General features: G+C 69.5%; 104 protein-coding genes and 2 tRNA genes (2 of these 106 only partly in view). 57 read left to right on the top strand and 49 right to left on the bottom strand.

Translation table 11 applies throughout. From position 1 onward, the window contains the following. The 3 genes from WG923_RS05945 to hemP all read left to right on the top strand — a co-directional run. Window positions 1–155, top strand: partial view of a MotA/TolQ/ExbB proton channel family protein gene (locus tag WG923_RS05945; protein WP_340350014.1) — the end only. 559 nt of this gene lie to the left of the window's left edge; 155 of the gene's 714 nt are visible here — the last part of the coding sequence; its start codon lies beyond the left edge, outside the window; the stop codon is at window positions 153–155. A gap of 96 nt (window positions 156–251) precedes the next feature. Next, window positions 252–665, top strand: a complete 414-nt coding sequence (locus WG923_RS05940; RefSeq protein ID WP_340350013.1) for an ExbD/TolR family protein — start codon at window positions 252–254, stop codon at window positions 663–665. After that, complete coding sequence (hemP, locus tag WG923_RS05935) at window positions 662–853, top strand: hemin uptake protein HemP (protein ID WP_340350012.1); 192 nt, start codon at window positions 662–664, stop codon at window positions 851–853. Before WG923_RS05940 ends, hemP begins: the two co-directional genes overlap by 4 nt. Window positions 854–893: 40 nt before the next feature. Here hemP and WG923_RS05930 read toward each other — a convergent pair whose 3' ends face one another. Further along, window positions 894–1,301, bottom strand: a complete 408-nt coding sequence (locus tag WG923_RS05930; RefSeq protein ID WP_340350011.1) for a GlcG/HbpS family heme-binding protein — start codon at window positions 1,299–1,301, stop codon at window positions 894–896. 111 nt (window positions 1,302–1,412) lie between these two features. Here WG923_RS05930 and WG923_RS05925 point away from each other — a divergent pair, with 111 nt between their 5' ends. Then, a complete protein-coding gene (locus tag WG923_RS05925; RefSeq protein WP_340350010.1) occupies window positions 1,413–2,108 on the top strand; it encodes a Bax inhibitor-1 family protein in 696 nt (231 codons plus the stop codon). Between the two features lie 43 nt (window positions 2,109–2,151). On the opposite strand, the gene rlmD is transcribed toward WG923_RS05925, so the two are convergent. The 6 genes from rlmD to surE all read right to left on the bottom strand — a co-directional run bounded on the left by rlmD (window position 2,152) and on the right by surE (window position 8,077). Next, entirely contained in the window at window positions 2,152–3,558 is a 1,407-nt protein-coding gene (gene rlmD, locus WG923_RS05920) for a 23S rRNA (uracil(1939)-C(5))-methyltransferase RlmD (RefSeq protein ID WP_340350009.1), read from the bottom strand. Between the two features lie 146 nt (window positions 3,559–3,704). Then, the gene (locus WG923_RS05915; RefSeq protein WP_340350008.1) at window positions 3,705–4,502 is read right to left on the bottom strand and encodes a 3'-5' exonuclease; all 798 of its coding nucleotides are present in this window, start codon (window positions 4,500–4,502) and stop codon (window positions 3,705–3,707) included. A gap of 143 nt (window positions 4,503–4,645) precedes the next feature. Then, window positions 4,646–5,650, bottom strand: coding sequence for an RNA polymerase sigma factor RpoS (gene rpoS / locus WG923_RS05910; RefSeq protein ID WP_340350007.1), 1,005 nt, complete (start codon window positions 5,648–5,650; stop codon window positions 4,646–4,648). A gap of 2 nt (window positions 5,651–5,652) precedes the next feature. Beyond that, the gene (locus WG923_RS05905; protein ID WP_445322901.1) at window positions 5,653–6,531 is read right to left on the bottom strand and encodes a peptidoglycan DD-metalloendopeptidase family protein; all 879 of its coding nucleotides are present in this window, start codon (window positions 6,529–6,531) and stop codon (window positions 5,653–5,655) included. Between the two features lie 11 nt (window positions 6,532–6,542). Further along, complete coding sequence (locus tag WG923_RS05900) at window positions 6,543–7,307, bottom strand: protein-L-isoaspartate(D-aspartate) O-methyltransferase (protein ID WP_340350006.1); 765 nt, start codon at window positions 7,305–7,307, stop codon at window positions 6,543–6,545. Further along, the gene (gene surE / locus WG923_RS05895; RefSeq protein WP_340350005.1) at window positions 7,304–8,077 is read right to left on the bottom strand and encodes a 5'/3'-nucleotidase SurE; all 774 of its coding nucleotides are present in this window, start codon (window positions 8,075–8,077) and stop codon (window positions 7,304–7,306) included. Before surE ends, WG923_RS05900 begins: the two co-directional genes overlap by 4 nt. Window positions 8,078–8,139: 62 nt before the next feature. Between surE and WG923_RS05890 the strand changes: the two genes are divergently transcribed. Further along, window positions 8,140–9,129: an NADPH:quinone oxidoreductase family protein gene (locus WG923_RS05890; RefSeq protein ID WP_340350004.1), complete on the top strand. Its 990-nt coding sequence runs from the start codon at window positions 8,140–8,142 to the stop codon at window positions 9,127–9,129. Window positions 9,130–9,167: 38 nt separating this feature from the next. Then, a tRNA-His gene (locus WG923_RS05885) sits at window positions 9,168–9,243 on the top strand. Between the two features lie 123 nt (window positions 9,244–9,366). Here the strand turns inward: WG923_RS05885 and WG923_RS05880 are convergent. After that, window positions 9,367–9,777 (bottom strand): DUF3597 domain-containing protein, encoded by a 411-nt coding sequence (locus tag WG923_RS05880; RefSeq protein WP_340350003.1) that lies wholly within the window; start codon window positions 9,775–9,777, stop codon window positions 9,367–9,369. A 334-nt stretch (window positions 9,778–10,111) separates the two neighbouring features. Here WG923_RS05880 and WG923_RS05875 point away from each other — a divergent pair, with 334 nt between their 5' ends. Continuing rightward, on the top strand, window positions 10,112–11,308 hold the full coding sequence (locus WG923_RS05875) for a sensor histidine kinase (RefSeq protein ID WP_340350002.1): 1,197 nt from the start codon (window positions 10,112–10,114) through the stop codon (window positions 11,306–11,308). Here the strand turns inward: WG923_RS05875 and WG923_RS05870 are convergent. The 7 genes from WG923_RS05870 to WG923_RS05840 all read right to left on the bottom strand — a co-directional run bounded on the left by WG923_RS05870 (window position 11,305) and on the right by WG923_RS05840 (window position 18,049). After that, window positions 11,305–12,576 carry a cation:proton antiporter gene (locus tag WG923_RS05870; RefSeq protein ID WP_340350001.1) on the bottom strand — a complete coding sequence of 424 codons (1,272 nt, stop codon included), beginning with the start codon at window positions 12,574–12,576 and terminating at the stop codon, window positions 11,305–11,307. The two genes, WG923_RS05875 and WG923_RS05870, sit on opposite strands and share 4 nt — an antisense overlap. Window positions 12,577–12,628: 52 nt before the next feature. Beyond that, window positions 12,629–13,309 (bottom strand): hypothetical protein, encoded by a 681-nt coding sequence (locus WG923_RS05865; RefSeq protein WP_340350000.1) that lies wholly within the window; start codon window positions 13,307–13,309, stop codon window positions 12,629–12,631. Window positions 13,310–13,462: 153 nt separating this feature from the next. After that, entirely contained in the window at window positions 13,463–15,385 is a 1,923-nt protein-coding gene (locus tag WG923_RS05860) for a SurA N-terminal domain-containing protein (RefSeq protein WP_340349999.1), read from the bottom strand. A gap of 58 nt (window positions 15,386–15,443) precedes the next feature. Beyond that, window positions 15,444–15,519 (bottom strand) — tRNA-Val (locus WG923_RS05855). A 17-nt stretch (window positions 15,520–15,536) separates the two neighbouring features. Beyond that, window positions 15,537–15,809, bottom strand: a complete 273-nt coding sequence (locus WG923_RS05850) for an HU family DNA-binding protein (protein ID WP_013901776.1) — start codon at window positions 15,807–15,809, stop codon at window positions 15,537–15,539. 273 nt (window positions 15,810–16,082) lie between these two features. Further along, the gene (locus WG923_RS05845) at window positions 16,083–17,168 is read right to left on the bottom strand and encodes a tartrate dehydrogenase (RefSeq protein ID WP_340349998.1); all 1,086 of its coding nucleotides are present in this window, start codon (window positions 17,166–17,168) and stop codon (window positions 16,083–16,085) included. After that, entirely contained in the window at window positions 17,165–18,049 is an 885-nt protein-coding gene (locus tag WG923_RS05840) for an alpha/beta fold hydrolase (protein WP_340349997.1), read from the bottom strand. The genes WG923_RS05845 and WG923_RS05840 overlap by 4 nt, the downstream gene beginning before the upstream one ends. Before the next feature lie 75 nt (window positions 18,050–18,124). Here WG923_RS05840 and WG923_RS05835 point away from each other — a divergent pair, with 75 nt between their 5' ends. Further along, on the top strand, window positions 18,125–19,090 hold the full coding sequence (locus WG923_RS05835; RefSeq protein ID WP_340349996.1) for a LysR family transcriptional regulator: 966 nt from the start codon (window positions 18,125–18,127) through the stop codon (window positions 19,088–19,090). Here WG923_RS05835 and WG923_RS05830 read toward each other — a convergent pair. Genes WG923_RS05830 through uvrC form a run of 3 tightly spaced genes read right to left on the bottom strand, consistent with a single transcriptional unit; the run spans window position 19,044 to window position 22,672 of the window. After that, the gene (locus WG923_RS05830) at window positions 19,044–19,952 is read right to left on the bottom strand and encodes a DMT family transporter (RefSeq protein ID WP_340349995.1); all 909 of its coding nucleotides are present in this window, start codon (window positions 19,950–19,952) and stop codon (window positions 19,044–19,046) included. The genes WG923_RS05835 and WG923_RS05830 overlap by 47 nt on opposite strands. Then, a complete protein-coding gene (gene pgsA, locus WG923_RS05825; RefSeq protein WP_340349994.1) occupies window positions 19,953–20,522 on the bottom strand; it encodes a CDP-diacylglycerol--glycerol-3-phosphate 3-phosphatidyltransferase in 570 nt (189 codons plus the stop codon). Window positions 20,523–20,572: 50 nt separating this feature from the next. Next, the gene (gene uvrC, locus WG923_RS05820; protein WP_340349993.1) at window positions 20,573–22,672 is read right to left on the bottom strand and encodes an excinuclease ABC subunit UvrC; all 2,100 of its coding nucleotides are present in this window, start codon (window positions 22,670–22,672) and stop codon (window positions 20,573–20,575) included. On the opposite strand from uvrC, the gene earP reads away from it, so the two are divergent. The 4 genes from earP (at window position 22,671) to WG923_RS05800 (ending at window position 26,128) form a co-directional block, all read left to right on the top strand. Further along, a complete protein-coding gene (earP, locus tag WG923_RS05815) occupies window positions 22,671–23,735 on the top strand; it encodes an elongation factor P maturation arginine rhamnosyltransferase EarP (protein ID WP_340349992.1) in 1,065 nt (354 codons plus the stop codon). The genes uvrC and earP overlap by 2 nt on opposite strands. Window positions 23,736–23,845: 110 nt before the next feature. Further along, a complete protein-coding gene (gene efp, locus WG923_RS05810; RefSeq protein WP_340349991.1) occupies window positions 23,846–24,400 on the top strand; it encodes an elongation factor P in 555 nt (184 codons plus the stop codon). A gap of 46 nt (window positions 24,401–24,446) precedes the next feature. Then, a complete protein-coding gene (locus WG923_RS05805; RefSeq protein WP_340349990.1) occupies window positions 24,447–25,250 on the top strand; it encodes a heme-dependent oxidative N-demethylase subunit alpha family protein in 804 nt (267 codons plus the stop codon). After that, on the top strand, window positions 25,250–26,128 hold the full coding sequence (locus WG923_RS05800) for an AEC family transporter (protein ID WP_340349989.1): 879 nt from the start codon (window positions 25,250–25,252) through the stop codon (window positions 26,126–26,128). Before WG923_RS05805 ends, WG923_RS05800 begins: the two co-directional genes overlap by 1 nt. On the opposite strand, the gene WG923_RS05795 is transcribed toward WG923_RS05800, so the two are convergent. Beyond that, window positions 26,035–26,835 carry a hypothetical protein gene (locus WG923_RS05795; protein WP_340349988.1) on the bottom strand — a complete coding sequence of 267 codons (801 nt, stop codon included), beginning with the start codon at window positions 26,833–26,835 and terminating at the stop codon, window positions 26,035–26,037. The two genes, WG923_RS05800 and WG923_RS05795, sit on opposite strands and share 94 nt — an antisense overlap. Window positions 26,836–26,928: 93 nt before the next feature. On the opposite strand from WG923_RS05795, the gene WG923_RS05790 reads away from it, so the two are divergent. Then, a complete protein-coding gene (locus WG923_RS05790) occupies window positions 26,929–27,792 on the top strand; it encodes an LOG family protein (protein WP_340349987.1) in 864 nt (287 codons plus the stop codon). Here the strand turns inward: WG923_RS05790 and WG923_RS05785 are convergent. The 3 genes from WG923_RS05785 to WG923_RS05775 all read right to left on the bottom strand — a co-directional run bounded on the left by WG923_RS05785 (window position 27,770) and on the right by WG923_RS05775 (window position 31,237). Continuing rightward, complete coding sequence (locus WG923_RS05785) at window positions 27,770–28,864, bottom strand: MFS transporter (protein WP_340350086.1); 1,095 nt, start codon at window positions 28,862–28,864, stop codon at window positions 27,770–27,772. The two genes, WG923_RS05790 and WG923_RS05785, sit on opposite strands and share 23 nt — an antisense overlap. Window positions 28,865–28,979: 115 nt before the next feature. Next, window positions 28,980–29,966 carry a 2-hydroxyacid dehydrogenase gene (locus WG923_RS05780; protein WP_340349986.1) on the bottom strand — a complete coding sequence of 329 codons (987 nt, stop codon included), beginning with the start codon at window positions 29,964–29,966 and terminating at the stop codon, window positions 28,980–28,982. Further along, entirely contained in the window at window positions 29,963–31,237 is a 1,275-nt protein-coding gene (locus WG923_RS05775) for a citrate transporter (protein WP_340349985.1), read from the bottom strand. Before WG923_RS05775 ends, WG923_RS05780 begins: the two co-directional genes overlap by 4 nt. Before the next feature lie 187 nt (window positions 31,238–31,424). Here WG923_RS05775 and WG923_RS05770 point away from each other — a divergent pair, with 187 nt between their 5' ends. Beyond that, on the top strand, window positions 31,425–32,012 hold the full coding sequence (locus WG923_RS05770; protein ID WP_340349984.1) for a hypothetical protein: 588 nt from the start codon (window positions 31,425–31,427) through the stop codon (window positions 32,010–32,012). A gap of 36 nt (window positions 32,013–32,048) precedes the next feature. On the opposite strand, the gene WG923_RS05765 is transcribed toward WG923_RS05770, so the two are convergent. Together WG923_RS05765 and WG923_RS05760 are read right to left on the bottom strand one after the other, a co-directional pair. Further along, complete coding sequence (locus WG923_RS05765; protein WP_340349983.1) at window positions 32,049–32,492, bottom strand: acyl-CoA thioesterase; 444 nt, start codon at window positions 32,490–32,492, stop codon at window positions 32,049–32,051. After that, window positions 32,489–33,403, bottom strand: a complete 915-nt coding sequence (locus WG923_RS05760) for a histone deacetylase family protein (RefSeq protein ID WP_340350085.1) — start codon at window positions 33,401–33,403, stop codon at window positions 32,489–32,491. The genes WG923_RS05765 and WG923_RS05760 overlap by 4 nt, the downstream gene beginning before the upstream one ends. Before the next feature lie 186 nt (window positions 33,404–33,589). On the opposite strand from WG923_RS05760, the gene WG923_RS05755 reads away from it, so the two are divergent. After that, on the top strand, window positions 33,590–34,138 hold the full coding sequence (locus WG923_RS05755; RefSeq protein ID WP_340349982.1) for a phasin family protein: 549 nt from the start codon (window positions 33,590–33,592) through the stop codon (window positions 34,136–34,138). 245 nt (window positions 34,139–34,383) lie between these two features. Here the strand turns inward: WG923_RS05755 and WG923_RS05750 are convergent, their stop codons facing one another. Beyond that, on the bottom strand, window positions 34,384–35,283 hold the full coding sequence (locus WG923_RS05750) for a patatin-like phospholipase family protein (RefSeq protein ID WP_445322900.1): 900 nt from the start codon (window positions 35,281–35,283) through the stop codon (window positions 34,384–34,386). Between the two features lie 93 nt (window positions 35,284–35,376). Between WG923_RS05750 and WG923_RS05745 the strand changes: the two genes are divergently transcribed. From WG923_RS05745 to ggt, 3 genes are all read left to right on the top strand, one after another. Continuing rightward, a complete protein-coding gene (locus WG923_RS05745) occupies window positions 35,377–36,420 on the top strand; it encodes an extracellular solute-binding protein (RefSeq protein WP_340349981.1) in 1,044 nt (347 codons plus the stop codon). A 232-nt stretch (window positions 36,421–36,652) separates the two neighbouring features. Then, on the top strand, window positions 36,653–37,411 hold the full coding sequence (locus tag WG923_RS05740) for a 3-hydroxyacyl-CoA dehydrogenase (protein ID WP_340349980.1): 759 nt from the start codon (window positions 36,653–36,655) through the stop codon (window positions 37,409–37,411). Window positions 37,412–37,448: 37 nt separating this feature from the next. After that, entirely contained in the window at window positions 37,449–39,236 is a 1,788-nt protein-coding gene (gene ggt, locus WG923_RS05735) for a gamma-glutamyltransferase (RefSeq protein WP_340349979.1), read from the top strand. Between the two features lie 12 nt (window positions 39,237–39,248). On the opposite strand, the gene WG923_RS05730 is transcribed toward ggt, so the two are convergent. Beyond that, the gene (locus tag WG923_RS05730) at window positions 39,249–40,148 is read right to left on the bottom strand and encodes a YihY/virulence factor BrkB family protein (protein WP_340349978.1); all 900 of its coding nucleotides are present in this window, start codon (window positions 40,146–40,148) and stop codon (window positions 39,249–39,251) included. A gap of 111 nt (window positions 40,149–40,259) precedes the next feature. On the opposite strand from WG923_RS05730, the gene WG923_RS05725 reads away from it, so the two are divergent. Further along, window positions 40,260–41,237, top strand: a complete 978-nt coding sequence (locus WG923_RS05725) for a tripartite tricarboxylate transporter substrate binding protein (RefSeq protein ID WP_340349977.1) — start codon at window positions 40,260–40,262, stop codon at window positions 41,235–41,237. Between the two features lie 198 nt (window positions 41,238–41,435). Here WG923_RS05725 and WG923_RS05720 read toward each other — a convergent pair whose 3' ends face one another. Next, window positions 41,436–43,082 (bottom strand): acyl-CoA synthetase, encoded by a 1,647-nt coding sequence (locus tag WG923_RS05720; RefSeq protein WP_340349976.1) that lies wholly within the window; start codon window positions 43,080–43,082, stop codon window positions 41,436–41,438. A gap of 110 nt (window positions 43,083–43,192) precedes the next feature. Here WG923_RS05720 and dnaG point away from each other — a divergent pair, with 110 nt between their 5' ends. The 3 genes from dnaG to WG923_RS05705 all read left to right on the top strand — a co-directional run bounded on the left by dnaG (window position 43,193) and on the right by WG923_RS05705 (window position 49,344). Then, complete coding sequence (gene dnaG / locus WG923_RS05715; protein ID WP_340349975.1) at window positions 43,193–45,037, top strand: DNA primase; 1,845 nt, start codon at window positions 43,193–43,195, stop codon at window positions 45,035–45,037. Window positions 45,038–45,310: 273 nt separating this feature from the next. Next, complete coding sequence (rpoD, locus tag WG923_RS05710; protein WP_340349974.1) at window positions 45,311–47,698, top strand: RNA polymerase sigma factor RpoD; 2,388 nt, start codon at window positions 45,311–45,313, stop codon at window positions 47,696–47,698. 230 nt (window positions 47,699–47,928) lie between these two features. Continuing rightward, complete coding sequence (locus WG923_RS05705) at window positions 47,929–49,344, top strand: IS1182 family transposase (RefSeq protein ID WP_340349973.1); 1,416 nt, start codon at window positions 47,929–47,931, stop codon at window positions 49,342–49,344. Window positions 49,345–49,535: 191 nt separating this feature from the next. On the opposite strand, the gene WG923_RS05700 is transcribed toward WG923_RS05705, so the two are convergent. Both WG923_RS05700 and WG923_RS05695 read right to left on the bottom strand, forming a co-directional pair. After that, window positions 49,536–50,138: a hypothetical protein gene (locus WG923_RS05700; protein ID WP_340349972.1), complete on the bottom strand. Its 603-nt coding sequence runs from the start codon at window positions 50,136–50,138 to the stop codon at window positions 49,536–49,538. A gap of 54 nt (window positions 50,139–50,192) precedes the next feature. Continuing rightward, complete coding sequence (locus tag WG923_RS05695) at window positions 50,193–50,399, bottom strand: hypothetical protein (RefSeq protein WP_340349971.1); 207 nt, start codon at window positions 50,397–50,399, stop codon at window positions 50,193–50,195. Between the two features lie 215 nt (window positions 50,400–50,614). Here WG923_RS05695 and WG923_RS05690 point away from each other — a divergent pair, with 215 nt between their 5' ends. Both WG923_RS05690 and WG923_RS05685 read left to right on the top strand, forming a co-directional pair. After that, window positions 50,615–50,794 carry a DUF3606 domain-containing protein gene (locus WG923_RS05690; RefSeq protein ID WP_340349970.1) on the top strand — a complete coding sequence of 60 codons (180 nt, stop codon included), beginning with the start codon at window positions 50,615–50,617 and terminating at the stop codon, window positions 50,792–50,794. 150 nt (window positions 50,795–50,944) lie between these two features. Next, on the top strand, window positions 50,945–53,278 hold the full coding sequence (locus WG923_RS05685; protein ID WP_340349969.1) for a DUF3482 domain-containing protein: 2,334 nt from the start codon (window positions 50,945–50,947) through the stop codon (window positions 53,276–53,278). Window positions 53,279–53,439: 161 nt separating this feature from the next. Here WG923_RS05685 and WG923_RS05680 read toward each other — a convergent pair whose 3' ends face one another. From WG923_RS05680 to WG923_RS05650, 7 genes are all read right to left on the bottom strand, one after another. Next, complete coding sequence (locus WG923_RS05680) at window positions 53,440–55,407, bottom strand: hybrid sensor histidine kinase/response regulator (protein ID WP_340349968.1); 1,968 nt, start codon at window positions 55,405–55,407, stop codon at window positions 53,440–53,442. A gap of 190 nt (window positions 55,408–55,597) precedes the next feature. Next, a complete protein-coding gene (locus WG923_RS05675; protein WP_340349967.1) occupies window positions 55,598–55,912 on the bottom strand; it encodes a hypothetical protein in 315 nt (104 codons plus the stop codon). Window positions 55,913–56,033: 121 nt separating this feature from the next. After that, on the bottom strand, window positions 56,034–57,974 hold the full coding sequence (locus WG923_RS05670; RefSeq protein WP_340349966.1) for a hybrid sensor histidine kinase/response regulator: 1,941 nt from the start codon (window positions 57,972–57,974) through the stop codon (window positions 56,034–56,036). After that, window positions 57,967–58,425: a response regulator gene (locus tag WG923_RS05665; RefSeq protein ID WP_340349965.1), complete on the bottom strand. Its 459-nt coding sequence runs from the start codon at window positions 58,423–58,425 to the stop codon at window positions 57,967–57,969. The genes WG923_RS05670 and WG923_RS05665 overlap by 8 nt, the downstream gene beginning before the upstream one ends. Next, window positions 58,425–60,641 (bottom strand): ATP-binding protein, encoded by a 2,217-nt coding sequence (locus tag WG923_RS05660; RefSeq protein WP_340349964.1) that lies wholly within the window; start codon window positions 60,639–60,641, stop codon window positions 58,425–58,427. The genes WG923_RS05665 and WG923_RS05660 overlap by 1 nt, the downstream gene beginning before the upstream one ends. Next, window positions 60,619–61,221, bottom strand: coding sequence for a biliverdin-producing heme oxygenase (locus WG923_RS05655; protein ID WP_340349963.1), 603 nt, complete (start codon window positions 61,219–61,221; stop codon window positions 60,619–60,621). Before WG923_RS05655 ends, WG923_RS05660 begins: the two co-directional genes overlap by 23 nt. 191 nt (window positions 61,222–61,412) lie before the next feature. After that, window positions 61,413–61,727: a DUF2917 domain-containing protein gene (locus tag WG923_RS05650; RefSeq protein ID WP_340349962.1), complete on the bottom strand. Its 315-nt coding sequence runs from the start codon at window positions 61,725–61,727 to the stop codon at window positions 61,413–61,415. A gap of 75 nt (window positions 61,728–61,802) precedes the next feature. Here WG923_RS05650 and WG923_RS05645 point away from each other — a divergent pair, with 75 nt between their 5' ends. Further along, entirely contained in the window at window positions 61,803–62,801 is a 999-nt protein-coding gene (locus WG923_RS05645) for a LysR substrate-binding domain-containing protein (RefSeq protein WP_340349961.1), read from the top strand. On the opposite strand, the gene WG923_RS05640 is transcribed toward WG923_RS05645, so the two are convergent. Continuing rightward, window positions 62,749–63,423: a hypothetical protein gene (locus WG923_RS05640; protein WP_340349960.1), complete on the bottom strand. Its 675-nt coding sequence runs from the start codon at window positions 63,421–63,423 to the stop codon at window positions 62,749–62,751. The two genes, WG923_RS05645 and WG923_RS05640, sit on opposite strands and share 53 nt — an antisense overlap. A gap of 26 nt (window positions 63,424–63,449) precedes the next feature. Continuing rightward, window positions 63,450–64,424: a non-homologous end joining protein Ku gene (gene ku / locus WG923_RS05635; protein WP_340349959.1), complete on the bottom strand. Its 975-nt coding sequence runs from the start codon at window positions 64,422–64,424 to the stop codon at window positions 63,450–63,452. 328 nt (window positions 64,425–64,752) lie between these two features. Between ku and WG923_RS05630 the strand changes: the two genes are divergently transcribed. The 13 genes from WG923_RS05630 (at window position 64,753) to WG923_RS05570 (ending at window position 80,346) form a co-directional block, all read left to right on the top strand. Beyond that, window positions 64,753–65,385 carry a response regulator transcription factor gene (locus WG923_RS05630; protein ID WP_340349958.1) on the top strand — a complete coding sequence of 211 codons (633 nt, stop codon included), beginning with the start codon at window positions 64,753–64,755 and terminating at the stop codon, window positions 65,383–65,385. A gap of 4 nt (window positions 65,386–65,389) precedes the next feature. Continuing rightward, on the top strand, window positions 65,390–66,028 hold the full coding sequence (locus WG923_RS05625; protein WP_340349957.1) for a response regulator transcription factor: 639 nt from the start codon (window positions 65,390–65,392) through the stop codon (window positions 66,026–66,028). A gap of 32 nt (window positions 66,029–66,060) precedes the next feature. After that, window positions 66,061–68,130, top strand: coding sequence for a multiheme c-type cytochrome (locus WG923_RS05620; RefSeq protein WP_340349956.1), 2,070 nt, complete (start codon window positions 66,061–66,063; stop codon window positions 68,128–68,130). Between the two features lie 139 nt (window positions 68,131–68,269). After that, window positions 68,270–68,599, top strand: a complete 330-nt coding sequence (locus WG923_RS05615) for a c-type cytochrome (protein ID WP_340349955.1) — start codon at window positions 68,270–68,272, stop codon at window positions 68,597–68,599. A 14-nt stretch (window positions 68,600–68,613) separates the two neighbouring features. Beyond that, window positions 68,614–69,237: a NapC/NirT family cytochrome c gene (locus WG923_RS05610; protein WP_340349954.1), complete on the top strand. Its 624-nt coding sequence runs from the start codon at window positions 68,614–68,616 to the stop codon at window positions 69,235–69,237. Window positions 69,238–69,248: 11 nt separating this feature from the next. Continuing rightward, on the top strand, window positions 69,249–69,890 hold the full coding sequence (locus tag WG923_RS05605) for a NapC/NirT family cytochrome c (protein WP_340349953.1): 642 nt from the start codon (window positions 69,249–69,251) through the stop codon (window positions 69,888–69,890). Between the two features lie 21 nt (window positions 69,891–69,911). After that, window positions 69,912–70,160 carry a hypothetical protein gene (locus tag WG923_RS05600; protein WP_340349952.1) on the top strand — a complete coding sequence of 83 codons (249 nt, stop codon included), beginning with the start codon at window positions 69,912–69,914 and terminating at the stop codon, window positions 70,158–70,160. A gap of 253 nt (window positions 70,161–70,413) precedes the next feature. After that, complete coding sequence (locus WG923_RS05595) at window positions 70,414–70,794, top strand: ComEA family DNA-binding protein (protein ID WP_340349951.1); 381 nt, start codon at window positions 70,414–70,416, stop codon at window positions 70,792–70,794. A gap of 302 nt (window positions 70,795–71,096) precedes the next feature. Further along, window positions 71,097–73,802 (top strand): OmcA/MtrC family decaheme c-type cytochrome, encoded by a 2,706-nt coding sequence (locus WG923_RS05590; RefSeq protein WP_340349950.1) that lies wholly within the window; start codon window positions 71,097–71,099, stop codon window positions 73,800–73,802. 268 nt (window positions 73,803–74,070) lie between these two features. Next, window positions 74,071–74,397, top strand: coding sequence for a c-type cytochrome (locus WG923_RS05585; RefSeq protein ID WP_340349949.1), 327 nt, complete (start codon window positions 74,071–74,073; stop codon window positions 74,395–74,397). 230 nt (window positions 74,398–74,627) lie between these two features. Beyond that, window positions 74,628–77,180: an OmcA/MtrC family decaheme c-type cytochrome gene (locus WG923_RS05580; RefSeq protein WP_340349948.1), complete on the top strand. Its 2,553-nt coding sequence runs from the start codon at window positions 74,628–74,630 to the stop codon at window positions 77,178–77,180. Window positions 77,181–77,212: 32 nt separating this feature from the next. Beyond that, window positions 77,213–78,178, top strand: coding sequence for a DmsE family decaheme c-type cytochrome (locus WG923_RS05575; RefSeq protein WP_340349947.1), 966 nt, complete (start codon window positions 77,213–77,215; stop codon window positions 78,176–78,178). Window positions 78,179–78,195: 17 nt separating this feature from the next. Then, window positions 78,196–80,346 (top strand): MtrB/PioB family decaheme-associated outer membrane protein, encoded by a 2,151-nt coding sequence (locus WG923_RS05570; RefSeq protein ID WP_340349946.1) that lies wholly within the window; start codon window positions 78,196–78,198, stop codon window positions 80,344–80,346. A gap of 40 nt (window positions 80,347–80,386) precedes the next feature. Here WG923_RS05570 and WG923_RS05565 read toward each other — a convergent pair whose 3' ends face one another. Continuing rightward, window positions 80,387–80,845 (bottom strand): hypothetical protein, encoded by a 459-nt coding sequence (locus WG923_RS05565; protein ID WP_340349945.1) that lies wholly within the window; start codon window positions 80,843–80,845, stop codon window positions 80,387–80,389. A gap of 60 nt (window positions 80,846–80,905) precedes the next feature. On the opposite strand from WG923_RS05565, the gene WG923_RS05560 reads away from it, so the two are divergent. From WG923_RS05560 to WG923_RS05550, 3 genes are all read left to right on the top strand, one after another. After that, window positions 80,906–81,121, top strand: a complete 216-nt coding sequence (locus WG923_RS05560) for a hypothetical protein (RefSeq protein ID WP_340349943.1) — start codon at window positions 80,906–80,908, stop codon at window positions 81,119–81,121. A 99-nt stretch (window positions 81,122–81,220) separates the two neighbouring features. After that, on the top strand, window positions 81,221–82,030 hold the full coding sequence (gene xth, locus WG923_RS05555; protein ID WP_340349942.1) for an exodeoxyribonuclease III: 810 nt from the start codon (window positions 81,221–81,223) through the stop codon (window positions 82,028–82,030). Window positions 82,031–82,122: 92 nt separating this feature from the next. Continuing rightward, on the top strand, window positions 82,123–82,758 hold the full coding sequence (locus WG923_RS05550) for a hypothetical protein (RefSeq protein WP_340349941.1): 636 nt from the start codon (window positions 82,123–82,125) through the stop codon (window positions 82,756–82,758). Between the two features lie 12 nt (window positions 82,759–82,770). Here the strand turns inward: WG923_RS05550 and WG923_RS05545 are convergent, their stop codons facing one another. Together WG923_RS05545 and WG923_RS05540 are read right to left on the bottom strand one after the other, a co-directional pair. Beyond that, on the bottom strand, window positions 82,771–83,325 hold the full coding sequence (locus tag WG923_RS05545) for a DUF924 family protein (protein WP_340349940.1): 555 nt from the start codon (window positions 83,323–83,325) through the stop codon (window positions 82,771–82,773). A 61-nt stretch (window positions 83,326–83,386) separates the two neighbouring features. Then, entirely contained in the window at window positions 83,387–83,818 is a 432-nt protein-coding gene (locus WG923_RS05540) for a hypothetical protein (RefSeq protein WP_340349939.1), read from the bottom strand. A gap of 240 nt (window positions 83,819–84,058) precedes the next feature. Here WG923_RS05540 and WG923_RS05535 point away from each other — a divergent pair, with 240 nt between their 5' ends. The 5 genes from WG923_RS05535 (at window position 84,059) to WG923_RS05515 (ending at window position 88,973) form a co-directional block, all read left to right on the top strand. Next, window positions 84,059–84,247: a hypothetical protein gene (locus WG923_RS05535; RefSeq protein WP_340349938.1), complete on the top strand. Its 189-nt coding sequence runs from the start codon at window positions 84,059–84,061 to the stop codon at window positions 84,245–84,247. Between the two features lie 187 nt (window positions 84,248–84,434). Next, on the top strand, window positions 84,435–84,803 hold the full coding sequence (locus WG923_RS05530) for a CHRD domain-containing protein (protein WP_340349937.1): 369 nt from the start codon (window positions 84,435–84,437) through the stop codon (window positions 84,801–84,803). A 12-nt stretch (window positions 84,804–84,815) separates the two neighbouring features. Beyond that, window positions 84,816–86,408, top strand: coding sequence for an FAD-dependent monooxygenase (locus tag WG923_RS05525; RefSeq protein WP_340349936.1), 1,593 nt, complete (start codon window positions 84,816–84,818; stop codon window positions 86,406–86,408). Then, a complete protein-coding gene (locus tag WG923_RS05520) occupies window positions 86,405–86,599 on the top strand; it encodes a hypothetical protein (protein ID WP_340349935.1) in 195 nt (64 codons plus the stop codon). Before WG923_RS05525 ends, WG923_RS05520 begins: the two co-directional genes overlap by 4 nt. A gap of 73 nt (window positions 86,600–86,672) precedes the next feature. After that, window positions 86,673–88,973 carry a YgiQ family radical SAM protein gene (locus tag WG923_RS05515; protein ID WP_340349934.1) on the top strand — a complete coding sequence of 767 codons (2,301 nt, stop codon included), beginning with the start codon at window positions 86,673–86,675 and terminating at the stop codon, window positions 88,971–88,973. Window positions 88,974–89,122: 149 nt separating this feature from the next. Here the strand turns inward: WG923_RS05515 and WG923_RS05510 are convergent, their stop codons facing one another. Further along, window positions 89,123–90,016, bottom strand: coding sequence for a CoA transferase (locus tag WG923_RS05510; RefSeq protein WP_340349933.1), 894 nt, complete (start codon window positions 90,014–90,016; stop codon window positions 89,123–89,125). Between the two features lie 128 nt (window positions 90,017–90,144). On the opposite strand from WG923_RS05510, the gene WG923_RS05505 reads away from it, so the two are divergent. Continuing rightward, window positions 90,145–91,119, top strand: coding sequence for a tripartite tricarboxylate transporter substrate-binding protein (locus WG923_RS05505; protein ID WP_340349932.1), 975 nt, complete (start codon window positions 90,145–90,147; stop codon window positions 91,117–91,119). 143 nt (window positions 91,120–91,262) lie between these two features. On the opposite strand, the gene pobA is transcribed toward WG923_RS05505, so the two are convergent. Continuing rightward, window positions 91,263–92,438, bottom strand: coding sequence for a 4-hydroxybenzoate 3-monooxygenase (gene pobA / locus WG923_RS05500; protein ID WP_340349931.1), 1,176 nt, complete (start codon window positions 92,436–92,438; stop codon window positions 91,263–91,265). A gap of 113 nt (window positions 92,439–92,551) precedes the next feature. On the opposite strand from pobA, the gene WG923_RS05495 reads away from it, so the two are divergent. The 6 genes from WG923_RS05495 to WG923_RS05470 all read left to right on the top strand — a co-directional run bounded on the left by WG923_RS05495 (window position 92,552) and on the right by WG923_RS05470 (window position 98,093). Then, window positions 92,552–93,307: an IclR family transcriptional regulator domain-containing protein gene (locus tag WG923_RS05495; RefSeq protein WP_340349930.1), complete on the top strand. Its 756-nt coding sequence runs from the start codon at window positions 92,552–92,554 to the stop codon at window positions 93,305–93,307. A 265-nt stretch (window positions 93,308–93,572) separates the two neighbouring features. Next, the gene (locus WG923_RS05490; RefSeq protein WP_340349929.1) at window positions 93,573–94,574 is read left to right on the top strand and encodes a sulfate ABC transporter substrate-binding protein; all 1,002 of its coding nucleotides are present in this window, start codon (window positions 93,573–93,575) and stop codon (window positions 94,572–94,574) included. Between the two features lie 13 nt (window positions 94,575–94,587). Beyond that, a complete protein-coding gene (gene cysT, locus WG923_RS05485) occupies window positions 94,588–95,472 on the top strand; it encodes a sulfate ABC transporter permease subunit CysT (RefSeq protein WP_340349928.1) in 885 nt (294 codons plus the stop codon). A gap of 1 nt (window position 95,473) precedes the next feature. Beyond that, a complete protein-coding gene (cysW, locus tag WG923_RS05480) occupies window positions 95,474–96,418 on the top strand; it encodes a sulfate ABC transporter permease subunit CysW (protein WP_340349927.1) in 945 nt (314 codons plus the stop codon). Next, entirely contained in the window at window positions 96,415–97,515 is a 1,101-nt protein-coding gene (locus WG923_RS05475) for a sulfate/molybdate ABC transporter ATP-binding protein (protein WP_340349926.1), read from the top strand. Before cysW ends, WG923_RS05475 begins: the two co-directional genes overlap by 4 nt. 29 nt (window positions 97,516–97,544) lie before the next feature. Further along, complete coding sequence (locus WG923_RS05470; protein WP_340349925.1) at window positions 97,545–98,093, top strand: disulfide bond formation protein B; 549 nt, start codon at window positions 97,545–97,547, stop codon at window positions 98,091–98,093. Here the strand turns inward: WG923_RS05470 and WG923_RS05465 are convergent, their stop codons facing one another. Together WG923_RS05465 and argA are read right to left on the bottom strand one after the other, a co-directional pair. Further along, on the bottom strand, window positions 98,094–99,440 hold the full coding sequence (locus WG923_RS05465; protein WP_340349924.1) for an erythromycin esterase family protein: 1,347 nt from the start codon (window positions 99,438–99,440) through the stop codon (window positions 98,094–98,096). 88 nt (window positions 99,441–99,528) lie between these two features. Then, window positions 99,529–100,878: an amino-acid N-acetyltransferase gene (argA, locus tag WG923_RS05460; RefSeq protein WP_340349923.1), complete on the bottom strand. Its 1,350-nt coding sequence runs from the start codon at window positions 100,876–100,878 to the stop codon at window positions 99,529–99,531. Window positions 100,879–100,929: 51 nt separating this feature from the next. Between argA and WG923_RS05455 the strand changes: the two genes are divergently transcribed. From WG923_RS05455 to WG923_RS05440, 4 genes are all read left to right on the top strand, one after another. Then, window positions 100,930–102,156 (top strand): GGDEF domain-containing protein, encoded by a 1,227-nt coding sequence (locus tag WG923_RS05455; RefSeq protein ID WP_340349922.1) that lies wholly within the window; start codon window positions 100,930–100,932, stop codon window positions 102,154–102,156. A gap of 34 nt (window positions 102,157–102,190) precedes the next feature. Beyond that, on the top strand, window positions 102,191–103,435 hold the full coding sequence (locus WG923_RS05450; protein ID WP_340349921.1) for a sensor domain-containing diguanylate cyclase: 1,245 nt from the start codon (window positions 102,191–102,193) through the stop codon (window positions 103,433–103,435). 130 nt (window positions 103,436–103,565) lie between these two features. Beyond that, a complete protein-coding gene (gene hrpA / locus WG923_RS05445; protein WP_340350083.1) occupies window positions 103,566–107,381 on the top strand; it encodes an ATP-dependent RNA helicase HrpA in 3,816 nt (1,271 codons plus the stop codon). A 169-nt stretch (window positions 107,382–107,550) separates the two neighbouring features. Next, window positions 107,551–108,252 (top strand): (2Fe-2S)-binding protein, encoded by a 702-nt coding sequence (locus WG923_RS05440; protein ID WP_340349920.1) that lies wholly within the window; start codon window positions 107,551–107,553, stop codon window positions 108,250–108,252. Between the two features lie 27 nt (window positions 108,253–108,279). Here the strand turns inward: WG923_RS05440 and WG923_RS05435 are convergent, their stop codons facing one another. The 4 genes in view from WG923_RS05435 to lptG are tightly spaced (at most 43 nt apart) and all read right to left on the bottom strand, a layout consistent with a single transcriptional unit that may run on beyond the window. After that, complete coding sequence (locus WG923_RS05435) at window positions 108,280–109,443, bottom strand: pyridoxal phosphate-dependent aminotransferase (RefSeq protein WP_340349919.1); 1,164 nt, start codon at window positions 109,441–109,443, stop codon at window positions 108,280–108,282. Between the two features lie 5 nt (window positions 109,444–109,448). Continuing rightward, complete coding sequence (locus WG923_RS05430; protein WP_340349918.1) at window positions 109,449–110,396, bottom strand: CysB family HTH-type transcriptional regulator; 948 nt, start codon at window positions 110,394–110,396, stop codon at window positions 109,449–109,451. 43 nt (window positions 110,397–110,439) lie between these two features. After that, window positions 110,440–110,799: a sirohydrochlorin chelatase gene (locus tag WG923_RS05425; protein ID WP_340349917.1), complete on the bottom strand. Its 360-nt coding sequence runs from the start codon at window positions 110,797–110,799 to the stop codon at window positions 110,440–110,442. A 2-nt stretch (window positions 110,800–110,801) separates the two neighbouring features. Beyond that, window positions 110,802–111,428, bottom strand: the 3' portion of a protein-coding gene (gene lptG / locus WG923_RS05420; protein WP_340349916.1) for an LPS export ABC transporter permease LptG. 474 nt of this gene lie beyond the right edge of the window; 627 of the gene's 1,101 nt are visible here — the last part of the coding sequence; its start codon lies off the right edge, out of view — the gene reads right to left on this strand; its stop codon occupies window positions 110,802–110,804.

The following is a 111,428-nucleotide window of genomic DNA, read 5'->3' as shown; positions in this document are numbered from 1 at the left end:
CGGTGCTGGGCTACAACGCGCTGGTGCGCGGCAACAAGGGCGTGCTGAACAAGCTCAATCGCTTCGCGCACGACCTGCACGCCTACTTCGTGACCGGCTCGCGCATCTCCGCCGGTGCCGACAACAAGGTGGTGCCCATGAAGAAAGGGGTGTAGGCCTGCGGCCTCACCCCTGCGGGGGCTTCAGGATCCACCCCATCCCCACCCTTCCCCTCGAGGGGAAGGGCTTGATCAGCTAACGAGAACCAGGACATGGCCTTCGGCACCCAGGACGACACCGACGAGGTGATGAACGAGATCAACATGACGCCGCTGGTCGACGTCATGCTGGTGCTGCTGATTGTCTTCATCATCACCGTGCCGGTCATGAAGCACTCGGTCAACATCGACCTGCCGCGCGCCACCAGCAGTCCTCAGGACGCCAGGCCGGAGACGATCCGCCTGAGCGTCGACGCGAAGGGCCGCTACTACTGGAACGAGCAGCCGATCGCGGAAGGCGATCTGCTGCCCCGCCTGCAGGCCGAGGCGAAGCGCGAGCCGCAGCCCGAACTGCACCTGCGCGGCGACAAGGACGCGCGCTACGAGCGCGTGGCGCAGGCCCTCGCCGCGGCGCAGCGCTCCGGGCTGCGCCGCATCGGCTTCATCACGGAGCCGAAGGCGCCATGAACGACGGCTCCAGCGCCCCCTCTCCGGCCGCGCCGCCCGCGGCCCCGCCGGTGCGCGCGCCGGAGCGCCCGGCGCAGCTTTCCAGCGTCGAACTGCTGCGGGGGCAGCGGCTGGTGGAGATCGCGCACAACGGCGAGATCTACCGCCTGCAGGCCACGCGCCAGGGCAAGCTGATCCTCACCAAGTGACGCGCAGCGTCATCCCGACGCAGACGCGGATCCTGCTTTCCTAGAGCCCCAGCGCCGCGATGCCCGCCCGGGCGACCTGCGCATCCTCGGTGGACTTCACGCCGCTGACGCCCACGGCGCCGATGCACTGGCCGTCCTTCAGGATCGGCACGCCGCCTTCCAGCAGGCCCTGCAGGCCCGGCGCGCTCAGGAACGAGAAGCGGCCGCCGTTGATCACTTCCTCGTAGATGCGGCTCTCGCGCCGCCCCAGGGCCGCGGTCTGCGCCTTCGCCGGCGCGATCTGGGCGGAGATCGGCGCGGCCCCATCGAGCCGCTGCAGCCATAGCAGGTGGCCGCCGTCGTCGACGATCGCGATGCTCACCGCCCACTGGTTGGCGCGGGCTTCCGCTTCGGCGGCGGCGGCGATGGACTTGGCTTCGGCCAGTTCGAGGACTGCTTTCGTTTTCATGGTGCGATTCGGAGCGTGGTTTTCGGAAGCGCAGAGCATAGCGGGGTCGCCCGGCGGGGAACCCGCCTAGAATGCGCTCATCTAACGGCCGTTGAGGCAAGGAGTGCTGCTATGAACGACCCCATCCGGACGGTCCCGTCCTTCGGCTACGGCACCGCGACTACGCTGGAAGCGCGCAACCGCGTGCTGCGCAATACCTACTGGCTGCTGGCACTGAGCCTGATCCCCACGGTGCTGGGCGCGTGGCTGGGCGTGGCCACGGGCATCACCCGCGCGCTCACCGGCGGGCTCGGCCTGATCGTGTTCCTGGGCGGCGCGTTCGGTTTCATGTACGCGATCCAGAAGACCAAGGATTCGGCGGCCGGCGTCCCGGTGCTGCTCGCCTTCACCTTCTTCATGGGGCTGATGCTCTCGCGGCTGATCGCGATGGTGCTGGGCTTCAAGAACGGCCCCGGCCTGGTGATGACGGCCTTCGGCGGCACGGCGGGCGTGTTCTTCGTGATGGCCTCGCTGTCCACCATCATCAAGCGCGATCTCTCCGGCATGGGCCGGTGGCTGTTCGTGGGCGCGCTGGTGATCATGGTCGGCGCGATCATCAACGTGTTCGTCGGCTCCGGCATCGGCATGATGGTGATCAGCACCCTCGCCATCGGCATCTTCAGCCTGTACATGCTGTACGACCTGAAGCAGATCGTCGACGGCGGCGAGACGAACTACATCACGGCCACGCTGGCGCTGTACCTGGACCTGTTCAACGTGTTCCAGAGCCTGTTGGCGCTGCTGGGCATGACGGCCGGCGACGACTGAAGGCGCTTCGCGCCAACGAGAACGGGGCCCGCGGGCCCCGTTTTCATTGCAGGTCGAACACCGCGATGGATTCGACGTGCGCCGTGTGCGGGAACATGTTCACCACGCCTGCGGCGGTGCAGGCGTAGCCGCCCTGGTGCACCAGCAGGCCGGCATCGCGGGCGAGCGTCGCAGGGTTGCAGCTCACGTAGACGATGCGCCTGGGCGGCGTCCAGCCGTTGCGCAGCGTCGGGTCCTGGTGCAGGTCGGCCACCGCCTTGGCCAGCGCGAACGCGCCTTCGCGCGGCGGGTCGACCAGCCAGCGGTCGGCGCTGACGTCGGCGACGAGCTGTTGCGGCGTCATCTCGAACAGGTTGCGCGCCTCGAAGCGCGTGGGCGCCAGCGCATCGCCGGCCGCGCGCCCCGCCTGGTTGGCCGCGTAGTTCTCGCGCGAGCGCGCCACCAGCGTCTCGCTGCCCTCGATGCCCAGCACCTCGCCGGCGCGGGTGGCGAGCGGCAGCGTGAAGTTGCCCAGGCCGCAGAACCAGTCGATCACGCGCTCGCTGCGCGCCGGCTGCAGCAGGCGCAGCGCGCGCTCCACCAGCACGCGGTTGATGTGCGGGTTGACCTGCGTGAAGTCGGTCGGCCGGAACGGCATCGTGATGCCGAACTCCGGCAGGGCGTAGGCCAGTTCCTCGCCGCCTTCATCGAGCAGGCGCACGGTGTCCGGGCCCTTGGGCTGCAGCCACCACTGCACGCCGGCGGCCGCATGTTCGACGGCGAAGGCGCGCAGCTTCGCCAGGTCCCCGGCGGAAAGCGGCTCCAGGTGCCGCAGTACCAGCGCCGTCACGCGGTCGCCGCAGGCCAGCTCGATCTGCGGGCAGGTCTCGATCGCGTCCATGGAGCCGATCAGCGCGCGCAGGGGCAGCAGCAGGTCGCTCACGTGCTTCGGCACGACGTGGCATTCGCGGATGTCGGCGACGTAGCGGCTCTTGCGCTCGTGGAAGCCCACCAGCACCGTCCCCTTCTTGCGCACGTTGCGCACGCTGAAGCGCGCGCGCCAGCGGTAGCCCCAGGCCGGGCCCTCGATCGCGGGCAGCATGGTGCCGGCGCGCACCTTGCCCAGGTGCCACAGGTTGTCTTCCAGCACGCGCTGCTTGATCGCCACCTGCGCGCCGACGTGCAGGTGCTGCATCTTGCAGCCGCCGCAGGCGCCCTCGTGCAGGCCGAAGTGCGGGCAGCGGGGGCGCACGCGCTGCGCCGACTCGCGGTGCACCTGCACCAGCGAGGCCTGCTCCCAGTTGTTCTTCCTGCGGTGGACGTTCGCCGTCACCCATTCGCCGGGGAGCGCGCCGTCGATGAACACCACCTTGCCGTCGGCGCGGCGCGCCACGCCCTGCGCCTCGATGTCGAGCGATTCGATTTCCAGCCAGCCCTCGGGATGCGGGGCGGGCGACTGCTTTTCGGTCATGCGGGGATTTTCTCAGGACGGGGGCGCAGGGGCGCGGCCGCGGATCGCTGGGGTTCGCGCGCTGCGCGGGCTCACCGCCAGCCTACCGGCCGCGGAAGCCTCACCGTAGGCTGGCGGTGAGCCCGCGCAGCGCGCGAACCCCAGCATCACAGCCACGCGTCGAGGTACTCCCGCCAATGGGGCTCGGCCGGTACCAGCGCCTCCAGCGACTGCCTGACGAAGCCCATCTCCTGGTCGTATTCGGCTTCCGTGAAGCCACAGCGCATCTTCTGGAAGCGGCAGTACACGAGGTAGGTGTTCATCACGTCCGTCTCGCAGTAGCGGCGGATGTCCTCCAGCTTGCCCTCGAGCCAGGCCTCGTACACCTTGGAGCCGTCCATGCCCAGCTTGCCGGGAAAGCCGCACAGCTTGGCCATCGCGTCCAGCGGCGCGCTGGCGCGCGGCTGGTACATCGCCAGCAGGTCCATCAGGTCCAGGTGCCGCATGTGGTAGCGGCTGATGTAGTTGTTCCACTTGAACTCGCGGTCGTCCGGGCCGCCGCCCTCGCCCATGCACCAGTAGCGGTCCGCCGTCACGCCATGGCGCAGGCCCCGGTAGTGCAGCACCGGCAGGTCGAAGCCGCCGCCGTTCCAGCTCACCAGCTGCGGGGTGTGCTTGTCCACGGCGTTGAAGAAGTTCTGGATGACGCGGCCCTCGCTCGCGTTGTCGCGGTCGACGAAGGAATGCACGCGCAGGCCCTCGGCGTTGCGGAACACGCAGCTGATCACCAGCACCCGCTGCAGGTGCAGCGGCATGAAGTCGCTCTGGCCGGCGTCCTTGCGCTGCTGCAGCCACTGGGCGTAGACCTCGGCATCCGGCGCGTCCTCGGGGGCGTCGCGCAGCATGCGCAGCCCCTGCACGTCGGGGATGGATTCGATGTCGAAGACGAGGACAGGCCAACTCATGTTTTCGACTGTACCAGTCGAAAACATGAGTTGGCCGGCGGCCGCTTCAGGAGCCCCCCATCCCAGCCTTCCCCCCGGAGGGGGGAAGGGGCGGAGTGTGCCGGGAAAGGAGCAGCGGCGCGCGGGGGAGAAGAGGGGCGCGCCTAGAACAGCGCTTCGCGGTCGATGCCCTTGCGGGCCATCTGGCGCTTCAGCTTGGACAGGGCCTCGTTCTGGATCTGCCGCACGCGCTCGCGGGTGAGGCCCAGGCGGTCGCTCAGGACTTCCAGCGTTTCGGGCTCGCGCTGGTGCAGGCCGAAGCGGCCCTCCAGCACCTCGCGTTCGCGGTGCGTGAGCGTCTCGATCCAGCCGCTGACGAGTTGCTCGACCTCGCGGTTCTGCATGACGCCCGTGGGATCGACGGCCAGTTCGTCGGCCATGAAGTCGCCCAGCGTGTGCTCCTCGTCGTTGCGGTCGACCGCGGCGTCGAGCGACTTGGGCGTTTCGGCCAGCGCGAGCAGTTGCGCCACGTCCTGCACGTCGCGACCGAGCAGCGCCGCCACGTCCTCCACGCGCACGCCCTCGCCTTCGCCGCCGTTGCGGCTCGCGAAGGCAGGATCGTTCTCCAGCGTGCGGCGCGCCCGCAGCACCTGCTGCAGTTCGCGCACGACGTGCACGGGCAGGCGGATCACGCGGCCCTGGTTCATCACGGCCCGCTCCACCGCCTGCCGGATCCACCAGGTGGCATAGGTGGAGAAGCGGAAGCCGCGCTCGGGCTCGAACTTGTCGATCGCGTGCATCAGGCCGAGGTTGCCCTCCTCGATCAGGTCCGACAGGGGCACGCCGCGCCCGAGGTAGCTCTTGGCGATGCTGACGACGAGCCGCAGGTTGTGCTCGATCATCGACTGGCGGGCGGGGAAATCGCCGGCGCGCGCGCGGGTCGCGGTCTCGAATTCCTCTTCGGCGGTGAAGAGCGAGGTGCGGCGCACGTCGCGCAGGTACAGGGTGAGCGTGTCGCTGCTCTCGCCCGAGAAATCGGCGGGAACCTCGCGCAGGTGGTGTTCGGTGGGCGGCTCGGCGGCCGCCCCGGTTTCGTCGGGGGCCGCACCGTCCACGGGTTCGCGCCCGCTCGCGGGCGCCGATGCATCGTGGCCGTTGCGCCGCTTCATCGCTACCTCGCTGGCAGGAAACGCATGGGATCGACCGGCTTGCCCTGGCGCCGGATCTCGAAGTGCAGCTTCACGCGGTCGCTGTCGGTGGCGCCCATCTCGGCGATCTTCTGGCCCTTGCGCACCGTCTGGTCCTCCTTCACGAGCAGCGACTGGTTGTGCGCATACGCCGTGAGGTAGGTGTTGTTGTGCTTCAGGATGATCAGGTTGCCGTAGCCGCGCAGGCCGGCGCCGGCATAGACGACCCGCCCGTCCGCGGCGGCCAGCACCGGGTCGCCCGGGCGGCCACCGATGTCGATGCCCTTGTTCTTCTGCTCGTCGAAGCCCGCCAGGATCGCGGCCGCGCCCGGCGTAGGCCAGGCCCAGCCGATGTCGTCGTCGCCGGGCGACGGCGGCGGGGAGCCCGCGGGCGCGGAGCCAGGCGCCACGCGCGACGCGCTGCCCGCGCTCAACGGAGGCAGCACCGACGACGACGCGCCGGCCGGCGGCGCGGCTCGCGGGGGCTCGGCCTGCGCGATCGCCGTCGGGGCCGGCGGCGTCACGCGCAGCACCTGGCCCACTTCGATCACGTTCGGGTTGTCGATGTTGTTCCAGCGCGCGATGTCGCGCCAGTTCTGTCCGCTCTCGAGCGCGATGCGGATCAGCGTTTCGCCCGGCCGCACCGTGTGGTAGCCCGGCTTTCCTTCGTTCTCCGCGCCGGGCAGCGTCGCGGAGCGGGCCGCCTGCGCCGGCTGCGTTGCCGGCGGGGCCACGGTGACATGGCGTGCAGTGCCGCGGTCTTCCACCGGCGCGGGTGCGCGGCGCGGCGACGTGCACGCCGCCAGCGCGGCGCACAACAGCACCATGCAACCACCCACCCACGCGCGCTCGCGCAACACCATCGAATTCTTCCTCATGCGATGCCCGATTTTAGGGGCACAAAATGAACGCCCTCAAGGACGCTCTGGTTCAGCCGACCCGCGGTCTTCTCCACGATCACGAGAGCCTGCGCGCCGTGAGGCATCACCATGGGCGCCACGATGCGCCCTCCCTCGGCAAGCTGGTCGGTCCATTGCACCGGCACGGCATCGCCGCCCGCTGCGGCAATGATGCCTGCATAGGGCGCGCCCTTGGCGTAGCCCTGCATGCCATCGCCGAAGAGCAGGTGCAGGTTGGCCAGGCGCAGCGGCCGAAGGTTCTCGCGCGCGCGTTCGTGCAACGCGCGCAGCCGCTCGATGCTGTAGACCTCGGTGGCGACCTGGCTCAGCACCGCGGCCTGGTAACCGCAACCGGTGCCGACCTCCAGCACGCGGCCGAGCCGCCCGTTCGCATCGGTGCGGCCCGCCAGCAGCAGCTCGATCATGCGCGCCACCACGCTCGGCTTGGAGATGGTCTGGCCCAGGCCGATGGGCAGGCTCGTGTCCTCGTAGGCCTGGTTGACCAGCGCGCTGTCCACGAAGCGGTGCCGATCCACCGCATTCATCGCGGCCAGCACGCGCGCGTCGCGCACGCCCTGGCCCGCGAGCTTGCGCACCATGCGCGCGCGCACGGCATGCGAGTCGAGCCCGAGGCCGGACGGCACCGTCCGCTGCGGCGCCGCCGCGGCCGCGGGGGGGCGCGCGGGCGCCGGGGCCCCAGGGGCGGGCAGCCGTGCCGGGAAACCCGGCCGGCGTGTCATCGGCCGCCCTCGCCCTGCGGGATCTGCGTGGCCGCCTGCGCCCAGTAGCGCAGCGCGTCGTGGTCGGTCAGGTCCACCTTCAGCGGCGTGATGGTCGGATGCCCCTGCAGGTTGGCGTGGAAGTCGGTGCCCTCGGCGTCGTCCTTGGCCGGGCCGGCCGCGCCGATCCAGTACATCATCTGCCCGTGCGGGCTGGTCTGCGCGATCACCTTCTCCGCCGCGTGGCGGCGGCCGAGGCGGCACACCTTGTAGGGCTTCAGGTCCTCGTAGGGCCGGTTGGGGATGTTCACGTTCAGCAGCCAGTGCGCGTCGTCGGTGCGATGGTGCTCCGAGAGGAACTGCACCAGTTCGCGCGCCTTGCGCGCCGCCGCGTCGAGGTGGGCCCAGCCCTTCTCCGTCTGCGAGAAGGCGATGGCGGGAACGCCGAACAGGTAGCCCTCCATCGCCGCGCCGACCGTGCCGGAGTAGATCGTGTCGTCGCCCATGTTGGCGCCGTTGTTGATGCCGCTCACGACCAGGTCCGGCTTGTAGCCCAGAAGGCCCGTGAGCGCGATGTGCACGCAGTCGGCCGGCGTGCCGTTCACGTAGCGGAAGCCGTTGCCCGCCACGTTGACGTACAGCGGCGCGTGCAGCGTCAGCGCGTTGGACTTGGCGCTGTTGTTGTGTTCCGGCGCCACGACTTCGACGTCGCCGAGGTCCCGGATGGCCTCGTACAGCGCCACGATGCCCGGCGCCTGGTAGCCGTCGTCGTTGGAGAGCAGGATCTTCATCTTGCGGTCATTGTAGGGTCGCGCTCGCCCCTATCATCGCGGCCATCGAAGGAGACATGTGCATGCAAGCCTGGCTTTGCGAAAACCCCGTCGGCGTTGACGCGCTGCAATGGAAGGAACTGCCCACCCCGCAGCCGCAGGCGGGCGAGGTGCTCGTCGAGGTGAAGGCCGCGAGCCTGAACTTCCCCGACCTGCTGATCGTGCAGAACAAGTACCAGCACAAGCCGCCCCTGCCCTTCGTGCCCGGCTCCGAGTTCGCCGGCGTCGTGGCGGCGGTGGGTGCGGGCGTGACGAACCTGCAGGTGGGCCAGTCGGTCGCCTGCCTCGCCGGCACCGGCGGCTTCGGCACCCACACCATCGCGCCGGCGGAGCGCTGCGTGCCGCTGCCGGCCGGCTTTCCTTTCGTGGACGCCGCGGCCTTCATCATGACGTACGCGACCTCGTACCACGCGCTGGTCGATCGCGCGCAACTGAAGGCGGGCGAGACGGTGCTGGTCCTCGGCGCCGCCGGCGGCGTGGGCACCGCCGCGATCCAGATCGCCAAGGCGATGGGCGCGCGGGTGATCGCCGCGGCCTCCACGGACGACAAGTGCGCCCTGTGCCGCTCCATCGGCGCCGACGCGACGATCAACTACACGCAGCACGGCGTGCCGAACGCCTTTCGCGAGCAGGTCAGGACGCTCACCGACGGCAAGGGCCCGGACGTGGTCTACGACCCGGTGGGCGGCGAGTTCGCCGAGCCGGCCTTCCGCTCGATCGCGTGGCGGGGCCGCTACTGCGTGATCGGCTTCGCGGCGGGCCCGATCCCGAGCCTGCCGCTGAACCTGCCGCTGCTGAAGGGCGCGTCGCTGGTCGGTGTGTTCTGGGGCGAGCTCACGCGGCGCGAGCCGAAGACGGCCGCGGCCACGCTGCAGGAACTCGCGAAGTGGTACGGCCAGGGCCGGATCAAGCCCGTGATCGACCGCACGATGCCGATGGCCGAGCTCAGGGCGGCCTATGCGCGCATGGGTTCGCGTGAGGTCCAGGGCAAGCTGGTGCTGGTCAACGACTGAAAAATCCCCCGCGGCCCGGCTATAATCGCCGGCTCACGGTGGCTGTAGCTCAGTTGGTAGAGTCCAGGATTGTGATTCCTGTTGTCGTGGGTTCGAGTCCCATCAGCCACCCCACCCCCTTGCTGCGCATCAGGCCTTGATTCCCCCGGAATCAAGGCCTGATCGCTTTGGCGCCGACGAAAAGCGCAGGTCCCGACGCAGCGCCGCTTCGGGCCCGCATGCCGGAGCCCCGGCCGGTCACAGCAGCTCTTTGGGAACGTTGCCGCCGTTGGCGGCCAGCTTCTGCAGCACCGCCTTGTGCAGCCACATGTTCATCTGCGCGGAGTCGGCCATCAGGTTGGCGGGGCACCCGAGCTCGGTGGCGAGTTCCTTGCGCGCATTCAGGCTGCTGTCGATGTCCAGGAGCTTGAGCAGGTCCACGATGGAGGTGCGCCAGTTGAGCTTCTGGGAATTGGCGTTGGCCTTGGCCTCCAGCTGGCCGACGACGTCCACCTCGCTGATCGCCCGCGGCCTGGCAGTTTCGGCACCGGCGCCAGCGACGTTGGTCGCCGGCGCGGCCGGCGCCACGGGTGCCTTGAGCATGTCGTCGACCTTGCTGGCACCCGCATCGAATCCCAGTTTGTCCAGAATCTTGCTGAAGAATCCCATCTTGCACTCTCCTTCTCGGTTCCCGCAGCTGCACGGGCGGCAACTGTTGCCGCACCTTGAGCGGAGCCCCGGTGGACCCATGGTGCCATCAATCGGGCCTGGCGGGCTGCGGCCGCGGGCTTCCGACCGACGGTGCCGCCTGGACCTCGCCCCTCGAGCCTCGGATCCTGCTTCGGGAGGCGCCTCGGGGCCTTTCGTGTCCGCTGCGTGAAGTCCGGCGAACTGTGCCGAACGCGCCTACACTCCCTTGTTCCTCCGCTGATTCGGCTCCTTCGTGCCTGAGCCGATGGGTTCGCCCGATCAGTCTGCATGCGCACCGCTCCCGGGGTCGTCCATGCAAGCTTCCACCTCTTCGACAGTCACGCAGCTCCATCCGCGGTCCGGTGACCCTCCTTCGCGGCCGCGCCTGTCCGAGTTCCTGGGAACGCATGCCGAGGAGATCCTGCTCGCCTGGGACGAATTCGCCGCCACCGTGAGCCACACGGGGGTGGCGCTGGACCCCGCCGCCCTGCGCGACCACGCGTCGGAGATCCTCAAGACGATCGCCGCGGACCTCGCGCGGCCGCAGTCCGCCGCCCAGCAGGATGCGAAGGGCAAGGGGAACGGCCCGCGCGGCCCGCTGCCGACGCCGGCGGAAACGCACGCCGACTTCCGCATGGTCGCCGGCTTCGCGGTGGATTCGATGATCACCGAGTACCGCGCCCTGCGCGCGAGCGTGCTGAAGATCTGGGCGCACCACGGCGGCGGCGCGGGGCCGGAAGACCTGGCAGACCTCACGCGCTTCAACGAGGCCATCGACCAGGCCATCGCGGAATCCGTCGGCCGCTACACGCGGCAGACCGGCACCTCCGCGGAGCTGTTCATCGGCATCCTGGGGCACGACATCCGCAATCCGCTCGGCACGATCATGATGAGCGCGGCCGGCCTCGTGCGTTCCGGCAAGCTCAGCGCCGCCGCCGCGGCGCCCATCGTGAACGCGGCCTCCCGCATCAAGGCCATCATCGAGCAGGTGGTGGACTTCACGCGCGCGCAGGCCGACGGCGTGATGCCCATCGAACGGCAGCCGGGCGATCTTGCCGCGCAGCTGGCCAAGGTCGTCGAAGAGACCCAGGTTCGGCATCCGAAACGCATCGTGCGCCTGGAAAGCCGCGGCGACTTCATCGGCACCTGGGATGAAGGCCGCATGGGGCAGCTGCTGTCGAACCTGCTGGGCAACGCCCTGCTGTACGGAAGCCCCACCACGGAGGTGACGGTGCGCATGTGGTCGCAGCCCCGGGAGGTCTTCTTCTCGGTGCACAACTTCGGCGAACCCATCCCCGTGGAGGACCGCGAGCGGATCTTCCAGCCGCTGGAGCGGGGCGTGCAGCGGGAAGCGGACGGCGAGCACCGCGAGCGCACCGGCCTGGGCCTGGGGCTGTACATCTGCCGCGAGATCGTGCTGTCGCACGGCGGCGACCTGCAGATCGACTCCTCGGCGCTCGAAGGAACGACCTTCCTGGTGCGCCTGCCGCGCGAGGCTCCCCGCCCCTAGCGCCGCCGGCCCGCCCGCCGCCGCCACAGGATGTAGCGGTCCATCAGCGGCTGGGCCGTGATGCCATGGACGATGATGGACGTGGCCACGGTCCACAGCGTGAGCGAGACGAGCGTCTCCGCGATCCGCGGCGCGATGCCGTGGCGCAGCGCGAACAGCAGGTAGAACACCGAGCCGATCCCGCGGATGCCGAACCACGCGATCATGGTCCGCTGCGGCCGGCTCAGGCCTTCTCCCGGCACGGCCGCGAGCACCGACAGCGGCCTCAGCACCAGCAGCAGCAGCGGCACGAACCACCAGCCGGCGGCCGGCAGCGGCGCGTACGACAGCATCGCGCCGAGCATCAGGACCAATGCAAGTTCGGCGACCTTCTCGAGTTGCTCGTTGAAGGCCTGCACCGTGTCCTGCATGTCCCTGGCTTGCCGGGGCGTATCTTCCTGCTCCGCCCGCGGCGCCTGCGGTCGTTCCCGCACCCGCTGCAAGGCCAGGCCGGCGGCGAACACGGCCAGGAAGCCGGACGCGAGGCAGATCTGCGCCAGGCCATAGGCCATGCCGATCAGGCCCAGCCCCAGGAACTCGTCGAGGCCGACCGCCTGGCCATGGCGGCTGCGCAGCAGGACCACCAGCCGTCCCGCGCCGGTGCCCAGCAGGGCCCCGATCGCCACGCCGCCCAGCGTGGCCCAGAGGAGCGAAATGCCCCACCAGCGCATCAGGCCCGGGCCCAGTTCCCCGAGGCCCAGCAAGCCCAGGCCCAGCATCACGAACGGGAATGCCGTGCCGTCGTTCAGGCCGCCCTCCCCCGCGAGGCTGAAGCCCATGCGGTCGGGCCTCGCGCCCGGTTCGGAGCGCACGCCGGAGGCGAGCACGGGATCGGTCGGGGCCACGATGGCGCCGAGCAGGATCGCCGCTCCCAGTGGCAGGTGCAGCAGCCACACGCCCACCGCCGTCACCATGCCCACCAGCAGGGCCATCGATCCGATCGCGAGGCGCGCGGGCAGCAGCCAGCGGCGATCCCGCAGCGGCACGCCCAGCTGCATGCCGACGGCGAACAGCGAGATGAGGAGCGCGATCTCCGCGATCGTCTCCAGCAGGCGCGCGTGCAGGAAGGGATCCGGCCGCAGCACGTTCATCACGTCCGGGCCGAGAACCCATCCCAGCGCCAGGTAGACCATCGCGCTGCTGAGGGGCAGCCGCCCGAGCAGCGTGCCCGCGAGCACCATGGTGACCATCAGCCCGCCGACGAACAGGGCCCATTCAGCGAGCGACATCGAACCGATGATACGCGGCGCCCTCCACCGGCCTCCCGCCCTGCGGCGCGGCTCAGGCGGTGGGATCGGACGCGTTGCGGATTTCCTGCAGGGTGGGGCCACCCACCCGCTGGGCCATCGCGGCGAGGCTCTTCTTGAGAATGGACCCGGTGGAGCCCGACACCGACAGGTTGCCGAGTTCGAGCGCCGCCACGGCGTAGGTGGCGGTGGCCAGCGAGCTGCGCAGGGAGTGCAGCAGCGCTTCCAGGCGTTCGCTGGCCTGCGCCTGCTGTTGCGCGGCCACGGAGAGATCGCGCTGGGCGCTGAAGGCCTCGACCGCACTGGCGATGCTGTTGTCCAGGCAGCGATTGAGGGTGCGGAATTCGTGCACGGCAAACGGCGCCTCGCGTTCGAAGGCGAGGTCCGTGATCGCCTGGCACAGGTCTCCGTAGTCGTGGACGACCTGGGACACCGAGTACCCCAGGACCAGGAGCTCCCTGCCGTGGGCCGTGGCGCTGGTCCCCATCTCGGAGGCGCCTGCCGCTTCGCCGCCCGCCGGGCCCGAAATCATCAGGCTGACGGTGGTCTCGTGCCGCTCCTCCGCTTCCAGGGTGCGCTGCAGCTGCGCCAGGAAGAGCGGGATGCCGTTGCGCAGCTGCAGTTCGGTGGCTGCGCGCAGCGGCCGCATGGCAACCTTCGCCGTGCACCTGCGAATCAGCTCCTCGCGGTGCGACGCCAGGAAATTCGACATCATGGATCGCTCCCTCACGGCGGCTACCGTGTGCCACGAGCGTGGTCCCTCCATCGGGCCGCGTCGGTGCGACACCGCACCAACCGTTGTCCGACAGCGCGCCGTCAGCGCGCGGTCAGCGAGGGCCGGCGACCGCGTCTTGCGCCGGCCGCGCCGTCACTGCGTGGGCAGCGTGTCCTTCGGCCTGGGCACCAGGATCTCCGCCTTGTAGCGGTCCTTCAGCACGTTGTAGTACGCCAGCGCCTCGTCGCGCGTCCAGGCCTGCGTGTACTGCTGAAGTTCCTGCGCTGCCTGCTGCGGCGGCGGCGCTTCACGCGGCAGCACCTTGTTCACCTTCACGATCGCATAGCCTTCGGCCCCGAGGTCGACGCCCACGAGCGCCGGCAGCTTGGCCGCGTCGGCGCGCAGCGCCGCCTCCACCAGCTTGGGCGGCTGCTTGGCATCCACGCGCGACAGCGTCACGGTCTCGCCGACCTGCGCCGCGGCCGGGTCGGCCTTCCACGCGGCCAGCTTCGCCTCGCCTTCCTTGCGGGCGAGTTCCGCCGCCTTCTTCGCCACCACGCTGTCGCGCACGCTCGCCTTCACCTCCTCGAAGGGACGCGTGCGCGCCGGCGAGTACTGCGTGACGCGGCCGGCCACCAGCTGGCTGGGACCGAATTCCACGGCCTCCGTGTTGCGCTTGCGCTCGGTGGCGTCCGGCGAGAACAGGGACTGCAGGAACTTGGGGTTGGCCAGCGGCCCGGTGGCGCCCGGCTGCGGGGTGCGCGTCAGGCCCTGCACGCTCCTGACTTCCAGCTTCAGCTTGTCGGCCACCGGCTTGAGCGAGTCCGACTGCTCGTACACGGTGTTGCTGAAGGTCTCCGCGGCCTCGGCGTACTTCTTCTGCGCCTGCTGCTTGCGCAGCTCCGCTTCCAGTTCGGGCCTGACTTCCTCGAAGGTGCGCTGCTTGGGCACCTTGATGTCGGTGAGCTTGACGATGTGGTAGCCGAACTCCGTCTCCACCGGGCCCGCGATCTCGCCCTTGGCCTTCAGCGCGAACACGGCATCCTCGAACGGCTTGGTCATCGCGCCGCGGGTGAAGAAGTCCAGGTCGCCGCCGTTGGCCGCCGAGCCCGGGTCCTGCGAGTTCTTCTTCGCCACTTCGGCGAAGCTGTCCGGGTTCTTCTTCACCTGCGCGAGCAGTTCCTCCGCCTTGGCCTTGGCCTTGTCCTTCTCGGCCTGCGGCGCCCCCTTGGGCACGGTGACCAGGATGTGGCTGGCGCGGCGTTCCTCGGCACCGCCGCCCACGCGGCCCTGGTTCTGCTCGTAGTAGCTCTTGAGGTCGGCCTCGTTGAGGGTGATGCCCTTCTGCACCGAGGCGAGATCGAGCACCACGTATTCGACGTTCGCCTGCTCGGGCGACTGGAACAGCTGCGGGTTCTCCTTGTAGAAGGCCTGCAGTTCGCCTTCGGTGGGCTCCACCTTGGCCTTGAAGTCGGCGGCATTGAAGCGTGCCACCTGCGCCTCGCGCCGCTCGAAGTAGCTGCCCAGGGCCACGGCCGCCTGCGTGGGCGGCGTGAAGGCGGACTGGCCCACGCCCCCGAGCACCTGGCGCAGCGCGATGTCGTTGCGCACCTGGTTCTCGAACATCTGCGGCGACATGCCGCGCGCGGCGAGCAGCTGCTCGTAGCGCTTCAGGTCGATCTTGCCGTCCGCCCCGCGCAGCGCGCCCATCACCTCGTTGGACTGCAGCTCGCGTGCCAGGCGCTGGTCCCCCACCAGCAGGTGCTGGTGCTCCACCGCCGCGGCCAGCACGCGATCGCGCACCAGCTGCTCCAGCGTGCCGTACTTCGCGGCAGCGGAGTCGAGCAGCTTGGTGTCGATGGTGGGCATCTGCTCGCGCAGGCGGTCCACCTGGCGCTTGTGGGCTTCGTCCCAGTCCTGCTGCGTGATCTCGTGGCCGTCCACCTTGGCCACCGTCTCGCCCCTCTCGCGCATGCGGTTGTAGCCCTGGAGGCCGAACAGGACGAAGGACGGCACGATCAGGAGGAACAGCACGAGCTGCATCCACTTGGTGTGCTTGCGGACGAATTCAAACATGTTCGGTTCTCGTTCTCAGGACAAACAAAAAGGCGAACCACGGTTCGCCTTTCTTCGTTGGTGGGTGCTGACGGGATCGAACCGCCGACCTACGCCTTGTAAGGGCGCCGCTCTACCAGCTGAGCTAAGCACCCCACCGGGTCAGGACCGATCAGTTCAGCGCATCCTTGAGCGCCTTGCCGGGACGGAACTTGGGCACCTTGGCAGCCTTGATTTTAATCTGTGCGCCGGTCCGGGGATTCCGGCCGCTGCGCGCGGCCCGTTTGCCCACCGCGAACGTGCCGAATCCGACGAGGGAAACCGAGCCGCCCTTCTTCAGCGTGGTCTTCACCGCGCCGATCATCGATTCGAGGGCGCGCGTGGCGGCGGCCTTGGAGATGTCGGCGTGTTTGGCGATGTGCTCGATCAGTTCGGTCTTGTTCACAGGGATGCCCCTCCGGATCCAGGATGAGTGTAGTTGGACGCAGTTCTGGTCAAAAATTTGTCTCCCGTTCCCGCGTCGCGAAGGGCGCATGTGCGGGAAGGGGAGACAGTGCGGGCGGCCTGGCGGCCACTGGCGTCGATTAGAAACAGCGCCTCCGGCGGTGTCAATACGCCATGCGGCAATACAACACGCCGCGCAGCATTCCCGGGGAAAAGCTCGCGCCGCACGCCCGCTTTCGCGAGCGTGCGCTTGCATGCCTGCAACGGATTGCGACTACAGGGCCGCGGCGATCGCCTTGCCCACGTCGGTGGTGCTCGCCTTGCCGCCGATGTCCGCCGTCTTCGGGGCACCGGACTTCGGATCGAGCACCTTCTCGATCGTCTGCAGGATCGCGTCGTGGGCCTCCTTGTGGCCCAGGAAGTCCAGCATCATCGCGCCGGCCCAGATCTGGCCGATGGGGTTGGCGATGTTCCTGCCGTAGATGTCCGGCGCGGAGCCGTGCACCGGCTCGAACAGCGAGGGATGGGTGCGGTCCGGGTTCATGTTGGCGCTGGGCGCGATGCCGATCGTGCCGGTGCAGGCCGGCCCGAGGTCGGACAGGATGTCGCCGAACAGGTTGGTGGCGACCACCACGTCGAAGAAGTCCGGGCGCTGCACGAAGTGCGCCGTCAGGATGTCGATGTGGAACTTGTCGGTCTTGATGTCCGGGTAGTTCTTCGCCATCAAGGCGAAGCGCTCGTCCCAGTAGGGCATGGTGATCGCGATGCCGTTGGACTTGGTGGCGCAGGTCAGGTGCTTCTTCTCGCGCTTGCTGGCCAGCTCGAAGGCGAACTTCAGCACGCGATCCACGCCGTGGCGGGACATGATCGTCTCCTGCATGACGATCTCGCGCTCGGTGCCGTTGTACATGCGGCCGCCGACGGCGGAGTATTCGCCCTCGGTGTTCTCGCGCACGATGTACATGTCGATCTCGCCGGGCTCGCGCCGGCTGCCGTCCTTGCGCACGACGGGCGCGATGATGCCGGGCATCAGGCGCGCCGGGCGCAGGTTGATGTACTGGTCGAAGTCGCGGCGGAACAGCAGCAGCGACTGCCACAGCGAGGTGTGGTCGGCGATCTTCTCGGGCCAGCCCACCGCGCCGAAGAAGATGGCGTCGTGGCCGCCGACCAGGTCCTTCCAGTTGTCCGGCATGTACTGGCCGTGCTTCTCGCAGTAGTCCCACGAGGACCAGTCGAAGTGGTCGAACTGCAGCTCGATGCCGAACTTGCGGGCGGCGGCGTCCACCACGCGCACGCCCTCGGGCATGACTTCCTTGCCGATGCCGTCGCCGGCGAGGACTGCGATGCGTTTCTTGCTCACGGTTTGCTCCTGAAGAAGGTGAGGATCTCGTCCAGCAGAAGGGCCGGGGCCTCCTCCGCGATGTAGTGGCCGCAGGGCAGGCTGCGGCCGGTGAATTGCGTGGCGTAGGGCCGCCACAGGGCCGGCACGTCGAAGCAGCGGCCCACGGCGCCATGCTCGCCCCACAGCACGTGCAGCGGCTGCGCCAGCAGGCGGCCCGCCTGCAGGTCCTGCTGGTCGTGCGCGAGGTCGATGCCGGCGCCGGCGCGGTAGTCGGCGCAGATCGCCTCGGGCGTGCCGGCGATCGCGGCGCAGCGCTCGTATTCGGCCAGCGCTTGCGGCGCGAAGGCCGCCAGGCCCGCGTGCCGCGCGCCCATCACGCTGCGCACGTAGCGCACCGGGTCGGAGGCGATCAGCGCCTCCGGCAGCGGCGGCGGCTGGATCAGGAAGAACCAGTGCCAGTAGGCGCGCGCGAACGCCTCGCCGGTGTGGCGGTACATCGCCAGCGTGGGGGCGATGTCCAGCAGCATCAGGCGCTCGACGCTGTCGGCGTGGTCCAGCGCGAGGCGGTGCGCCACGCGCGCGCCGCGGTCGTGCGCGAGCACCTGGAAGCGCGCGTGCCCGAGCTGGCGCATCACCTCGAGCGCATCGAACGCCATCTCGCGCTTGGCATACGCGGCAGAGTCGGTGCCGGCGGCCGGCCGGCCGGAGTCGCCGTAGCCGCGCAGGTCCATCAGGACCAGCTCGAAGCGCTGCGCCAGCCGCGGCGCCACGCGGTGCCACATGGCGTGGCTCTGCGGATGCCCGTGCAACAGCAGCAGGGGTTCGCCCCGGCCGCCGCGGCGCACGTTCAGCGTGACGCCGCCGCGCGCGACCTGCAGGGTTTCGAAGCCATCGAGCATGGGCGGAATTCTGGACCCGGGCCCCGCACCCGGCAAGCAATAATGCGGCAAGGGATTCTTTCCGATTCGGCAAGTATGCAGCCCCATCTCGAACGCGCCGACCTCGAACTCCTGCTGGCCATCCGCGGGCACGGCAGCCTCTCCGGCGCCGCCTCGGCCGCGGACGTGGTGCCCTCGGTGATCACGAAGCGGCTGGCCGCGCTGGAAGCGCGGCTGGGCCTCAAGCTGTTCCAGCGGACCACGCGCCGCGTCGTGCCCACCGCCGAGGGCGAAGCCCTGTGCGAGCGCGCCACGGGCCTGCTGGCGCTGTTCCAGGCCATGGAGGCCGAGCTGCAGGAGCGGCACAAGGAGCCGGTCGGCCGCATCCGGCTGGCCGCCACCTTCGGCTTCGGCCGGCAGTGGCTGGGGCCGGCGATCGCCGAATTCCAGCAGCGCCACCCGCAGCTGGACGTGCAGCTGCAGCTCACCGAGCAGCTCCCGGACCTCGCCGTGGAGGGCTTCGACGGCGCCGTGTGGCTGTGGGCGGTGCGCGGGCCGCGGGCCAGCGAATGGACCGGCCGGCGCCTGGCCCGCAACCAGCGCGTGCTGGTCGCCGCTCCCGCGTACCTGCACCGGCGCGGCACGCCGGCGACGGTGGAGGAGCTCGCGGGGCACGACTGCCTCGTGGTGCGCGAGAACGAGCAGTTCGACATCTGGCGCCTGCAGCGCGAACGGGATCGCACGGAAGTGCGCGTGCGCGTGGGCGGGCCGCTCTCCTCCAACTCGGGCGAACTGGTGCGCGACTGGTGCCTGGCCGGCCAGGGCATCATGCTGCGCAGCCTGTGGGACATCGCCGGCGCGCTGGCCTCCGGCGAGCTGGTGCGGGTGCTGCCCGGCTACGCGATGACCGATGCGGACATCCACTGGCTGGCACCGCACAGCGCGAGCACCCCCAAGCGGATCCGGCTGCTGGTGGACTTCCTCGCCGAGCGCTTCCGCGGCGAGCCCTGGAAGCTCACGACGGCGCCGGCCGCACGACCAGGCTCACGCCCACGGCGGTGAGCGCCATGCCGGCGACGATCAGCACGGTGATCGGCTCGCCGAACAGCAGCCACGCCATCAGCGCGGTCGCGGGCGGCACGAGGTACATGAGGCTGGTGACCGTCGTGGCCGCGCCGCGCTGGATCAACAGGTACAGCAGCGAACTGCCGCCGAGCGTCAGGCCCAGCACCGACCACGCGAGCGCGCCCACCAGTTCGCGGTTCACCGCACCATCGGCCAGCACCCATCGCATGCCCTCGCCTTCCAGCAGGGCGAGCGGCAGGCTCACCGCCAGCGCCGCGGCGAGCTGCACGAGGTTCGCCGTGCGCACGTCGCACGGCGCGACAAAGCGCTTCTGGTACAGCGTGCCGGCCGTGATGGAGAACAGCGCGATGACGGCATAGGTGAAGTTGACGGGGCTGACTTCGCCATGACCGAGCTTCTGCCACACCACCAGGACCAGCCCCAGCAGCCCGAGCGCCAGGCCGGCCCACTGGCGCGGGCGCACCTCGCCGCCGCGGCCGGAGATCCAGACGGCGGTCAGCACCGGCTGCAGGCCAACCAGCAACGCCGACAGGCCCGCGCCCATGCCGGCCTTCACGGCAGCCCAGACGCCCCCCAGGTAGCCCGCGTGCATCAGCACGCCCGCGATGGCGAGGTGCGCGAACTGCGCCTTGCCGCGCGGCCACGCGGCGCGGGTGGCGAGCGCCCAGGCGAGGAAGGCCGCGACCGACAGCGCGTAGCGCAGTGACAGGAATTTCAGCGGCGGGGCATGCGGCATGCCGTAGCGCGCCACGATGAAGCCGGTGCTCCAGATCACGACGAAGATCGCCGGCATGGCCCGCAGCAAGGCGTCCGCGCGGGACGCGCCGGCGCGGTCCATCTACTTCTTCACCCGGCTGCGGATCTCCGGCAGCGCCTTCTGCAGGTAATACACCATCGACCACACGGTGAGGATTGCGGAGGTCCAGATCAGCCACGTGCCCCAGAGCAGCGTGTCGATCAGCCCGAACAGCTCGCCTTCGTAGAGCAGGAACGGGATGGCGACCATCTGCACCGTGGTCTTGATCTTGCCGATCATGTGCACGGCGACGGAGCGGGACGCGCCGATCTGCGCCATCCACTCGCGCAGCGCCGAGATGGCGATCTCGCGGCCGATGATGATCAGCGCCACGAAGACGTCGGCGCGCTGCTGGTCCACCAGCACCAGCAGCGAGGCGCAGACGAGGAACTTGTCGGCCACCGGGTCGAGGAAGGCGCCGAAGGAGGACTGCTGATCGAGCTTGCGGGCGAGGTAGCCGTCCAGCCAGTCGGTGGCCGCGAACACGACGAACATCACGGTGGCGACCAGGTTCTGCGTGCGGTGCTCGAGACCGACGTAGAACACGCCCACCAGCAGGGGGATCGCGATGATGCGCGTCCAGGTCAGGATGGTGGGGACCGTGAGGAACATAGGGCGCGATTCTGGCATGGCCGGGACTTCCGTCGCGGCTGCGTGCGGCTTCAATGCAGCGCCCGGTAGATCTGCTCCGCCAGCTCGCGCGAGATGCCCTCGACGGTGGCGATGTCCTCCACGCTCGCCGCGGCCACGCCCCGCACCCCGCCGAAGCGTTGCAGCAGGCGCGCCCGCTTCTTCGCGCCGATGCCCGGGATCTCCTCCAGCTGGCTGCCGCCCACGCGCACGCGCGCGCGGCGCGCCCGCATGCCGGTGATGGCGAAACGGTGGGCCTCGTCGCGGATCTGCGCCACCAGCATGAGCGCGGCCGACTCGCGCCCCAGGTACACCTTCTCGCGGCCGTCGGCGAACACGAGTTCCTCCAGGCCCACCTTGCGGCCCTCGCCCTTCTCCACGCCGACGATCACCGACAGGTCCAGGCCCAGTTCGGCAAACACTTCGCGCGCCATGCTCACCTGGCCCCGGCCGCCGTCGACCAGCACGAGGTCCGGCAGCCGCTGCGCGCTGCCGCCGCCGCCGGGCTTGGCGCGCCGCGGCGAGGCTTCGGCCGGCGCGTCGGCCGCTGGCGCTTGCGCCGTCACTTCCTGCACGGGCGCTTCGCCCCCGCCCTCGGGCGGCGTCGTGCCGGGCGCTTCGTCCTCGCCCTCCGGCGGCGTCGCATCGGGCGTATCCCGCCCGGCCTGCGCCAGCCGCGCGTAGCGGCGCGTCAGCACCTGCCGCATGGCCGCATAGTCGTCGCCGGGCGTGATGTCGTCGATGTTGTAGCGGCGGTACTCGCGGTTCTGCATCTGGTGGTGGTGGAACACGACGCACGAGGCCTGGGTCGCCTCCCCCGCCGTGTGCGAGATGTCGAAGCACTCGATGCGGAAGGTGTCCAGGTTGTCCGGCGCGAGGTCCAGCGCCTCCACCAGCGCGCGGGTGCGCGCCTGCTGCGAGCCTTCCTCGGCCAGCAGGCGGGCCAGCTGGAGCTGGGCGTTCTTCTGCGCCATCTCCAGCCACAGGCGCCGCTGGCCGCGCGGGTTGTGCACGGCGGCGATGCGCACGCCGGCCTGCTGCGACAGCGCCTCGACCAGCTCCGCCTCCACCGGGTGGCTGGTGATGAGGGCCGAGGGCGCGGGCACGCCGATGTAGTGCTGCGCGATGAAGGCCTCCAGCACCTGCACTTCCACCGGCTGCGCGTGCACCGCATCGGCCGCATCGTCGAACTCCTGCACCGCCGCGGCGTCCTCGATGTGGCTCGGGAAGTAGGCGCGGTCGCCGAGGTGGCGGCCGCCGCGCACCATGGCCAGGTTGACGCAGGCCTTGCCCCCGTGCACCTGCACGGCGAGGATGTCCACGTCCTTGTCCGAGGCCGTTTCCACCGACTGCTGGTGCAGCACCCGGGACAGCGCCCCCATCTGGTTGCGCAGTTCGGCGGCCTGCTCGAATTCCAGCTTCTCGGCGTGGGCCATCATGCGCTGCTCGAGGGCCTGCAGCACCGACTGCGTGTCGCCGCGCAGGAAGGCTTCGGCGTTCAGCACGTCGTGGTGGTACGCCTCGGGCGTGACCAGGTCCACGCAGGGCCCGGAGCAGCGCTTGATCTGGTACAGCAGGCAGGGCCGCGTGCGGTTGGCGAACACCGTGTCCTCGCAGGTGCGCAGGCGGAACACCTTCTGCAGCAGCTGGATCGATTCCTTGACGGCCCAGGCGCTGGGGTAGGGTCCGAAGTAGCGGTGCTTGCGGTCGACGGCGCCGCGGTAGTACGCCACGCGCGGGAACACCACCGCCGACGGCGCGCTGCCCTGCCTCGCCGCGAAGCCCACCTTGTCCGGCGAGCCCGTAATCTTCAGGTAGGGATAGCTCTTGTCGTCGCGGAACAGGATGTTGTAGCGCGGCGCCAGCGTCTTGATCAGGTTGTTCTCGAGCAGCAGCGCCTCGGCCTCGGAGCGCACCACCGTCGTTTCCAGCCGCGCGATCTTGCCGACCATGTGGCCGATGCGCGTGCCGCCGTGGTTCTTCTGGAAATAGGTCGAGACGCGCTTCTTGAGGTTGCGCGCCTTGCCCACGTAGAGCACGCCGCCGTCCGCGTCGTAATAGCGGTACACGCCGGGCAACGCCGGCAGGGCGGCCACCTGCGCCAGCAGTTCCCCGGAATGCCCTTCAACCATGCCGCCTATTATCGAGGCCGTGCGCTGGGACATCTTCTGCAAGGTCATCGACAACCACGGCGACGCGGGCGTGTGCTGGCGCCTCGCCGCCGAACTGGGCGCGCGCGGGCACGACGTGCGCCTCTGGATGGACGACACGGCCGTGCTGCAGTGGATGGCGCCGCAGGGCGCGCCGCGGGTCGAGGTCGTGCCGTGGTCGCACGCCGTGCCCGACCTCGCGCCGGGCCAGGTGGTGATCGAGGCATTCGGCTGCGATCCGCCGCTGTCCTTCCTCGCGCGCATGGCCGCCCTGGCCACGCCACCGGCCTGGCTGAACCTGGAATACCTCTCGGCCGAAAGCTACGTGGAGCGCAGCCACGGCCTGCCCTCGCCGGTGATGCACGGGCCCGCCGCAGGCCTGGTGAAGCACTTCTTCTATCCGGGCTTCACTGCGCGCACGGGCGGGCTGCTGCGCGAACGGGATTTCGCGGCGCGACGGGCCGCGTTCGACCGCAACGCGTGGCTGCGGCAGTGTGGCATCACCCCTTCGGGGGCCCGGGTGCTGAGCCTGTTCTGCTACGAGCCCGCGGCGCTGCCGCAGCTGCTGGAGCAGCTCGCGCGCGCCGACCAGCCGACCGAGCTGCTGGTGACCGCCGGCCGTGCCGCGGCGGCGGTGCACCGCCATGCCGCGCAGGGGCACGGCGCCCTGCGCCTGCACTTCCTGCCCCTGCTGAGCCAGCGCGAGTACGACCACCTGCTGTGGTCCTGCGACCTCAACTTCGTGCGCGGCGAGGATTCCTTCGTGCGCGGCCTGCTCGCCGGGGCTCCCGCGATCTGGCAGATCTACCCGCAGGACGACGACGCCCACCACGCGAAACTGGAAGCATTCCTGGGCTGGCTGCAACCGCCGGGCGACCTGCGTGACTTTTTCCGGGCGTGGAACGGGCTGACGCGCCAGCCGCTGCCCGCGCTGGACATCCCGCGCTGGGCCCCGGTGGCGGCATCGGCCTTTGACCGGGCGCAAGCATTGCCCGAGCTCGTGGAGGAGCTCGTGCGCTCGGTCGCGCAGCGCAGTACAATATAGGGCTTTGCGCCGGGCCTTGGAGGCCGCACGCGCACCCTCTTGCCGCCACCCGCAGGTTCTTGCGCGCAGTCCACGGACGTGTGGTGGCCCTCACCCGTAGAGACAGTGTTATGAAAATCGCTCAAGAAATCCGCGCCGGCAACGTGATCATGTACACCAACCAGCCGTGGGTCGTGCTGAAGACCGAGTATTCGCGCGGCGGCCGCAACTCGGCCACCGTCCGCATGAAGCTCAAGTCCCTGCTGAACAACCAGGGCACCGAGACCGTCTTCAAGGCCGACGACAAGATGGACCAGATCGTGCTGGACAAGAAGGACTGCACCTACTCCTACTTCGCCGACCCGATGTACGTCTGGATGGACGCCGAGTACAACCAGTACGAGGTCGAGAAGGAGAACATGGGCGACGCCCTGAACTACCTCGAGGAAGGCATGCCCGCCGAAGTGGTGTTCTACGAAGGCAAGGCGATCTCCGTCGAGATCCCGACCAGCGTCGAGCGCGAGATCACCTGGACCGAGCCGGCCGTCAAGGGCGACACCTCGGGCAAGGTGCTCAAGCCCGCCAAGCTCGCCACCGGCTACGAAATCGGCGTGCCGATCTTCGTGGCGCAGGGCGACAAGGTCGAAATCGACACCCGCACCGGCGAATATCGCCGTCGCGTCTGAGGCTGCCCCCTCCGCGCCACCAAGGCTCCGCAAGGAGCCTTTTTTGATGGCCCCCGTGGATTTCGACCTCTCCCGCATCGTTGCCCCGTTCCGCATGCAGCCCGGGCTGCAGCGGCTCGCGCCCGGCGCACGCCAGCTCACGCCGCTCGCCGCCGGTTCGCCCCTGTGGCAGGAGAAGAAGCAGGTGCTGGACGCGGGCGCCAGTCGCCTGTCCGTGCCGGGCTTCGATCCCCAGCCCGCCTTGCGCGCCATCGCGTCGCAGGCGGCCCGTGAAGGCCTGGCCGCGCACGAGCCGGTGGAGCTCGCGTTCGAGGAAGATTTCGCCGTGCTCGAAGGCGCGGGCGGCACCCTGCCCTGGCTGTGCGTGTGCGTGCCCTCGCACTGGGCCCCGGAAGACAAGCTGGGCCTGCCGTTCGCCAGCGTGCACGCGCCGGTGGCCGACAACCAGATGCTGCTCGCCGCCGGCAGGCAACTGGTGCAGCTGGTCACGTCCGGCGAGCGCTTCGAACGCTTCGTGTGGACCGTCACGCCCAGCGGTCGCTTCGACCAGCATCCCCGCCGGCATCCCCGCGCGCCCTGGCCGGACAGCAGCGACCCCGCGGACTTTGCACGGCAATGCTTCCTGCGCGTGGAGCGCCAGACCTTCTTTCCGGTCGACGAAGTGCCGGGGCAGGCGGTCTTCACCATCCGCGTGATGCTGCAAGCGCTTCCCCAGGCGGCCCGCGCGCCCGAAGCCGCCCGGCGCCTGCACGACGCCCTGGCCACCATGAGCGAGGCCGTGCTCGCCTACAAGAACCTCGCGCCGGCGCGCGAGCGCCTGCTCGCCTGGCTGGCGCAGGAAAGCCGCTGATGGAGCTCCTCGCGCGCATCGCGCAGGTGATCGTGCCGGTGTTCCTGGTGGTGGGCCTCGGCTACGCCTACGCCCGGCGCCAGCAGCCGGACATGACCTCGTTCAACCGCATCGTGCTGGACCTGCTCAGCCCCCTGCTGGTGTACACGGCGCTGGCCGGCAAGGAATTCCAGCTGCGCGAACACCTGCCGCTGCTGGCCGGAGGCGCCCTGCTGATCCTGGCGAGCGGCGGGGTGGCGTGGCTCGTCTCGCGCGCGGCGCACACGCAGGCGCGCACGCTGGTGCCGGTGGTGATGTTCTCCAACTGCGGCAACATGGGCCTGCCGCTGGCCCTGCTCGCGTTCGGCCCGCAGGGCTTCGGGGCGGCGGTGGCGCTGTTCTCGATCAGCAACCTGCTGCACTTCTCGCTCGGCTCGCGCATCACCAGCAGCGCGGCGACCACGCGCGAACTGCTCCTCAGCCCGCTGATGCTCTCCAGCGCCCTCGGCTTCGCCAGCGCGTTGAGCGGCGTGCGGCCGCCGGACATGCTGTTCACGGGCATGAAGCTGCTGGGGGACGCGATGGTGCCGCTGATGCTGTTCGCCCTCGGCGTGCGCCTGACGCAGCTGCGCCGGCGCGACGTGCCGCGCGGCCTGCTCGGCGCCTTCGCGCGGCCGGTGGTGGGGCTGGCCGTGGCGGTGCCGCTCGCGTGGGCGCTGGGCCTGGAGGGCATGGCGCGGGCCCAGCTGATCCTGTTCGGCGCGCTGCCGCCGGCGGTGATGCAGTTCCTGCTGGCCGAGCGCTATCAGCAGGAGCCGGAGCGGGTGGCGGCCATGATCCTGCTGGGAAATGCGCTCGCCGTCGTGTTCGTGCCGTTCGGGCTGGCGCTGGCGCTCTGACCCGCCCGGGCCTGGAGCGCGAACGCCGCCACCAGCACCGCCAGCAGCGCGAGCCCCGCCAGCAGGACGCGCGGGCCGACACCCCGCCGGGCACGACGCCTGGGCGCCGCCAGCGGCTCGCTGCCGGGCGAGGGCACGGCATGGGGCAGGCCCTCGACCAGTTCGCGCGCGGACTCCGGCTGGCGCAGGTCCAGCCGCAGCCGCTGCAGGCCGTTGCCGGAGGGCGGCCGCACGCCCAGTTCCACCACGCTGCCCTGCAGGCCCGCATGGATGATGTCCTGCAGCGGGATCTTGACGCGGTCGTCCTTCCAGGCCAGCCCCTCGCGGAAGCGGCCGGCGATGCGCAGCACCCGGGTCTGCACCCGCACTTCCACCTCGCCCTTGAGGGCCGGCACCGGGTAGCCGCGGCCGTGCGCCTCCAGCAGTTCGGCGGTGTGCACGGCCTGGATCACCGAGTAGCTGCTGCGGACCGCGCCGCCGAATGAAGGCTCCGTCGGGTCGGGTGGCGCGGGTGGGGCTGGGACCGGCGGAGTCGCCGGGAGTGTTCCGTGGAGGAGTTCGGCAACGGTGAGGCGGCTGCCGTCCGGCGCCTGGAGCAGGTCGCGGCTGCCCAGCGTCTTGCGCACCCGCATGCCGACGATGGTGCGGCGGTCGTACGGGCCCAGCCTGCGGCCATCGAGCACCACGTGGTAAAGAATCTCTGCCAACCGGCCGTCCTTGTCCGTCCTCGCTCAAAGGATAGCGCCAGCGCGGCCGTGGACCGCCCGGCACGGCCACGATTGCCGCCACAATCGGCGCTTATGTCTTCGACCCGCAACATTCACGACCGGCGCCTGGCCGATGCCTGGGCGACCCTCAAGTCCAGTTCGGACGCTGGCCTGCCGCTGGACCCCGACGCCAACCGGCTGGCCTTCGCCGACCCCGAATTCCTGCTGCGACGCGAAACGCGCGGCATCCGGTTCCAGCTGGAGCTGCTCAAGCCCGACCTGGAGCAGCAGGCCCACGGCATCGAGAACACCATCGTCGTGTTCGGCAGCGCGCGCTTCCGCGACCCCGAGGCGGCCGCCGAACTGGTGACGGCGGCCGAGGCGGGCGGCGACGAGGCAGTGGCGCGCCGGGCCCGGGCGCTGGCGCGCAACGCGCACTACTACGAGAACGCGCGCGCCTTCGGCCGCGTGGTGGCGGAGTACAGCGAGTCCAAGGAGCCGCGCGACAAGCTGTTCGTGTGCACCGGCGGCGGCCCCGGCATCATGGAGGCGGCCAACCGCGGCTGCTTCGACGCCGGCGGCACCAGCGTGGGCCTGTCGATCGCGCTGCCGATGGAGGAAGCGGCCAACCGGTACGTCACGCCGGCGCTGTCCTTCAAGTTCCACTACTTCGCGCTGCGCAAGATGCACTTCATGATGCGCGCGAAGGCCCTGGTCGCCTTCCCCGGCGGCTTCGGCACGCTCGACGAACTGTTCGAGGTGATCACGCTGGTGCAGACGCGCAAGGCGCGCCAGGTGCCCATCGTGCTGTTCGGGTCGGACTACTGGAAGCGGCTGATCAACTTCGAGATGCTGGTCGACGAAGGCGTGATCTCGGCGGCGGACCTGGACCTGTTCCAGTTCGCCGACGAACCGGAAGTGGCCTGGAACATCATCAAGACGTTCTATCGTCTTTGAGCCCCCAGGCCACGCGGGTGCCGGCCCCCACGGTGGCGGCGACCGTCCAGAAGACGGCGGCCACGCCCACCAGGCTGCCGGCGGCGCCGAACAGCAGCGGCATCGCCACGCTGGAGGCGTTGATCACCATGAAGCGCATGCCCACGGCCTCGCCGTGCCGGTGGCCGGGCGTCACCTGGTGCAGCAGGCTCATGACCATGGGCTGCACCATGCCCAGCGCCAGCCCCAGCAGCGCGGAGCAGATGCTCATCGCGACGGCCGCGTGCATGAAGGGATACACGGCGTAGATCAGCGCCGTGGCGACCATCGAGGTGACGATCAGGGCCCACTCGTGCACCCTGGCCGCCAGCACCGGGAGCATCACGCGCACGGCCGCGGCGGCCACCGCGAAGCCGCCCAGGATCGTGCCGATCACCGAGGCGGACAGGCCGCGCTCGTGCCCGAGCACCGGCACCACGAAGGTATGCACGTCCCAGGCCGAGGACAGGAACCAGTTCACCAGCATCAGGCGGCGGAACATGGGATCGCGCCACAGGTCCCAGGCGCGGCCGCCGCGCGCCGCATGCGCGCCCTCGGGCGGCGGCAGCTCGGTGGCCAGGCGCACGAAGGCCCAGCACACCACCGGCAGCAGGGCCATCAGCAGGAAGGCGGCCCGGAAGCCGGCGTGGTCGATCAGCAGGCCGGCCGCGAACGGCCCCATGAAGTTCGAGAAGGCCGGCCCGATGGCCAGCCACGAGAAGGCCTGCTTGCGCCGCGCAGGGGTGTCGGCGGCGCGCCCCACGTGCCGCTGCAGCGCGATCACGGCGCTGCCCGTCGCGCCGCCCGTCAGCAGCGCGCTTGCGCACAGCACCGGGTACACGGGAAACGCGAAGGCGAGCCCGCCGCCCAGCGTCGCGGCCAGGCAGCTGAAGGCTACGGGGCGCTTGAGGCCATGCCGGTCCGCATAGCGGCCCGCCGGCAGCGCCAGGAACACCTGCGTGAGCGCGTAGAGAGCCAGCAGGAAACCCACCGCGGCCTCGCTGTAGCCGGCGCGCAACGCCAGGAGCGGCGAGGCCATGCGCATGCCCGCCATGGTGGCGTGCAGGAACACCTGGCCGGTGACCAGCCGGGCCAGTTCGCGCCCGGCGATGCCTTCGCCCGCCGCGGTCACGGGCCCCTTCGCCCGGCCGCGGCGACTGCGCGCCCTGTCACGGGTTCAGCACTTCGGGATTGAGCGGCGTGAGCGGCTTGCCATGCACGAGGAAGCCGATCAGGTTGTCGGCGGCGAGATCGGCCATGGCGCGGCGCGTGGGCACCGTGGCACTGGCGATGTGCGGCGTGAGGACCACGTTGGGCACCGTGAGCAAGTCCGGGTGCACCTTGGGCTCGCCCTCGTACACATCCAGCCCCGCGGCGGCGATGCGCTTCTCGCGCAGGGCGACGGCCAGTGCCGCATCGTCGACGATGCCGCCGCGCGCGATGTTGACCAGGGTGGCCGTGGGCTTCATGCGCGCGATTTCCGCCGCGCCGATGGCGTGGTGCGATTCGGCCGAATACGGCAGCACCAGCACCAGGTGGTCGGCGTTCGCGAGCAGTTCTTCCTTGCTCACGTAGCGGGCCTTGCACTCGGCCTCCAGATCGGGCGCCAGACGCGAGCGGTTGTGGTAGATCACGTTCATGCCGAAGCCGTGCGCGCCGCGCCGGGCGATGCCCTGGCCGATGCGCCCCATGCCCAGGATGCCCAGCGTGCTGCCGTGCACCTCGGAGCCGGCGAACATGTCGAAGCTCCATTTCGTCCACTTGCCGGCGCGCAGGTAATGCTCGCTCTCGGCGATGCGGCGCGCGGTGGCCATCAGCAGCGCGAAGCCGAAGTCGGCGGTGGTCTCGGTCAGCACGTCGGGCGTGTTGGTGGCCAGCACCTTGCGCGCGCTCATCGCGGCCACGTCGAAGTTGTTGAAGCCCACGGCCATGTTGGCGCAGATCTTCAGCTGCGGGCAGGCGGCCAGCACGTCGGCGTCGATGCGCTCGCTGCCGGTGGTGAAGGCGCCCACCTTGTCCTGCAGGCGCTGCGCGAGCTCCTGCTTGCTCATGACGGTGTCGGCCTGGTTGGACTCGACGTCGAAGTGCTGTTCCAGCTTGCGCAGCGTTTCCGGGAAGACGGCCCGGGCGACGAGGATGCGGGGTTGGGTGCTCATGGCTTGTGGGGCAGGGTCTGGACGGAGGCGGAGGATTGCACCGAGGGTGCGGCAGGCTTGCTTCCGGCGTGGCCCTCGGGCTCCCAGCCGACCACGGCCATCATCAGTGCGAACCCGAGCACGTAGCCGATGGGTACGTGCCAGCCGCCGCGCAGCCAGGCGCCGACGGAGCGGCCCTCGGGGTACATGTTGCACAGCGCCACGCCGGCGGAGGAACCGAACCAGATCATGGAGCCGCCGAAGCCCACCGCGTACGCGAGGAAGCCCCAGTCGTAGCCGCCCTGGCGCAGCGCCAGGGCCGTGAGGGGAATGTTGTCGAACACGGCGCTCACGAAACCCAGGCCCAGGGCCGTGGGCCATGACGCGGCGGGCAGCGCCTTCACCGGCATCATCGCGGCGCACATCACGAGCGAAAGCAGGAAGATGCTGCCGCGCAGCGCGCCGGGCAGCAGGCTCCACGTCGGCTGCCGCCACGGGATGGTGAGCACGAGGGCCACCCACACGGCGACGCCGATCATCGGCCACTCGTTGAGCATCCGGGGATAGCGCAGGTTCAGGAAGATGTTGGTGGAGATCGCCGCCAGCAGCATGACGGCCACGACACCGAGCCTCCCGTAGTCGATGCGCACGGCCCTCGGGTTGTCCTTCATGATCGGCTGGAAGGCCTGCTGCTGGCGCGCCGCGATGATGCCGAAGAACACGATGGCCACGGCCGCGCCGACATACGCCTCCAGGACCTGGCCGGGCCGGACGCCGGCGATCCACATCATGGTGGTGGTCGTGTCGCCGACCACGCTGCCCGCGCCGCCGGCATTGCTCGCCGCCACGATGGCGGCCAGGTAGCCCACGTGCACCCTGCCCTTGTACAGGACATGCGCCATCGCGCCGCCGATCATCGCCGCCGCGATGTTGTCCAGGAAACTGGAGATCACCGCGATCATCAGCAGCAGGACGAAGCCGCCCTTCCAGTCGTCGGGGAGGTAGTTGGGCAGCATTTCGGGGGCGTGGCTGCGCTCGAAATGGTCCGCCAGCAGCGCGAACCCGAGCAGCAGTCCCAGCAGGTTGCCCAGCGTCACCCACTCGTGGTGCAGCATCTGCACGAAGCCCGGCACGCCGGGCGTTCCGGCGAAGTCCCCGAACAGGATCTTGTAGGCCGCGATGATCACCATCCCCCAGAACGCGACGCGCAACGTGTGGTGGTGGAACACCGCGACGCCCAGCAGCACCAGGGCGAAGAGAAGGAAGTCCAGGGGGATGCCGACCACGGTCACGGATGCGTCTCCAGTCTTCTTGTTGGTGTGGAAGCGGCGATTATGGCCGTAGCCCGGCCGTTGCCGCCCCGGGACTCCACCATGCTGTCGGCGTGTGCCTACGGGCGCTGGCCTGCGATTCCTACCCTTGCAGCAAGCTGAACCTGCCGATCATGTGACGAACTTGCAACTCGAGGAGAGAGCCGCCATGCCGTTTCGCATCGCCAGCCTCGCCGCCGCGCTCGCCTGGGGCGTGGCGGCGCATGCTGCCCCGCCCCTGGCCGACCCCGTCATGAGCAAGGAGGAGGTCAAGGCGAACAAGGTGCGCATCGAGGAGCAGTACGACCAGTCGCAGGCACGCTGCAGGCGCCTGCAGGGCCCGGCGCGCGAGCTGTGCAACGAGCACGCGCGGGGCGAGCGCGACGTCCAGGTCGCCGAGTTGCAGATGCGCATGCAGCCCACCCCCGACAACGACGAGAAGGTGCGCCTGGCCAAGGCCGAAGCGTCCTATTCGCAGTCGCTGGTGAAGTGCAAGGAGTTCGACGGCCAGGCCAGGCGCATCTGCCGCCAGGATGCGAAGAGCACTTTCGAGATGGCGAAGTCCGAGGCGAAGCTGCAGAAGGACGTCGTGGCGCAGACGCTGCGCTCCGAGAACACCGTGCGCGAACGCACCGCCGCGGCCGACCGCGCGGCCGAGGTGCAATACAACCAGGTGCGCGAGCGCTGCGAGACGCTGCCGGCGGAAGGGCGCCAGAACTGCCTGGAAGACGCCAAGAGGCGCTTCGGCAAGATCTGAGACGCCTCGCGCGGAGACGCCGCGCGCGCCTGGCGCCTACTGCAGCGCGGCCAGCACTTCCTGCAGACGCTGCGGCAGCAGCGCGGGCCGGCGCGTGGCGCGGTCCACGTACACGTGCACGAAGTGCCCCTTGGCGATCGTCAGCGGTTCGCCCTCGAGGAACAGGCCCACCTCGTAGCGCACGCTGGAGTTGCCGATGCGCGCGACGCGCAGGCCCCCTTCGACCACCTGCGGGAACGCCACCGGCGCGAAGTAGTTGCACTGGGTCTCGATCACCAGGCCGATGGTCTCGCCGGAATGGATGTCCAGAGCACCCTGCTCGATCAGGTGCGCGTTGACGACCGTGTCGAACCAGCTGTAGTAGACGACGTTGTTCACGTGCCCGTAGGCATCGTTGTCCATCCAGCGGGTGCCGATCGTGCGGAAGGCCCTGTAGGCGGCGCGGCCCTCCGGATGGGGCTTGGCAAAAGGTTCTTTCATCGCGCGCGATTCTGCCAGCGGCGGGCATAGGCCAAGGCGACCGCGAAGGTGTTGACCTGCACCTGCACCGTGTCTTCGATGCGGTGGCCGTAGCCGCCGGCCATGGCGAAGGCGAGCGGCAGGCCGCGCTGCCAGGCCCAGTCGAACACGCGGCGGTCGCGCGCCTCGAGCCCGTCCCACGTGAGCTTCAGGCGGCCCAGGCGATCGCCCTCGTGCGGATCGGCACCCGCGAGGTAGATCACGAGGCCGGGATCGAAGCGGTGCGCGAGCTCGTCCAGCGCGCGCTCCAGCACCTGCAGGTAGGCCTCGTCGCCGGTGCCGTCCGCAAGGGCCACGTCGAGGTCGCCGGCCTCCTTGCGGAAGGGGAAGTTCTTCTGCCCGTGCAGCGACAGGGTGAAGACCGTGGGATCGCCGCGGAAGATGTGCGCCGTGCCGTTGCCCTGGTGCACGTCGAGGTCCACGATGGCCACGCGCAGGCCCGGGCGCTCGGCCTGCATCAGCCGCGCGGCGACGGCCGCATCGTTGAAGACGCAGAAGCCCGCGCCGCGATCGGGGTAGGCGTGGTGCGTGCCGCCGGCGATGTTGGCCGCGACGCCCTCGCGCAATGCCGTGCGGCAGGCCGCGATGGTCGCACCCACCGAGCGGCGGGCGCGTTCGGCCATCGCGCTGCTCCAGGGAAAGCCGATCTCGCGCAGGATCTTCGGGTCGACCGAGCCGTCGGCTATGGCCTGGATGTAGGCCGGGGTGTGCACCAGGGCGAGCTGGCCGTCGGTGGCGGCTTCGGCGGGCATGAGGCGGATGTCCGGCAGTTCCGCGGCCAGGCGGTCGCGCAGCAGCCGGTACTTGCCCATCGGGAAGCGGTGGCCGCTCGGCAGGGGGAGCACGAACTGGTCGGCGTAGAAAACCTGCATGCCGCCATTGTCCAGTGCCATGGGGATCGGCGGCTTTCTAGGGAAGCGTGACTACTTTGCTGCAACGCAACAAAAAAGACTTGCAAAGCGGCCGGACACCCCTATACTTTGATCCGTGCTGCACTGCAACATGTCAGCGCAGATGGAAGAAACTGTTCTCAACCCCCAATGACCGGAGAAATCTACATGCTGACCGCTGAGCAAATGCTGGCCGCCCAGAAGGCGAACGTCGAAACCCTGTTCGGCCTGACCACCAAGGCCTTCGAAGGCGTCGAGAAGCTCGTCGAGCTGAACCTCACCGCTTCCCGTGCCGCCCTGGCCGAAGCCGCCGAAACCACCCAGTCCATGCTGAACGTCAAGGACGCCCAGGAACTGCTGGCCCTGCAAGCCGCCCTGTTCCAGCCCCTGGCCGAGAAGACCGCTGCCTACAGCCGCCACCTGTACGACATCACGTCGTCCACCGGCGCCGAGTTCAGCAAGGCCGTCGAGACCCAGGTCGCTGACGCGCAGAAGAAGTTCCTGGCCGTCGTGGACAACGCCGCCAAGAACGCCCCGGCCGGTTCCGAGACCGCCGTCGCCGTGTTCAAGAGCGCCGTTGCCGCCGGCAACAACGCCCTGGAATCCGTCCAGAAGGCCGTGAAGCAGGCCGCCGACGTCGCCGAAGCGAACTTCAACGCGGTCGCCACGACCGCCGTGAACTCCTCCAAGACGCCCGCCAAGGCCAAGCGCGCCTGAGCTTGCATTGAGGGTTCCTGACGCCGGTTTTCTGGAGCGGGAACTCTACAGATAGGATCACGTTCATCGGATACTCGTATCCGAGCGAACGCAAGTTCTTCAAGGTTGTCTCCTCGGGTCCTTCGACACCTTACAGGTTCAGGATCCATTGACCCTCAGTCGCAAGACTGGGGGTTTTTTTATGCCACCCCCCGGGCGATGGTGCGCAGCGACGCTCGCGCCAGTCGCAAGGCTGGAGGGTTGTTTCATGGCGCGTGCGCTTTCGCCTCCAGCGCCGCGCGCAACTGCGGCAGCGCCGCCTGCATGGCGGCCCGGCCCGCCTCGATCGCCCTGCGCTTGCCCGCGAAGTCCGCGCTGGCCATGCCGCGCAGGGCCGGGCGCACGATCACGTCGGCATCGCGCAGCTCGAAGGTGTTGATGCTCTTGCCCATGATCGCGAAGGTCTGCAGCAGGATCTGCAGCGGGTCGCCCGAGGGATTGCCTTCCGGCGCGCTGGAGATGTCCACCGCGATCACCACCTCGGCCCCCATCTGGCGCGCGTAGCGCACCGGCACCGGCGACACCAGCCCGCCGTCGACGTACTCCTGCGTGCCGATCTTCACCGGCAGGAACACCGCCGGCACGGCGCTGGAAGCGCGCACCGCCGTGCCCGTGTCGCCGCGGCGGAACAGCACGCCCTGCCCCGTGTTCAGGTCGGTCGCCACGATCCCGAGCGGCACGGCCATGTTCTCGATCAGCCGGTTCGCGACCTGCGCGTTGACGTAGCGCGCGAGCGCCTCGCCACGCAGCACGCCGCGGCTGAAGATCGGCAGCGTCCAGTCGGCAAAGGCGGCTTCGTCCATCGCCAGCGCCGTGGCCTGCAGCTGCTGCCCGTTGCGGCCGCTGGCATACAGGGCCGCGACCAGGCTGCCGGCGGACGTGCCGACCACGAGGTCCGGCCGGATCCCGGCCTCCTCCAGCACCTCGATCACGCCCACGTGGGCGAATCCGCGGGCGGCGCCCCCGCCCAGGGCCAGGCCCACGCGCGGCGGCACCTTCTGCACGGCGGGCGCCGGCGCGGGGGTCACCGGAGCCTGCGGCGCCGGCCTGGTCCCCACCGCACAGCCCGCGACGAACACCGCCAGCAGCCCCCATTTGAGCTGGATCAAGCCCGCGCCAAAATGATTGAGAATGATTCGCGTTTGACTTATCATGGCGCCAACGTTCACCGAAGAACGAAATCTGAAAGGAATCCCGGAATGATGTCCAAGGCCGCAGGCATTGCCACGCTGCTCGTTGCCGCAGCCACGTCGGCGGGTGCGCAGGAGCAGGTGCTCAACCTGTACTCCGCGCGCCACTACTCGACCGACGAGGCGCTGTACAACAACTTCACCAAGGCTACCGGCATCAGGATCAACCGCGTCGATGCGGACGATGCCGGTATTCTGGCCCGCCTCAAGGCCGAGGGTGCGGCTTCGCCCGCCGACGTGATCCTGCTGGTCGACGCCGCCCGCCTGCACAAGGGCGATGTCGACGGCCTGTTCCGGCCGATCCGATCGAAGGCGCTGGAAGACGCGATCCCCGCCCAGTACCGCGCCACCGCCGGCGCCGAAGGCACGACCTGGTTCGGCTTCTCCACCCGCGCCCGCGTCGTCGTGTACGACAAGGCCAAGGTCAGGCGCGAGGACGTGGACACCTACGAGGAACTGGCCGACCCGAAGAACAGGGGCAAGGTCTGCCTGCGCTCGGGTTCGCACCCCTACAACCTGTCGCTGTTCGGTGCCGTCACCGAGCACCTCGGCGAGCAGAAGGCCGAGGCGTGGCTCAAGGGCATCGTCGACAACATGGCCCGCGCACCCAAGGGCGGCGACACCGACCAGATCAAGGCCGTCGGTTCCGGCGAGTGCCAGGTCGCGGTGAGCAACACCTACTACATCGCCCGCCTGCTGCGCTCCGGCGACGCTGGCGACAAGGCGCTGATGGAGAAGGTGGGCGTCGTGTTCCCGAACCAGTCGTCCTGGGGCACGCACCTGAACATCGCCGGCGGCGCCGTCGCCAGGAACAGCAAGAACACGGCCGCGGCCGTCAGGTTCCTCGAGTACCTCGCCAGCCCGGAGGCGCAGAACTACTTCGCCAACGGCAACAACGAGTGGCCCACCGCCAAGGGCGTGAAGGTGAACAACCCCGCGCTGGCCGCCATGAGCGGCGGCGGCGACTTCAAGACCGAGACCATCCCGCTCGCCGCCGTCGGCGCGCACCAGGTCAAGGTGCAGCAGATGCTCGATCGCGTCGGCTTCAAGTGACCGGGCGCTAGCCCGGTCATCCCCGCGCAGGCGGGGATCCAGGATTCCCGCCGGTGCTCCCTCGCATCGGACGGGCCCCAAGCCTCCCGCGGTTTCCCCCTCCTTGCCGCGGGAAGGCATCAGCCCCCATTCAGCCCGCCGCCCAGCGGGCTGTTTTTTTCGTCGGGAGCACCCGCGCGCCTCGCCGATAATTGACGTTCACGTCAACGTCAACGGCAACACAGGAGAGCGCATGGACATCCAGGGCAAGGTTTTCATCGTCACCGGCGGCGCCTCGGGCCTCGGCGAAGGCACCGCGCGCATGCTGGCGGCCGCGGGCGGCAAGGTCGTCGTCGCCGACATGCAGGTGGACAAGGGCGAGGCCGTGGCGCGCGAGATCGGCGGCACGTTCGTCAAGTGCGACGTCACGCAGGAAGCCGACGGCCAGGCCGTGGTCGCCAAGGCGGTGTCGCTCGGCAAGCTGATGGGCCTCGTCAACTGCGCCGGCATCGCGCCCGCGGAGCGCACCGTGGGCAAGAACGGCCCCCACAAGTTCGATGTCTTCACGCGCACCATCATGGTCAACCTGGTGGGCAGCTTCAACATGATCCGGCTGGCGGCCGACGCGATGGCGAAGAACGAGGCGGAGCCGACCGGCGAACGCGGCTGCCTGATCTCCACCGCCTCCGTCGCGGCCTACGACGGCCAGATCGGCCAGGCGGCGTACAGCGCCTCCAAGGGCGGCGTGGTGGGCATGACGCTGCCCGTCGCGCGCGACCTGGCCCGCAGCGGCATCCGCAACATGACGATCGCCCCCGGCATCTTCGGCACGCCGATGCTGTTCGGCATGCCGAACGAGGTTCAGGATGCGCTCGCGGCCAGCGTGCCCTTCCCTTCGCGCCTGGGCACGCCGGAGGACTATGCCAAGCTCGCGAAGCACATCTTCGAGAACGACATGCTCAACGGCGAGGTGATCCGCCTCGACGGCGCGATCCGGCTCGCGCCGAAGTAGGCCCCACGCCAGCGGGCGCGCATCCTATAGTGCGCGGATGCGCCGCCCCGTCCTCTCCTGGCTGGTGGCCGCCGCCAGCCTGCTGGCCGCCTGCGCCAGCGCGCCCTCGAACTTCACCTACACCGTTCCGCCGCAGCCGGAGGCCGCCTCCGGCCTCACGGCGAAACCGGGTTGGGCCACGACGAAGTTCGCCGTCGCCGCGGCCAACCCGCTCGCCACCGATGCCGGCTACCAAGTGCTCCAGGCCGGCGGCTCCGCGGTCGACGCCGCGATCGCGGTGCAGATGGTGCTGTCGCTGGTCGAGCCGCAGTCCAGCGGCATCGGCGGCGGCGCGTTCCTGCTGCATTTCGACGGGCGCGAGGTGGAAGCGTTCGATGGCCGCGAGACGGCCCCCGCCGCCGCAGACGAACGCCTGTTCCTGGGCGCCGACGGCAAGCCGCTGGCCTTCTACGACGCGGTGGTCGGCGGGCGGTCCGTCGGCGTGCCCGGCACGGTGCGGGTGCTGGAAATGGCGCACCGCCAGCACGGCAAGCTGCCCTGGGCCACGCTGTTCCAGCCCGCGATCACGCTGGCCGAGAACGGCTTTCGCGTCAGCCCGCGCCTGAACACCCTGATCAAGGCCGACGCCCACCTGGCCAAGGACCCGACCGCGCGTGCGTACTTCTTCCAGGCCAACGGCGAACCGGTGGCGGTAGGCAGCACCCTGCGCAACCCCGAACTGGCCGCGGTGCTGCGCCGCATTGCCAGCGAAGGCTCGCGCGCCTTCTACGAGGGCGACATCGCGCAGGCGATCGTCGACAAGGTGCAGGTCCATCCCGCCAACCCCGGCAAGCTGTCGCTCGCGGACCTCGGCGCCTACGAGCCGAAGAAACGCGCGCCGATCTGCCACGACTACAGCGCGCGCCAGCGCGAGTACCGCATCTGCGGCTTCCCGCCACCGAGCTCGGGCGCGATCGCGGTCGGCCAGATCCTCGGCATCCTGGCGAACACGCAGGCCGCCGGGCTGCCGCTGGAGGGCGGCCTGCCGTCGGCGGACTGGCTGCATCTCTACACCGAGGCGGCGCGGCTGGCCTTCGCCGACCGCGGCCAGTACCTCGGCGACCCGGACTTCGTGCAGCCGCCGGCCGGCAGCTGGACGAGCCTGCTGGATCCCGCCTATCTCGCCTCGCGGGCCCGCCTGATCCGCGCGCAGAGCATGCGCACGGCGCAACCGGGAACGCCCGGGCAGCGCACCAGCCGCTACGCGCCGGCGCCCGAACAGGTGGAGCACGGCACCTCGCACATCAGCATCGTGGATCCTCATGGCAACGCGCTGGCGATGACCACCACCATCGAGGACCAGTTCGGCGCCCGGCAGATGGTGCGCGGCTTCCTCCTGAACAACGAGCTCACCGACTTCAGCTTCGCGCCCGCCGACGCGCAGGGCCGCGCGATCGCCAACCGCGTGCAGCCCGGCAAGCGGCCGCGCTCCTCGATGGCGCCGACGCTGGTGTTCGACAAGGCCACGGGCCAGCTGGTGGCCAGCGCCGGCAGTCCCGGCGGCGCGCTGATCATCCACTACACGGCCAAGACGCTGTACGGGATGCTGAACTGGGGCCTGAACGCGCAGCAGGCCATCGACCTGCCCAACTTCGGTTCGACCAACGGGCCGACGCTGCTGGAGCAGCGGCGCTTCCCGCCGACGGTGGTGCAGGCCCTGCAGGCGCGCAACCACGAGGTGCGCGAGATGGACATGACCAGCGGCCTGCAGGCGATCCAGCGCACGCCCACCGGCTGGTTCGGCGGCGCCGACCCGCGCCGAGAAGGGATCGTGCTCGGCGAATAGGAGCCTGGGCTCCTAGTGCGTGACGACGCCGGCTTCCTGCGCCGCCGTCTCCTTGCGATCGATGCGCTCGTATTCCGAGATCACCTGGGCGCCGAACAGCAGCAGCGTCGCGGCGATCTCGAAGCTGAAAAGCACCACGATCGCGGTGGTGAGCGAGCCGTACACGACGTTCACCTGCGACAGTGTCGCGAAGTACCACACCAGCACGCGCCGCGTGATCTCCCACAGCAGCGTGGCCGTCACGCCGCCCACCAGGGCGTGGCGCCACCAGAGCCGCCCCACCGGCATCACCATGTAGATCGAGGTGAGCAGGAAGACCTCGCCGAGGATCCCGAGCAGGTACAGCAGCACGCCCGAGAGCCCGTGCAGCGACCAGTCCTGCCCGAGGAAGCTCACGCGGTCCTCCCCCATCGCCTGGATGCTGCCCGCCACCAGCGTCACCACCAGCAGCCCGAAGCCCAGCGACAGGATGTAGACGTACGGCAGCAGCGCCGACACCACGAAGCGCCGCTTCTTGATCGCGAAGCGGTGCAGGAAGATCACCGCCATCGCCTTCTCCAGCACGGCGAACCCCAGCGAGCTGAAGAACAGCATCGTCACGAGCAGCAGCCATCCCATCACCTCGCGGTGCTCGACGAAGTGGTCCAGCTCCGCCACGATGGCTTTCGACTGCCCCGGCATCAGCCATTCGAGGTAATGCCCCAGGGTGGACATCAGCTCGTGCTGGTCCACGTAATGCGAAAGCGTGATCACGGTCAGGATCAGCAGCGGCACCACGGACAGCAGCGCGTAGTACGCGACCGCGCCCGCGAGCAGCAGGCCCTGGTTGCTCTTGAAGCCCTTGAGGACGCGCTTGACGAATACACCGGGATGGGCGACCACCCAAGCAGCGGCGGGGCTCAGCACATGCATGGCGACGAGTATGCCGCCGCGCCCGCGGGCGAGGGTGCGTTGTTACAGGCTTTCCCTCTTGGGCCCTGCCAGCCGCTGGGCTAGATTGGGTCACGACCAGAGGAGACCCTGATGCACCGAACCGATCGCTCGCGGCGCCGCCTGCTGCAGGCCGCGCTGGCCGCCCCCGCCGCCCTCGCCCTGCCCGCGCTGGCCCAGTCGTTTCCCGCCCGCCCGATCCGCCTGATCTGCCCGTGGCCGGCCGGCGGCTCGACCGATGCGGTGATGCGCTCGCTGGCCGAAAGCGCCGGCAAGACGCTGGGCGGCCAGGTGATCGTCGACAACAAGCCCGGCGCCAGCGGCATGCTGGGGCCCAACGAGCTCGTGAGCGCCAAGCCGGACGGCTACACGCTCTCGCAGCTCACGATCGGCATCGCGCGCCTGCCGCACATGCAGAAGATGCAGTTCGACCCGCTGAAGGACTTCACGTACATCGCCTGCCTGACCGGCTACACCTTCGGCCTGGTGGTGCGAGCGGATTCGCCGGTGAAGACGGTGCAGGAGCTGGTCGACTGGTGCAAGGCCAATCCCGGCAAGTTCACCTTCGGCTCGCCGGGCAACGGCACCACGCCGCACCTGGCCGTGGAGGAGTTCGCCTTCAAGGCCGGCATCAAGATGCAGCACGTGCCGTTCAAGGGCGTGGCCGAGGGCATGCAGGCGCTCCTGGGCGGCCACATCATGTCGCACAGCGATTCCACGGGCTGGGCCTCGCATGTCGATGCGGGCACGATGCGCTTGCTGGCCACCTACGGGTCGAAGCGCACGCGGCGCTGGCCCAACGTGCCGACCCTGCACGAACTGGGCTACGAGACGCTGGCGGATTCACCGTTCGGCATCGGCGGCCCGAAAGGCATGGATCCGGCCGTCACACGGCGCCTGCACGACGGATTCAGGAAGACGCTGGAAGACCCGGCGGTGCTGGCCACCTTCGAGAAATACGACCAGTCGGTGATCTACATGAGCAGCGCGGACTACGAGAAGTTCATCCGCGACCAGTACGTGAAGGAAAAGGAGATCATCGAGAAGCTGGGGTTGGCGATGAAGGCTTGAGCAACTCGAAAACCAACATCCGGACGCAGAGGACGCGAAGGGTACGCAGAGGACGCAAAAGAGAAAGAAGGAAGGAAAGCCCCCCTTCACCTGTCTTCTTTGCGTCCTCTGCGTACCCTTTGCGTCCTCTGCGTCCGGCTGTCCGGCTGTCGGCTGTCCGGCTGTCCGGCCGTCCGGCCGTCCGGCTGTCCGCTTTCCCTACACGTCGATCGCCGCCGCCGAGCCCGCCTTCTTCCGCAGCTCGAATTTCTGGATCTTGCCGGTCGAGGTCTTGGGCAGTTCGCCGAACACTACCGCCCGCGGGACCTTGAAGCCCGCCAGGTGCTTCTTGCAGTGGGCGACGATGTCCTCCGGCGTGACCTGAGCCCCCGGCTTGATCTCCACGAAGGCGCAGGGCGTCTCGCCCCACTTCGCATCCGGCTTGGCCACCACCGCCGCGGCCAGCACCGCCGGATGCCGGTACAGCACGTCCTCCACCTCGATCGACGAGATGTTCTCGCCGCCGGAGATGATGATGTCCTTGCTGCGATCCTTGATCTTGATGTAGCCGTCCGGGTACTGCACCGCGAGGTCGCCCGTGTGGTACCAGCCGCCCGCGAAGGACTCCTGCGTCGCCTTCGGGTTCTTCAGGTAGCCCTTCATCGCGATGTTGCCGCGGAACATGATCTCGCCCATGGTCTCGCCGTCCCAGGGCACGGGCTCCAGGGTCTGCGGGTCCAGCACGCGGGCTGCGGCCTGCAGGTGGTAGCGCACGCCCTGCCGCGCATTCAGCCGCGCGCGCTCGCCGATGTCCAGGCGGTCCCATTCCTCGTGCTTGGCGCAGACCGTCGCGGGGCCATAGACCTCGGTGAGGCCGTAGACGTGCGTGAGGTCGAAGCCCATGGTCTCCATGCCTTCGATCAGCGAAGCCGGCGGCGCCGCCCCGGCGACCATCGCCTTCACGCCGCGCGGCAGGCCCTGCTTCATCTCCGCCGGCGCGTTCACCAGCAGGCCGTGCACGATCGGCGCGCCGCAGTAGTGCGTGACGCCGTACTCGCGGATCGCGTCGATCATCGCCTTGGCCTCGACGCGGCGCAGGCACACGTTGACGCCCGCGCGCGCCGCGATGGTCCAGGGGAAGCACCAGCCGTTGCAGTGGAACATCGGCAGGGTCCACATGTAGACCGGGTGCTTCGGCAGGTCCCATTCGAGGATGTTGGAGATCGCGTTGATCGCCGCGCCGCGGTGGTGGTAGACCACCCCCTTCGGGTTGCCCGTGGTGCCGCTCGTGTAGTTCAGCGCGATGGCGTCCCATTCGTCGGCCGGCAGCTGCCAGGCGAACCCGGGGTCGCCCCCGGCCAGGAATTCCTCGTAGGTGGCGCTGCCGATGCGCTGCGGCGCGCCGGTGAAGAGCGCGTCCTCGACATCGATCACCAGCAGGGGACGCGCTTCCTTGCGCATGGCGATGGCCTTGCGCATCACGGGCGCGAACTCCGGGTCGACGATCACCGCGCGGGCTTCGCCGTGCTCCAGCATGAAGGCGATCGCCTCCGGGTCGAGCCGGGTGTTGAGCGTGTTGAGCACCGCGCCGGCCATCGGGACGCCGAAGTGCGCCTCCACCATGGGGGGCGTGTTGGGCAGCATCACGGCCACCGTGTCGCCCTTGCGCAGCCCCGCCCGCTGCAGGGCGCTGGCCAGCCGCCGGCAGCGCTCGTAGGTCTGCAGCCAGGTGCGGCGCAGCGAACCGTGGATCACCGCGGTGCGTTGCGGATAGACGTCCGCGGCGCGCTCGATGAACGAGAGCGGCGACAGCGGGGTGAAGTTGGCCGCGTTGCGCGGCAGGTCCTGGTCGAAAATGCTGGACATGACCTGTGTCTCCTGTCGTTATGGGCCGGTGCGCCGGCCGCGACAGAGGTTATTCCCTTTTTTGCTGGTCGCAAATCCGTAGCCGGGACTACGGTACCCTCCACAGCCCGATGGCCATCCCCCAGAACTTCATCCAGGACCTGCTCTCGCGCGCCGACATCGTGGAGATCGTCGGCCGCCACGTGCAGCTGAAGAAGGGCGGGGCGAACTACCTGGGCCTGTGCCCTTTCCACGGCGAGAAGACGCCCTCCTTCACCGTGAGCCCGTCCAAGCAGTTCTATCACTGCTTCGGCTGCGGCAAGCACGGTAATGCTGTCGGCTTCCTGATGGATTACGCCTCGATGAACTTCGTCGAGGCGGTGAAGGACCTGGCCGGCCAGTACGGCATGCAGGTCCCGGACGACGACCGCTCGCCCGAGGACCGCGCCCGCGCGGCGCAGCAGCGCGAAAAGCAGCAGACGCTGACCGACGTGCTGGAAAAGGCCGGGGCCGCCTACCGCAAGCACCTGCGCACCTCGCCCCGCGCCGTCGCCTACTTCAAGGGCCGGGGCGTCTCGGGGGAGGTCGCGAAGCAGTTCGGGCTCGGCTACGCCCCCGAGGGCTGGCGCACGCTCGCCAGCGTGTTCCCGAACTACGACGACCCCCTGCTGGCCGAAAGCGGCCTGGTGATCGTCAACGAGGAGGACAACAAGCGCTACGACCGCTTCCGCGACCGGGTGATGTTCCCGATCCGCAACGTCAAGGGCGAGTGCATCGGCTTCGGCGGCCGCGTGCTGGGCGAGGGCACGCCCAAGTACCTGAATTCCCCCGAAACCCCCGTCTTCAGCAAGGGCCGCGAGCTCTATGGCCTGTTCGAGGCCCGCAGCGCGATCCACGCGCAGGGCTACGTGCTGGTGACCGAGGGCTACATGGACGTCGTGGCCCTGGCCCAGCTGGGGTTCCCCAACGCCGTGGCGACCCTGGGCACGGCCTGCACCCCCGACCACGTGCAGAAGCTGTTCCGCTTCACCGACCACGTGGTCTTCAGCTTCGACGGCGACGCCGCCGGCCGGCGCGCAGCGCGCAAGGCCCTGGACGGCGCCCTGCCCTATGCCACCGACACCCGGACGGTCAAATTCCTGTTCCTGCCCCCGGAACACGACCCGGACAGCTACATCCGGGAGCACGGGCAGGAAGGCTTCGCCCGCTTCGTGCGCCAGGCCGTGCCGCTGTCCGCCTTCCTGGTGGAGGCGGCTTCCGACGGGTGCGACCTTGCGACGGCGGAGGGCCGCTCCCACATGGTCAGCAACGCCGGGCCGCTGTGGAAGCTGCTGCCGGAGGGGGCGCTGAAGCGCCAGTTGCTGGGGGAACTGGCCGACCGGGCCCAGCTGGGGTCGCACGAATTGCTGGAGATCTGGGGGGTCGCAACGCCCGGGTCGGGCCGGCCGCGCTCGCGCGAGCGACGCGGGGGCGAGGCGCCCTACGGGAAACGGGCCTACGGCGCCGGTCGCCGCCAGGCCATCAAGCCCAAGGCCGTGGCGCTGGCGGAGCTGGTGGCACGCATCCTGCTGCGCAACACGGAGCCCTGGCACACGCTGACCAACGACGACCATCACCTGCTGTGCGAGCTGCAGCCGCCCCACGGCGACCTCTTCTCGTGGATCGACACCCGCTCCCACGAGCACGGGGCCGAACCCTGGGCGGTGCTGCAGCTGGCCCTGGAAGGCCAGCCGTTCGCGGACCTGGCCAACCGCCTGGTGGACCTGGACAACATGCAGCCGATCGGGCGGGCGATCGAGGTCGCAGACTTCGGCGAGGACGACCTGCGCCGGGCCGTGGTCGGCATCCATCTGGACGCGGTCGCCCTGGAAATCGAACAGGTCGCCAGGCTGCCCCAGAGCGACCCGACCCGCACCGAGCGGCTGTACGAGCTCACCCGGCGCCAGCAGGCGCTGTTGCAGTTGAGCCGCACCTGAGGCCCCGCTCCACTACCACGGCTTGAAATTCCGCAACGTTGGTATAATGTAGGGTTTGCTAGCGGCAAGAGCGACAGCAGCACCTCCGGACCGGCCAGCCCTCACGAACGAGCGGCGTCCCCAAGCGGGCAACAGGCCAACTTTTCCGCAAGGACTGCACCCCAAATGTTCGCCCACCCATCTTGCCCACCCGAGAGGCCGACGTCGGCCTGATGCCGCCCCGTGCCGGGATTCGCGGCGCTTTTTCGTACCTGCTGTCCGTTTCGAGGTCCCATGCCCGTTCAAAAGTCCGCGAAGCCCGCTCCCGCTGCGAAACCCGACGACCGAAAGCCACTCAAACCGACATCCCATTCCGCCGACAAGGCCCAGCTGAAAGTCGTCAAGAGCGACCTGAAGCCGGATTCGAAGTCCGCAACGAAAGCAGCCCAACCCGTGCCCACCAAGTCGCCCGCCAAGCCCGAAAAGGCCACCGCCAAGGAAGAAACGAAGAAGTCCGTCAAGGCCGCCGCCCCCGCGGTGGAAGAGCCGGCGAAGAAGAAACCGGGCCGTCCGCCCAAGGCGACGGCCGAGGTCGACACGCCGAAGGCCGGCGCGGGCGCCAAGCGCGGCCGCAAGCCGAAGGCGGCCGAACCCGCAGCCAAGGCGGCCGACGAGGAAGTGGACCTGGGCGACGTCGAGACCGAATTCGAGGACAGCGAACCGGTCGCCGTGGAGGAAGTGGCGGCCGTCGCCGAGAAGGCCAAGCCCCTGCGCATGAAGATCAGCAAGGCGAAGGAACGCGCCTTGATGAAGGAATTCGGCCTGGACGAGACCGTCCTGACCGAAGAGGAAATGCTCAAGCGCCGCCAGCGCTTGAAGATGCTGATCAAGCTGGGCAAGACGCGCGGCTACCTCACGCACGCCGAGATCTCCGACCACCTGCCGGACAAGCTGGTCGACGCCGAGACGCTGGAAGTCGTCGTCTCGATGCTCAACGACATGGGCGTGGCGGTCTACGAACAGACCCCCGACGCCGAGACGCTGCTGCTGACGAACACCGGCCCCACCGCCGCGACGGAAGAAGAAGCCGAAGAGGAAGCCGAAGCCGCCCTGTCCACCGTGGACAGCGAATTCGGCCGCACGACCGACCCGGTGCGCATGTACATGCGCGAGATGGGCACGGTGGAACTGCTCACGCGCGAAGGCGAGATCGAGATCGCCAAGCGCATCGAGGGCGGCCTGATGGCGATGATGGAGGCGATCTCCGCCTCGCCCGCCACCATCGCCGAGATCCTGCGCCTGGGCGCCGAGATCCGCGAAGGCAAGATCGTCATCTCCAGCATCGTCGACGGCTTCTCCAACCCGAACGAAGCCGACGACTACGTCGCGGAAGAAGACTTCGACGAATTCGACGCCGACGACGACGACGACGGCTCCGGCGGCTCCAAGGCGCTCACGCGCAAGCTGGAAGAACTCAAGGCCGCGGCGCTCGAGAAGTTCGACAAGATCGCCGGCCTGTTCGAGAAGGTGCACAAGGCCTACGACAAGGACGGCTGGGGCTCGCCCACGTACACGAAGTGCCAGCACGCGCTGTCCGAGGAGCTGATGACCATCCGCTTCACGGCCAAGACCATCGAGAAGCTGTGCGACATGGTGCGCGGCCAGGTGGACGACATCCGCAAGAAGGAACGCGAGCTGCGCCGCATCATCGTGGACAAGTGCGGCATGCCGCAGGAAACCTTCGTCAAGGACTTCCCGCCCAACCTGCTGAACCTGCGCTGGGTCGAGAAGCAGGCCGCCGCCGGCAAGCCCTGGAGCATCGTCATCCAGCGCAACATCCCGGCCATCCAGGAACTGCAGCAGAAGCTGATCGACCTGCAGATGCAGGTGGTGGTGCCGCTGCACGAGCTGAAGGAAATCAACCGCCGCATGAACGAGGGCGAGGCCTCGTCGCGCGAGGCGAAGAAGGAGATGATCGAGGCCAACCTGCGCCTGGTGATCTCGATCGCCAAGAAGTACACCAACCGCGGCCTGCAGTTCCTGGACCTGATCCAGGAGGGCAACATCGGCCTGATGAAGGCGGTGGACAAGTTCGAATACCGCCGCGGCTACAAGTTCTCGACCTACGCCACGTGGTGGATCCGCCAGGCCATCACGCGCTCGATCGCGGACCAGGCCCGCACGATCCGCATCCCGGTGCACATGATCGAGACGATCAACAAGATGAACCGCATCTCGCGCCAGCATTTGCAGGAGTTCGGCTTCGAGCCGGACGCCAGCATCCTGGCCGCCAAGATGGAGATCCCGGAAGACAAGATCCGCAAGATCATGAAGATCGCCAAGGAGCCGATCTCCATGGAGACGCCGATCGGCGACGACGACGATTCCCACCTGGGCGATTTCATCGAGGACACCGGCAACACCGCGCCGATCGAAGCCGCCATGCAGGCCGGCCTGCGCGACGTGGTCAAGGACATCCTCGACTCGCTCACGCCGCGCGAAGCCAAGGTGCTGCGCATGCGCTTCGGCATCGAGATGAGCACGGACCACACGCTGGAGGAAGTCGGCAAGCAGTTCGACGTCACCCGCGAGCGGATCCGCCAGATCGAGGCCAAGGCGCTGCGCAAGCTGAAGCACCCGAGCCGCAGCGACAAGCTGCGCAGCTTCATCGACACGCTGTAATCGACGGGGCCCTTCGGGGCCCTTTTTCTTGGCTCTACGCCGGTTTCCGGGAAGTCGGGATGATGCTTTCGCGGATGTTGTGACCGTGTCGATCGCGAGCTTGGAAGCCGGGGGCCCTGCGGACCGGACCAGGACGGATCCCTGTCCGCCTCTCAGGCTGTGGAAATAATCGGTCGTCCCGCGTCGCCTCTCAACCGTTGCATGGGGAGGCGATTTTTCTTGGAGCTGAAATGGGACACCGTAGCGGCCAGAGCAGAGAGCAAGCGGCGTTGTTTCCTCTCATGCTGGACGAAATGGTCGGTCCGGACCGGCTGGTACGGGTGGTCGACGCCTGGGTCCAGAGCTTGGATGTCGCCGTCTTGGGCTTTGAGAAGGCTCAGGCGCTGGGCCGCGGAGCGCCGCCCTACGACCCTGCGGATCTCCTGGCGTTGTATCTTTGGGGCTATCTCAATGGAGTGCGCTCCAGTCGGAAGCTGCAGCAGGCGTGCCAATGCAACGTCGAATGCATGTGGCTGCTACGCCGGCTTGCTCCGGACTTCAAGACCATTGCGGAATTTCGCCGGCGCAACACGCAGGGCCTGGTTGCGGTTTGCGCGAGCTTTGTGGACTTCGCCCGCTCCAAAGGTCTGATCAAGGGCACGATGGTGGCCATCGACGGCACCAAGATCAAGGCGGTCGCTTCGCGAAAGGCGATCCTCAGCGCGGCGGAGCTGGCCAAGCGCGCCAAGCGCAATGCGGATGAGATTGCCGAGTACCTGCGGGCCTTGGACGCTCAGGACGACCGGGAGGCCGGCACCGATGTTTGTGACGCAGATGTGCGCCACGCCTTGGCGCAGCTGCATGAGCAGCGCAAGCAGATCCAGCAGCAAGTCGAGCAGCTCGCAGGCGTGCAAGGCAACAGCCTGGTGCACACGGAGCCTCAGGCGCGGCCGATGAAGAGCCTGCACGGCGCTCCGGGTTACAACCTGCAGACCGCAGTGGACACCGAAAGCCATTTGATCGTGCATCACGAAGTCAGCACGGACGCCAACGACCTGCGCCAGCTGCAGCCCATGGGGGAAGCCGCGGCCAAGGTGCTGCCCGATCTGAAGGCCGTACTCGCCGACAGCGGCTACGACAACGGCGACCAGATCGAAGCTTTGGGCAAGCAGAATCTCACCACCTTCGTGGCTCCCAAAGGCGCAGTGAACCCGCTGGGGCTGCTGGACAGGGATGCGTTCCGCTTCGACGCCGAGAACAACCAGTACACGTGTCCTGCTGGCAAGATCCTCAGGCGCAAGAAATTGGGGGCCGACACCAACAGGGTGATCTACATGGCCAAGGCACGTGACTGCGGGGCCTGCCCAATGAAACCGGGCTGCACCGGCGCAGCCCAGCGTAGCGTATCGCGGCATGCGTACCAGGACGCGCTGGATGCAAATGCCCGGCGGGTTCAGGCCAATCCGCAGATCATGAAGCTACGGCGTCAGACCGTAGAACACCCCTTCGGCACGATGAAGGACCAGATCATGGGCAATGCGCGGCTCTTGATGCGCGGCTTGCTGGGCGCCAAAGGCGAACTGAGCCTCGCCGTGCTCGCGTGCAACATGAAGAGAGTCTTCAACCTGAAAGGCAGCACCTGGATGCACCAGGCGCTGCAGGGCTAGAGCCCTTTTCGCGCGCTCACAGGTTTCAGAGATGCGCGCGGCGTGGCTGCTTGCCGGGGGAGGCCGGGATTATTTCCACAGCCTGCGAGGCGGACGGTCACGCCCTGGTCCGGATCCGAGGCAACCGGCGAACCGTGATCACCATCGGCCGCCCTTGTCTTGGTCTTCCCGGAAATCGACGAGAACCTTCTTTACTTCTTCGCCGGGGCCTTGGGCGCCGGCGCGGCTGCCTTCGGCGCGCCGTTGTTCGGCGCCGCGGTGTTCACGCCCAGGCGCTTGGCGATGGTTTCTTCCAGGCTGCGCAGCTTGGGCTCCACCTGCGGCTTGGTCTCCACGATCAGTTTTTCCACCAGCGCGCGCTGGAGCTCGCCGCCCATGGCCTGGAACTTGGTGAAGGTGGGCGATTCCATCATCGCCGCAATTTCCTTCAGTTCGGGTTCGGTGAACTTCTCCTCCATCATCGCGCCGACGGTGGTGGGAGCCAGCTTCACGACGCGCTCGCGCACGATCGGCACGGTGTCGTCGACGAACTTCTTGACGTCGTTCTGGATGTCGCGGCCCACCGCTTCCTGCTTTTCCGGCGCCACGCGCTGGGGCAGCGCGGCGCCCGCGCGATCCAGCATCTCCATCGCGGGCTGCTCCACGAGGTTGCGCGCCAGGGCCTCGAGGCCCGGCTGCTGCACTTTCAGGATGCGGGCAACGAGTTCCTTCTTGCCATTGGTGGACTGGGCCTGGGCGGTGACGCTGCAGGCGGCGGCGATCGCGAGGATCAGCAGGGGTTTCGACAAACGCATCCGGGCAGTGTAAAGCCTGCCTGTGAAGCGTCTGTTGCGGAGCGTCAGGCCCGGCTACGATGCCGGTCCCTCATTGCGCCGGCGCGCACCCACCTTGCGCTGGCCGCGCCGTTCCGCGGGGTCGGCGCTGGCCACGGGCCGGGCGATCACCTCGGTGATGTCGACCGGCATCTTGCGCTTGTCCTGGCGCTGGTGATGGTCCCAGGCCTTCTTGGCGAGCCCGGACGTGACGGCGAACACGATCAGCTTGCGCAGCAGCATGGCACGACTCCTTTGGACGAATGGAACCATGCTCGCCGCCGCCGCGGCTCCGGCCTGTAGTCGCACGCCGGAGCCAGCCGCAGGACAGGCGGCTCTGCGGCCGGGCCTCCTACAGCTGGCGAACCCGTCAGCGCACAGCAAGGCGGTGGCTCGTCCTGCCGCCCCGCCCTGGGGCGCTGCCTACCCTGGAGCCATCGGAAAAGGGGGAACTGACCATGTCCGAAGACGCGAACAAGGCGGGTGCCGACCAGCTGCTGATCCAGCTGGAGCCCGAATGGGAACGCCGCAACTGGTGCAACTGGCTGGGCTGCAGCGAAAAGGACCTGGAGCACGCCGTCACCTACGTGGGGCACGACCCGGACAACGTGCGTCGCTTCCTGCGCCAGGCGCGCTGAACGATCGCGGCGGCGCGCTGCTGCCGGTTGGCCGGGGGGTCCCCGGGGCGCGGGCCGGGCCCCGCAACCGGATCATTGCATTAGGGTTAACGCTCGGCGGCGCATTGCGCCAAGCATGAACTCAGGCAAACGGGCAGACTCGCAACAGCGATGGAAGACGGTGTCCTGCTCCTCGACGAAGCCAGCGCGCGGCAGCTCGTGCTGGCGCGCGCCGTGGAGGACGTGGACACGCAGGGCAAGCTGCTGAGCGCCGTCGAACGCGAACAGATCGAAAGCGAGGCCCTGGAGGCCAGCCGCGGCAGCGCCGCCGGCGGCATCGATTTCGCCCAGTACCTGCAGCAGCGCGCGCGCCGCATGCTGGCCGTGGTCGACAACCGCCAGCCCCGCATCGCCGCCCTGCAGGACCCCGAAGGCTGGCGCCGCTGGCTGCTGCTCGCCTTGCCGCTCGCCGCCTGCGTCCTGGGGGCCGCGATCGACCGCATCGACAACCCGCACCAGGTGAACATGCTGTCGCCGCCGCTGCTCGGCGTGCTGGCGTGGAACCTCGCCGTGTACCTGCTGATGCTGCTGTCGGTGTTCCTGCCGCAGGCGCCGCACCTGCCGCTGCACAGCGTGCAGCGCTGGATCGCCGGGCTGCCGGTGTCCGGGCGCCGCACCGGCCGGCTGCACATGGACGTCGTGGCGCGCTTCCACGAACACTGGCTGCGGGCCACCGCGAGCCAGCAGTGGCTGTGGGCCAAGCAGCTGCTGCACCTGAGTGCCGCCGGCTGGGCGCTGGGGCTGGCGATCTCCATCGTGCTGGGCGGCGTGGTGCGCGAATACCGCGTCGGCTGGGAAAGCACGCTGCTGGGCGTGGGCCAGGTGCATGCGTTCCTGCGCGTGCTGTTCGCGCCGGTGGTGGCGCTGCTGCCGTTCGAGTCCTTCAGCGTGGCGGACCTGCAGCGCATGTCCTTCCACTCCGGCGCGGCCATCGGGGTGGAGGAGGCGCGGCGCTGGGTCTGGATGTACGTGGCGCTGCTGTTCGTGCTGGTGATCGTCCCGCGGCTCGTGCTGGCCGCCTGGAGCGGCTGGCGGCGGCAGCGGCAGGCGCGCGCGATCCGCCTGGACCTGCGCGACCCCTACTTCGTGCAGGTGCTGGCGCGCGTGAGCCCGGCGCGCATCACCGTCGGCCTGGTGGCCGCCGATGGCCCGGGGCGCGACGCGGTGCTGCGCATGCTGCACCAGGTGGCCGACCGGGCCCCCCCCGACGAACACGTGCCCTGGACGGTGCTGAGCACGGCCAAGGGCGACGTGCTGCGCGTGTTCGAGGTGCCGCCGGGGTTCCAGCCGCCGGCCGCCGTGGTCACGGCGCAGGCCGGCGGCGGCTCGCCCGCGCAGGCCTGGCTGCAGGACCTGCTGGGCCGCTTCAAGGCGGCGCCGCGCACGCAGGAGCAGCGCGATGCGGTGCAGGCCACGCTGGCCGACACCGACCTGATGCTGGTCGTGCCTTCGAAGGCGGCCGACCTGCGGCAGGCGAGCCGCCTGCTGCACTGGGTGGGTCAGCCCACGCTGGTGCTCGCCCCCGACGACGACGACTGCACCGAGGCGGCGCGGCAGCTGGGGATCGCCGCGCAGGTCCTGCCGGTGGAGCGCTGCACGGCCCACTGGCTGGGCGACCCGGTGCTGCTGGATGCGGCGGCGGCGCGCGTGGCCACCGCCAAGCGCGCGGGATTCGAGCGCCTGGCGGCCACGTGGAAGGACCGCAATGCGGTGCGCTTCGGCGAAGCGATGCGGCTGCTGGCGACCGAACTCGTGCGCGCGGCGCGCGACAGCGAGGATGTCGGCAGCGCCCCGGTGAGCCTGCGCCACCTGGTCAACGCCGCCGAACGCGATGCCAGCCAGCGCGCCCGCGAGGCCGCGCGGCACGCGCTGCTGCAGCGGCTGCGCGCGGGCGAGGCCTCCATGCTGGCGGAGCTGGTGCAGCTCTATCGCGCCGGCACGCCGCTGGCGCCGGTGGCCGGTGCGCGCCTGGACAGCGGCTTCAGCGAGCAGCACCCGGTGGACACGCCGCAGGCGGGCATCGCCGGTGCCGCCACCGGTGCCGCGATGGGCGCGGGCATCGACCTGCTCACGGGCGGCCTCACGCTCGGGGCGGCGGCCGCGCTCGGGGCGATGATCGGCGGCGGTGCGGCCTATGTGGCAGCGGCCTGGCGCAACCGCGGCACCGCCGGCGGCCAGCCGCAGGTACAACTGGGCGACGAGCTGCTGCAGACGTTCACGGAGGGCCTGGTGCTGACGTACCTGGTGGTCTCGCACCGCGCGCTGCCGCGCGAGGAGCCGCCGCCCGCCTGGCGCAGCGAAGTGGTGGCCGCCGTGGAGGCGCGCCGGGATCCGTTGTCGGAGCTGTGGCAGCAATCGCGCCAGGCGCCGCAGGCGACCACGACCGTGCCGGCGCTCGCCACGATGCTGGAAGACATCGTGCGGGACGTCCTGGAGCGCCTGTAGGCTGGCGGTCAGGCGCGCCAGCGCCGCCACCCCAGCGATACATCGTGCGGGACGTCCTGGAGCGCCTGTAGGCTGGCGGTCAGGCGCGCCAGCGCCGCCACCCCAGCGCTCCGGCTCCGCGCTCCGTCTTCGCGCTCTGGCCCCGCGCTCAGTCCCCGCCCTCAGTCCCCGCGCTTGGCCTGCGCGGCCGCCCGCAGCAGTTCCTCCACCGCCGGCAGTTCCGCCGGCTTGGTGAGGTGGCGGTCGAAACCCGCCTCCCGCGTGCGTTGCCGGTCGTCCTGCGTGCCCCAGCCCGTGAGGGCGATCAGCATCGTCTGCTGCAGGCCGGGCAACATCCGCAGGCGCCGCGCGACGTCGTACCCGCTCATGTCGGGCAGCCCGATGTCGAGGAACACGACATCGAGCGGGTGCTCCTTGGCGATCTGCAGCGCCTCCGCGCCGTTGTGCGCGATGTGCGCCGCGTGGCCCTCGATGTCCAGCAGCACGCCCAGGCTCTCGGCGGCGTCGGTGTTGTCGTCGACCACCATCACCTGCAGCTGCCCGGAGGTGGCGGGCGCACCGGCCGACTGGGCCTCCATCCCCGTGGACTCTGCCGCCGCCAGCGGCAGGCGCACGGTGAAGGTGCTGCCGCGGCCGGCGCCCGGGCTGGTGGCGGACACGCTGCCGCCATGCAGGGCGACCAGGCTCTGCACCAGCGACAGGCCGATGCCCAGGCCGCCCTGCGGCTTGGCCGCGCTGCTGGGCACCTGCGCGAACATCTCGAACACCTTGGGGATCGCGTCGGCGTCGATGCCCACGCCGGTGTCGGTGACCGACAGCACCGCCTCGTTGCCTTCCACCCGGACGTTCAGCGTGATGCGGCCGGCCTCGGGCGTGTACTTCGCGGCGTTGTTCAGGAGGTTGCTGACCACCTGCGCGATGCGCGTGGGGTCGGCGTCCATCGGCAGCGGCCGCGAGGGCAGTTCCACGTGCAGCTTGTGGTGGCCCGATTCGATCAGCGAGGCGCTGGTCTCCACGGCGGTGGCCACCACCTCCTTGAGGTCGATACGCTGGCGGCGCAACTCCACCTTGCCGGTGCTGATGCGCGCCACGTCGAGCAGGTCGTCGACGAGATGAACCATGTGCTGGATCTGCCTTTCCATCATCTGCCGGGTCTTTTCCAGCAGCTCGGGCTTGCTCGCGCCCATGCGCATCAGGTGCAGCCCGTTGGACAGGGGCGCGAGCGGGTTGCGCAGCTCGTGCGCGAGGGTGGCGAGGAATTCGGTCTTGCGCCGGTTGGCCTGCGCCAGTTCGTCGTTGAGGCGGCGCAGGTCCTGCTCGGCGAGCAGGCGCTGCGTGATGTCGGAAAAGAGCACGGCGACGAGGTCGCTGCCGGGGCCGCCCAGCCGCGTGGCGTAGACGTCGAACCAGCGCTTCATGGCCTTGGCTTCCTCGACGAAGCGGGTGGCCTCGCCGGTGCGCGCGACCCGCTCGTAGATCTGGAACCATTGCCCGTCGTGGCCGGGGGCGATTTCGCGGATCGTCTTGCCCACCGCATCCTTGATGCCGGTGTGCATGGTGAAGGCCTCGTTGGCCTCCTCGAAGCGGTAATCGACGACCTTGCGCTGCGCGTCGCGCACCAGCCGCACCACGCAGAAGCCCTCGTCGATGGATTCGAAGAGGGCGCGGTAGCGCTCCTCCTTGGCCTCCAGCCGCTGCTCGAAGTCGCGCCGCTCGCGCAGGCGCAGTTCCTCCTTGCTGCGGTACAGCTCGACGAAGACGCTGACCTTCGCCTTCAGGACCTCGGCGCGCAGCGGCTTGGCCAGGAAGTCGACGGCACCCAGCGCGTACGCCGAGAGCATCGCCTCGTCGGGGTCGTCGCCGGCGGTGACGAACAGGATGGGCGTGAAGCGCGAGCGGGCCCGGGCGCGGATCTCGCGCGCCACCTCGAAGCCGTCCATGCCCGGCATGCGCACGTCCAGCAGCACCGCGGCGAAATCCTGGCGCCCCACGGCGGCGAGGGCTTCGGGGCCGGACACGGCTCGCACCATGTTGACGCCGAGCGTGTCGAGGACGGCTTCCAGGGCCAGCAGGTTGGCGGGCTGGTCGTCGACGAGAAGGACGTGGGCGGGAATGGTCTTGTGTGGCACGGTGGCAAGCCCCACAGGCCGGGGGCAGGCCGAGTCTAAGGCGGTTGGCAACTCTGCGGGGCGCTGCCGGTCCAGATGGCGAAGTTGTCTGGCACGCGTGACGGACAACGCCTCGCCCGGCCGCGTCGCGCAAGCCCACCAAGGAAAAGGGCCGGCATGGCCGGCCCCGAATCCTGGCTTAACGGACGGATTACTTCTTGGTCTGCGCGACCTTGTCGTCGCGGTCCTTGGCCGGGGTGATCTCCACCTTCGGCACCGTCAGCGTTTCCTTCTCGGTGTACACGCCGACCTTCGGCACGTCCACTTCCTTCTTCTCGGTGGTCACGTCCACCTTGGGCGCGTCGACGTCGTACTTCGGCAGCGTCACGTCGCCTTCCTGCGTCTTGGAGACTTCGTACTTCGGAACGGTGACGTTGCCCTCCTGCGTCTTCTGCACGTCGCAGCCCACCAGGGCGATGGAGGCGGCGGACACCAGACCGGCGATCACGAAAACGGACTTACGCATGGCTAAGACTCCCTGTGCTGTTTAATGTGCTCGCAGTATGGGCAGGCGGGCACAGCACGGCTGTAAGACCCGGACCGCAATGGCCGTCCGACATGGGCGCCCCGCCGCGCTTGCCGGCGCCCTACGCGGAGGCCGAGAGCAGCCCGCTGAGGCAGGCGTGCACCTGGGCCGGATCGGCCGGCTTGACCAGGTGGGCCGCGAAGCCGGCCTGCGAGGAACGCTGGCGGTCCTGGTCGCGCCCGTAGCCGCTGAGCGCCACGACGGGCAACTGGCCCGACAGGGCCCGGCCCACGTCGATGCCGCTGCCATCGGGCAGGCCGAGGTCGGTGAGCACGGCATCGAAGGTGCCGGCCCGCGCGACGCGCAGGGCGTCCGCGCAGGTGGCCACGTGCTCCACCACGTAGCCGTATTCCTCCAGGCACAGCGCCAGCACGGTGGCGGCATCGTGGTTGTCCTCCACCAGCAGCACCCGCTTGCGTTCGGAAGGCGCTGCCTCCAGGGCCGCGGCGGCCGCGGGTTCCTGCGCGGCGGCGGCGGCGCAGGGCAGGGTGATGGTGAAGGTGGCACCGCTGCCGCGGCCGTCGCTGCTGGCGCGGATGCCGCCGCCGTGCTGCGCCATCAGCCCCTGCGCGATGGCCAGCCCCAGCCCGAGGCCGCCGAAGTTGCGCGCCACGTCCGCATCGGCCTGCTCGAAGGGGCTGAAGATGCGGGCCAGCGCCTCGCCCGCGATGCCGATGCCCGAGTCGGTGCACGCCAGCCGGAATTCGCCGTCGCGGTTTTCGCTGTGCAGGCGCACGTGGCCGCCCGCCGGCGTGAACTTCAGCGCGTTGCGCACGATGTTCCACAGCACCTGCTGCATGCGGGCCTGGTCCGCCTCCACGAAGGGATCGCGCGCCTGGAGCACGAGCTGCAGTTCGATGCCCTTGTCGCGCAGCGTGTCGCTCACCATGCCGACCACCGCGTGCACCAGCTGGTGCATGTCGACGCGCTCCTTGTGCAGGCTCACCTTGCCGGCATGGATGGCCGTGAGGTCCAGCAGGTCGTCGATCAGGCGCGCCTCGAGCGCCACGTTGCGCCGGATCATCGGCAGCAGGTCGCGATGGCGCTCGTCGAGCTTCGCGGCCTTCTCCAGCACGTGGACGGCGGTGGTGATGGGGGCGAGCGGCGTGCGCAGCTCGTGCGACAGCACGGCCAGGAAGCGGTCCTTGGCCTGGTTGGCGCGGTCGGCTTCCTCCTTGGCGGCGCGCAGCGCCTCGCCCGCGAGATGGCGCTGGGTGCCGTCGTGCACCAGCTTGCAGAAGCCCGAGGGGCGGCCCTGGTCGTCCTCCAGCGCCGTCAGCACGCCCTCGGCCCACAGGCGCTGGCCGCCGCGCGCGACGAGCCAGCGGTTGTCGCTCGCGCGGCCCTGCGCGCGGGCGGCGTGCATCTCCGCCGCCAGGGCTTCCGCGGGGCCGTCCTCGGGGGCGAACAGGCGCTGCGCCGACTCGCCCAGCATCTCGCCGGCGGCATAGCCGAAGATCAGGCGGGCGCCGCGGTTCCAGAACTGGACGCGGCCCGTGTCGTCGAGCAGGATCACCGCGTAGTCCTGCAAGGCGTCGAGCACGCGCGCGAAGGTGCGGTCGGCCTGGCGCAGCTGGCGTTCGGCCCGCGTGCGCGCGCTGCGGTCCTCGGCCTCGCGCAGCGCGCGCCGCAGCACCGGCGCGAGCCGCGCCAGCCGGCTCTTGCTCACGTAGTCGGTGGCGCCCGTCTTGAGCAGTTCCACGGCATTGTCCTCGCCGATCACGCCCGACACGAAAATGAAGGGAATCTCCGGTGCGATCTCGTTGCGCTGCGCGAGCAGGTCCGCGCCGGTGAATCCCGGCAGCTCGAAGTCGGACAGCACGACGTCCCAGGCCTGGGTGCGCAGCGCCGCGAGGAACGCGGCCTCGTCGCGCAGCACCTGCAGCTGCACTTCGGGCCAGGTGCGTTCCAGCTCCACGCGCACCAGCTCGGCGTCGAGGCGCGAGTCCTCGACCAGCAGGGCACGCAGCGGACTGGCCACGCCGGCCACCCCCTCACTCATGGCGCCGCCTCGTGCGCAGCGAGCCCGGCGGCGGCTCGTTGAGCACCGCCCAGAAGATGCCGAGGTCCGCGATCGCCTCGACGAACTGCTTGAACTCCACGGGCTTGACCACGTAGGCGTTGACCCCGAGCTGGTAGCTGCGCAGCACGTCCGTTTCCTCGTGCGAGGAGGTGAGCATCACGACCGGGATGCTGCGCAGGGACTCCGTGGAGCGCACCGTCTGCAGCACCTCCAGCCCATTGACCTTGGGCAGCTTCAGGTCCAGCAGCACCACGGCGGGATTGCCTTCGGTGCGGGAGCCGTATTCGCCGGTGCGCGTGAGGTATTCGAGGGCCGCCTCGCCGTCGCGCACGATCACGACTTCGTTGGCGAGCTGGCTGCGCTCCAGCGCCACCAGGGTGAGTTCGAGGTCGCGGGGATCGTCCTCGACCAGCAGGATGGGTTTGAGCATCAGGCGGACTCCTCGTTGTCGGTTTGCGGGGGGACGGGCCCGGCGACGGCGGGCGGCGGCAGCACGAAGCCGAAGGTGGCGCCCTGGTCGGGTACGCCGCGCGCCCACACGATGCCGCCGTGGCGTTCGACGATGCGCTTGACGTTCGCCAGGCCGATGCCGGTGCCGTCGAAGTCCTCGGTGCGGTGCAGGCGCTGGAACACGCCGAACAGCTTGGCCACGTATTTCATGGGGAAGCCGACGCCGTTGTCGCTGATCTCCAGCCCGTGGCCCTCGGGCAGGGCGATGGCGGCGACGCGGATGCGCGCCGGATGGCGGCCGCGCGTGTACTTCACGGCGTTGGCCATGAGGTTGCGCACGGCCCCCTGCAGCAGCAGCGGGTCCGCCCACAGGCGCGGCAGCGGGCGGGCGATCTCCCATTCGATCGCCCGGCCCTTTTCCTGCTGGCCCAGTTCGTCCACCAGGTCCTCCACCAGCGCCATGGTGTCGATCCAGTGCGGCTTGAGCGCCGAGCGGCCCAGGCGGGAAAAGTCGAGCAAGGCGTCGACCAGCTTGCCGGCGTAGGCGGCGGCGTCCTTCACGTGCCGCAGGTAGCGCGTGGAGCGTTCGTCGAGCTTCTTCGCGTTGTCTTCCATCACGAGGTCGACGTAGCCGGCGATGTGGCGCATCGGCGCGCGCAGGTCGTGCGAGACGGTGTAGCTGAAGGCCTCCAGCTCCTTGTTCATGCGACCGAGCTCCACCGCGTGGCCGGCCAGTTCCTCAGCGCGCCGCAGCACCAGCGCCAGCAGGGCCTGCCGCAGCTCCGACACGGCCGATTGCTGCGCGACCTGCCAGGGCGCCGAGCGGCCCCGCACGCGCTCCTGCCAGCTCTGGAAACTCTGGCGCGGATGGATGCGGCCCTCGCCGGGCAGCTTCTGGCGCGGGTCGCCGGCCCACTGGATGGTCTGCACCAGCTCGGGCCGGAACCACATCACGACGTGGCGGTGCACTTGCGAGATCGAGATGGCGAGCACGCCGGCGCAGCCGGGCAGCAGGGCCTCTCCGTGCTCGTACAGTTCCGGCAGCCGGTCGGTGCAGAAGATCTCGCCGCCGCGCCCGGCGATCCAGTGCGCAAGCTGGCGCAAGGTGTCGGGGGGCGGCGTCTCGCCGATGGTCCAGGCGGAATCGTTCAGGACCACCGCGGCACCGGTCGCGTCGGCCAGCTGGTGCAGGGCCAGGTCGGGGTGGGTCAGGCGCTGCAGCGTGCCGTCCGTTTCGGCCATCATCGCCACCAGCGTCAGCACGCGCTGGTGCAGGGCCAGGCGCTGCGCGCCCTCGGCGTTGTCTTCCTGCGCCTGGATCTGCAGCGAGAGCAGCCGCCCCAGGTGCTCGCACGCCACGCGGGTCTGGAAGGGCAGGTGGCGCGCCTCGTGGTCGTGGCAGGAGATCAGGCCCCACAGGCGGCCGCGCGACACCACGGACACCGACATGGAGGCGATGGTGCCCATGTTGCGCATGTATTCCAGGTGCACGGGCGACACGCTGCGCAGGCTGGCGAAACTCAGGTCGAGCCCCGCGGGATCGGGCGCGCCGCCTGCCGCAGCGAGCTGCACCGGCTCGTAGTTCGCGTCCGGGATCAGGCGGATGTGGTTGGCCAGGTAGAGGGCGCGCGCCTGCGCCGGCACGTCGGTGGCGGGGAAGCGGTGGCCGGCGTAGGAGGCGTAGCCGGGATCGAGCCGCTCCGCGAGCACCTCGCCGTGGCCGTCGGCGTCGAAGCGGTACACCAGGCAGCGGCCGAAGCCGGTGAGGCGCTTCATCTCGCGCGCCACCATCTCGCACAGCGTGGCGATGGAATCCGCGCGCTGCACCTGCGGCAGCAGGTCGCGCGCCACCGAGTAGATCGGTGCGTGCAGGCCGGAGGCGGGGCCCGCCGGCTCGTATTCGACGATCACGAACTCGCCCTGCCGGTGCGCGGCGACGTCGAAGCTGCTGCCGCCCAGGGCCAGCGTTCCCAGCCAGGCGGGGCCGTGGCCGGCCTGCAGCGGGCCGCTGTCGATCGGCAGCCGGGCGATCGCGTCCTTCGCTTCCTCCTCGGAGGCCCAGTTGGCGCTGCACGCCAGCAGGCGGCCGTCGCCGGCGGCGACCACGGCCATGCGCCCGTGCGGCTGGATCGCGCCCGGCGTGCGGATCGGTTCGGTCGCGCATTGCGCGAGGTCAGGCAAGGGGAGGGCGCTCATGCAATGCGATTTCGAGATGAAGGGCCAGCGCGTCGAAGGTGGCGCAGGCGCCTTCGCACGCCTGCACGAGGATGTGGGGATCGGCGAGCTGCTGGTCCAGCAGCGTGCGCACCTCTTTCCACATCGCGCCGGTGGCGGTGCCCCAGCCATGGAAGTAGGCCGCGCCGCGGTCGGGCCGCAGGCCGGCGTCGGCGAGGCTGCGGGTGATCGCCTGGCCACCGAGCGCGGAGCCTTCGATCACGTAGACCGATCCCCACGCGGCGCCCGCGGTGGCGAACGGCGACATCGCCCCGGGATGCGCGCCGGCCGCGAGTCCGAGCACGCGCAGGTCCTGCTGCAGGAAGGGGCGGCGCGAACGCTGCCGCAGCCACGCGTGCCACGCCGGCGGAAGGGCCGGCGTGACGCACGGTTCCCAGGCGGCGAGGAAGCCATCGAGCACCTGCAGCACGCGAGCGTACCGGCGCGCGTCGCGCAGGCGGCGCAGGTCGATGAGGCGATCGAGGCGCTCGTGGTGCGCGCGGGTGGCGGCGCGCAGGGCGGGCAGGCAGCCCGCGGCAGGCAGGGACGGAACGGCTGGCAACAACTTCGGCGACGGGATCTGGCGATTCGGGGGTGCGACGATCGTGTCATCAACCTGCCGAGCCGGGTGTAGGACAAAGCCTCACGTCGCGCAGAGGTATGTGCATTGCATGTGCGCGCATGTGCGTGCGTGTATGCATGCCAACACCTGCCGATCCGGTGCGCCCGTGCGGGCGGCCGGAAGGGGAAGATTCAGCCCGCGGCGCGCGTGGCGGTCCAGACGCCGGGCGAGGCGATGGCCGTGGACCTGTTCCTCGAGATCCTGTGGCGCACGTTGCGCAGCGGCGCGCCGGCCAGCGCGAACGTGGACGGCTCGAAGGCGTAGATCAACAGACGGCGCGGCGCCTCGGCCTCGAAGCTGTCGCCCGGCTGCAGGACCACGTCGCGCGGGTCGTGGTCGAGCGTGAGCCAGAGGCTTCCGGCCGTGCACAGGATGCGCACGCCGGCCGCGTCGGTGATCTCGAACAACTGCCGGGCGGGCAGGGTGATGGTGGGGACGGCTTGCATCGCGGGGGCTCCTTCGCATGCGATTGGAGAATCAATATACTGGCCGGCCCCCACGAGGAGAAACGGTGGATTTGCATGGAACGCATGCATCCTGGGAATGCGAAAAGTGCGCCGGCGCCGCGCTCGCGCCAGTTGCGGCTGGACCTGCTGCACACCTTCGAGGCGGCGGTGCGGCATCTGAGCTTCACCCGCGCCGGCGATGAACTCGCACTGTCGCAGTCGGCCGTCAGCCGGCAGATCCAGCAGCTCGAGGACAGCGTCGGTGCGGCGCTGTTCGAGCGCCGCCACCGGGCGCTGGTGCTCACCGAGGCCGGGCGCATCCTGCACCGCGCGGTGGAGGACAGCCTCGAGCGCCTGCGCGATGCGGCCGCGCGCGTGCGCGGCACCGCCGCGCGCCAGCAGCTCACCGTGACGTGCACGCCGGGCTTCGCTTCCTTCTGGCTGATCCCGCGGCTGGTGCGCTTCACCGCGGCGCACCCCGACGTGGACGTGCGCATCTCCGCCACGCTGGAACTGGTGGACCTGGAGCGCGGCAACGTCGACGTCGCCGTGCGCTTCGTGCCGGGCTCGCAGGGCCACGGGCCGCTGCTGTTCGAGGAGGAAGTGCAGCCCATGTGCGCGCCGGCGCTGCTGCGCGATGCGCGCCGGCCGCTGAAGACGCCGGCCGACCTGGAGCGCCACACGCTGCTGGCGGTGGAGATGCACGACGCACCGCTGACCGCCGAATGGGAGCCGTGGCTGGAACTCATGGGCCTGTCGGCCGTGCGCATGTCGCACACGCTGCGCTTCACGCGCTACGGCGAGGCGGTGGCGGCCGCCGTCGCGGGGCAGGGTGTCGTGATCGGCCGCCTGCCGCTGCTGGCGGACCTGGTGCGCGAGAAGAAGCTGGTGGCCCCGTTCCGCAGTCCGGCGGCCTCGCGCCGCGGCTATTTCGTGACGCTGGCGCCGTATGCGGCGCGCCACCCGAGCGCGCAGGCGTTCGCCGACTGGGTGCTCGCCGAGGCGCGGCAGCTCGCGCCGGCTAGCGGGCAGCAGCCGGCGCCGCCGGCGGCGCCGAGGCCACCGGCTCGCTGAGCGGGGGCGACCAGCCCTGGCCGGGCGTGTAGCGCGCGACCTGCTCCTCGGTCGGCGCGAAGCCGCTCGTCCAGCGTGCCGTCACGTTGCCTTGCGCATCCATCGCCAGGCGGGGGGCATCGTCGTCGCGGGCCGCGCCTTCGACATGCGGGCGCGGCAGCGCCCCCGGCAGCACGTCCGGCGCGGTCCAGCCGGAGGCCGCATCGAAGCGGCTGAAGCGCAGGCTCTCGATGGTGCCGACCGTGTGGCGCCACACGGCCATGGCGACGCCGCGCCCGTTGCTCGCGAGCTGCGGGTCGCTCGCCTGGCCGTAGATGTCTTCCAGCGCGCGCGCCTCGCCCCAGCCCCCGGGCCGGGCGAAAGCGCAGGCGACGACGTGGCCGTCCTGCACCCACGCGGCCAGCGCCGTTTCGTCGCCGGAGCGCACGAGCTGCGCTGTCGTGCCGGCGGGCGCGGGCGGTGGCGGGATGGCTTGCCCGTGCGCATCGGTCAGGCCCGGCGCGGTGGGCGCCGGCTGGTGGCCATACCCTCCGAGCACGGCGGTGTTGCCGGGTGCCGGCCGGTCGCGGCAGCCCGCCAGGGCGAGCCCGGCCACCACCAGCAGGGTGGCAGCACTGCGCATGCACTTCATCGCGAACCCCCGGGCGGTCAACCGCTCTTGCGCCGCGTCGTGGCGGGCTTCACGCTCGCACGCGCCGTGGGGGTGGTCTTGCGGGCAGCCGCCTTGCGGACGGGAGCCGCTTCGTCGTTGGCCGCCTGCTCGCGCTTGGCCGCGCTCTTCCTTGCCGCCGGGGCGGCCGCGGCGCTCGCCGCGGGCGCATTGCCCTTGAGGCTGCGGCGCAGCAGTTCGGTCAGGTCGATGATCTCGGCTCTGGCCGCCGGCACGTCCTCGCCGGGCAGCGGCGCCACCTGGTGCAGGCCGCCTTCGCGCTGCTTTTGCTCGACCAGCTCCATCAGCTTCTCGCGGAACTCGTCGTGGAACAGGTCCGGCTGCCAGTCGCCCGCCATCGCTTCGACCAGCTGTTCCGCCATCTTCAGTTCGGCGGCGCTGACCGTCACGTCGTCGCCCGGCCAGGCGAGGCCGGCGACATCGCGCACTTCGTCGGACCAGCGCAGCAGGTTGAGCACCAGCCCCTTGCCCTGCGGAATGAGCGCCGCGAGGTGCTGCTTCGTGGAGATCACCACCCGGGCGATGCCCACCTTGTTCGTGCGCGCCAGCGTCTCGCGCAGCAACGCGAAGGGCTTCTGGCCGCCCTTGCCGCCCGGGCTGACGTAGTACGGCTTGTTGAAGAAGACGGCGGGGATCTGCTCGCGCTCGACGAAGGCCTCGATCGAGATCGTCTGCGTTGACTTGGGCAGGGCGGCCTTGATCTCATCGGGCGTGAGCACGACGAACTGGTCCTTCTCGACCTCGAAGCCCTTGACGACCTCCTCGCGCGGCATGGCTTCGCCGGAGGACTTGTCCACCTGCTGGTTGCCCACGCGGGTCATGGTGGACTTGTTCAGCAGGTTGAACTTCATGCGGTTTTCCGCCGTCGCCGAGTGCAGGGTGACGGGAATGTGCACGAGGCCGAAACTGATGGCGCCCTTCCACAGGGTGCGCGAACTGGTGGGTGCGGGCATGGCGGTTCCTTGATCCGGGAATCGTGGGCAAGCCGGCCCGCGCCGGCTGTAGGACGTGGCAGGCAGAGCATGCAGGGCGCGGCGGCGAACGCCGGGCCCGCGGCCGTTGCCAGGGCACGACAGCGCGCCGCGCCAGTCGCGCGCAGGCGTCATCGGTGGACCCTTCCCCCGCGGGCGACATTTCGGTTGATTCACGTCAAGTCGCGAAATGTCGCTTGCGAGGACGATGCGCTCATTCTGAGGGAAAACCCGGGCGAGGCAACAAGAGCGGAACACGCCGCCACACACATGCCGACCCCGGCTCGGGGCTGAAATGAAAATAGAAGTGATGCTCGCTGACGGCCATCCGGTCGTTCGCTGCGGGCTGCGCCGCATGATCGAGGGCACGCACGACCTGGTGGTCGGTGCGGAGACCGGCAATGGCCATGCCGCCCTGGAGCTGCTGCGCTCGCGGGCGTGGGGCCTCGCCGTGCTCGACCTCTGGATTCCCGGGCGCAGCGGGCTCGAACTGATCAAGCTGATCAAGGCCGAGCTGCCGCGCCTGCCCATCCTGGTGTTCAGCGCCCAGAGCGAGGAGCACTACGCGCTGCGCGCGATCCGCGCCGGCGCCAGCGGCTACCTGGCCAAGGACGCCGATCCCGAGACGATCCTGTCGGCCATGCGCAGCATCGCCTCGGGCGGCGTGCATTTCACGCAGGAGGTCGCCGCGCTGCTGTCGATCGACCCCTCGCGCCGCGCCGACGCGCCGCCGCACACGCTGCTGACCGACCGCGAATACGGAATCTTCGACCGCATCGTGCGCGGCCACGCGCTGACCGAGATCGCCGACGACCTGTCGCTGAGCATCAAGACGATCAGCACGCACAAGTCGCACATCCTCGACAAGCTGAACCTGCACGGGCATGTCGACCTGGTGCGCTATGCGATCGAGCACAAGCTGCTCGATCCGACCCTGGAGTAGCCGCGTGCGCATCGAAGTCCTGCTTGCCAATGAACACCCGGTGGTCCGCGCCGGCCTGCGCGCGCTGGTCGCCTGCAGCGAGGACCTGGCCGTGGCCGGCGAGGCCGCGGACGGCCGCGACACCCTCGACATGGTGCGCGTGCGCGACTGGGGCCTGGTCATGCTGGACCTCACCATGCCGGGGCGCAGCGGGCTCGAGTTGATCAAGTTGATCAAGGCGGAACGGCCGCGGCTGCCGGTGCTGGTGTTCAGCGCGCAAAGGGAGGAGCTCTATGCGCTGCGCGCGATCCGCGCCGGCGCGCTCGGCTACCTGTCGCTGCGGGCCGACCCCGACACCGTGATCTGCGCGATGCGGCGGGCCGCGGCGGGCCGCATCTTCGTGAGCCCCGAGGTCACCGAGCTGCTGGCGAGCCATTCGGGCGACGCGCTGCCGCACGACCGGCTCACCGACCGCGAGTACTGCATCTTCAGCCGCATCGTGCACGGCGCGTCGCTGAGCGACATCGCCGACGAACTCTCGCTGAGCATCAAGACCGTCAGCACGCACAAGTCCCACATCCTCGACAAGATGACCCTCGCGGGGCAGGTCGAACTGGTGCGCTATGCGATCGAGCACAAGCTGCTCGGAACGGTCAGCGAATAGACATGGCAATTCTCATCAAGTCAGGAACGACTATGCAACATGCGGGCTTACTAGCACGCCTGCGCCGGGCCGCGGTCACCGCGGGCCTCGTTTTCGCCAGCCTGGGTCTCGCCGGGCTGGCGGGCAACGCCGCGGCGCAGGCCGACGCGCCGGCGGCAGCCAAGGCGAAGATCGACAACGCGACCTGCCTGTCCTGCCACGACGGCCAGAAGGGCAAGCTCGAGGTTCCCACGGCCGCCGGCAAGCCGCGCGCGCTCAATCCGGTCGACCTCGTGAAGTTCCAGAAGGGCGTGCACTCGCAGATGGAATGCGTGGCCTGCCACGCCGACATCAAGGACAACGCCGAGAAGGGCAACGTCCACCAGAAGGACCCCGCCCAGCCGCTGGCCAAGGTGGACTGCGCGACCTGCCACCAGGAACTGTGGGACCAGACGGTCAAGCGCGGGCGCGCCGAGGAGCGGCCCCGCCTGAAGGTGGTGGCGACCAACATCGAGAACTACAAGAAGTCGTTCCACGCCCGGCCCAACCCGGACGACAAGACGAAGCCGAACGCCACGTGCTCGGACTGCCACGACACGCACAGCTTCGCCGTGCCGGTGAACAAGGCGTCGCCCGAGAACACGCAGTGGCGCCTGGGCATCTCCGCGCGCTGCGGCAGCTGCCACACCGACCAGCTCGAGACCTACCAGCAGTCGGTGCACGGCAAGGAGAACGGCAAGAAGATGCTGGCCGACGCGGCGACGTGCTCGGACTGCCATAGCGCGCACAAGGTGGCCAACACCTCCAGCGACCCGTTCAAGCTCGTGGCCACCGCCAACTGCGGCAGCTGCCACGCCAAGCAGTACGCGTCGTACAAGGAGACCTTCCACGGCGCGGTGAGCACGCTGGGCTATGCCTACACCGCCAAGTGCTTCGACTGCCACGGCAGCCACGACATCGCGCGGGTGACGGATAAGGCCTCCAAGGTCCACATGGACAACCGGCTGGAGACCTGCGGCACCTGCCACAACGCCAAGAAGGGCCTGTCGCCCGTCTCCAAGGGCTTCGTGAGCTTCCAGCCGCACGCCGAGCCGGGCAACTTCAAGAAGTACCCCGAGGTCTCGTTCGCGTCCCTGGGCATGACCGGGCTGCTGCTCGGCACCTTCGCCTTCTTCTGGCTGCACACCATCCTGTGGTTCGTGCGCGAGTGGAAGGAGCGCAAGGCGCGCGGCGGCGGCGACCTGCACGTGCGCATCGACGAGATCCCGCCGGCCGTGCGCGGCAAGCACTTCCAGCGCTTCACGCCGACCTGGCGCATCGCGCACCTGTGCTTCGCGATCAGCCTGATGGTGCTCGCCACCACCGGCATGCCGCTGTTCTATCCCGACACGCCGTGGGCGCCCGCGATCATGAAGATGTTCGGCGGCCCGAAGGTGACGGGCCTTGTCCACCGCACCGCCGCGGTCGTCTTCGTGGCGATCTTCATGTGGCACCTGTTCTACGTGGTGTACCGGCTCGGGCGCAACTGGCGCAGCTGGAAGATCTTCGGCCCCTATTCGATGGTGCCGAACCTGAAGGACCTCGAGGACGTGATCGGCATGTTCAAGTGGTTCCTGGGCCAGGGCCCGCGTCCGAAGATCGACCGCTGGGCGTACTGGGAGAAGTTCGACTACTGGGCACCCTTCTGGGGCGTGACGATCATCGGCGTGAGCGGCCTGATGCTGTGGCTGCCGAGCCTGTTCGGCACCTTCCTGCCCGGCTGGGTCTTCAACGTGGCGACCATCTTCCACGGCGAGGAAGCCTTCCTGGCGGTGGTGTTCCTGTTCACGGTGCACTTCTTCAACAACCACTTCCGGCCGGACAAGTTCCCGGTGGACGTGATCATGTTCACCGGCAGCATGTCGCTGGACGACTTCAAGAAGGAGCACCCGCTGGAGTACGAGCGCATGGTGCAGACGGGCGAACTGGGCAAGCACCTGGTCGACCCGCCCTCGAAGCTGAAGGTGAAGTTGTCGCGCCTGCTCGGTTTCACGCTGATCCTGATCGGCCTCGCCATCCTCACCCTGGTGGCCATCGGATTCTTCACCTCGGGCGCCCCGGCGCCGAGCGGCATCACGGTCTAAGAACAACAAGGCTTTACGGTCAAGGCAGGGGGCGGCCCTGCCGCCGCCGGCACCCGCCACGAGGCGCGTGCCGGCGTCGCGCCTTGTGGCTCCGAAGTCATGGAGGCGCACTGGTTCTTCAACGGAGAGGAGACGCTTCATGAACTTCCGGACTTCCCTGGCCATGGCCTGCGGGCTGATGACTGCACTCGCGGCGCAGGCCGCACCCGATGCCGACGCCGCCCAGGCGCTCATGCGCAAGAGCGACTGCTTCAAGTGCCACGCGGTGGACAAGAAGAAGGACGGCCCGCCGTTCAAGGAAGTGGCGAAGAAGTACAAGGGCAAGGCCGAGGCCGAGGACAAGCTCGTCAAGCACATCACGACCAGTCCCACCGTGGAGATCGACGGCAAGAAGGAAGAACACCGCGCGATCAAGACGAAGGACGCCGGCGAGATCAAGAACGTCGTCCAGTGGATCCTGTCGCTCTAGCGACGGGACGCGCCATGCGAAACGGAGCACTCGCCCGCCTGGCCCGCTGGGCCGCGGGCAAGCGGGCGTTCGTCGTCCTGCTTGCCGGCGTCGCGATGGGGTTCGCCGCACTCAGCGTGTTCGGCACCACCATGATCTACACGAGCACGGAACCGTTCTGCGCCACCAGCTGCCACGAGATGGCGAACAACTCCAACCTGGAGTTCGTCGGCTCGGTGCACGACCGCAACCGCACCGGCGTGCGCGCGACCTGCGTGGACTGCCACGTGCCGCACGCGCCGATCCCGCTGTACATCGCCAAGATGGGCGCGCTCAACGACCTCTGGAGCCACCACGTGAGCCACACGGTGGACACGAAGGAGAAGTTCGAGGCGCAGCGGCAGAAGATGGCGCAGCGCGTGTGGACGTACATGAAGGGCAACGACTCGCGCGAGTGCCGCCACTGCCACAACGCGGCCAACATGGATCCCGAGCGCCAGTCGCCGCAGTCCGTCGCGCGGCACGAGAAAGCCAGGCGCGAGAAGATGACCTGCATCGACTGCCACTTCGGCATCACCCACACGGTGCCCGAGGGCGGCCCCGGCCCGCAGGAGCTGGAGGTCGACCGCAGCCTGATCCCGCGCAGCGCGATCTTCTAGGAGGAGCCGACATGATGAAGATCTTTCGCGGGATCGGCGCCCCCGTTGCCGGCGCCTGGAGGCGGGCCCGCGGCTGGGGCGCGGGGCCCGGCAGCCTGGCCGTGCTGCTGGCCGGCATGGCGCTCGGCGCGGTGGCGTTTGCCGCCGGCGGCTCGTTCATGGTGTACGCCAACTCGGAGTCGTTCTGCGCCACCTCGTGCCACGAGATGAACCAGCTGCAGAAGGAGCACAAGGGGAGCGTCCACGACATGAACCGCAGCGGGGTGCGCGCCACCTGCAACGACTGCCACGTCCCGCACGAGTACATCCCCAACTACCTCGCGAAGCTGGGGCTGGCCTCGGACGTGTGGGGCCATTTCGTCACGCGCTCCATTTCGACGCCGGAGAAGTTCGAGGCCAAGCGCTACGAGCTCGCGCGGCGCGTGTGGGTGTACATGAAGGAGAACGACTCGCGCGAGTGCCGGCACTGCCACACGACGTCGAAGATGGATCCGGACAAGCAGAGCGAGAAGGCCATGCGCCGCCACGAGAAGGGCCGCGCGGCAGGGCAGACGTGCATCGAGTGCCACTTCGCGATGACGCACAAGGAGCCGGACGGCCCGGGCCCGCAGGAGCTGTTCTCGAAAGAGCCCGTCAAGCAGGTGGCGCGCTGAACCCGCAGGAAAGGAAGGCCCATGCTCATCGAATGCTACGAATGCAAGGCGAAGATCAGCGACACGGCGGCCAGCTGCCCGCATTGCGGCGCCGTGCCGCTCGACCCGGTGCACACGCTGCCGGTGTTCGTGTCGGACCTGAACATGAAGTTCGGAACCATGTTCTGGTTCATGATCAAGGCGGCCGTGGCGGCGGTGCCCGCCGCGGTCGTCCTCTACACGGCAGCAACCGTGATCGGCGGCTTGATCACCCCATTGTTGAGACCCTGATGCGCGATTGACCGAGTGCTTTGCTCGGGATGTGGGCTTTATGCCGCGCGCCGTGCGAGTGCCGCACGGCGCGCATTCGCGCAATGTTGATGCACGTCACGTTCCAGGGGGGGCAGGCGCGAATCGCTCGCATCCACCGAGTGCATCCGGGTCGTTTTCGCTCTCGGACGATTCCTAGGGGAACTTTGAAGCGACTCCGATACCTGCGCGTACCCCGCGTCACGAGAATTCCCAGCAACGTGGGAAGTACCAAATGAAGCACCGCATCATCGAAACCGTCGTCCTGGCCCTGGGACTGTGGCTGTTCGCCGGCCTGGCCCTGGCTGCCGACGTGCAGCCCCAGAAGGGCAAGCAGGCGAGTGCCGCCCATGCCGACAAGAAGGCTGCAAAGAAGAAGCCGGCCGCGCCCCAGCCCGTGCTGGTGGACATCAACAGCGCGAGCAAGGAAGAACTCAAGAAACTGCCCGGCATCGGCGATGCCGAGGCGGACAAGATCATCGCGGGCAGGCCGTTCCTTTCCAAGGCGCATCTGCAGACCCGCAACATCGTTTCCCCCATGGCCTACCAGGGCCTCCGAGAACTGGTCGTCGCAAGGCAGAAGGACGCCAGGTTCGGCAAGGTCGCCGGCAAGTGATCCGGGGAAACAGGGTCGAAGAAAGACGAAACATGCAGTTTTGGTCCGGCTCGACGAAGGTCCTGTCGCAGGGCAGCTTAGTTAGCAAGGTGGCATCCACCAAGGAGGGTATGGTGCATATCGATACGAGTAGGTTGAAGAGACTGTCACGGTTCGTGGCAGTCGCCGCGACCGCAGCGCTGTTGCTGCATGGTTGCGGTGGGGGCTCGGATGGAGCTCCCGGCCCGGCCGGCCCAGCGGGCCCCGCCGGCCCGGCAGGGACGCCGACCCCCGCAGGCACGAGCGCCACGAGCATCTCCACGATGACTCCCGCGCAGATTGCCGCGACGGAATTCAACGCGACGATCACCAGCGTGACCATCGCCAGCCCGCCGGTGGTGAACTTCAAGGTCACCGACGGCAATGGCACGCCTCTGGCCGGCCTGGGTCTGCAGACCAAGTCCGCGACCGGCGCGCCGCGCTACCAGAACATCGCGTTCACCCTGGCGAAACTGGTTCCCGGCGCGGCCGGTGCCACGGCCGCCAACCCCGGCCCGAGCAAGTGGGTCAGCTACATCGTGACGACCGTGCCGACCGGAACGGCGACCGCGACCGCGACCCGCCCGACCAGCGACAACAACGGCACGCTGGTGGACAACGGCGACGGTACCTACAAGTACACGTTCTTCCGTGACATCACCAAGGCCAAGGACGTTGTTGCCGCCAGTCCGCTCAAGACCGGCGAAGTTGCTGCCGATCTCGGTGACCTGACGTACGACCCGAACGCGGTGCACCGCCTCGTGCTGCAGATCTCCGGCAACGTGCCGGGAACCGGCACCAACACGAAGGATGAAGTCCAGGTCGTTCCGGGCGTGCCCCTGAGCAGGCCGAACAACGCGGTCTTCGACTTCATTCCGGCGACCGGCAAGGTGCTCACCGCCGCCGACCCGGGCCAACGCCTGATCGTCGACAAGCTCACCTGCAACGAATGCCACGGCAAGCTTGGTGGCATTCCCGGCACGGACAGCCAGAGCTTCCACGGCGGCAGCCGCTATGACCCGCGGTTCTGCGTGACCTGCCACACCGACCAGCGCAAGTTCGGCCAGGCCCGCGCCGTGTCGGACCCCGCCACCAACGCATTCCCGGCGCTGAAGAAGAACGCCACCACCGGCAGGTTTGAACCGTCGACCAACGTCGCGGACGGCGTGACGATCGGTGACTTCCCGGTCCTGATCCACCGCGTGCACAAGGGTGAACTGCTGGTCAAGAAGAACTACAACTACGCTGACGTGCTGCTGAACGAGACGCTCTACCCGCAGGACATCCGCAACTGCAGCAAGTGCCACGACAGCACCGCGCCCAAGGTCGCCCCGCAAGCGGCGAACTTCAAGACCGTGCCGAGCCGCCTCGCCTGCGGCGCATGCCACGACGGCATCAACTGGGCCAACGGCCAAGGCGTGACCAACGCGGCGAACAGCCAGGCCGAGATCACCGGCACGGCAGCCGTCGCCACCGGCCACATCGGCGGTGCCCAGGCGGACGACACCAAGTGCGCCCTGTGCCACGACGCGACCTCGATCGAGAAGGTCTACCACCTGGCCGTCACCCCGCCGAACCCCTTGAACGCGCTCGCCAAGACCGGCGGCAACAACAACACGAACGCCGCGTGGATCGCTTCCAAGGTGGACAACCTGCCGGCCGGCGCGATCAAGGTGACGTACGAGATCGCCAGTGTCTCGCGCAACGCCAGCAAGCAGCCGGTGATCGTGTTCAAGATGCTGCAAAACGGCGTCGCGGTCCCGTTCAAGACGTTCAATCCGGCGCTGGATCCCGACCCGGTGAAGAACCGTGCGGCCCAGGAAATGTGGGACAACTTCATGGGTTCGCCCAGTGCCTACTTCGTGTTCGCGGTTCCCCAGGACAACACCACCGTCCCGACGGACTTCAACGCCACGGCCTCGGGCTACCTGAGGAGCATCTGGAACGGCAGCATCCCGGCCCCGGCCAAGGCTGGAGACGCGTCGAGAGGTACCATGACCGGCCCTGACAGCAGCGGCAACTACACGGTCACCCTGACCGACGTCACCATTCCCGACAACGCGGTGATGCTCACGGGCGGGATCGGCTACACCTACGGCCTGAAGGCAACCATGCCGCTCACGCAGATCAACCTGACCGACAACTCGCTGTCCGACCCGAACCGCAAGGCTCGCTTCGCGACCAAGGCCGCGAGCGCGACGGACCTGACAGCCGGCATGCCGAACAAGGAGGGTGGCCTCATCGTCATCGCCCCGGACGTGCAGAAGGTGGCGACCGGTTACACGGCCCGCCGTCCGATCGTCGAAGACAAGCGCTGCAACGCCTGCCACGAGGAACTCGGTGCCTTCACGATCGAGTCCTTCCACGCCGGCCAGCGCAACGACGGCACGACCTGCTCGTGGTGCCACACCCCGAACAGGACGAGCAGTGGCTGGTCCGCGGACTCTACGTCCTTCGTGCACGCGATCCACGCGGGCAGCAAGCGCGAGAATCCGTTCACCTGGCACGCCTCGACGACCGATCATTCCTACGGGAACATCGGTTACCCCGGCGTCCTGAACCGGTGCGAAACCTGCCACCTGCCTGGAACGTACGACTTCAGCAACGCGACCTCGGCCGCGCAGGCTGGGGGCCGCCTGTTCCGGACCGTCGCGACGGGTACCGTGGTGACCGGCACTGCGACCGCGCTGACGAAGTTCGCGACCTCGCCGTATGTCACGGCAGACGTCAACTACGGCTCGGGCTTCAGCTTCAGTGTTCTGACCGCCTTCCCGGGAACAACCCCGGCGGCCGGCACGACGCTGGTGAGCTCGCCGAGTGCGGCCGTGTGCTTCTCCTGCCATGACACCACGGCGGCAAAGGCGCACATGGAGTCCAACGGCGGCTCGATCTATCAGCCGCGCTCGACGGCCATCGGCAAGGTCGAAACCTGCGAGGTGTGCCACGCCTCCGGCAAGATCGCCGACATCAAGGCGGTGCACTCGAAGTAACGCGGCACGATGGTGATCGCGTGGCAGGGGCCGGCCTGGCCGGCTCCTGCAACCCACGACCCGAGGGCGGAAACGCCCTCGGGTTTTTTCTCTCCGCCGTTCGTCCTGCCCCGTTTGCAGGCATGTGTGGCCATCGCGCCACCTAACGTAAAACGCGCATGCGCAAAAGCGCCCCCCGCCTCGCCGGTTGACATTTGTCAACGCGTTGCCAGTGGCCACGGAGCACGATGAACCCCATAGCTCGACACAGTTTTCACCAGGAGCAAATGTGAAAGTCCTTACCCTGATCTCCACTGCCATCGCCGCCGCTGCTTTCGCCATGCCGGCCGCCGCCCAGGACGCCGATGCCGCCCAGAAGCTGCTGAAGGCCGAGAACTGCACCAAGTGCCACTCCGTCGACAAGTCGAAGAAGGGCCCGGCCTACCAGAAGGTCGCCGCCAAGTACAAGGGCAAGGCCGACGCCGAAGCCAAGCTGACCGAGTTCCTGACCAAGAGCCCGAAGGTCAAGCTCGATGACGGCTCGGAAGAAGAGCACAAGGCCATCAAGGACCAGAAGGCCATGGCCAACCTGATCAAGTGGGTCCTCGCGCAGTAAGCGGGCGATCGAGCCAGCTGCACGCCCCAGGGCGCCACCCGCCGCCGCTGCCGCTTCCGCGAGGAACGCGCGGCGGGGCAGGGTGAGGCAGGCTCAAGACAGGCACGCACCGGCCGCACGTTGACGGCACCGGCGTCCGACGAGTCAACAGGTTTCAAAAGAGGGGGTCCTGCGGGGCCATTGGAGGCGGTATGCTGAATTCATTCGCGCGGTACGGGAAAGGGGCCATCGTGGCCCTTTCCGTCCTGCTGGCTGCATGCGGAGGGGGCGGAGGCGGCAGCGATGTCGTGGTGCCTGCACCCGCGCCCGGCGGCTCCGCCAACCAGGCCGTGTCGCAGGCGCTCGCCAGCGCCGCCGCGGTCTCCGCCAACGACACCGCCACCAACACGTCCTCCAGCTTCACGGTGCTGCAGTCCGCCGGCGTTGCCGCCGTGACGATCAACAGCCCCCCGAAGGTCAACTTCGCCGTCTTCTCCGATGGCAAGCTGGTGCAGAACCTCGCCCTCGCCAACGTCCGCTTCGCGCTCGCGAAGCTGGTGCCCGGCACCGACGGCGAGCCGGACCAGTGGGTCAGCTACGTCTACCGCAAGGAAACGCCGAAAGCCAACGTCGGCCCCAACAACCTGGCCGTCGTGCCGGCGGGGACGATGCAGGCCACCACGGATCCGCAGCCCGCCGCCTCCGCCGCCACGCAGCTGGTGCGCAACGCGGAAGGCTATTACACCTACACGTTCAGCACGGACGTGAAGGACCCCGCCAAGACCAATGGCGTCGTCTTCGAGCCCGGCCGCACGCACCGCGTCGCGATCCAGCTTTCGTACAGGAACGCCGCCGGCGAGACGGTGCTGGTCAACCCGTACTTCGACTTCACCGTCGACGCCAACGGCAACTCGGTGCCCGTCACCGACCCGGCGCTCACCCGCAAGATGACCGACGTGAGCTCGTGCAACACCTGCCACGAGAAGCTCGCGCTGCACGGCGGCGGCCGCGTCGACACGCAGTTCTGCGTGATGTGCCACAACCCCGGCACGCGCGACGCCAACAGCGGCGAGGTGCTGACGCTGTCCACCATGGTCCACAAGCTCCACGCCGGCAAGCTGCTGAAGGCGCGCGGCGAGGACTACACGATCTGGGGCTACAACGACACCAAGGTCAGCTTCGCCGAAGTCGGCTTCCCGCAGGACCTGCGCAACTGCACCAAGTGCCACACCGGCGCCAATCCCGCCACGCCGCAGGGCGACAACTGGAAGTCCCGCGCCAGCCGCGAAGCCTGCCTGACCTGCCACGACAGCCGTCCCGGCTCGGACTGGTTCACCCAGCACACCTTCTTCAACCAGAACCGCGACCCGAACGCCACGGCCACCTTGCTGAAGAACGCCGAATGCGTGCGCTGCCACGCCCCCGGCGGCGGCATCTCGCCCGAGCGCGTGCACTTCAACCAGAATGAAGAGAACGCGGCGAAGTACAAGATGAACATCGAGGCCGCCTCGTACGACGCAGTCACGAACAAGGTCACGGTCAAGTACTTCCTGTCCGACCCGACCAACGGCGACGCCGCCTACAACCTGGTGACGAGCGAGTGCACGGGCACCCCGGTCGCCTGCGCCGGCACCACGAAGTTCGGCAACCTGCGCTTCCTCGTGGCGTGGGGCAGCCTCGCCGGCCAGCCTGCCGGCACGACCGAGTTCACCAGCAACAACAACGGCGGCAGCGCCTCCGTGTTCGCCTACACCGGCACCAACGACGGCAGCAACCACTACACCGCCACCGTCACGCTGCCGGTCAACTCGCCCACGCACGTGGTCTCCGGCACCGCCCGCGTGGTCTCGATCGGCCAGATCAAGGAGCCCAAGCTCGTGATCCAGACCGTCGCCGAGCCGCGTCCGGAAGCGACGCCGCGGACCCTGGTGAACGTGGTGGTGCAGCACACCTTCAAGGAGTTCGCCCTCAGCGGCAGCACCGTGCAGGCACGCCGCACCGTCGTCTCCAACGACAAGTGCAACGTCTGCCACGCCGCCCTGGGCACCACCTCCGGCGCGAATACGCTGGCCGAGGCCTTCCACGGCGGCGCCCGCAACACGGTCGAGGCCTGCGTGATCTGCCACGACCCGCTGCGGATGTCGTCGACGATCATGACCAACGGCACGTCCTTCAACGAGTCGTACCAGTTCAAGCGGATGATCCACGGCATCCACGGCAGCTCGCAGCGCACCTTCCCGTTCACCCACGGCAACGTGGTGGTGGGGACGTTCGACAAGTCGGGCGCGCTGACGGCGCAGGGCTCCTTCGCCGCCGACCAGAAGGTCACGATCGGCACGACGCCGACGGTGGTCATCACCGCGGGCACCGCCGTGCCGGCCGGCACGACGCTGCAGGGCATCGCCGACATGATCACCGCCGCGGCGCGCGCCAGGGGCTACACCGGAGCGGCGATCGCGCCGGCGGAGAACTATGCCGCCGAAGTCGCCTGGCCGGGCGTGGGCATCAACTGCAACGTCTGCCACGTCGACAACTCGTACAAGCTGGACAAGGGCACCGTCGGCGCCGTGATCCAGAAGCCCGCCGGCGTGACCGATCCGCTCGACTGGCTGGTGATCTCGCCGAAGGCCGCTTCATGCACCGGCTGCCACGACTCGCCGAAGGCCCTGGGCCACGTGACGAGCTTCGGCAACGCCACCTTCGGCGGCAAGCAGTCCGCGTCCCTCGCGACCACGGAGACCTGCATGGATTGCCACGCGAGCGGCATGTTCAAGGGTGTGGACATCGTCCACGGTCAAAAGTAAGAACCAACCGGCCGAGAAGAAAAATGATGCGAATGCGCACGGTACTGGCAGCCCTGCTGCTTTGCGTGGGAGGGTGGGCCACCCCGGCCGCCCTCGCCGGGGTGGACGCCGAGGCGTCGAAGGCGTGCGTGGAATGCCACGACTCCGAGGACCTCGCGGACTCCAGTCGGCACGCGCACTCGCATCCCACCGACGCGCGCACCCCCGGGTGCACGACGTGCCACGGGTCCAGCGTCCCGCACATGAAGAACCCGGAGAAGCTGAAGGAGCGGCCGCGCCCGGACGTCACGTACGGCAAGAAGTCGCCGTCGCCGGTGGCGGCGCGCAACGCCGCCTGCACCAGCTGCCACAGCAAGGATGCCAAGCGCATGCTCTGGGCCGGCAGCCAGCACGAGGCGGCCGAGCTCGCCTGCACCAACTGCCACCAGAACCACACCAACACCGACAAGGCGCTTGCCCGCGCCACCGAGACGCAGCTGTGCTACGGCTGCCACAAGGAGCAGCGCACGCAGCTCGCGCGGCCCTCGCACCATCCGATCCCGGAAGGCAAGATGGCCTGCCGCGACTGCCACAACGTCCACGGCTCCGCCGGCCCCAAGCTGGCGAAGAAGGACAGCACCAACGACACCTGCTACAGCTGCCACGCCGAAAAGCGCGGCCCCTTCGTGCACCCGCACGAGCCCGCCACGCAGGATTGCGCGAGCTGCCACAACCCGCACGGCAGCACCACGGCCGCGATGCTCAAGGCACGCCCGCCCATGTTGTGCATGCAGTGCCACACGCCCCACGTCGCCGGCGGCGTCGGCGCGGTGGGTGGCCAGCCGGGCGTGTTCACCGCCCCGCGCCCGGGCGTTCCGCCCACGGTGGGTGCGAACACCGGCGGCCGCAACGTCGTGAACATGTGGCAGGCCCGCGCCTGCACCAACTGCCACACGCAGACCCACGGGTCGAACAACCCGGCGGTGACGAATCCCACGCCGCAATTCCTGTTCCGCTGAGCGAAGAAAGAACAACGATGCTTTCCCTCTGCCGACCCGCCGGACACTGCCGGCCCACCGCGCTCGCCCTGGCCCTCTTCGCCGCGTTCGCGCCGGCCTGGAGCCTCGCCGCCGACCCCGTCACCGAATCCTCCGTCAGCGTGGGTGCCGGCATCGTCGACGGCAGCCGCTCCGACCGCACGCAATTCGACCAGTACAGCGGGCTGCGCCCGAGCCAGCACGTCTTCGGCCTGTTCGGCCTGGACTACTACCGCCGCAACGACGACACCGGCGTCGCGGTCCGGTTCGCGGCCAGCGACCTGCTCACCAACAACCGCGAGTTCGGCCTGCGCTGGGCGCGCCAGGGCGACTGGGGCTTCGTCGCCGACTACGGCGAACTCGCGCGCCGCGAAACGGTGATCTTCAACAGCGGCATCACCGGCGCGGATGTGGACCTGCGCACCAAGCGCGAGGGACTGGGCGTCGGCTTCACCAAGGTGATCTCGCCGCGCCTGCAGTTCGAGCTGGGCGGCCGCACCGAGCACAAGACCGGTTCGCGCCTGTTCGGGGTCGGCTTCGCCTGCCCCTCCGCCGAGGCCATCACCTGCACCGGCACCAACGGCATCCAGGTCGGTTCGGCCGTGCTGTTCGCCCCGGAGCCGATCGACTCCGACCACCACCAGGTGGACGCGCGGCTGTCCTATGCGGCGCAGAAGCTGCGCCTGAGCCTGGGCTACTACGGTTCGTTCTACCAGAACCAGTTCGGCAGCCTGCGTCCCGGCGTCCCGGGCACGCTCCTGAACCCCGTCGGCACGCCGCTGCCCCCGAGCGCGGGCCTGGCTTCGATCCTGGGCAACCCGGTGGCGTTGCCGCCGGACAACCAGTCGCACCAGGTGGACCTCACCGGCGCTTACCTGTACAACGCCAGGTCCACGGTCAACTTCAAGCTGTCGCGCGCGCGCGCCACGCAGACCGACAACTTCCTCGCCGCCGGCCTGCCGGGCGCGCCCGCGGGCGTGAGCGACCTGGGCGGCCGCGTGGTGACCACGCGGGCGCAGGTCGGCTTCAGCACGCGTCCGCTGGCCAAGCTGTCGGTGCAGGGCCACGTGCGCTACGAGGACCGCGACGACGAAACCCCGCTGGCCCTCTACAACGTCGAGGCCGGCACCTTCTACACCAACCGGCAGCTGCCTTACCGCACCACCAGCGGCAAGTTGCAGGCGAACTACCAGTTCAGCCCCGCCTGGCGCGGCACGCTGGGCTTCGGCCGCGACCTGATCGACCGCGGCGTGTTCACGCCTTCCAGCGCCACGGCCGGCGTGACGGCGGAGCGCCAGAAGACGGCCGAGAACACGTACCGCGCCGAACTGCGCCGCCAGATGACCGAGGACCTCAGCGGCGCGCTGGCCCTGGAGCACAGCGACCGCAGCGGCTCCAACTGGCTGCGTGACAACAGCGGCCTGGGCGTGACCGAGGTGCCCGACGCGACCGCGCCCGGCATCGGCTTCGACCGCGGCATCTTCATGCCGACGCTGGCCGACCGGCGCCGCGACAAGGTGCGCCTGCTGGCCGACTGGCAGCCGCTCGAGGCGCTCTCGGTGCAGGCGGCGCTCGACGTCGGCATCGACCGCTACCAGGCCCCCGGCGTGTACGGCGTGCGCGACACCGGGATGCGGCAGGCCACGGTCGATTTCACCTACGCCGTCACGGACAACTGGAGCGTCAACGGCTTCTTCGCGCACGGCAACCAGACCGTCGACCAGGGCCGCCCCGACCAGGCCTTCCTCGCCTTCAAGAACCGCGAGAGCAACGTGGGACTCGGCGTGACGGGCAAGGCGACGAGCAAGCTGGAAGTCGGCGCGAACCTGTCGTACCTGCAGGACCGCTCGACCTTCGCGCAGCGGCTGGACTCCACCGCGTCCGCAGCCGACACGGCGCTGCTCGCGGCCAGCGGCGGCCTGCCGCCCATCACCTTCCGCCAGAGCGTGCTGCGGCTGTCCGGCAAGTACACGCTGGACAAGAAGTCCTTCGTGCGCGCGGAATTCGCCCACTACCGCACCCACTGGGACGACTGGGCCTGGGGCTTCAACGGCACGCCCTTCGTGTTCGCGGACGGCACCGTCGGCACCCGCACGCTCGCGCAGCACGTGAACGTGCTGCGGGTGGTCTACACCTACAGCTGGAAATAGGGCGCGGCCCGCGGATGCGGGCTGCCTCCGGCCGCCCCCTCTAAGGGCAATAGAGCAGCGCGCCCTGCTGCGTGCACAGCCCGCGCGGCCCGATGAGGCCGGGCGGCAGCTGCTGCAGGTGCGTGCCGTCGCTGGACCAGCAGCCGCCGGCATCGCACAGGGCCGGCGCGCTCGGTCGCTGGATCGCCACCGGCGGCGGCGCGGGCACCGGGACCGGCAGCGGCGCCGCCTGCGCCGGCAGGTCGATCTGCGGCGGCGGAACGACGACGGGCGCCTGCAGCACGCGCCCCGGCCGCGTGGGCGGCGCGCCGCTGCCCAGGCAGGTGGCGGCAGCGGCGGAGCGCAGCGCTTCCACGGTCGCCGTGTTCGCCTGCTGCTGGCGCGCCGCCTGCAGTTGCGCGAGCGCGCTGCCGCAAGCCTCGGACTTCAGCGGATCCTGCTGCGCCGCGCAGGGCAGGGCCGCGAACAGCAGGGGCAGGAGGGCGCGGGCGATCTTCATGGGGCGCTTCGCGGGCTTGTCCGACAGGGGACGCAGCGCGTCATCGGCACATTGTGGCGCATGAAGTCCCGCGATACCCGCTCGAGCCGCGCCAAGCGCGGGGAGCGTCCCACCTCCTCGGTGCCGGCCCAGCCGGACCATGGCGAGAACTCCGCCAGCACGATCGTCGAGGCGCCCCAGCCGCCGCGGCGCGACCGGCTGGATGCGCATGATTTCGCCGATGGCGGCGGCAGCGGCGGGGCCGAGGCCTTCAGCCGCCGCCGCACCCGGCCCTGAGCGAGCGAGGGAGGCGGCCGCCGCGCCGCCCCGCTTGCATCACCAACACGCTGTTCCGCCGGCAGCCCGCGGCCGCCCGCCGCGGGTAGGCTCCTGCCCATGAAAATCGCCACCTTCAACGTCAACGGCGTCAAGACGCGGCTCGCCCACCTGCTGCGCTGGCTCGAGAAGGAGCAGCCGGATGTCGCCTGCCTGCAGGAACTCAAGGCGCTCGACGAGGGCTTTCCCGCAGCCGCGATCCGCGACGCGGGCTACGGGGCGCTGTGGAAGGGCCAGCGCTCCTGGAACGGCGTCGCCATCCTCGCGCGCGGCCAGCAGCCGGTGGAGATCCGGCGGGCGCTGCCCGGCGACGAGGCCGACGACCAGAGCCGCTACCTCGAGGCCGCCGTCGATGGCGTGATCGTCGGCTGCCTGTACCTGCCGAACGGCAATCCGCAGCCGGGGCCCAAGTTCGACTACAAGCTCGCCTGGTTCGAGCGCCTGAACGCGCATGCGGCCACGCTGGTCGATTCCGAACACCCGGTGGTGCTGTGCGGCGACTACAACGTGGTGCCGACCGATGCCGACATCTACAACCCGCGGTCCTGGCGCAAGGACGCCCTGCTGCAGCCGGAAAGCCGCGCCTGCTGGGAGCGCCTGCTGGCGCAGGGCTGGACGGACGCCATCCGCCACCTGCACCCCGACGAGCCGGTCTACACCTTCTGGGACTACTTCCGGCAGCACTGGCAGCGCAATGCCGGCCTGCGCATCGACCACCTGCTGCTCAATCGCAAGCTGGCGCCGGGACTGCGCGCGGCGGGCGTGGACACCTGGGTGCGGGGCGAGGAGAAGGCCAGCGACCACGCGCCGGCCTGGGTCGAATTCGACGTCGCCAAGGCCGCCGCGCCGTCCCGCTCCCGCCGAAGTTAGGAAATTTTCTTACTTACCCGCCTGTTTTCGCTTACCGCCGGGCTTGAGCGACCGTGGTTTCATTCCGTTACGGCCACGGACGGGAGAGAAACATGGGAGACAGGTTCGATCGCGACGACGCCCTGCTGCTGGAAGCCTTGTCGGACAAGGTACTGCACCAGCTGCCACCGGCAGTCTGGAAGGAACTGTTCCTGGGTGCCGGACGCGAGAACATCCACTTCGAGGAGCGCGAGCTCACGCTGGTCCATGCCGATGCGGCCGTGCCGGCGGGCCAGCCCGGCAGCGTGACGGAGCGCTTCTACCAGGAGCTGCAGCGCATCAACGCGCGCCACGGCGGTCGCCTCGACCCGTACGTCAACGCGACCGCCCTCATCACCTTCGAGGAGCCGGGCGCCGCCGTCCGCATGGCGATGGAGCTGCAGCAGGCCGCTGCGGGCGTGGCGCTGCGCGTGGGCGTGGTGAGCGGGCATTGCACGGTGGCCTTCTTCCGCGCGCAGGGGCGCCTGTGGTGCACCCCCCTGGGCCGCCAGCCGGCGCGGGCTGCCGAAGTGGCGGCAAGCGCGCTCGTCGGCGGCATCGTCATCTCCCCCGAGAGCTTCGCGCCGGGCGAGATCCAGATCCGGCAGCGGGACTTCGAGGACACGCGTCCCGACTTCCTCGACAGCGAGCCGGATCTTTCCTCGCTCGCCATCGACGCCGAATACGACGGCATCGACATCCGCTGCTAGCCGCCCGGCCGGCTAGCCGGCGAAGCCGCCTTCGCCCAGGAACCGTTCCTCGTCCGGCGTGCTGGGCCGCCCGAGGATCGCGTTGCGGTGCGGGAAGCGGCCGAAGCGCGCGACGATGTCGCGGTGGTGCCGCGCGTAGCGCAGCGACTCGCCCCCGACCTGTTCGTTCAGCGTGACGCAGCGATCGAGGTCCGCGAGCTGCTCGGAGTGCATGAACGGCAGGTAGAAGAACTGGCGCAGCTCCTGCGGCACGGTGCGGTCGAAGCCGGCGCGGATCGCCAGGTCGGCCGCCGCCCGGGCCTTCGCATCGGTGGCGTACATGCGGGCGGTGCCGCGAAACGCGTTGCGCGGGAACTGGTCCAGCAGCAGCACGAGCGCGAGCGCGCCTTCCGCGCTGGCCAGCCAGGGGTCCATCGCGCCGGCAGCGGCGGCTTCGTGGGCCGCGAGGAAGCCTTCGCGAAAGCGGGCGTCGAAGTCGGCGTCGGGCTTGAACCAGCGCCTGGGGCCGGCGTCTTCCCAGAAGCGGAGCACTTCGTGCGGTCGGGTGGCGGGGGCGGCCTGGCTCATGCGGGAAGGGGGGAGGCAAGGAAAAGCGGGGCCGTGCCCCGCTGGTGCATTGCTGCGCGTCTCAACGCTGGCGCTGGGGGTCCTGGTTGCCGCCGCCCTGGCGCTGCGGATCCTGGCCGGTGCCGCTCTGCTGGCGTTGCGGGTCCTGGCTGGTGCCGCCTTGCCGCTGCTGCTCCTGCTGGCGCTGCGGGTCCTGGGTCGTGCCGCTCTGCTGGCGTTGCGGGTCCTGGCTGGTGCCGCCTTGCCGCTGCTGTTCCTGCTGGCGCTGCGGGTCCTGGCCGGTGCCGCTCTGCTGGCGCTGCTGTTCCTGTTGGCGCTGCTGCTCCGGCGAGCCTTGACCGCCGCTTTGCTGCTGGTCCTGCTGCCGCTGCTGGCCGCCGCCGCCGGACTGGCTGCCGCCCTGGCCCATGCCGCCCTGGCTCATGCCGCCCTTTCCCTGGCCCTGGTTCTGCTGGTCCTGCTGCTGGCGATTCTGATCTTGCCCTTGTGCCATGAAATGCTCCTTGGATGCGGGAGCGCCGGTTCGGCAGCCCCCAGAACACCAATGTAGGAACGTTCCAGCGTAGTGCACGTCGGACACCGACGCCGCGGGAGTAGGAAGCCGCCTGCGAAGGGGGACACTGCTCCGGCGACCCGACTCGTTGCCGCATCCCGGTGCGGCCATCCGCTTCCTACACGGCCGCGCTCGTGCCGCTTGCAGGCACGGCGGCCCGCGCCGCCCAAGAATGGCTCCATGAGCACCGACACGAGCATCGGCCCCGGCGAGAACCAGGGCGGCAACGAGGACCACGGCAACGCCGACGGCTGCGGCAACAAGACGCTGGGCGAGAAAGCCACGCAACAGCCGCCGGCCGGTGCGGGCATCCTCGGCGAGCCGGGCGCGCAGGCGCCCGCGCGCGACAAACCCGCGGACGAGCGCTGAGACGGCATTTTTTGCACCGCATGCGGCGGCGTCCTACACGTGCGGGCGTGCCGCGCTGACCATCATGCGCTTCCCGAAACACAACGAATGGGAAGACATGATGAGCACGCGTTCTGGTTTTCTGCGCACTGCGGCCGCGGCCGCCCTCGTGACGGTGGGACTCGCCGGCTGCGGAATGATGCAATCGATGACTTCGAGCACGGAGACATTCACTGCCTCCCTGTCCGGCGCCCAGGAGTCGCCCCCGGTGAACACCGGCGGCAACGGCAACGCGGAAGTCACGTACGACCGCAACACCAGCATGGCCACCTACCGCGTCACGTACGGCGGCTTGAGCGGGCCGGCCACGGCGGGGCACATCCACGGACCGGCGGGCCCGGGGCAGAACGCCGGCGTCGCCGTGCCGTTCAGCAACGTCGGCACTTCGCCGATCATGGGCCAGGTCAAGCTCACGCCCGAGCAGTTCACGCAGCTCGCTTCGGGCCAGTGGTACGTCAACCTGCACACGGCCGCCCACCCGGCCGGCGAGATCCGCGGCCAGCTGCGCCGGCGTTGACCCGCGCGTGCCTTGGGCGAAGCGCTGACGCTGCCGGCTGAAGTCCCCGTCCTGGTCGCCGGCGGCGGCCCGGTCGGCCTGACGCTGGCGGCGCTGTTGGCGCGCCACGGCGTGGCCAGCCTCGTCGCCGAGGCGGACGAGGGTTACTGCAGCGGCAGCCGCGCGATCTGCGTCTCGCGCCGCTCGCAGGAGATCCTCGCCACTGCCGGTGCCGGGGCGGCCCTCGCCGCCAAGGCGCTGCCCTGGACGGGCGGGCGCAGCTACTGGCGCGACCGCGAAGTGCTGCATTTCCAGATGCCCAGCGAGCCGCTGCAGCGCTTCGCGCCCATGGTGAACATCCAGCAGTACCACGTGGAGGCCTTCGTCCACGCGGCGCTGCAGCGCGCGCCCGAGCTCGCGCAGGTGGCCTGGTCCACGCGCGTGCTGCAGGTACGCCCCGGCGATGCCGGCGTGGAGGTCGAAGTCGAGGGACCGGCGGGGCGGCAGCGCGTGCGCTGCGACTACCTCGTGGCCTGCGACGGCGGCCGCAGCACCGTGCGCGAGCAGCTCGGGCTGCAGTTCGATGGCACCCAGTACGAAGGCCGCTACGTCATCGTCGACATCGTGCAGAAGACGCGCCGGCCGGTGGAGCGCCTGGCCTGGTTCGATCCGCCATCGAACCCCGGTTCCACGCTGCTGATGCACCGTCAGCCGGACGACGTCTGGCGCATCGACTACCAGTTGCGCGACGACGAGGACGCGCAGGAGGCCCTGAAGCCCGGGAACATCCTGCCGCGCGTGGAAAGCCACCTGCGCATGATCGGCGAGACCGCGCCCTGGCAACTGCTCTGGGCCTCCATGTACAACGCGAAGTGCCTCACGCTGCCGTCCTACCGGCACGGCCGCGTGCTGCTCGCGGGCGATGCGGCGCACCTGGTACCGATCTTCGGCGTGCGCGGGCTCAATTCCGGCCTCGACGACGCGGCCAACCTGGCGTGGAAGCTCGCCCTCGTGCTGGAGGGCGGCGCGGCGCCGGAGCTGCTCGATTCCTATTCCACCGAGCGCGTGCAGGCGGCGCGCGAGAACATCGCCTATGGCGCCAAGAGCACCGAGTTCATGGCACCACCCGACTTCGCGTTCCGGCTGATGCGCGAAGCGACGCTGCGCCTCGCCCTGGACGAGCCGGCGGTGCGCTCGCTGATCAACCCGCGCCAGAGCGCGCCGGTCGCGTACACCGGCTCGCCGCTGAACGGCCCGGAAGAAGGGGCGTGGAGCACCGCGCAGGCCGCCCCCGGCCAGCCCGCGCCCGAGGCGCTGGTGCGCGCGCACCATGGCGAATTGCACCTGTCGCAGTGCTTCGGCACCGACTTCACCTGCCTCGTCTTCGGCGACGGGGCGCTGCCGCGCGCCGTGGCCGATCTCGCGCAGCACGGCGTCGCGGTGCTGGACATCGCTCCCGAGGCCGATGCGCATGGCCAGGCGCGGCTGCGTTACGGCCTGCCCGGAGGCCTGCACGCCACCGGCCTCGTGCTGGTGCGGCCCGACGGCTGCGTGATGGGCCGCTGGCGCGGCCTGGACCCCGCGCCCGTGCTGGCCTGCCTGCGCGCGAAAGGAATCCAGCCATGACCGATGCCGACCTGGACCGCAGCTACACGGCGCTGTGCGAGGCGCTCGGCGAGGTGGGGGCGCAGCGCAGCGAACTGCTGCTGGCGATGGTGGCGCTCGGCCTGATCGCGCGCAGCGAGCACGCCGACGAGGTGCTCGCGCTGGTGGCGAGGGCGCGAGAGCGCGTGCTGGAAGAGCCGGCGCCTCGCTGAGCCAGCGCAATACCCCTGCGCTCGCCCGATCGGCAGGGGCGACCTACAATCGCCGGTTCCCCGAAAACCCTGCATGAACGCCCCCGTCGACGTTTCCTTCTTCGCGCGCGCCGCCAAGCCGATCACCAGCTACCGCAAGTACTGGGCGCATCGCTTCGGCCCCGCTCCCTTCCTGCCGATGAGCCGGAAGGAGATGGACGCGCTCGGCTGGGACAGCTGCGACATCGTCCTGGTCACGGGCGACGCGTACGTAGACCACCCGAGTTTCGGCATGGCGGTGGTGGGGCGCGTGCTGGAAGCGCAGGGATTTCGCGTCGGCATCATTGCCCAGCCGGACTGGCAAAGCGCGGAGCCGTTCAAGGCGCTCGGCAAGCCCAACCTGTTCTGGGGCGTGACCGCCGGGAACATGGACTCGATGATCAACCGCTACACGGCGGACCGGAAGCTGCGCAGCGACGATGCGTACACGCCCGGCGACGTGGCGGGCAAGCGGCCGGACCGCGCCGCCATCGTGTACAGCCAGCGCTGCCGCGAGGCGTACAAGGACGTGCCGGTGATCCTCGGCGGCATCGAGGGCAGCCTGCGCCGCATCGCACACTACGACTACTGGTCGGACAAGGTGCGCCACAGCATCGCGCTGGATTCCAAGTGCGACCTGCTGCTGTACGGCAATGCCGAACGCGCCATCGTGGAGATCGCGCACCGCCTCGCCGCGCGCGAACCCGTCGAGAACATCACCGACGTGCGCGGGACCGCCTTCGTGCGCCGCGCCACGCCCGAAGGCTGGTTCGAGCTCGACTCCACCAGCGTCGACACGCCCGGCCGCGTGGAGGAGCACGTCAGCCCCTACATGACCATCGCGGACCAGGCGAAGGCGAAAGGCCAGTCCTGCGCGCAGGATGCATCGGCTTCACTCCCTCCCCCTCCGGGGGAGGGCGGGGGTGGGGGCACTCCGGTGCTCGAACAGCCGCTGCGCTTCGTTCCCTCCCTGCAGCGCCCCCACCCCAACCCTCCCCCGGAAGGGGAGGGAGGAAAGCGCAAGCCGCCGCCGCGCGACCGCACCGTCATCCGCCTGCCCTCCTACGACGCCGTCAAGTCCGACCCCGTCCTCTACGCCCACGCCAACCGCGTCCTGCACCTCGAGACCAACCCGGGCAACGCCCGCGCGCTGGTGCAGGCCCACGCCGAGCGCGACGTCTGGCTCAACGCGCCGCCCATTCCGCTGACGACCGCGGAGATGGACCACGTGTTCGGCCTGCCGTACGCGCGCGCGCCGCATCCCGTCTACGGCGACGCGAAGATCCCGGCCTGGGAGATGATCCGCTTCAGCGTGAACATCATGCGCGGCTGCTTCGGCGGCTGCACCTTCTGCTCCATCACCGAGCACGAAGGCCGCATCATCCAGAGCCGCAGCGAGGAATCGATCCTGCGCGAGGTGGAGGACATCCGCGACAAGGTGGCGGGCTTCACCGGCGTGGTCTCCGACCTCGGCGGCCCGACGGCCAACATGTACCGCCTGGGCTGCAGGTCGCCGGAGATCGAGTCGGCCTGCCGCAAGCCCAGTTGCGTCTATCCCGGCATCTGCCAGAACCTGAAGACCGACCACGGCCCGCTGGTGCAGATCTACCGCAAGGCGCGCGCGTTGAAGGGCATCAAGAAGATCCTGATCGGCTCCGGCGTGCGCTACGACCTGGCCGTGCAGTCGCCCGAGTACGTGAAGGAACTGGTGCAGCACCACGTGGGCGGCTACCTGAAGATCGCGCCCGAGCACACCGAGCAGGGGCCGCTGTCGAAGATGATGAAGCCGGGCATCGGCAGCTACGACAAGTTCAAGGCGATGTTCGAGAAGTACTCGGCGGAGGCGGGCAAGGAGCAATACCTGATCCCGTACTTCATCGCCGCGCACCCGGGCACGAGCGACGAGGACATGATGAACCTGGCGCTGTGGCTCAAGCGCAATGGCTTCCGCGCCGACCAGGTCCAGACCTTCTACCCGAGCCCCATGGCCACCGCGACGGCCATGTACCACTCGGGCCGCAACACGCTGCGCAAGGTCACGCGCGCCAGCGAGACGGTCGACATCGTGCGCGGCGAGCGGCGCCGGCGCCTGCACAAGGCCTTCCTGCGCTACCACGACGCGAACAACTGGCCGCTGCTGCGCGAAGCGCTCAAGGCCATGGGCCGCGCCGACCTGATCGGCAACGGCAAGCACCACCTGATCCCGACCTACCAGCCGGCCGTCGACGGCAGCTATGCGAGCCCGCGGCGCAAGAACTCGACCTCCGCGCCGGCGCGGGGCCGCATCCTGACGCAGCACACCGGCCTGCCGCCGCGCGTGACGGGCGCGGCGAAGCCTGCGCGCAAGGCGAAGTAGCCAGCGACGCGCACCGCGAGCGCGTCGCGGCGCAAACGTCACAGCGCAAACGTCACAGCGCAAACGTCACAGCGCAAACGTCACAGCGCAAACGCGGCGCAGCGCAGCGCGAACGCGTCACCCCCGCGCAGGCGGGGGTCAGGGCTCCCTCACCCCCGCATCGTGTGGATCGGCAGGTCCCGCTCCGCCGCGAGCCGGTCCAGCTCCTCGCAGGTGCGCGCGGCGAAGAACGCCGCCACCGCCTCGTGCGTGGCGGCCGAGGCCATCCTCTTCACGTCGTCGCCTGCCACACCGGCCGCCTCGCACAGGCGCGCGGCGAAGTGCGGCTCCAGCGCCGCCACTGCGGCCCGCCCGTCCTGGCACGCATAGACGGCGTACCCCGCGTGCGCACCCCCCACCGATCCGCTCGGTTGCGTGAGCCCCCAGCGGCGGGGCAGGGCGAGGTAGGCCGCCGCCTCCGACAGCGCGACTTCGAGGTACAGCCCCTCGGGGTGGGGATCGCCCCCGCCAGCGTAGCGTTCGTGCTTGCGCAGCGCCGCCTGCAGCACCGCTTCGCTCGCCATCAGCGAGCCGCCCATGTCCGCATAGAGGGTCGCGGGCAGTTCCATGCCGGGCACGAGTCCCTGTTCCGCGAGATAGGTGAGGTCGTGACCGGGTTCCTCCGCGCGGGCACCCGGTGCGCCCACGATCGCCACCTGGCTGAGGCCCGGATAGCGTGAGTGCAGCTCCTTCCACGCGAGGCCCAGTTTCGCGAACGCGGAAGGACGGAAGGACGTGAGCAGGACGTCCGTGCGCGCGAGTTCGCGCTGCAGCACCTGCTGTCCCTCGGAAGTTTTCAAGTCGGCCTGCATCACCTTCACGCCTTCGTGCAGTTGCGCGTACGCGCCGGGGTTGTAGTGCCCCATCGGGTCGCCGCCGGGCGGCTCCAGCTTGGCGCAGGTGGCGCCGAGCCGCCGGCATCGCATCAATGCGGCGGGGCCGGGAAGGTTCAGGGCGAGGCTGAGGATGCGGATGCCGTGCAGGGGTGCGAAGGAGCGGGTCATGGCCGTCGTTGGGTCGTTGCCACGCAAGGCTAGCAGAGTGGGGTACATCCCGATGCTGGCCTGCGTCGCGCTGGCTACCCTCCGATGGCGCCGGCCGCAGCCGGCTACCCAATTACAGGAGATAAGAAATGCAGTTGAAGCGCACCCTGATCGCGTTGCTGGGCGTCGCCGCGGCAGCCTTCGCCCACGCGCAGGCGAACTGGCCCACCCGCCCGATCACGCTGGTGGTTCCCTTCGCCGCCGGCGGGCCGACGGACGTGGTCGCGCGCACGCTGGGCGCCTCGATGTCGAAGTCGCTCGGCCAGACGGTGGTGATCGAGAACAAGCTGGGCGCGGGCGGCACCGTCGCCGCGAACTATGTCGCCAAGGCCGCCCCCGACGGCTACACCTTCTTCATCCACCACAACGGCATGGCCACGGCGCCGGCGCTGTACCGCAAGCTGGCCTTCGATCCGCTGAAGGATTTCGAATTCGTCAGCCAGGCCGTGGAAGTGCCGATGACGATGCTGGCGCGCAAGGACTTCCCGGCCAACAACCTGCAGGAGATGGTGGCGTACATCAAGGCCAACCAGTCCAAGATCAACCTGGCCAACGCGGGCCTCGGCGCCGTGTCGCAGCTGTGCGGAATGATGTTCCAGCGTGCCATCGGCGTGCAGCTCACGGAAGTGCCGTTCCAGGGCACCGCGCCGGCCATGAACGCGCTGCTGGGCGGCCAGGTCGACGTGCTGTGCGACCAGACCACGCAGACGGTGCCGCAGATCAAGGCCGGCAGCGTCAAGCTCTATGGCGTCACGACCAAGAACCGCGTGAAGGTGCTGCCCAATGCGCCGACGCTGGCGGAGCAGGGCCTGAAGGACTTCGAGGTCGTGGTGTGGCACGGCATCTACGCGCCCAAGGGCACGCCCAAGCCGATGATCGACCGCATGAACCAGGCGGTGCGCACCGCGCTGAAGGACCCGGACGTCGTCAAGCGCATGGACGACCTCGGCGCCGAGATCGTGCCCGACGCCACGAACACGCCGGACGCGCTGCACCACTGGCTGCAGTCGGAGATCAACAAGTGGGGCCCGGTGATCCGGGCCGGCGGCAAGTTCGCGGACTGAAGAAAACAAAAGACCGGACGCAGAGGACGCAAAGGGTACGCAGAGGACGCAAAAGAGACAAAGAAAACTTCAGCAGGTTTTCCTTTGCGCTCTCTGCGTACCCTTTGCGTCCTCTGCGTCCGGCTGTTCGGTTTTTCGAGGCCTTACAGCGGCAAGCCCACGTAGTTCTCCGCCAGCGCCGTCGATGCGGCGCGCGAGCTCACCAGGTAATCCAGTTCCGCCTCCTGCAGCTTCTGCGCGATCGGGCCTTCGTCCGGGAACTTGTGCATCAGCGAGGTGAACCACCACGAGAAGCGTTCGGCCTTCCACACGCGGCGCAGCGCGCGCTCGGAGTAGTGGTCCAGGCCGGCGCTGCTGCGCTCGCGGTAGTGGCCGACCAGGCCGTCGGCCAGGTACTTGACGTCGGAGGCCGCGAGGTTCAGGCCCTTGGCGCCGGTGGGCGGCACGATGTGCGCCGCGTCGCCGGCGAGGAACAGGCGGCCGAAGCGCATCGGCTCGGCGACGAAGCTGCGCAGCGGCGCGATGCTCTTTTCGAGCGACGCGCCGGTCACCAGCCGCTCGCGCGCTTCCGGGTCGAGGCGCAGGCGCAATTCCTTCCAGAAGGCCTCGTCGGACCAGGCCTCCACCTTGTCGGTGAGCGGCACCTGCACGTAGTAGCGGCTGCGCGTGGGGCTGCGCATGGAGCACAGCGCGAAGCCGCGGTCCGTGTTCGCGTAGATCAGTTCGTGGAACACCGGCGGCACGTCCGCCAGCAGGCCGAGCCAGCCGAACGGATAGACCTTCTCGTATTCGCGGATGGCGCCGCGCGGCACGCTCGCGCGGCTCACGCCGTGGTAGCCGTCGCAGCCGGCGATGAAGTCGCACTGGATCTCGTGCTCCGCGCCATCCTTGCGGTAGCGCACCGTGGGCGTGCTGCCGTCGAAGCCGTGCAGGCTCACGGTATCGCCGGTCTCGTACACCGTGGGCAGGCCCGCGGCCTCGCGCGCGGCCATCAGGTCGCGCGTGACCTCGGTCTGGCCGTAGACCATCACCGTCTTGCCGCCGGTCAGGCCCGGGAAGTCGATGCGGTGGCGCTCGCCCTTGAACAGCAGCTCGATTCCGGCATGCACGAGGCCTTCCTTGTGCATGCGCTCGCCGACGCCGCACTCGTCCATGAGGTCGACGGCCACCTGCTCCAGCACGCCGGCGCGGATGCGCCCCAGCACGTAGTCGCCGCTCTGGCGCTCGAGGATGACGTTCGAGATGCCCGCCTGGTGCAGCAGCTGGCCGAGCAGAAGCCCGGACGGGCCGGCGCCGATGATCGCAACCTGGGTTCGCATGGTGCTTGTCTCCTGTCAGCGCAGCGTAAGCGTTCGGGGCGCCGGCGAACAGGGCCGCACCGCAGGCGGTGTGCGATGATTGCGCGCGCTGCGCGATGATCGCGCACTCCGTCATGACGATCGCCCACGCGGACTACATCGCCGGCATGGCCAAGGGCCTGGCCGTGCTGGAAAGCTTCGACACGCAGCGGCAGCGGCTGAACGCCACGCTGGCCGCCGAGCGCGCCGGGCTCACCCGCGCGGCGGCGCGGCGCCACCTGCTGACCCTGGCCCACCTGGGCTACCTGGAGACGGACGGCAGCTGGTTCTGGCTCGCCCCCAAGGTGCTGCGCCTGTCCGGCAGCTACCTGGCATCCGCGCGGCTGCCGCGCGCGGTACAGCCGACGCTCAACCGGCTGGCGGGCGCCACGGGCGAATCCTTTTCCGCCGTGGTGCTGGACGGGGACCATGTCGTGATCGTCGCGCGCAGCGGCTCGGCGCTGCAGGCCTACGGGCTGCACCTCGGCGCGCGCCTGCCGGCCCACGCGACGTCCACCGGGCGCGTGCTGCTGGCCGCCAGGAGCCGCGGCGAATTCAGCGCCTGGCTCAAGGGCCGGGAGCTGGCGCGCCTGACGGGGCGCACCACGATCGACACGCGGGCGTTCCGCGCCCTGATCGAGCAGGTGCGGCAGCAGGACTACTGCCTGGCGAGCGAGGAGCACGAGCTGGGCGTGCATGCCGTGGCCGTGCCCCTGCGCAACATGGACGGCCGCACGGTCGCGGCGCTGAACGTGGTGACGACGCGCGAGCGGGTGGAACCGCGCGCGCTGCAGCGCGAGTTGCTGCCTGTGCTGCTGGAGGCGGCGCGCGAGTTGCGGCCGCTCCTGTAGGCTGGCGGTGAGCGCGCGCAGTGCGCGCCGCGAACCCCAGCGTTGGAGCGCTCGGGGATCGCTGGGGTTCGCGCGCTGGCGCGCCTCACCGCCAGCCTGCGCGCAACCCCAGGCATGAGGTCGCTGCTTATACGTGCGGGATAATAAACAAACAACGAGGTATTCGTTGTGGCTTTATAGAGCCGTCGGCACAATCCCCGACACGCCCCGAAAAGGGGCACCCGCAGTCCAAAGGAACGGGGCCGCAAGGCCCCTTTTTCATCGCATGACCTTCTCCAAGATCAAGATCCTCCTCGCCGGCGCGGCGCTCGCCGCCAGCGGCCTGGCCTCGGCGCAGCAGCAGACGCTGCTGAACGTCTCCTACGACGTCGCGCGCGAGTTCTACAAGGACATCAACGCCGCCTTCGTGCCCTGGTACAGGAAGACCGCCGGCAAGGACGTGAAGATCGAGCAGTCGCACGCCGGCTCCAGCGCGCAGGCGCGCGCCGTCGCCGACGGCCTCGACGCCGACGTGGTGACCATGAACACCACGACCGACATCGAGTTCCTGGCCGAGAAGGGCGTGGTGGCCAAGGACTGGTCCAGGCGCTTCGCGCACAACGCGGCGCCCACCTCCTCCACCATGCTGTTCCTGGTGCGCCAGGGCAACCCCAAGGGCATCAAGGACTGGGACGACCTCGCCAAGCCGGGCGTGCAGGTGGTGGTGGTGAACCCCAAGACCGGCGGCAACGGCCGCTACACCTACCTGGCCGCCTGGGGCTACGCGCGCAAGAAGGGCGGCACCGACGCCCAGGCCGCCGACTTCGTGGCCAAGCTGTACAAGAACGTTCCGGTGCTGGCCCGCGGCGGCCGCGACGCCACCACCGCCTTCCTGCAACGCAACATCGGCGACGTGCTGGTCACCTTCGAATCGGAAGTCGAATCCGTCAACCGCGAGTTCGGCGCCGGCAAGGTGGACGTGGTGTATCCCTCCATCAGCATCAAGGCCGACAACCCGGTCGCCGTGGTGGAGCGCACCGTCGCCAAGAAGGGCACGGCGGACCTCGCCAAGGCCTACCTGAACTTCCTGTACACGCCGGAAGCGCAGGAGATCGCGGCGAAGCACTACATCCGCCCCAGCGACCCCGCGGTGCTGAAGAAGTACGCCAGCACCTTCAAGCCGATCACCATCTTCCCGGTGGAGGAGCTGTTCGGGTCGCTGTCGCAGGCGCAGAAGGTCCACTTCAACGACGGCGGCCAGTTCGACAAGATCTACACCGCCAAATAGGCACTTCGACGACATGAGTGGCGCACTCGCGGCGCCGCTGCCGGGTCCGGCGGCGGCGCCTTCTTCATCACGCGGCGGCAGCAGGAAGGTGCTCCCGGGGTTCAACCTGACCCTGGGCTACACGGTCTTCTACCTGTGCCTGATCGTGCTGATCCCGCTGTCGGCGCTGGTCTTCCGGACCTTCGCGCTGACCTGGGACCAGTTCTGGGCCGCCGTCAGTTCGCCGCGCGTGCTGGCCGCGTACCGGCTCACGTTCGGCGCGTCCTTCCTGGCGGCGCTGGTCAACGTGGTGTTCGGGCTGCTGGTGGCCTGGGTGCTGGTGCGCTACAGGTTCCCGGGCAAGCGCATCGTCGACGCGCTGGTCGACCTGCCGTTCGCGCTGCCCACCGCCGTGGCCGGCATTTCGCTCACCGCGCTGCTGGCGGGCAACGGCTGGATCGGGCAGTACCTCGAGCCGCTGGGGATCAAGCTCGCCTTCAACCCCAACGGCGTGGTGATCGCGCTGATCTTCATCGGCATGCCCTTCGTGGTGCGCACGGTGCAGCCGGTGCTCGAGGAGTCGGAGAAGGAGCTGGAAGAGGCGGCGATGTGCCTGGGCGCCACGCGGCTGCAGACCTTCATGAAGGTGATCCTGCCGTCCATCACGCCGGCGCTGATCACCGGCTTCGCGATGGCGTTCGCGCGGGCGATCGGCGAATACGGGTCCGTGATCTTCATCGCCGGCAACATGCCCATGGTCTCGGAGATCGTGCCGCTGATCATCATCGGCAAGCTGGAACAGTATGACTACGGCGGTGCCACCGCGGTCGCGGCGGTGATGCTGTTCTTCTCCTTCGTGCTGCTGCTCGTGATCAATGCGCTGCAGGGCTGGCAGCGCCGCCGGGCGGGGGGACGCTGAGGTGGCCACCGACCTGACCAGGAAGCGCGTCACGACGACCGAAGCGCCGTGGGTGCGCCGCACCCTGATCGCCATCGCGCTGCTGTTCCTGCTGCTGTTCCTGCTGCTGCCGCTGGCCGCCGTCTTCACCGAGGCGCTGCGCAAGGGCTTCGGCGCCTACTTCGAAGCGCTGAAGGAGCCGGACGCCTGGTCGGCGATCCGCCTGACCCTCGTCACGGCCGCCATCGCCGTGCCGCTGAACCTGGTGTTCGGCGTGGCGGCGGCCTGGGCCATCGCCAAGTACGAGTTCCGCGGCAAGGCCTTCCTGACCACGCTGGTGGACCTGCCGTTCTCGGTGTCGCCGGTGGTCGCGGGCCTGATCTACGTGCTGGTGTTCGGCGCCCAGGGCTGGTTCGGGCCGTGGCTGAGCGCGCACGACATCAAGATCGTGTTCGCGGTGCCCGGCATCGTGCTGGCCACGGTCTTCGTCACCTTCCCCTTCATCGCGCGCGAGCTGATCCCGCTGATGCAGGCGCAGGGCAACGACGAGGAGCAGGCCGCCATCGTGCTGGGGGCGAGCGGCTGGCAGACCTTCCGCTACGTGACGCTGCCCAACATCAAGTGGGGCCTGATCTACGGCGTGATCCTGTGCAACGCCCGCGCGATGGGCGAGTTCGGCGCCGTGTCCGTGGTGTCGGGCCACATCCGCGGCCAGACCAACACCATGCCGCTGCACGTGGAGATCCTCTACAACGAATACCAGTCGGTCGCGGCCTTCGCCGTGGCGTCGCTGCTGGCGCTGCTGGCGCTGGTGACGCTGGTGATCAAGTCGGTGGCGGAGTGGAAGCAGGAGCGGGACATGAAGGCGGCGGCGGAGATTCCGCCGGAGCGCCCCGCGCCGCAGGTGCACCCCTCACCCCAGCCCTCTCCCCGCGGGGGAGAGGGAGCAACAGCCCAAGCCCTATGAGCATCGAGATCCGCAACGTCAGCAAGAATTTCGGCGATTTCCGGGCGCTGAAGGATGTTTCGCTGAACATCGCTTCGGGCGAGCTGGTGGCGCTGCTCGGGCCTTCGGGCTGCGGCAAGACCACGCTGCTGCGCATCATCGCCGGCCTGGAGACCGCCGACGCCGGCAGCATCCTGTTCTCCGGCGAGGACACCACCGACGTGCACGTGCGCGAGCGCCAGGTCGGCTTCGTGTTCCAGCACTACGCGCTGTTCCGCCACATGACGGTGTTCGAGAACGTCGCCTTCGGCCTGCGCGTCAAGCCCCGGGGGCAGCGCCCGACCGACGCCCAGATCAAGCAGAAGGTGCACGACCTGCTGAACCTGGTGCAGCTCGATTGGCTGGCGGACCGCTTCCCGTCCCAGCTCTCCGGCGGCCAGCGCCAGCGGATCGCGCTGGCCCGCGCGCTGGCGGTCGAACCCAAGGTGCTGCTGCTGGACGAGCCCTTCGGCGCCCTGGACGCCAAGGTGCGCAAGGAGCTGCGCCGCTGGCTGCGCCGGCTGCACGACGACCTGCACGTCACCTCCATCTTCGTCACCCACGACCAGGAGGAGGCGCTGGAAGTGGCCGACCGCGTGGTGCTGATGAACGCCGGCAACATCGAGCAGGTCGGCTCGCCGCAGGAGGTCTGGGACCACCCGGCCAGCCCGTTCGTCTACGGCTTCCTGGGCGACGTGAACCTGTTCCACGGCCGCGCCCACGAGGGCGAGGTCACCTTCGAGGGCATGCAGATCGCCTCGCCGGAGCATGCGCAGGCCCAGAACGCCCGTGCTTCGGCCTACGTGCGGCCGCACGACCTGGACGTGCAGCGCTACCTGCCGGGGGCGCCCGGCATTCCGGCGAAGCTGGCGCGGGCGATTGTCGTCGGGCCCATTGCCAGGCTGGAACTTCTGCCGCTGGACGGCACCAAACCGGTGGACAATTCACAGTCCGACCCCATCATCGAAGCGCAGATCCCGGCCGAACAGTTCCGGGAGATGGGGTTGAAGGAGGGCGAGACGCTGGTGGTGACGCCGCGCAGGGCCCGGGTGTTCCTGGAGAGCGGCGCGGGCATCTGAGCCCCGCCGCACGGAGGGTTGAGGCAAGAATGAGCGGCAAGCTGTTGAACTGGTTCGATACCGCCCCGCGGCGCATCCTGGCGACCGTGGCCGTGGCGGGCATCGCCATGCTGTGCTTCGGGCTGTACCTGCAGCTGGTGGTGGGGCTGGTGCCTTGCCCGATGTGCATCGTGCAGCGCTACGCGCTGATCCTCGTCGTGGTGATCGCGGGCTTGGCCGCGGCGTTTCCCGCCCGCGGGGCGCACATGGCGGGCACCGGGCTCATGCTGCTGGCCGGAGGTTTCGGCGCCTTCGTCGCGGCGCGCCAGAGCTGGCTGCAGTGGTACCCGCCGGAGGTCGCCTCCTGCGGGCGCGACTTCTACGGGATGATCGAGAACTTCCCGCTGCAGCGCGCCATCCCCATGATCTTCAAGGGCAGCGGCGACTGCACCAAGATCGACTGGACCTTCCTGGGCGGCTCGCTGGCGAACTGGTCGTTCGTGGCGTTCGCGGCGATCATCGCGGTGGCGCTCACGCTGATCGTGCGGCAGGCGCGCCGGCGCGCGAACGCCGGGCGCGGCGAAGCGGTCCCCGCCTGATCACAACCCCGACGGATACGTCTCCGCCGGCTCTCCCGCATGCCACTGCGGCTCCGCCACCAGCGGCTGGAGCGCCTTGGTCTCGTCGATGTGGATCATGGCGTCGAACTGCGCCGGCAGCCTGGTGTGGAAGTAGTGGCTGACGCGCTCCGAATGCGGCAGGTAGATCACGCCGATGGCGCGTTGCAGTCGCCGCTCCTCGAGCAGCCGGCCCAGCGCGTCGTTGCCCCGCAGGGGTAGCCAGAAGCGCTCCCCGGCCCGGTGGAACAGGTGCTCGTAGCTTCCCTCCAGGCCCGGGCGCACCCGCTTGCGCTGCGCCGGCGCATCCCATTCCGAGGCCGCCGTCACGGTGCCGTGGTGCGTGCTGAAGCCCACCAGCAGGGCCTCGTCGCCCCAGCGGTCGCGCGCCAGCTGGCCCACGTTCCATTCGCCGATGTCGCCCATCTCCGTGGCGCTGGCGTCGCCCAGGTGCGAGTTGTGGGCCCAGACGATCATGCGGGCGTTGCCGGTCACGGTGGCCAGGTGCTTGTCCAGCGCCTGCAGGGTCTCCACCATGTGGCTGTCGCGCAGGTTCCAGGACGACACCCGGCCATGGAACATGGTGCGGTAGTACTCCTCCGCGTTGCGCACCAGCCGGGCGTTCTGCTGGGCGTAGAACAGGTCCGCCCGGTCCTCGGTGGAACCGGCCAGCAGTTCTGCCGCGCGCCGGTTCATGTCCCGCAACTGCTGGATCACCTCGTCTTCGCAGGTCGATTTCATGCCGAAGCTCGCCGCGTAGCCGTAGGCCTGGCTGTCCTCGCCGTAGTGGTCGAAGCAGGCGTAGCGGCTGCGCGCGCGCCGGGCCGCCTCGGGGTCGACCCGGTCCAGGTACTCCAGCACCGCCGCGATCGAGCTGTAGAGGCTGTACAGGTCCATGCCGTAGAAGCCGACCTGTTGCGAGGGCGCCCGGTGGGCGTTGTACGCGCGCAGCCATTCGATGAAGCCCGCCATCTCCGTGTTGCGCCACATCCAGGTGGGAAAGCGCTCGAACCCGGACAGCGCCGCCTGGGCATCGCGGTCGTCCGAGCGGCCCCGGATGTAGCGATTGACGCGCAGGGCATCGGGCCAGTCGGCTTCCATCACCAGCGCGTTGAAGCCGTGCTCGCCGATCAGCCGCTGGCTCAGGGCCACGCGCTCGGCGTAGAACTCGTGGGTGCCGTGCGAGGCCTCGCCCAGCAGCGCCAGCCGCGCACGGGCCAGGCGGGCGACGAGCTCCGGGTCGTCGGCGGCGGCGCCGTCCAGGGGCCGCAGGTGGGGGCGCAGGCCCTGGAGCAGGGCGCTTTCGTCACGGACGGAAGAACGGAACATGGGCACTCCTCGTGTCTGCAAGCAGGCAAGCTAGGGCAGCCCCGCGCCCGCGGGTGTAGTCGCGAGGCGAACTTAGTGTAGGAGGCTCTTACACGAGTTTCTTGACGAAGACCATGCTCCGGCGGTCCCAGTTGTACTTGCGCTTGCGCGCTTCCGGGAGCCACTCGGGGTCGACCTGCACGAAGCCGCGCCGCAGGAACCAATGCATGGTGCGGGTGGTGAGCACGAAGATGCTCTCCAGCCCCATGGCGCGGGCGCGCTGCTCCACCCGCCGCAGGACCTTCTCGCCGTCGCCCTGGCCCTGGCTTTGCGGCGACACGGTCAGCGCCGCCATCTCGCCCGTGCGGGCCTCGGGATAGGGGTAAAGAGCGGCGCAGGCGAAGATCACGCCGTCGTGCTCGATGATCGTGTAGTTGGCGATGTCGCGCTCGATCTCGGTGCGATCGCGCTTGACCAGCGTGCCGTCCTTCTCGAACGGTTCGATCAGCTGCAGGATGCCGCCCACGTCGTCCGCGGTGGCCTCGCGCAGCTCCTCCAGCTTCTCGTCGACGACCATGGTGCCGATGCCGTCGTGCACGTACACCTCCAGCAGCAGCGCGCCGTCGACCGCGAACGGGATGATGTGGCTGCGCTCCACGCCGGCCGCGCAGGCCTTCACGCAATGCTGCAGGTAGAACGAGGTGTCGGTGGGGCTGTGCGCCGGCGGCAGGCTGGCCAGCAGTTGCCGGGCGGCGGCCAGCGGCAGCTCGGTGTCGATCGGGTTGTCCTCGCCCTCGGGCTCCAGCGGCTTGACGCGCACGCCGGGAATCTCCGTCAGGAAGATCAGCTTGTCGGCCTGCAGGGCGACCGCGACGCTGGTCGCGACCTCCTCCATGGTCAGGTTGAAGGCCTCGCCCGTGGGCGAGAAGCCGAACGGCGACAGCAGCACCATCGCGCCGAGGTCGATCGTGCGCTTGATGCCCGCGACGTCCACCTTGCGCACCAGGCCCGAGTGGCGGAAGTCCACCCCGTCGAGGATGCCGACGGGGCGCGCCGTGATGAAGTTGCCCGAGATGACGCGCACCGTGGAGCCCGCCATCGGCGTGTTGGGCAGCCCCTGGCTGAAGGCCGCCTCGATCTCGTAGCGCAGCTGGCCGGCGGCCTCCTGCGCGCTGTCGAGCGCCACTTCGTCGGTGATGCGCATGCCGTGCGAGTAGCGCGCCTCGTGGCCCTTGGCGTGCAGCTGCTCGTTGACCTGCGGGCGGAAGCCGTAGACCAGCACCACCTTCACGCCCATGCTCTGGATCAGGGCCAGGTCCTGCGCGATGTGGGGCAGCTTGCCGGCCGCGATCGCCTCGCCCGCCATGCCCACCACGAAGGTCTTGCCCCGGTGCATGTGGATGTAGGGCGCGACCGAGCGGAACCAGGGGACGAAGGTGAAATTGAAGATGGCGGACATCGACGCGACAGTTTAAGGGACACCGGCCGGGCTTTCCGCTATCGTCGCGCCATGGATCCGATCGCGGCAGGCTTCTGGGGCGCCTTCTTCGGCACGGCGGTGCTGATGCTGGCGATCTCGCTGGCCGCCTTCGCACGCTCGCAGCGGCGGGTCGCCCTCATGGCGGGCCTGTCGGCGCTGATGTCCGCGGCCTTCGTGGCGGCCTTCCTCGGCTGGCTGCCGCTGCCGCCCGCGGGCGAGGCGCGCCTGCTGGCCCATGCCGCGGTGATCGCCGCCGTCACCCTGGCGGGGATGCTGCTGTCGCTGCTGGGGCTGATGCGCTTGCCGGCGGCGGCGCGGCGCACCGTGGCGGGGCTCGCCGCGGTGGGCGGTGCCGTGCTGCTGGCGGGCTGGCTGCTCGCGCCGTCGGAGGCGCTGGCGCTCGGCTGCCTGTTCGCGCTCACGGTGGGCTGCGTGATGGCTGTCGTCGCCGCGCGACGCGCCCTCGGCGGCGACCGGCTCGCTTGGGTGACGGTCACGGGCGTGTCGTTCATGCTGGTCTCGCTCGCCGGCCTGAGCTGGATCGTGCTGCGCGGCGGGGCGCCCTGGCCGGTGCACGCGGTGAGCGCCGTGTCCGGCATGGTGTACCTCTCGGTGATGGCCGGCGCGCTGTGGAAGCGCTATTCGTACCTGCTGGAGCTGGCCGAGGTCATGGCCCACGGACCGAGCTACGACCCCGTCACGCGCATGCGCTCGCACAGCGAGACGGGGCAGATGCTGGGCGACCTGTTCTTCCAGCGCGACGCCGAGGCGCGCCCGGTGGGCGTGCTCGCGGTGTGCATCGCCAACCTGTACGCGCTCGAGAACCTGCACGGGCGCGCTGCCTTTAACCACGCCCTCTTCATCACGGCGGGACGGCTGCGACGCTGCGTCCCGGGCACGGTGGAGATGGGGCGGCTGGGCGACGACGGCTTCCTGCTGCTCGCGCGCAGCCCCGACGACGTGCGGCGGCTGCCGGAGCTGGCCCGCGTGGTGCGCGAGCGGCTGTCGCGGCCGGTGGTGCTGAGCACGAGCCGCGAGCCCTCGCGGCTGGAGTCGGCGCGCACCGCCTGGGCCGCCGAGGTCGGCATCGGCGTGCTCGCCACCAGCACGCAGGTGCGTCCGAGCCAGGTCGTGACCACGGCGCGCGCGATGGCGCGCACCGCCTGGACCTACGCGAGCCGGCTGGCCTGCTTCGACCCCGGCACGGGGCAGATCGCGGAGCTGCCCGCCAACGCCACGGCCGCGGCAGTGGCGTAGCGGCCGGGCCGCGCGTTTCGGTTATCGTCCCTGCATGGACACGATCGCCGCCGGTTTCTGGGGCGCCTTCTTCTGCACGGCCACGATGATGCTGATCCTCTCGCTGGCCGCGTTCGTGCGTTCGCACCGGCGCGTGGCCCTGATGGCGGCGCTGACCTCGCTGGCCTCCGCCGGCTTCGTCGTCTCCTACCTCGGCTGGCTGCCGATCGAGGGCCCGCTGGAAGCGCGCGTGCTCGCGCACGTCGCCGTGGCCACCGCGGTGAGCCTGGGCCTGATGCTGACCTCCACGCTGGGCATGCTGCGGCAGCGCGCCGTGGGTCGCCGGGTGATCGCCGCGCTGGTGGGCGCCGGCCTCGCCGTCGTTGTCGCCGGCTGGGCCCTGGAGCCGGCCGAGGCGCTGGCGCTCAGCTCGATCACGGCCTTCGCCGTCGGTGCGGTGATGCTGGTGGTGGCGACGCGCGGCGCGCGGCGCGGGGACCGCGCCGGCTGGACCTTCGTCGCCGGCATCTTCTTCATGCTGGTGGCCATCGCCGGCCTGAGCTGGATCGCCCTGAGCCGCACGCACGCCTGGCCCGTCCATGCGATCAGCGCCGTGGCCGGCGCGGCCTACCTGAGCGTGGTGGCCGTCGTGCTGTGGGCCCGCTACTCCTACCTGCTGGAGCTCTCCGAGGTGATGGCCCACGGGCCCAACTACGATCCCGTCACGCGCATGCGCTCGCACAGCGAGACGGGCCAGATGGTGGGCGACGTGTTCTTCCGCCGCAACGCCGAGGCGCGCCCCATCGGGGTACTGGCGATCTGCGTGGCCAACCTCTACGCGCTGGAGAACCTGCACGGCCGCGCGGCCTTCAACCACGCCCTGTTCGTGTCGGCCGGCCGGCTGCGCCGCTGCGTGCCGGCCAACGTGGAGATGGGGCGCCTGGGCGAGGACGGCTTCCTGCTGCTGGTGCCGCACACGGACGACGTGCAGCGCCTGGGCCAGCTCGCACGCAACATCCGCGACCGCCTGATGCGGCCGGTCACGCTGAGCACCAGCCGCGATCCCGCCGGCCTCGAGGCCGGCGACACGAACTGGGTGGCGGACGTCGGCATCGGCGTGCTGGGCACCAGCACCCAGGTGCGGCCCTCGCAGGTGGTGGGCACCGCCCGGGCGATGGCCCGCACGGCCTGGAGCTACGCGAGCCGGCTGGCCTACTTCGACAAGGAGGCGGACCGGATCGCCGAACTGCTGCTGGACGAAACGGGCGTGCCCGAAACGCCCCACGCCTTCGCCGCCTGAGCGGCGCGCAGCCGGCGCGCCGGGCGCCGACGGCGGATAATCACGGGCTTTGCCCCGCGCCGTCTTGCCTTCCGCCCTGAACATCACCTTTCCCGAGAACCTTCCGGTTTCCGCCCGGCGCGACGAGATCATGGCCGCGATGGCGGCGCACCAGGTGGTGATCGTCTGCGGCGAAACCGGCTCGGGCAAGACCACCCAGCTGCCCAAGATCGCGCTGGCCATGGGCCGCGGCCGCATCAATGCGCCGGAGGGCAAGGGCCGCCTGATCGGCCACACGCAGCCGCGCCGCATCGCCGCCTCCAGCGTGGCCAAGCGCATCGCCCAGGAGCTGCAGACACCCCTGGGCGAGGTGGTCGGCTACAAGGTCCGCTTCACCGACCGGCTCGCCCGCGACGCCTCGGTCAAGCTGATGACCGACGGCATCCTGCTGGCCGAGACCCAGTCGGACCCGCTGCTCAAGGCCTACGACACCATCATCATCGACGAGGCCCACGAGCGCAGCCTCAACATCGACTTCCTCCTCGGCTACCTGCGCCAGCTGCTGCCCAGGCGCCCTGACCTGAAGGTGGTGGTGACCTCGGCGACGATCGACGCCGAGCGCTTCGCGCAGCATTTCGCCTCGAAGGAAGGGCCGGCGCCCGTGATCTACGTGTCGGGCCGCACCTTCCCGGTGGAGCAGCGCTGGCATCCGTTCGAGGAATCGCGCGACTACGACCTGAACGACGCGATCACCGATGGCGTGGACGAACTCTGGCGCGGCAACGCGCCCGGCGACATCCTCGTCTTCCTGCCCGGCGAGCGCGAGATCCGCGAGGCGGCGGACCACCTGCGCAAGCACCTCGCGCACGACCCGCTGACGCGCAACGCCGAAGTGCTGCCGCTGTTCGCGCGACTGTCGCAGGCGGAGCAGGACCGGGTGTTCGACACCCACGGCGGCCGGCGCATCGTGCTGGCCACCAACGTGGCCGAGACCTCGCTCACCGTGCCGGGCATCCGCTACGTGATCGACACCGGCACGGCGCGCGTGAAGCGCTACAGTTTCCGCAGCAAGGTGGAACAGCTGCTGGTGGAGCCGGTGAGCCAGGCGGCGGCCAACCAGCGCGCCGGCCGCTGCGGGCGGGTCGCCAACGGCATCTGCATCCGCCTGTACGACGAGCAGGACTTCACGGGCCGCCCGCGCTTCACCGACCCCGAGATCCTGCGCTCCTCGCTGGCCGGCGTGATCCTGCGCATGAAGTCGCTGCGCCTGGGGACGGTGGAGGACTTCCCCTTCATCGATCCGCCGTCGCGGCGCGCGATTGCCGACGGCTACGACCTGCTGGGCGAGCTGGGCGCGGTGGACGACGACAACGAGCTCACGCCGATGGGCGCGGAGCTGGCGCGCCTGCCGCTGGACCCGCGGGTGGGCCGCATGATCCTGGAGGCGCGCCAGCGCGGCGCGCTGCAGGAGGTGCTGGTGATCGCCTCGGCGCTGTCGCTGCAGGACGTGCGCGACCGGCCGATGGAACTGCAGGCCCAGGCCGACCAGCAGCATGCCAAGTTCGACGACGACAGGAGCGAGTTCTCCGGCTACCTGCGCCTGTGGCAATGGCTGGACGAAGCGCGCGGGGGGCACGGCAAGGAACATAAGCTCTCCAACCGGCAGTACGAGCAGCTGCTGCGCCAGAACTTCATCAACGTGCGGCGGGTGCGCGAATGGCGCGACGTCCACAGCCAGCTGCTGACGGTGGTGACGGAGCACAAGTGGCGCCTGAACGAGCAGCCCGCCAGCTACGAGCAGCTCCACAAGGCGATGCTCTCGGGCCTGCTCGGGAACATCGGCTTCAAGCTGGAGGACGACGAGGCCTACCTCGGCGCGCGCGGCATCAAGTTCTACCGGCATCCGGGCGCGCACCTGAGGAAGCGCCCGGGCCGCTGGATCGTGGTGGCCGAACTGGTGGAGACCACGCGCCTGTTCGGCCGCGGCATCGCCAACATCGAGCCGCAGTGGGTGGAGGAGGTGGCGGGCCACCTGCTGAAGAAGCAGCTGCTGGACCCGCACTGGGAGAAGAAGGCCGCCGAGGTCGTGGCGCTGGAGCGCGCGACGCTGTACGGCCTGGTGATCTACAGCGGCCGGCGCGTGCCTTTCGCGCGCGCGGACCTGCAGGGCGCGCGCGACATCTTCATCCGCGAGGGCCTGGTGGCCGGCGAATGGGAGACGCGGCTGCCCTTCCTGGCGGCCAACCAGAAGCAGATCCGCCAGGTCGAGGAGCTGGAGCACAAGTCGCGCCGGCAGGACGTGCTGGTGGACGAGGAACTGATCTACGCCTTCTACGACCAGCAGGTCCCCAAGGACGTCTACAGCGGCGCGACCTTCGAGGGCTGGTACCGCGAGGCGAGCCGAGGCCATCCGGACCTGCTGAAGCTCTCGCGCGACGAGCTGATGCGGCACGAGGCCGCGGGCATCACGAGCAATGCCTTCCCCAGGACGGTGAAGCTGGGAGGCGTGGACTGCTCGGCGACCTACCTGCACGAGCCGGGCGACCCGCGCGACGGCCTGACGGTGACGGTGCCTCTGTTCGTCCTGAACCAGGTGAGCGAGGAGCGCTCGGAGTGGCTGGTGCCGGGCATGCTGAAGGACAAGATCCAGGCGCTGCTGAAAAGCCTGCCGCAAAAGCCGCGCTCGCGCTTCGTGCCGCTGCCGGAATCGGCCGCGCGCCTGGCGGAGGTGCTCTCGGACCCGATGCGGTTCGGCAGCGGCAGCCTCACCGATGCCTTGCTGAAGCAGGTGCGCGAGGCGACCAGCCTGGACGTCAAGCGCACGGACTTCAAGCTGGACATGGTGCCCGCGCACCTGTTCATGAACATCCGCGTGGCGGACGAACACGGGCGGCAGCTCGGGATGGGGCGCAACCTCGGAGCCTTGAAGGCGGAGTGGGGGGCAAAGGCGCGCGGGGCTTTCCAGGCGCTCGCGGGCCTGAAGGCGGGGGCTTTACCCTCCCCCTCCGGGGGAGGGCAGGGTGGGGGCGCTCCGGCGCAAGGTCGTGGCGCTGGCGACCGGGAGCGCCCCCCTCCCGGCCTCCCCCCGGAGGGGGGAGGAGCGAAGGCAGCCGATGCGGAACGGCGGTACACCGCCTGGACCTTCGGCGAACTGCCCGAGTTGATGGAAGTCCGCAAGGGCGGCACCAGCCTGGTCGGCTTCCCCGCGCTGATCGACAAGGGCGACGCGGTGACCATCGAGGTCTTCGACGAGCCCGAAGTCGCGGCCGCGCGCCACCGCGCCGGGCTGCGGCGGCTGTTCGCGTTGAACCTGCGCGAGGCGCTGAAGTACGTCGAGAAGAACATCCCCGAGCTGCAGAAGATGGCCGTGGCCTTCATGCCGCTGGGCACGCAGGAGGAGCTGCGCGACCAGGTCATCGAGGTGGCCCTGGACCGCGCCTTCCTGCAGGACCCGCTGCCGGCCGCCGCGCCGGACTTCCAGCGCCGGCTCGACGAAGGCCGCGGCCGCCTGACCCTGATCGCCAACGAGGTGGCCCGCCTGGCCGCCATCGTCCTCGCGGACTACGCGGCGGCCGCGCGCAAGATCAAGGACACGAAGAACCAGCCCGACGCCACGGCGGATGCTTCGCAGCAGCTGCAGCGGCTGGTGCCCAGGCGCTTCCTGGCGAGCACGCCGTGGACGCGGCTGCAGCACCTGCCGCGCTACCTGAAGGCGATCGTGCTGCGGCTGGACAAGCTGCGGGCCGACCCGGCGCGCGATGCCGCCCGGCTGGCCGAGCTCAAGCCGCTGGAGCAACGCTACTGGCGGCTCGTGGCCGAGCGCAAGGGCGTGACGGACGAGAGGATGGAGGACTTCCGCTGGCTGCTGGAAGAGCTGCGGGTGAGCTTCTTCGCCCAGGAGCTGCGCACGCCCCAGCCCGTCAGCGTCAAGCGCCTGCAAAAGGCCTGGGAACAACTGAATGGTTGAGAGCAGGCCTCGGCAGAGGCTAACGTTTGCCCGCAGGGCACGTTAGGCCGGAGCCAAGGCCTGGGACCAGCTCCAGGGGTGAGCCGTGTGAACCTGCGTACGCGGTAAAAGCCCTTATACGCGCTGCCGCTGCCGGGCGTTACCGTGGCCCCTCCCTTGGGGAACGCACATGGATCGACGCAGCTTCCTGGAATGTTCCGCCGGCGCAGCCTGCCTGTCTGCCGGCATCGCGTCGTCCGCATGGGCGGCCGAGGCGAAGCGCAAGGACTACGCGCCCGCCCTGCTCGTGAACGAACGCGGCGATCCCCTGCACGCAGCCGACCTCAAGCCGCAGGCGAACTACGTCTTCCACTATCCCTTCGAGGCCACGCCGGTGTTCCTGCTGGACCTGGGCAAGCCCGTGCCCTCGCACGCGTTGAGCGTGCCGGACGGCGGCGCCTACAACTGGCCGGGCGGGGTGGGGCGCAACCGCAGCATCGTCGCCTTCTCGGCCATCTGCGCCCACCAGCTGGTGTACCCGACCAAGGACGTGAGCTTCATCAGCTTTCGCAAGACGCGGGCGCAGCGCGGGGTGCAGGACGGCCTGATCCACTGCTGCGCCGAGCACAGCCAGTACGACCCGGCCCGGGGCGCGGAAGTCCTGTCCGGGCCCGCGAAGCAGCCGCTGTGCGCCGTGCTGCTCACGCACGACGCCAAGGCCGACACGCTCACTGCCTATGCCACGCTGGGCGCGGAGCTGTTCGACGAGTTCTTCAAGAAGTACGAGATGAAGCTCAGTTTCGACGTCGGGCCCAAGGCGAGGAATGCGGTGGCGGGGCAGTCGGTGGTCAGTGCGCTGGAGAGGTTCTGCAAGAACCCGATCCAGTGCTAGCGCCCGCCCCCGCGGGGGTGACGCTTTTCAGAGCTTCGCCAGCCGCTGCAGCGCCGCGCGCAGCGTCTCGTCCTTCTTCGCGAAGCAGAAGCGCACCACCCGCTGGTCGAAGCCGCCGCCGTAGAACGCCGACAGCGGGATCGCGGCCACGCCGATCTCGCTCGTGAGCCACTTGCAGAACTCGTCCTCGCGCAGGTCGCTCACCTTCGAGATGTCGACGCACTGGAAGTACGTGCCCTCGCTGGGCAGCAGTTCGAAGCGCGTGCGCGCCAGGCCCTCGCGGAACAGGTCGCGCTTGCGCTGGTAGAAGGCCGGCAGCTGCAGGTAGGGCTCGGGCGAGGCCATGTAGCTCGCCAGCCCGTACTGCATCGGCGTGTTCACGGTGAACACGTTGAACTGGTGCACCTTGCGGAACTCCGCCGACAGCACCGCCGGCGCGGCGACATAGCCGATCTTCCAGCCGGTCACGTGGTAGGTCTTGCCGAAGCTGGAGACGATGAGCGAGCGCGCGGCCAGCCCCGGGAAGCGCGCCGCGCTCTGGTGCAGCTGGCCGTCGAACACCATGTGCTCGTAGACCTCGTCGCTGATCACGAAGACGTCGGTCGGCGCCAGCAGGTCCTGCAGCCTGAGCATCTCCTCGCGCGTCCAGACCGTGCCGCTCGGGTTGTGCGGCGAGTTGATCATGATCGCGCGCGTGCGGGGCGACAGGGCCGCGGCGATCCTGTCGAAGTCCGGGCGGAAGCTGTGCGGCACCAGCGGCACGCGCACGACGGTGCCGCCGGCCAGCTCGATGTTGGGCACGTAGCTGTCGTAGCACGGCTCCAGCACGATCACCTCGTCGCCCGGCTTCACGATGGCGAGCACCGCGGTGATGATGGCCTGCGTGGCGCCGGCCGTGATCGTGATCTCGGAGGCCGCGTCGTACTTGCGGCCGTAGAGCGCCTCCACTTTCGCCGCCACCGCCTCGCGCAGCGGCGCGATCCCGGTCATGGGCGGGTACTGGTTCAGGCCGGCGCGCATGGCTTCGGTGACGGCGTCGACCAGTTTCGGGTCGCACTCGAAATCCGGGAAGCCCTGGCCCAGGTTGACGGCGTTCTTCTCGGTGGCCAGCGCGGACATCACCGTGAAGATGGTGATCCCCATGGTGGGGAACTTGGTGGCGATCGGGGGCGTGCGTTCGATGGCAGGCATGGCGGTCACATGTCGTAGTCGTTGCCGTGGCCGCTCATCGCCTTGGCGATCAGGTTGCGGTCCAGGCGGTCGGGGGAAAGCAGTTCGGCGAAGCGGTAGACGAAGTTGCGCAGGTAGGCGCCGCGCTTGAAGGCGACCCGGGCCAGATTCTGGCCGAACAGCGTGCCCAGCGGCCGGGTGGCCAGGTCGTTGTTGCTGCCGTCGTCGCGCACGGCCATCTCGGCGACGATGCCGATGCCCAGGCCCAGGCGCACGTAGGTCTTGATCACGTCCGAATCGATCGCTTCCAGCGCGATGCGCGGCTGCAGCTTCTTCTGGGCGAAGGCGGTGTCGATCCGGGTGCGGCCGGTGAAGGACGGGTGGTAGGTCACCAGCGGCTCGGCCGCGATGTCCTCCAGCGTGATCCGTTCCTTCTTCGCCAGCGGGTGCCCCTGCGGCAGCACCAGCACGTGCTGCCACTCGTAGCAGGGCAGGGTGACCAGGTCCGGGTAGTCGCCCAGCGACTCGGTGGCGATGCCGATCTCCGCCGTCTCCTCCATCACCATCTTGGCCACCTGGTCGGGCGAGCCCTGGTGCAGGCTCACGCTGACCTTGGGATACAGCTCGCGCAGCTTGGCCACCGACAGAGGCAGCACGTAGCGCGCCTGGGTGTGCGTGGTGGCGATGGAGAGGGTGCCGCTGTCCTGCGCGCTGAACTGCTCGCCGATGCGCTTCAAGTTGCCCACCTCGCGCATGATCAGCTCGATGCTCTTGAGGACGTGCTGGCCGGGCTCGGTCACGCGCTTGAGGCGCTTGCCGTGGCGCGCGAAAATCTCGACCCCCAGCTCGTCCTCGAGCTCGATGATCGCCTTCGACACCCCCGGCTGGGAGGTGTGCAGCGCCTTGGCTGCTTCCGTCAGGTTGAGGTTCCGCCGCACCGCTTCCTGGACGAAGCGAAACTGATGCAGGTTCATGCCGAATTTCTTCTAAGAAAGAAATTCATTATGCCTTCGCTCGTTATTCCAGGGCAATCTTTGCGATGAGGTCCAGCACCCTGGCGTCTTCCCCCACGGCCTTCTGCAGCACGAACGCCACATGGGGATGGGAGGCTTGCAGGGTGCGCAGCAGCACCGGCAGGTCCTCGCGCGCGTGGCGGCCGGTGCCGAGGAACATCGGCAGGATGGTGACACGCTCGGCGCCGCCGGCGATCACGTCCGCGGCCGCCGTGGCGAGGTCGGGCGCGTCCAGTTCGAGGTAGGCGCAGCGCACGGCGACGTCCGGATGCTGGCTGCGCAGCCGGGCGGCCACCGTCTCCATCGGCAGCCGCCACAGCGGGTCCCGCGAGCCGTGGCCGAAGAGGATCACCGCACGTGCCATGTTCACCGCCGCAGCACCAGCCAGACGAAGGCGCCCAGCGACAGCAGCATGTACAGCAGGCCCGGCGCGCCCGCGGCGATCCACGGCACCCAGTTCTGCAGGTTGCCGACGTAGCCGAACACGTTGTTCAACAGGAAGAAGCTGATGCCGATCAGCACCCCGCCGAAGACGTAGCTGGTGATCCCGCCGGAGCGGAAATGCAGGTAGGCGAAGGGCAGCGCGAGCACCACCATCACCAGGCAGCTCAAGGGATAGAACACCTTGCGCCAGAACTCGATCTCGTAGCGCTGCGAGGTCTGCGAGTTGGCCTCCAGGTGCTGGATGTACTGGAACAGCGCGATGGTGCTCATGCGTTCCGGCTTGAGCAGCGCCACCGCCACCATCTCCTGCGTGATCTCGGTGGGCCAGCGCAGGGTGGGCAGCTTGATGTGCTGCACGCGCGAGGCGTCGCCGCTGCCGAACTCGGTGCGGTCCACGTTCTCCAGCACCCAGGCGCCGTCGTCGGCGAAGCTGCCCCGCGCGGCCTGCGTGAGGGAGACGAGGTAGCCGCGCGAGTCGCCCTCGAAGATGCGGATGCCCAGGAGCTGGCCCTCGGGCGAGAGCGACTTCACGTTGACGTTGTACGAGAA

This window comes from Ramlibacter sp. AN1133 (assembly GCF_037890035.1).
In the GTDB taxonomy this organism is placed as follows: domain Bacteria; phylum Pseudomonadota; class Gammaproteobacteria; order Burkholderiales; family Burkholderiaceae_C; genus Ramlibacter.
Note: the sequence above shows the minus strand (reverse complement) of the source record. Positions and strands in the feature narration are given on the sequence as shown.

What these genes read in the sequence shown, in the direction of transcription:
- WG923_RS05940 (WP_340350013.1), top strand. Translation starts at nt 252, where the DNA reads ATGGCCTTCGGCACCCAGGACGACACCGACGAGGTGATGAACGAGATC.
- hemP (WP_340350012.1), top strand. Translation starts at nt 662, where the DNA reads ATGAACGACGGCTCCAGCGCCCCCTCTCCGGCCGCGCCGCCCGCGGCC.
- WG923_RS05930 (WP_340350011.1), bottom strand. Translation starts at nt 1,301, where the DNA reads ATGAAAACGAAAGCAGTCCTCGAACTGGCCGAAGCCAAGTCCATCGCC.
- WG923_RS05925 (WP_340350010.1), top strand. Translation starts at nt 1,413, where the DNA reads ATGAACGACCCCATCCGGACGGTCCCGTCCTTCGGCTACGGCACCGCG.
- rlmD (WP_340350009.1), bottom strand. Translation starts at nt 3,558, where the DNA reads ATGACCGAAAAGCAGTCGCCCGCCCCGCATCCCGAGGGCTGGCTGGAA.
- WG923_RS05915 (WP_340350008.1), bottom strand. Translation starts at nt 4,502, where the DNA reads ATGAGTTGGCCTGTCCTCGTCTTCGACATCGAATCCATCCCCGACGTG.
- rpoS (WP_340350007.1), bottom strand. Translation starts at nt 5,650, where the DNA reads ATGAAGCGGCGCAACGGCCACGATGCATCGGCGCCCGCGAGCGGGCGC.
- WG923_RS05905 (WP_445322901.1), bottom strand. Translation starts at nt 6,531, where the DNA reads ATGGTGTTGCGCGAGCGCGCGTGGGTGGGTGGTTGCATGGTGCTGTTG.
- WG923_RS05900 (WP_340350006.1), bottom strand. Translation starts at nt 7,307, where the DNA reads ATGACACGCCGGCCGGGTTTCCCGGCACGGCTGCCCGCCCCTGGGGCC.
- surE (WP_340350005.1), bottom strand. Translation starts at nt 8,077, where the DNA reads ATGAAGATCCTGCTCTCCAACGACGACGGCTACCAGGCGCCGGGCATC.
- WG923_RS05890 (WP_340350004.1), top strand. Translation starts at nt 8,140, where the DNA reads ATGCAAGCCTGGCTTTGCGAAAACCCCGTCGGCGTTGACGCGCTGCAA.
- WG923_RS05880 (WP_340350003.1), bottom strand. Translation starts at nt 9,777, where the DNA reads ATGGGATTCTTCAGCAAGATTCTGGACAAACTGGGATTCGATGCGGGT.
- WG923_RS05875 (WP_340350002.1), top strand. Translation starts at nt 10,112, where the DNA reads ATGCAAGCTTCCACCTCTTCGACAGTCACGCAGCTCCATCCGCGGTCC.
- WG923_RS05870 (WP_340350001.1), bottom strand. Translation starts at nt 12,576, where the DNA reads ATGTCGCTCGCTGAATGGGCCCTGTTCGTCGGCGGGCTGATGGTCACC.
- WG923_RS05865 (WP_340350000.1), bottom strand. Translation starts at nt 13,309, where the DNA reads ATGATGTCGAATTTCCTGGCGTCGCACCGCGAGGAGCTGATTCGCAGG.
- WG923_RS05860 (WP_340349999.1), bottom strand. Translation starts at nt 15,385, where the DNA reads ATGTTTGAATTCGTCCGCAAGCACACCAAGTGGATGCAGCTCGTGCTG.
- WG923_RS05840 (WP_340349997.1), bottom strand. Translation starts at nt 18,049, where the DNA reads ATGCTCGATGGCTTCGAAACCCTGCAGGTCGCGCGCGGCGGCGTCACG.
- WG923_RS05835 (WP_340349996.1), top strand. Translation starts at nt 18,125, where the DNA reads ATGCAGCCCCATCTCGAACGCGCCGACCTCGAACTCCTGCTGGCCATC.
- WG923_RS05830 (WP_340349995.1), bottom strand. Translation starts at nt 19,952, where the DNA reads ATGGACCGCGCCGGCGCGTCCCGCGCGGACGCCTTGCTGCGGGCCATG.
- pgsA (WP_340349994.1), bottom strand. Translation starts at nt 20,522, where the DNA reads ATGTTCCTCACGGTCCCCACCATCCTGACCTGGACGCGCATCATCGCG.
- earP (WP_340349992.1), top strand. Translation starts at nt 22,671, where the DNA reads ATGCCGCCTATTATCGAGGCCGTGCGCTGGGACATCTTCTGCAAGGTC.
- uvrC (WP_340349993.1), bottom strand. Translation starts at nt 22,672, where the DNA reads ATGGTTGAAGGGCATTCCGGGGAACTGCTGGCGCAGGTGGCCGCCCTG.
- efp (WP_340349991.1), top strand. Translation starts at nt 23,846, where the DNA reads ATGAAAATCGCTCAAGAAATCCGCGCCGGCAACGTGATCATGTACACC.
- WG923_RS05805 (WP_340349990.1), top strand. Translation starts at nt 24,447, where the DNA reads ATGGCCCCCGTGGATTTCGACCTCTCCCGCATCGTTGCCCCGTTCCGC.
- WG923_RS05800 (WP_340349989.1), top strand. Translation starts at nt 25,250, where the DNA reads ATGGAGCTCCTCGCGCGCATCGCGCAGGTGATCGTGCCGGTGTTCCTG.
- WG923_RS05790 (WP_340349987.1), top strand. Translation starts at nt 26,929, where the DNA reads ATGTCTTCGACCCGCAACATTCACGACCGGCGCCTGGCCGATGCCTGG.
- WG923_RS05785 (WP_340350086.1), bottom strand. Translation starts at nt 28,864, where the DNA reads ATGGCGGGCATGCGCATGGCCTCGCCGCTCCTGGCGTTGCGCGCCGGC.
- WG923_RS05780 (WP_340349986.1), bottom strand. Translation starts at nt 29,966, where the DNA reads ATGAGCACCCAACCCCGCATCCTCGTCGCCCGGGCCGTCTTCCCGGAA.
- WG923_RS05770 (WP_340349984.1), top strand. Translation starts at nt 31,425, where the DNA reads ATGCCGTTTCGCATCGCCAGCCTCGCCGCCGCGCTCGCCTGGGGCGTG.
- WG923_RS05765 (WP_340349983.1), bottom strand. Translation starts at nt 32,492, where the DNA reads ATGAAAGAACCTTTTGCCAAGCCCCATCCGGAGGGCCGCGCCGCCTAC.
- WG923_RS05760 (WP_340350085.1), bottom strand. Translation starts at nt 33,403, where the DNA reads ATGCAGGTTTTCTACGCCGACCAGTTCGTGCTCCCCCTGCCGAGCGGC.
- WG923_RS05755 (WP_340349982.1), top strand. Translation starts at nt 33,590, where the DNA reads ATGCTGACCGCTGAGCAAATGCTGGCCGCCCAGAAGGCGAACGTCGAA.
- WG923_RS05745 (WP_340349981.1), top strand. Translation starts at nt 35,377, where the DNA reads ATGATGTCCAAGGCCGCAGGCATTGCCACGCTGCTCGTTGCCGCAGCC.
- WG923_RS05740 (WP_340349980.1), top strand. Translation starts at nt 36,653, where the DNA reads ATGGACATCCAGGGCAAGGTTTTCATCGTCACCGGCGGCGCCTCGGGC.
- ggt (WP_340349979.1), top strand. Translation starts at nt 37,449, where the DNA reads ATGCGCCGCCCCGTCCTCTCCTGGCTGGTGGCCGCCGCCAGCCTGCTG.
- WG923_RS05730 (WP_340349978.1), bottom strand. Translation starts at nt 40,148, where the DNA reads ATGCATGTGCTGAGCCCCGCCGCTGCTTGGGTGGTCGCCCATCCCGGT.
- WG923_RS05725 (WP_340349977.1), top strand. Translation starts at nt 40,260, where the DNA reads ATGCACCGAACCGATCGCTCGCGGCGCCGCCTGCTGCAGGCCGCGCTG.
- WG923_RS05720 (WP_340349976.1), bottom strand. Translation starts at nt 43,082, where the DNA reads ATGTCCAGCATTTTCGACCAGGACCTGCCGCGCAACGCGGCCAACTTC.
- dnaG (WP_340349975.1), top strand. Translation starts at nt 43,193, where the DNA reads ATGGCCATCCCCCAGAACTTCATCCAGGACCTGCTCTCGCGCGCCGAC.
- rpoD (WP_340349974.1), top strand. Translation starts at nt 45,311, where the DNA reads ATGCCCGTTCAAAAGTCCGCGAAGCCCGCTCCCGCTGCGAAACCCGAC.
- WG923_RS05705 (WP_340349973.1), top strand. Translation starts at nt 47,929, where the DNA reads ATGGGACACCGTAGCGGCCAGAGCAGAGAGCAAGCGGCGTTGTTTCCT.
- WG923_RS05700 (WP_340349972.1), bottom strand. Translation starts at nt 50,138, where the DNA reads ATGCGTTTGTCGAAACCCCTGCTGATCCTCGCGATCGCCGCCGCCTGC.
- WG923_RS05695 (WP_340349971.1), bottom strand. Translation starts at nt 50,399, where the DNA reads ATGCTGCTGCGCAAGCTGATCGTGTTCGCCGTCACGTCCGGGCTCGCC.
- WG923_RS05690 (WP_340349970.1), top strand. Translation starts at nt 50,615, where the DNA reads ATGTCCGAAGACGCGAACAAGGCGGGTGCCGACCAGCTGCTGATCCAG.
- WG923_RS05685 (WP_340349969.1), top strand. Translation starts at nt 50,945, where the DNA reads ATGGAAGACGGTGTCCTGCTCCTCGACGAAGCCAGCGCGCGGCAGCTC.
- WG923_RS05675 (WP_340349967.1), bottom strand. Translation starts at nt 55,912, where the DNA reads ATGCGTAAGTCCGTTTTCGTGATCGCCGGTCTGGTGTCCGCCGCCTCC.
- WG923_RS05670 (WP_340349966.1), bottom strand. Translation starts at nt 57,974, where the DNA reads ATGAGTGAGGGGGTGGCCGGCGTGGCCAGTCCGCTGCGTGCCCTGCTG.
- WG923_RS05665 (WP_340349965.1), bottom strand. Translation starts at nt 58,425, where the DNA reads ATGCTCAAACCCATCCTGCTGGTCGAGGACGATCCCCGCGACCTCGAA.
- WG923_RS05660 (WP_340349964.1), bottom strand. Translation starts at nt 60,641, where the DNA reads ATGAGCGCCCTCCCCTTGCCTGACCTCGCGCAATGCGCGACCGAACCG.
- WG923_RS05650 (WP_340349962.1), bottom strand. Translation starts at nt 61,727, where the DNA reads ATGCAAGCCGTCCCCACCATCACCCTGCCCGCCCGGCAGTTGTTCGAG.
- WG923_RS05645 (WP_340349961.1), top strand. Translation starts at nt 61,803, where the DNA reads ATGGAACGCATGCATCCTGGGAATGCGAAAAGTGCGCCGGCGCCGCGC.
- WG923_RS05640 (WP_340349960.1), bottom strand. Translation starts at nt 63,423, where the DNA reads ATGCGCAGTGCTGCCACCCTGCTGGTGGTGGCCGGGCTCGCCCTGGCG.
- ku (WP_340349959.1), bottom strand. Translation starts at nt 64,424, where the DNA reads ATGCCCGCACCCACCAGTTCGCGCACCCTGTGGAAGGGCGCCATCAGT.
- WG923_RS05630 (WP_340349958.1), top strand. Translation starts at nt 64,753, where the DNA reads ATGCTCGCTGACGGCCATCCGGTCGTTCGCTGCGGGCTGCGCCGCATG.
- WG923_RS05620 (WP_340349956.1), top strand. Translation starts at nt 66,061, where the DNA reads ATGCAACATGCGGGCTTACTAGCACGCCTGCGCCGGGCCGCGGTCACC.
- WG923_RS05615 (WP_340349955.1), top strand. Translation starts at nt 68,270, where the DNA reads ATGAACTTCCGGACTTCCCTGGCCATGGCCTGCGGGCTGATGACTGCA.
- WG923_RS05610 (WP_340349954.1), top strand. Translation starts at nt 68,614, where the DNA reads ATGCGAAACGGAGCACTCGCCCGCCTGGCCCGCTGGGCCGCGGGCAAG.
- WG923_RS05605 (WP_340349953.1), top strand. Translation starts at nt 69,249, where the DNA reads ATGATGAAGATCTTTCGCGGGATCGGCGCCCCCGTTGCCGGCGCCTGG.
- WG923_RS05600 (WP_340349952.1), top strand. Translation starts at nt 69,912, where the DNA reads ATGCTCATCGAATGCTACGAATGCAAGGCGAAGATCAGCGACACGGCG.
- WG923_RS05595 (WP_340349951.1), top strand. Translation starts at nt 70,414, where the DNA reads ATGAAGCACCGCATCATCGAAACCGTCGTCCTGGCCCTGGGACTGTGG.
- WG923_RS05590 (WP_340349950.1), top strand. Translation starts at nt 71,097, where the DNA reads ATGACTCCCGCGCAGATTGCCGCGACGGAATTCAACGCGACGATCACC.
- WG923_RS05575 (WP_340349947.1), top strand. Translation starts at nt 77,213, where the DNA reads ATGCGCACGGTACTGGCAGCCCTGCTGCTTTGCGTGGGAGGGTGGGCC.
- WG923_RS05570 (WP_340349946.1), top strand. Translation starts at nt 78,196, where the DNA reads ATGCTTTCCCTCTGCCGACCCGCCGGACACTGCCGGCCCACCGCGCTC.
- WG923_RS05565 (WP_340349945.1), bottom strand. Translation starts at nt 80,845, where the DNA reads ATGAAGATCGCCCGCGCCCTCCTGCCCCTGCTGTTCGCGGCCCTGCCC.
- WG923_RS05560 (WP_340349943.1), top strand. Translation starts at nt 80,906, where the DNA reads ATGAAGTCCCGCGATACCCGCTCGAGCCGCGCCAAGCGCGGGGAGCGT.
- xth (WP_340349942.1), top strand. Translation starts at nt 81,221, where the DNA reads ATGAAAATCGCCACCTTCAACGTCAACGGCGTCAAGACGCGGCTCGCC.
- WG923_RS05550 (WP_340349941.1), top strand. Translation starts at nt 82,123, where the DNA reads ATGGGAGACAGGTTCGATCGCGACGACGCCCTGCTGCTGGAAGCCTTG.
- WG923_RS05545 (WP_340349940.1), bottom strand. Translation starts at nt 83,325, where the DNA reads ATGAGCCAGGCCGCCCCCGCCACCCGACCGCACGAAGTGCTCCGCTTC.
- WG923_RS05540 (WP_340349939.1), bottom strand. Translation starts at nt 83,818, where the DNA reads ATGGCACAAGGGCAAGATCAGAATCGCCAGCAGCAGGACCAGCAGAAC.
- WG923_RS05535 (WP_340349938.1), top strand. Translation starts at nt 84,059, where the DNA reads ATGAGCACCGACACGAGCATCGGCCCCGGCGAGAACCAGGGCGGCAAC.
- WG923_RS05530 (WP_340349937.1), top strand. Translation starts at nt 84,435, where the DNA reads ATGACTTCGAGCACGGAGACATTCACTGCCTCCCTGTCCGGCGCCCAG.
- WG923_RS05520 (WP_340349935.1), top strand. Translation starts at nt 86,405, where the DNA reads ATGACCGATGCCGACCTGGACCGCAGCTACACGGCGCTGTGCGAGGCG.
- WG923_RS05515 (WP_340349934.1), top strand. Translation starts at nt 86,673, where the DNA reads ATGAACGCCCCCGTCGACGTTTCCTTCTTCGCGCGCGCCGCCAAGCCG.
- WG923_RS05510 (WP_340349933.1), bottom strand. Translation starts at nt 90,016, where the DNA reads ATGACCCGCTCCTTCGCACCCCTGCACGGCATCCGCATCCTCAGCCTC.
- WG923_RS05505 (WP_340349932.1), top strand. Translation starts at nt 90,145, where the DNA reads ATGCAGTTGAAGCGCACCCTGATCGCGTTGCTGGGCGTCGCCGCGGCA.
- pobA (WP_340349931.1), bottom strand. Translation starts at nt 92,438, where the DNA reads ATGCGAACCCAGGTTGCGATCATCGGCGCCGGCCCGTCCGGGCTTCTG.
- WG923_RS05495 (WP_340349930.1), top strand. Translation starts at nt 92,552, where the DNA reads ATGACGATCGCCCACGCGGACTACATCGCCGGCATGGCCAAGGGCCTG.
- WG923_RS05490 (WP_340349929.1), top strand. Translation starts at nt 93,573, where the DNA reads ATGACCTTCTCCAAGATCAAGATCCTCCTCGCCGGCGCGGCGCTCGCC.
- cysT (WP_340349928.1), top strand. Translation starts at nt 94,588, where the DNA reads ATGAGTGGCGCACTCGCGGCGCCGCTGCCGGGTCCGGCGGCGGCGCCT.
- WG923_RS05475 (WP_340349926.1), top strand. Translation starts at nt 96,415, where the DNA reads ATGAGCATCGAGATCCGCAACGTCAGCAAGAATTTCGGCGATTTCCGG.
- WG923_RS05470 (WP_340349925.1), top strand. Translation starts at nt 97,545, where the DNA reads ATGAGCGGCAAGCTGTTGAACTGGTTCGATACCGCCCCGCGGCGCATC.
- WG923_RS05465 (WP_340349924.1), bottom strand. Translation starts at nt 99,440, where the DNA reads ATGTTCCGTTCTTCCGTCCGTGACGAAAGCGCCCTGCTCCAGGGCCTG.
- argA (WP_340349923.1), bottom strand. Translation starts at nt 100,878, where the DNA reads ATGTCCGCCATCTTCAATTTCACCTTCGTCCCCTGGTTCCGCTCGGTC.
- WG923_RS05455 (WP_340349922.1), top strand. Translation starts at nt 100,930, where the DNA reads ATGGATCCGATCGCGGCAGGCTTCTGGGGCGCCTTCTTCGGCACGGCG.
- WG923_RS05450 (WP_340349921.1), top strand. Translation starts at nt 102,191, where the DNA reads ATGGACACGATCGCCGCCGGTTTCTGGGGCGCCTTCTTCTGCACGGCC.
- hrpA (WP_340350083.1), top strand. Translation starts at nt 103,566, where the DNA reads ATGGCCGCGATGGCGGCGCACCAGGTGGTGATCGTCTGCGGCGAAACC.
- WG923_RS05440 (WP_340349920.1), top strand. Translation starts at nt 107,551, where the DNA reads ATGGATCGACGCAGCTTCCTGGAATGTTCCGCCGGCGCAGCCTGCCTG.
- WG923_RS05435 (WP_340349919.1), bottom strand. Translation starts at nt 109,443, where the DNA reads ATGCCTGCCATCGAACGCACGCCCCCGATCGCCACCAAGTTCCCCACC.
- WG923_RS05430 (WP_340349918.1), bottom strand. Translation starts at nt 110,396, where the DNA reads ATGAACCTGCATCAGTTTCGCTTCGTCCAGGAAGCGGTGCGGCGGAAC.
- WG923_RS05425 (WP_340349917.1), bottom strand. Translation starts at nt 110,799, where the DNA reads ATGGCACGTGCGGTGATCCTCTTCGGCCACGGCTCGCGGGACCCGCTG.